Source organism: Streptomyces flaveolus (genome assembly GCF_044765825.1).
In the GTDB taxonomy this organism is placed as follows: domain Bacteria; phylum Actinomycetota; class Actinomycetes; order Streptomycetales; family Streptomycetaceae; genus Streptomyces; species Streptomyces flaveolus.
Genome location: NZ_JBIWKU010000008.1, coordinates 276,202 through 384,217, shown reverse-complemented (window position 1 = coordinate 384,217; position 108,016 = coordinate 276,202). Strand labels below are relative to the sequence as shown.

General features: G+C 72.1%; 74 protein-coding genes and 2 pseudogenes (1 of these 76 cut by a window edge). 42 read left to right on the top strand and 34 right to left on the bottom strand.

Going from position 1 to position 108,016, the window contains the following annotated elements; genetic code table 11:
• The first annotated feature begins 138 nt into the window (after window positions 1-138).
• Window positions 139-459 carry an L-rhamnose mutarotase gene (locus ACIRG6_RS25325; protein ID WP_318216016.1) on the top strand — a complete coding sequence of 107 codons (321 nt, stop codon included), beginning with the start codon at window positions 139-141 and terminating at the stop codon, window positions 457-459.
• Between the two features lie 80 nt (window positions 460-539).
• Window positions 540-1,568 (top strand): LacI family DNA-binding transcriptional regulator, encoded by a 1,029-nt coding sequence (locus ACIRG6_RS25320; protein WP_365023826.1) that lies wholly within the window; start codon window positions 540-542, stop codon window positions 1,566-1,568.
• Between the two features lie 66 nt (window positions 1,569-1,634).
• Here the strand turns inward: ACIRG6_RS25320 and ACIRG6_RS25315 are convergent, their stop codons facing one another.
• From ACIRG6_RS25315 to ACIRG6_RS25305, 3 genes are all read right to left on the bottom strand, one after another.
• The gene (locus tag ACIRG6_RS25315) at window positions 1,635-4,901 is read right to left on the bottom strand and encodes a family 78 glycoside hydrolase catalytic domain (RefSeq protein ID WP_403324641.1); all 3,267 of its coding nucleotides are present in this window, start codon (window positions 4,899-4,901) and stop codon (window positions 1,635-1,637) included.
• A 43-nt stretch (window positions 4,902-4,944) separates the two neighbouring features.
• On the bottom strand, window positions 4,945-8,352 hold the full coding sequence (locus ACIRG6_RS25310) for a glycosylhydrolase-like jelly roll fold domain-containing protein (protein ID WP_403324640.1): 3,408 nt from the start codon (window positions 8,350-8,352) through the stop codon (window positions 4,945-4,947).
• Window positions 8,353-8,486: 134 nt separating this feature from the next.
• On the bottom strand, window positions 8,487-11,075 hold the full coding sequence (locus ACIRG6_RS25305) for a glycoside hydrolase family 127 protein (protein ID WP_403324651.1): 2,589 nt from the start codon (window positions 11,073-11,075) through the stop codon (window positions 8,487-8,489).
• A 366-nt stretch (window positions 11,076-11,441) separates the two neighbouring features.
• Between ACIRG6_RS25305 and ACIRG6_RS25300 the strand changes: the two genes are divergently transcribed.
• Window positions 11,442-14,510 (top strand): glycosyl hydrolase, encoded by a 3,069-nt coding sequence (locus tag ACIRG6_RS25300; RefSeq protein ID WP_403324639.1) that lies wholly within the window; start codon window positions 11,442-11,444, stop codon window positions 14,508-14,510.
• Window positions 14,511-14,715: 205 nt separating this feature from the next.
• Window positions 14,716-15,153 (top strand): DUF3592 domain-containing protein, encoded by a 438-nt coding sequence (locus tag ACIRG6_RS25295; protein WP_364680715.1) that lies wholly within the window; start codon window positions 14,716-14,718, stop codon window positions 15,151-15,153.
• Window positions 15,154-15,223: 70 nt separating this feature from the next.
• Here ACIRG6_RS25295 and ACIRG6_RS25290 read toward each other — a convergent pair whose 3' ends face one another.
• Complete coding sequence (locus tag ACIRG6_RS25290) at window positions 15,224-15,751, bottom strand: hypothetical protein (protein ID WP_364680712.1); 528 nt, start codon at window positions 15,749-15,751, stop codon at window positions 15,224-15,226.
• A 441-nt stretch (window positions 15,752-16,192) separates the two neighbouring features.
• Here ACIRG6_RS25290 and ACIRG6_RS25285 point away from each other — a divergent pair, with 441 nt between their 5' ends.
• On the top strand, window positions 16,193-16,420 hold the full coding sequence (locus ACIRG6_RS25285; RefSeq protein ID WP_364680709.1) for a hypothetical protein: 228 nt from the start codon (window positions 16,193-16,195) through the stop codon (window positions 16,418-16,420).
• 202 nt (window positions 16,421-16,622) lie between these two features.
• On the opposite strand, the gene ACIRG6_RS25280 is transcribed toward ACIRG6_RS25285, so the two are convergent.
• The 4 genes from ACIRG6_RS25280 to ACIRG6_RS25265 all read right to left on the bottom strand — a co-directional run bounded on the left by ACIRG6_RS25280 (window position 16,623) and on the right by ACIRG6_RS25265 (window position 22,087).
• The gene (locus ACIRG6_RS25280) at window positions 16,623-18,845 is read right to left on the bottom strand and encodes a helix-turn-helix domain-containing protein (protein ID WP_403324638.1); all 2,223 of its coding nucleotides are present in this window, start codon (window positions 18,843-18,845) and stop codon (window positions 16,623-16,625) included.
• A 205-nt stretch (window positions 18,846-19,050) separates the two neighbouring features.
• Window positions 19,051-19,959 carry a GNAT family N-acetyltransferase gene (locus ACIRG6_RS25275; RefSeq protein WP_365023842.1) on the bottom strand — a complete coding sequence of 303 codons (909 nt, stop codon included), beginning with the start codon at window positions 19,957-19,959 and terminating at the stop codon, window positions 19,051-19,053.
• Window positions 19,960-20,333: 374 nt separating this feature from the next.
• Window positions 20,334-21,011: a response regulator transcription factor gene (locus ACIRG6_RS25270; protein ID WP_350721562.1), complete on the bottom strand. Its 678-nt coding sequence runs from the start codon at window positions 21,009-21,011 to the stop codon at window positions 20,334-20,336.
• On the bottom strand, window positions 21,008-22,087 hold the full coding sequence (locus ACIRG6_RS25265) for a sensor histidine kinase (protein WP_364680702.1): 1,080 nt from the start codon (window positions 22,085-22,087) through the stop codon (window positions 21,008-21,010). The genes ACIRG6_RS25270 and ACIRG6_RS25265 overlap by 4 nt, the downstream gene beginning before the upstream one ends.
• Before the next feature lie 523 nt (window positions 22,088-22,610).
• Between ACIRG6_RS25265 and ACIRG6_RS25260 the strand changes: the two genes are divergently transcribed.
• The gene (locus ACIRG6_RS25260; protein ID WP_403324637.1) at window positions 22,611-24,842 is read left to right on the top strand and encodes an MMPL family transporter; all 2,232 of its coding nucleotides are present in this window, start codon (window positions 22,611-22,613) and stop codon (window positions 24,840-24,842) included.
• A gap of 405 nt (window positions 24,843-25,247) precedes the next feature.
• The gene (locus tag ACIRG6_RS25255) at window positions 25,248-25,382 is read left to right on the top strand and encodes a hypothetical protein (RefSeq protein ID WP_403324636.1); all 135 of its coding nucleotides are present in this window, start codon (window positions 25,248-25,250) and stop codon (window positions 25,380-25,382) included.
• On the opposite strand, the gene ACIRG6_RS25250 is transcribed toward ACIRG6_RS25255, so the two are convergent.
• Complete coding sequence (locus tag ACIRG6_RS25250; RefSeq protein ID WP_403324635.1) at window positions 25,379-25,747, bottom strand: nuclear transport factor 2 family protein; 369 nt, start codon at window positions 25,745-25,747, stop codon at window positions 25,379-25,381. The two genes, ACIRG6_RS25255 and ACIRG6_RS25250, sit on opposite strands and share 4 nt — an antisense overlap.
• 57 nt (window positions 25,748-25,804) lie before the next feature.
• Here ACIRG6_RS25250 and ACIRG6_RS25245 point away from each other — a divergent pair, with 57 nt between their 5' ends.
• Window positions 25,805-26,713, top strand: coding sequence for an NAD-dependent protein deacetylase (locus tag ACIRG6_RS25245; protein WP_403324634.1), 909 nt, complete (start codon window positions 25,805-25,807; stop codon window positions 26,711-26,713).
• Between the two features lie 58 nt (window positions 26,714-26,771).
• Here the strand turns inward: ACIRG6_RS25245 and ACIRG6_RS25240 are convergent, their stop codons facing one another.
• Window positions 26,772-27,863, bottom strand: coding sequence for a LacI family DNA-binding transcriptional regulator (locus ACIRG6_RS25240; RefSeq protein WP_403324633.1), 1,092 nt, complete (start codon window positions 27,861-27,863; stop codon window positions 26,772-26,774).
• Window positions 27,864-28,116: 253 nt separating this feature from the next.
• Here ACIRG6_RS25240 and ACIRG6_RS25235 point away from each other — a divergent pair, with 253 nt between their 5' ends.
• Together ACIRG6_RS25235 and ACIRG6_RS25230 are read left to right on the top strand one after the other, a co-directional pair.
• The gene (locus ACIRG6_RS25235; RefSeq protein WP_365024807.1) at window positions 28,117-29,883 is read left to right on the top strand and encodes a glycoside hydrolase family 35 protein; all 1,767 of its coding nucleotides are present in this window, start codon (window positions 28,117-28,119) and stop codon (window positions 29,881-29,883) included.
• Between the two features lie 135 nt (window positions 29,884-30,018).
• On the top strand, window positions 30,019-34,068 hold the full coding sequence (locus ACIRG6_RS25230) for an endo-alpha-N-acetylgalactosaminidase family protein (RefSeq protein ID WP_403324632.1): 4,050 nt from the start codon (window positions 30,019-30,021) through the stop codon (window positions 34,066-34,068).
• 96 nt (window positions 34,069-34,164) lie between these two features.
• Here the strand turns inward: ACIRG6_RS25230 and ACIRG6_RS25225 are convergent, their stop codons facing one another.
• Window positions 34,165-36,066, bottom strand: coding sequence for a CocE/NonD family hydrolase (locus ACIRG6_RS25225; protein WP_403324631.1), 1,902 nt, complete (start codon window positions 36,064-36,066; stop codon window positions 34,165-34,167).
• 149 nt (window positions 36,067-36,215) lie between these two features.
• On the opposite strand from ACIRG6_RS25225, the gene ACIRG6_RS25220 reads away from it, so the two are divergent.
• Window positions 36,216-36,950: a class I SAM-dependent methyltransferase gene (locus tag ACIRG6_RS25220; RefSeq protein ID WP_364680680.1), complete on the top strand. Its 735-nt coding sequence runs from the start codon at window positions 36,216-36,218 to the stop codon at window positions 36,948-36,950.
• A gap of 187 nt (window positions 36,951-37,137) precedes the next feature.
• Window positions 37,138-37,587 carry a spore-associated protein gene (locus ACIRG6_RS25215; protein WP_239769438.1) on the top strand — a complete coding sequence of 150 codons (450 nt, stop codon included), beginning with the start codon at window positions 37,138-37,140 and terminating at the stop codon, window positions 37,585-37,587.
• Window positions 37,588-37,681: 94 nt separating this feature from the next.
• On the opposite strand, the gene ACIRG6_RS25210 is transcribed toward ACIRG6_RS25215, so the two are convergent.
• The 5 genes from ACIRG6_RS25210 to ACIRG6_RS25190 all read right to left on the bottom strand — a co-directional run bounded on the left by ACIRG6_RS25210 (window position 37,682) and on the right by ACIRG6_RS25190 (window position 44,231).
• Window positions 37,682-38,377, bottom strand: coding sequence for an alpha/beta fold hydrolase (locus ACIRG6_RS25210; RefSeq protein ID WP_364680677.1), 696 nt, complete (start codon window positions 38,375-38,377; stop codon window positions 37,682-37,684).
• Between the two features lie 192 nt (window positions 38,378-38,569).
• Complete coding sequence (locus ACIRG6_RS25205) at window positions 38,570-39,445, bottom strand: geranyl diphosphate 2-C-methyltransferase (protein ID WP_350721550.1); 876 nt, start codon at window positions 39,443-39,445, stop codon at window positions 38,570-38,572.
• A gap of 15 nt (window positions 39,446-39,460) precedes the next feature.
• Window positions 39,461-40,783 carry a family 2 encapsulin nanocompartment cargo protein terpene cyclase gene (locus ACIRG6_RS25200; RefSeq protein WP_403324630.1) on the bottom strand — a complete coding sequence of 441 codons (1,323 nt, stop codon included), beginning with the start codon at window positions 40,781-40,783 and terminating at the stop codon, window positions 39,461-39,463.
• Between the two features lie 82 nt (window positions 40,784-40,865).
• Window positions 40,866-42,281 carry a family 2B encapsulin nanocompartment shell protein gene (locus ACIRG6_RS25195; protein ID WP_403324629.1) on the bottom strand — a complete coding sequence of 472 codons (1,416 nt, stop codon included), beginning with the start codon at window positions 42,279-42,281 and terminating at the stop codon, window positions 40,866-40,868.
• Window positions 42,282-43,220: 939 nt separating this feature from the next.
• Complete coding sequence (locus ACIRG6_RS25190) at window positions 43,221-44,231, bottom strand: hypothetical protein (protein ID WP_350721547.1); 1,011 nt, start codon at window positions 44,229-44,231, stop codon at window positions 43,221-43,223.
• A gap of 382 nt (window positions 44,232-44,613) precedes the next feature.
• Here ACIRG6_RS25190 and ACIRG6_RS25185 point away from each other — a divergent pair, with 382 nt between their 5' ends.
• The gene (locus ACIRG6_RS25185; RefSeq protein ID WP_318215962.1) at window positions 44,614-45,459 is read left to right on the top strand and encodes an MIP/aquaporin family protein; all 846 of its coding nucleotides are present in this window, start codon (window positions 44,614-44,616) and stop codon (window positions 45,457-45,459) included.
• 26 nt (window positions 45,460-45,485) lie between these two features.
• The gene (glpK, locus tag ACIRG6_RS25180; RefSeq protein ID WP_364680662.1) at window positions 45,486-47,003 is read left to right on the top strand and encodes a glycerol kinase GlpK; all 1,518 of its coding nucleotides are present in this window, start codon (window positions 45,486-45,488) and stop codon (window positions 47,001-47,003) included.
• 25 nt (window positions 47,004-47,028) lie between these two features.
• Here glpK and ACIRG6_RS25175 read toward each other — a convergent pair whose 3' ends face one another.
• Window positions 47,029-47,472, bottom strand: a complete 444-nt coding sequence (locus tag ACIRG6_RS25175) for a DUF3093 domain-containing protein (RefSeq protein ID WP_239769430.1) — start codon at window positions 47,470-47,472, stop codon at window positions 47,029-47,031.
• Between the two features lie 124 nt (window positions 47,473-47,596).
• On the opposite strand from ACIRG6_RS25175, the gene ACIRG6_RS25170 reads away from it, so the two are divergent.
• On the top strand, window positions 47,597-47,929 hold the full coding sequence (locus ACIRG6_RS25170; protein ID WP_403324628.1) for a hypothetical protein: 333 nt from the start codon (window positions 47,597-47,599) through the stop codon (window positions 47,927-47,929).
• A gap of 40 nt (window positions 47,930-47,969) precedes the next feature.
• On the opposite strand, the gene htpG is transcribed toward ACIRG6_RS25170, so the two are convergent.
• Window positions 47,970-49,868, bottom strand: a complete 1,899-nt coding sequence (gene htpG / locus ACIRG6_RS25165) for a molecular chaperone HtpG (protein WP_403324627.1) — start codon at window positions 49,866-49,868, stop codon at window positions 47,970-47,972.
• A gap of 310 nt (window positions 49,869-50,178) precedes the next feature.
• On the opposite strand from htpG, the gene ACIRG6_RS25160 reads away from it, so the two are divergent.
• Complete coding sequence (locus tag ACIRG6_RS25160; protein ID WP_364821289.1) at window positions 50,179-51,051, top strand: SGNH/GDSL hydrolase family protein; 873 nt, start codon at window positions 50,179-50,181, stop codon at window positions 51,049-51,051.
• A gap of 30 nt (window positions 51,052-51,081) precedes the next feature.
• On the opposite strand, the gene ACIRG6_RS25155 is transcribed toward ACIRG6_RS25160, so the two are convergent.
• Complete coding sequence (locus ACIRG6_RS25155; RefSeq protein WP_403324626.1) at window positions 51,082-52,008, bottom strand: hypothetical protein; 927 nt, start codon at window positions 52,006-52,008, stop codon at window positions 51,082-51,084.
• Between the two features lie 22 nt (window positions 52,009-52,030).
• A complete protein-coding gene (locus ACIRG6_RS25150) occupies window positions 52,031-52,423 on the bottom strand; it encodes a hypothetical protein (protein WP_239769425.1) in 393 nt (130 codons plus the stop codon).
• A gap of 79 nt (window positions 52,424-52,502) precedes the next feature.
• On the opposite strand from ACIRG6_RS25150, the gene ACIRG6_RS25145 reads away from it, so the two are divergent.
• From ACIRG6_RS25145 to ACIRG6_RS25120, 6 genes are all read left to right on the top strand, one after another.
• Entirely contained in the window at window positions 52,503-56,324 is a 3,822-nt protein-coding gene (locus ACIRG6_RS25145) for a CHAT domain-containing tetratricopeptide repeat protein (protein WP_403324625.1), read from the top strand.
• Window positions 56,325-56,369: 45 nt separating this feature from the next.
• Window positions 56,370-57,326, top strand: a complete 957-nt coding sequence (locus ACIRG6_RS25140) for a GlxA family transcriptional regulator (protein ID WP_364680645.1) — start codon at window positions 56,370-56,372, stop codon at window positions 57,324-57,326.
• A 107-nt stretch (window positions 57,327-57,433) separates the two neighbouring features.
• Window positions 57,434-58,432, top strand: a complete 999-nt coding sequence (gene gap / locus ACIRG6_RS25135; RefSeq protein WP_364821294.1) for a type I glyceraldehyde-3-phosphate dehydrogenase — start codon at window positions 57,434-57,436, stop codon at window positions 58,430-58,432.
• A gap of 49 nt (window positions 58,433-58,481) precedes the next feature.
• Window positions 58,482-58,979 carry a peptidylprolyl isomerase gene (locus tag ACIRG6_RS25130; protein WP_318215954.1) on the top strand — a complete coding sequence of 166 codons (498 nt, stop codon included), beginning with the start codon at window positions 58,482-58,484 and terminating at the stop codon, window positions 58,977-58,979.
• Between the two features lie 195 nt (window positions 58,980-59,174).
• Entirely contained in the window at window positions 59,175-60,653 is a 1,479-nt protein-coding gene (locus ACIRG6_RS25125) for a glutamate-cysteine ligase family protein (protein WP_350721536.1), read from the top strand.
• A gap of 51 nt (window positions 60,654-60,704) precedes the next feature.
• Entirely contained in the window at window positions 60,705-61,538 is an 834-nt protein-coding gene (locus ACIRG6_RS25120) for a class II glutamine amidotransferase (RefSeq protein ID WP_364680641.1), read from the top strand.
• A gap of 24 nt (window positions 61,539-61,562) precedes the next feature.
• Here the strand turns inward: ACIRG6_RS25120 and ACIRG6_RS25115 are convergent, their stop codons facing one another.
• The 6 genes from ACIRG6_RS25115 to ACIRG6_RS25090 form a co-directional block, all read right to left on the bottom strand.
• Window positions 61,563-61,778 (bottom strand): hypothetical protein, encoded by a 216-nt coding sequence (locus ACIRG6_RS25115; protein WP_364821298.1) that lies wholly within the window; start codon window positions 61,776-61,778, stop codon window positions 61,563-61,565.
• 86 nt (window positions 61,779-61,864) lie between these two features.
• Window positions 61,865-62,854 carry an MASE1 domain-containing protein gene (locus ACIRG6_RS25110; protein WP_364680635.1) on the bottom strand — a complete coding sequence of 330 codons (990 nt, stop codon included), beginning with the start codon at window positions 62,852-62,854 and terminating at the stop codon, window positions 61,865-61,867.
• A gap of 51 nt (window positions 62,855-62,905) precedes the next feature.
• Window positions 62,906-63,736 (bottom strand): PP2C family protein-serine/threonine phosphatase, encoded by an 831-nt coding sequence (locus tag ACIRG6_RS25105; RefSeq protein ID WP_364680632.1) that lies wholly within the window; start codon window positions 63,734-63,736, stop codon window positions 62,906-62,908.
• Between the two features lie 311 nt (window positions 63,737-64,047).
• Window positions 64,048-64,983: a hypothetical protein gene (locus tag ACIRG6_RS25100; protein WP_365024282.1), complete on the bottom strand. Its 936-nt coding sequence runs from the start codon at window positions 64,981-64,983 to the stop codon at window positions 64,048-64,050.
• 107 nt (window positions 64,984-65,090) lie between these two features.
• A complete protein-coding gene (locus tag ACIRG6_RS25095) occupies window positions 65,091-66,251 on the bottom strand; it encodes a DUF3990 domain-containing protein (RefSeq protein WP_403324624.1) in 1,161 nt (386 codons plus the stop codon).
• Entirely contained in the window at window positions 66,245-71,701 is a 5,457-nt protein-coding gene (locus ACIRG6_RS25090; protein WP_403324623.1) for a hypothetical protein, read from the bottom strand. Before ACIRG6_RS25090 ends, ACIRG6_RS25095 begins: the two co-directional genes overlap by 7 nt.
• A gap of 363 nt (window positions 71,702-72,064) precedes the next feature.
• Between ACIRG6_RS25090 and ACIRG6_RS25085 the strand changes: the two genes are divergently transcribed.
• The 5 genes from ACIRG6_RS25085 (at window position 72,065) to ACIRG6_RS25065 (ending at window position 80,345) form a co-directional block, all read left to right on the top strand.
• Entirely contained in the window at window positions 72,065-75,175 is a 3,111-nt protein-coding gene (locus ACIRG6_RS25085) for a VCBS repeat-containing protein (RefSeq protein ID WP_365024287.1), read from the top strand.
• Window positions 75,176-75,907: 732 nt separating this feature from the next.
• Window positions 75,908-76,945: a C40 family peptidase gene (locus ACIRG6_RS25080; RefSeq protein ID WP_364680620.1), complete on the top strand. Its 1,038-nt coding sequence runs from the start codon at window positions 75,908-75,910 to the stop codon at window positions 76,943-76,945.
• A gap of 327 nt (window positions 76,946-77,272) precedes the next feature.
• Entirely contained in the window at window positions 77,273-78,760 is a 1,488-nt protein-coding gene (locus ACIRG6_RS25075; RefSeq protein WP_365024179.1) for an NCS1 family nucleobase:cation symporter-1, read from the top strand.
• A gap of 26 nt (window positions 78,761-78,786) precedes the next feature.
• Window positions 78,787-79,512, top strand: a complete 726-nt coding sequence (locus ACIRG6_RS25070; protein ID WP_239769411.1) for an aspartate/glutamate racemase family protein — start codon at window positions 78,787-78,789, stop codon at window positions 79,510-79,512.
• 155 nt (window positions 79,513-79,667) lie between these two features.
• Window positions 79,668-80,345 carry a GntR family transcriptional regulator gene (locus ACIRG6_RS25065; RefSeq protein ID WP_364680613.1) on the top strand — a complete coding sequence of 226 codons (678 nt, stop codon included), beginning with the start codon at window positions 79,668-79,670 and terminating at the stop codon, window positions 80,343-80,345.
• On the opposite strand, the gene ACIRG6_RS25060 is transcribed toward ACIRG6_RS25065, so the two are convergent.
• From ACIRG6_RS25060 to ACIRG6_RS25050, 3 genes are all read right to left on the bottom strand, one after another.
• Window positions 80,342-80,536, bottom strand: a complete 195-nt coding sequence (locus ACIRG6_RS25060; RefSeq protein ID WP_364680610.1) for a hypothetical protein — start codon at window positions 80,534-80,536, stop codon at window positions 80,342-80,344. The genes ACIRG6_RS25065 and ACIRG6_RS25060 overlap by 4 nt on opposite strands.
• A gap of 76 nt (window positions 80,537-80,612) precedes the next feature.
• Window positions 80,613-83,285: a SpoIIE family protein phosphatase gene (locus tag ACIRG6_RS25055; protein ID WP_364821388.1), complete on the bottom strand. Its 2,673-nt coding sequence runs from the start codon at window positions 83,283-83,285 to the stop codon at window positions 80,613-80,615.
• Window positions 83,286-83,715: 430 nt separating this feature from the next.
• A complete protein-coding gene (locus tag ACIRG6_RS25050) occupies window positions 83,716-83,919 on the bottom strand; it encodes a cold-shock protein (RefSeq protein ID WP_028964611.1) in 204 nt (67 codons plus the stop codon).
• 377 nt (window positions 83,920-84,296) lie between these two features.
• Here ACIRG6_RS25050 and ACIRG6_RS25045 point away from each other — a divergent pair, with 377 nt between their 5' ends.
• A complete protein-coding gene (locus ACIRG6_RS25045; RefSeq protein ID WP_364680605.1) occupies window positions 84,297-85,031 on the top strand; it encodes a L,D-transpeptidase family protein in 735 nt (244 codons plus the stop codon).
• A 79-nt stretch (window positions 85,032-85,110) separates the two neighbouring features.
• On the opposite strand, the gene ACIRG6_RS25040 is transcribed toward ACIRG6_RS25045, so the two are convergent.
• Window positions 85,111-88,731, bottom strand: coding sequence for a TIM-barrel domain-containing protein (locus ACIRG6_RS25040; protein WP_365024182.1), 3,621 nt, complete (start codon window positions 88,729-88,731; stop codon window positions 85,111-85,113).
• Window positions 88,732-89,080: 349 nt separating this feature from the next.
• Between ACIRG6_RS25040 and ACIRG6_RS25035 the strand changes: the two genes are divergently transcribed.
• Both ACIRG6_RS25035 and ACIRG6_RS25030 read left to right on the top strand, forming a co-directional pair.
• A complete protein-coding gene (locus ACIRG6_RS25035; protein ID WP_364821317.1) occupies window positions 89,081-89,884 on the top strand; it encodes a phytanoyl-CoA dioxygenase family protein in 804 nt (267 codons plus the stop codon).
• Window positions 89,881-90,030 (top strand): annotated as a pseudogene (locus ACIRG6_RS25030) (Lrp/AsnC family transcriptional regulator); the annotation flags it as partial. The gene ACIRG6_RS25035 and the pseudogene ACIRG6_RS25030, both read left to right, overlap by 4 nt.
• 78 nt (window positions 90,031-90,108) lie before the next feature.
• On the opposite strand, the gene rox reads toward ACIRG6_RS25030, so the two are convergent.
• Both rox and ACIRG6_RS25020 read right to left on the bottom strand, forming a co-directional pair.
• Window positions 90,109-91,590: a rifampin monooxygenase gene (gene rox, locus ACIRG6_RS25025; RefSeq protein WP_364821320.1), complete on the bottom strand. Its 1,482-nt coding sequence runs from the start codon at window positions 91,588-91,590 to the stop codon at window positions 90,109-90,111.
• Window positions 91,591-91,812: 222 nt separating this feature from the next.
• Window positions 91,813-92,037, bottom strand: coding sequence for a hypothetical protein (locus tag ACIRG6_RS25020; RefSeq protein WP_350721521.1), 225 nt, complete (start codon window positions 92,035-92,037; stop codon window positions 91,813-91,815).
• Between the two features lie 352 nt (window positions 92,038-92,389).
• On the opposite strand from ACIRG6_RS25020, the pseudogene ACIRG6_RS25015 reads away from it, so the two are divergent.
• Window positions 92,390-92,686, top strand: a pseudogene (locus ACIRG6_RS25015) (ATP-binding protein); the annotation flags it as partial.
• Window positions 92,687-92,797: 111 nt separating this feature from the next.
• Here ACIRG6_RS25015 and ACIRG6_RS25010 read toward each other — a convergent pair.
• Together ACIRG6_RS25010 and ACIRG6_RS25005 are read right to left on the bottom strand one after the other, a co-directional pair.
• Entirely contained in the window at window positions 92,798-93,091 is a 294-nt protein-coding gene (locus tag ACIRG6_RS25010) for a hypothetical protein (RefSeq protein WP_364680593.1), read from the bottom strand.
• A gap of 269 nt (window positions 93,092-93,360) precedes the next feature.
• Complete coding sequence (locus ACIRG6_RS25005) at window positions 93,361-94,431, bottom strand: aldo/keto reductase (protein WP_403324622.1); 1,071 nt, start codon at window positions 94,429-94,431, stop codon at window positions 93,361-93,363.
• Window positions 94,432-94,562: 131 nt separating this feature from the next.
• Here ACIRG6_RS25005 and ACIRG6_RS25000 point away from each other — a divergent pair, with 131 nt between their 5' ends.
• The 11 genes from ACIRG6_RS25000 to ACIRG6_RS24950 all read left to right on the top strand — a co-directional run.
• Window positions 94,563-95,183, top strand: a complete 621-nt coding sequence (locus ACIRG6_RS25000) for a TetR/AcrR family transcriptional regulator (protein WP_364680587.1) — start codon at window positions 94,563-94,565, stop codon at window positions 95,181-95,183.
• 200 nt (window positions 95,184-95,383) lie between these two features.
• Window positions 95,384-97,927 (top strand): discoidin domain-containing protein, encoded by a 2,544-nt coding sequence (locus ACIRG6_RS24995; RefSeq protein ID WP_364680584.1) that lies wholly within the window; start codon window positions 95,384-95,386, stop codon window positions 97,925-97,927.
• Window positions 97,928-98,228: 301 nt separating this feature from the next.
• Window positions 98,229-98,756: a hypothetical protein gene (locus ACIRG6_RS24990; RefSeq protein ID WP_350721515.1), complete on the top strand. Its 528-nt coding sequence runs from the start codon at window positions 98,229-98,231 to the stop codon at window positions 98,754-98,756.
• 450 nt (window positions 98,757-99,206) lie between these two features.
• Window positions 99,207-101,345, top strand: a complete 2,139-nt coding sequence (locus ACIRG6_RS24985) for a hypothetical protein (protein ID WP_364680581.1) — start codon at window positions 99,207-99,209, stop codon at window positions 101,343-101,345.
• Window positions 101,346-101,395: 50 nt separating this feature from the next.
• Window positions 101,396-102,919 carry a GT4 family glycosyltransferase PelF gene (pelF, locus tag ACIRG6_RS24980; protein ID WP_364680579.1) on the top strand — a complete coding sequence of 508 codons (1,524 nt, stop codon included), beginning with the start codon at window positions 101,396-101,398 and terminating at the stop codon, window positions 102,917-102,919.
• Complete coding sequence (locus tag ACIRG6_RS24975) at window positions 102,916-104,322, top strand: hypothetical protein (RefSeq protein WP_364680576.1); 1,407 nt, start codon at window positions 102,916-102,918, stop codon at window positions 104,320-104,322. The genes pelF and ACIRG6_RS24975 overlap by 4 nt, the downstream gene beginning before the upstream one ends.
• Window positions 104,323-104,418: 96 nt before the next feature.
• Window positions 104,419-105,420 carry an SDR family NAD(P)-dependent oxidoreductase gene (locus ACIRG6_RS24970; RefSeq protein ID WP_239769395.1) on the top strand — a complete coding sequence of 334 codons (1,002 nt, stop codon included), beginning with the start codon at window positions 104,419-104,421 and terminating at the stop codon, window positions 105,418-105,420.
• Window positions 105,421-105,453: 33 nt separating this feature from the next.
• The gene (locus ACIRG6_RS24965) at window positions 105,454-106,167 is read left to right on the top strand and encodes a nucleotidyltransferase family protein (protein WP_239769394.1); all 714 of its coding nucleotides are present in this window, start codon (window positions 105,454-105,456) and stop codon (window positions 106,165-106,167) included.
• Window positions 106,168-106,174: 7 nt separating this feature from the next.
• On the top strand, window positions 106,175-107,101 hold the full coding sequence (locus tag ACIRG6_RS24960; protein WP_364680572.1) for an NAD-dependent epimerase/dehydratase family protein: 927 nt from the start codon (window positions 106,175-106,177) through the stop codon (window positions 107,099-107,101).
• Complete coding sequence (locus ACIRG6_RS24955) at window positions 107,098-107,760, top strand: spherulation-specific family 4 protein (protein ID WP_364680569.1); 663 nt, start codon at window positions 107,098-107,100, stop codon at window positions 107,758-107,760. Before ACIRG6_RS24960 ends, ACIRG6_RS24955 begins: the two co-directional genes overlap by 4 nt.
• On the top strand, window positions 107,757-108,016 hold the beginning of the coding sequence (locus tag ACIRG6_RS24950; protein ID WP_403324621.1) for an endo alpha-1,4 polygalactosaminidase. Its footprint extends 550 nt past the window's final position; the window shows 260 of its 810 coding nt (coding positions 1-260); the start codon lies at window positions 107,757-107,759; its stop codon lies beyond the right edge, outside the window. The genes ACIRG6_RS24955 and ACIRG6_RS24950 overlap by 4 nt, the downstream gene beginning before the upstream one ends.

Below are 108,016 nucleotides of genomic sequence, written 5' to 3'. Positions count from 1 at the left end.
GTGCCGCGGGGCTCCCCCACCTTGTTCCAAACCCCCACCACCCCCATGACCTAATGTTTAGCGTAACCTACTCCGGTGCCGCCCGGGGGGGGGCCCGGGGGGGGCGGGGGCCCCCACCGTCGGCAGCAAGGTGATCCGATGCAACGCGTCTGTTTTCTGTTGAAGGTCCGCTCCGAGAGGGCCGCCGAGTACCGTGAGCGCCACCGGGAGGTGTGGGCGGACATGCGTGCCGCCCTCACCGAGGCCGGGTGGCGCAACTACTCCCTCTTCCTGCGGGAGGACGGCCTGCTCGTCGGCTATCTGGAGACCGACGATTTCGAGGCGGCCCGCGCGGCCATGGACGCGACCGAGGTGAACGCCCGCTGGCAGGCGGAGATGGCGGAGTTCTTCGAGGAACTCGACGGGCAGGCGCCCGATGCCGCCATGCGCCCTCTCACCGAGGTCTTCCACCTGGCGTGAGCCGGCGTCCCGGCTTCGCAGGACGAACGCTTCCCCGCACCGGTTCGACGGCGGGGAGAGAACAGCAGGAGACAACACACATGACGCACTCCACGCCGGTGGTCGGCATCAAGGACGTGGCACGGGAGGCGGGTGTCTCCGTCGGCACGGTGTCCAATGTGCTCAACCAGCCCAGCCGCGTCTCGCAGCGGACGCGGCGTCATGTGGAGCAGGTGATCGCGCGTCTGGGTTATGTGCGCAGCGAGTCCGCCCGGCAGCTGCGGGCGGGCCGCAGCCGTGTCATGGCGGTGCTCGTCCTCGACATGGGCAACCCGTTCTTCGTCGACCTGGCGCAGGGAGCGGAGCGCACGGCCCGGGACGCGGGCCTCGCCGTCACGCTGTGCAACAGCGCGCAGAGCGCGCGGAAGGAGGCCGAGTATCTCGACCTCTTCGCCGAACAGCGGGTCCGCGGGGTGCTGGTCACGCCCGCCGACCCCAGTGGGCGGAGTCTGGGTGACTTCCGCCGGCACGGCATCCCCTACGTGCTCGTGGACCGGGTGGCGGGGGACGAGGAGGGCTGCTCCGTCTCGGTCGACGACATCGCCGGCGGCGCCATGGCGGTCCGGCATCTCACGGGTGCCGGGCACCGCTCCCTCGCCTTCGTCAGCGGGCCACCCCATCTGAAGCAGGTGCAGGACCGCAGGACGGGGGCCCTGAACGCCGTCGGCGAGGCCGGTCTGCCCCCCACCGCGTTGCAGGAACTCCCCACCGAGCGCCTCGACGTGGCCGCCGGCCGGGACGCGGGGGCCAGGCTGCTGGGTCTGGCGGCGCGGCCCACCGCGGTGTTCTGCGCCAACGACCTGCTGGCCCTCGGCGTACTCCAGTTCCTGTACACGGCCGGCGTGAAGGTCCCGGACGACATGGCCATCGTCGGGTACGACGACATCGAGTTCGCCGCCGCGGCGACCGTCCCGTTGACGTCCGTCCGGCAGCCCGCCCGAGCCATGGGCGCGATGGCGGCGGACCTGCTTCTCCAGGAGGCCGGTGACCGGGCGGACGAGCACCGGCACCAGCACGTGGTGCTCCAGCCCGAGCTCGTCGTCCGCGGTTCCAGCCTGCCCACCCGCTGACACCGTGGGCCGCACGCGCACAGCCCGACGGCGGTGGCGTCGCACGACGCCACCGCCGTCGGTGGTTCAGGAGCCGCCGGCCGCGTACACCGACGTGAACGTCCAGTCGCCCGAGCCGACCTCGTACACGGCCTCGCCCCGCTCGGTCCGCAGCGGCTTCGCTCCGTCCGGGGCGGCGACGCGTCCCCCGGTGAACGGCACATGGACCTCGGCGGTGCTGCCGGCGGGCACGCTCAGCCGCAGCCGGTAGCGGTCGCCGTCGCGCTTCCAGTCGGTGCTCACGGTGCCGTACGGCGTGCGGTAGGAGCCGGACGCGGAGGTGAGGTCGCCGACGACGGCCGGATCGATCAGCAGCTCGCGGTAGCCGATGGAACCGGGGACCTGTTCGATGCCGGCGACCCGGTCGGTGAACCAGGCGTCGATGGCGCCGAGCATGAAGTGGTTCTGGGACTGGCCGGGGCCGCCGTCCCAGGACTCGCCGAGCGTGGTGTTGCCGTGCAGGACCTGGTAGCCGTAGCTCGGGCTGGTGGTCTGCGTGGCGATCTTGTGGATGACGTCGTCACGGCCTGCCGCGGAGAGCACGCGGAAGGCGGCCGGCAGGGAGATCTCGCCCAGCACCAGGTGGTGGCCGGCCCGTTCCACGCCGGTGACGAAGTGGTCGAGCAGCCGCTCGCGTTCGCCGTCCGGGACGGCGCCCATGTCCAGCGCGAGCGCCTCGGCGCCGTGGCCGCCGCCGCCGAAGGTGCCGGTCGCCCGGTCGTAGTACTTGGCGGTCAGGGCCTCGGCGCCGGCGTCGGCCTTGGCACGGTAGGACGCCGCGCCGTCCTCGTCGCCGAGGACGGCGGCGATACGGCTCAGGGCGTCGACGACCCGCCAGTAGCCGTAGGTGCCGGCGACGGCGCGCGGGAACGTCCGGTCGGGGGTGAACCAGTCGCCGAGGCCGTAGTCGAGGATGCCGTCCTTCACCTGCTGCTCCAGGAACGCCGCGTACCGCTGCATCTGCGGGTAGTACGTGGTGAGCGTGTCCCGGTCGCCGTAGGTGGTGTAGAGCTGCCAGGGCACGAGGACGAAGGCGCCGCCCCAGTTGGCGTCGTTGCGGTAGCCGCCCGGCAGGTTCGTGTACTCGGGGACGGTGCTCGGGATCAGGCCGTCCTCGGTCTGCGCGTCGGACATGTCGCGCACGAGCTTGCGGAAGTACGCCTCCATGTCGTAGTTGCCGGTGAGGACGGGGAAGAGCAGCTGGTTCTGCTCGAGCCAGCCGAGCTTCTCGCGGCTCGGGCAGTCGGTGAGGACGCTCATCATGTTGCCCTCGATCGACCGGCGGATGATCGAGTGGATGCCGTTGACGAGCTGGTTCGAGCTGGTGAAGTCGCCCGAGGAGGCATTGTCGGTGTGCAGGACCTTGCCGCGCACGGTGACGGTCGCGTTCTCGGGCAGGCCCTTGAGTTCCAGGTAGCGGAAGCCGTGGTAGCTGAACCTGGGGTGCCAGGTCTCCGAGCCGTCGCCGCCGGTGGTGTAGGTGTCCCACAGCGGGCCGCCGACGTTGCTGATGGACTGGAAGGCATGGCCGTCCTTGAGGCTCTCCGCGGGCAGGATGCGGATGTCGGTGCCGGCCGGGGCGGTCACGGTGATCTCCGGCCAGCCGGCGATGTTGCGGCCAAGGTCGAAGATCCGGCTGCCCTCGGCCGCGCCCTCGACCTCCTTGCCCGTGAGCGTCTCGATCACGCGGACGGGTTCGGTCTCGCGGGCGCTCAGGACGGCGGGGCCGGTGGCCGTGCCGGGGCCGGACACGGTGGCCGCCGCCTTCCAGGCGCCGCGGTCCTGGCCGGGCTTGTTCCAGTCCGGGATCGCGCGGCGGGCGTCGTAGTCCTCGCCGCCGTACCAGTTGGAGGAGGTGGTGGCGCCGAGGGTGGTGCGCCAGTCGCTGCCGCTGGCGATGCGGCGCACGGTGCCGTCGGCGAGCGTGATCTCCAGCTGGGCGACGAGCTTCGGGTCGCTCAGGTTGCCGTACAGCTTGCGGTAGCGGTCGGCGGTGCTGACGACGTTGGCTATGCCGTTGCCCAGCTCGATGCCGATGGTGTTGCGGCCGGAGCGCAGCCGGTCGGTGACGTCGTAGGTGGCGTACTGGACGCGCTCGGCGTAGTCGGTGTTGGCGGGTTCGAGGACGGCGTCGCCGACCGGCTCGCCGTTGATGCTCGTGTCGTGGATGCCCAGGCCGGAGACGTACAGCCGTGCGCTGCGCACGCTCTTCGGCAGGGTGAAGTCCTTGGTGAACAGCGGCAGTCCGGCGGGCAGGTACGGCGTGGGCGGCCGCTGTCCGGTGACCCGCGCGGCCTCGGTGAACGGGCCGGTGGGCGCGTCGCCGGTGGAGACGGTGTAGTCGACGGGGAAGTTCGGCACCCGGCCGTCGTCGGTGAGGACGTCGGCGCGCGGGTACAGGGCGATCTGGTCGAAGGTCTTGGCCGACTTGAGGTCCAGGGTGAGCACGACCGGCGCGTCGGAGACGTCGGGGCCGGTGTGCGGCGGGCTGGAGTAGCCGGCGGCCGTCTGCAGGGCGCTGTTGGGCAGTCCGTCCACGGCGAGGGCGGGTTCCCAGGTTTTGCGGACGGTGTCGGTCTCCGACGCCGTCACGGCGGCGCCCTTGGCGAGGCCGGTGGTCGCGTTCCCGGAGTCGCGTACGTCGATCTCGCCGAGCTGGAGGCGCCAGGTCCGCGCGGGGAAGTCGTCGGCGAGCGGCAGTCCGAGCCGGGTGACGTCGAGGCGGACGTAACGGGCCGTGGTGCGCGGCAGGTCGACGACGACGGGCTCGACGGTGCGCTTGCTCAGCTGCCAGTCCGGGTGGGTGATCCAGTCCGCGTCCCAGTCCTGCTGCTGCGTCAGGCCCGTCTCGAACACGGAGGGTTCGCTCCACCCGGAGTCGCGGCCGGTGTCGGCGGACCAGAGCATGACCCGCCAGTAGACGCGGCTGCGGGAGCCGAGTTCCTTGCCGGCGTAGGTGGTCTGCGGGACGCCGGAGCGGACCTTGCCGGAGTCCCACAGGTCGGGTCTGCCCTGCTTCAGTCTGCTCAGTGAGCCGGCCGCCTGCACCCGGTACGCGGACTGCACGACGCCCGTGGCCCGGCTGGTGATGTTCCAGCTCAGGTAGGGCGTGGTGTCGTCGATGCCCAGGGCCTGCGCGAGGTGCTGGGTGCGCAGTCCGGCGGGCGCGATGCGGGCGGGGGGCCCGGCGTCGGCGTTGACGGCCGTGGGCAGCACGGTGACCAGTGCGGTGAGGCCGGAGGCGACGAGGAGGGCGGGGCGGCGGTGGGCGCGCCGGGTGAGCGCTCTGCTCATGGGGTGCTCCTTGCGGGTGCGGGGCGGGGCGGACGCTGCCGGGTCAGACACGGTTCAGGACGGCCGTGACGCGGCGGTACGGCCGCAGGGTCACGGGACCGAGCAGGCCCGACGGCAGTGGCTTCTTGCGTTCGTTGGAGAGGGTGTTGGACACGCGGACACTGAGGGTGTTGCGGCCGGTGCGCAGGACGTCGGTGACGTCGGCGGTGTAAGGACTCCACAGCAGCGGCGGCAGCTCGGTGCCGTTGACGGTCACCGCGGCGACTTCGCGGACCGTGCCCAGGTCGAGGCGGAAGCTGCGTCCGTCGAGGGTGTTCCGGTCCAGGTCGAGGGTGATGGTGTAGGTGCCGCTGCCGGAGAACAGCGGGTCGAGGTCGGTCCAGCTGCCCAGGGGGCGGGTGACGGGCGTGGCGCCGTCCTTCTCCAGGGTCAGCGTCCAGTCGCCGCCCAGGTCCACGGCGTGCAGCGGGTCGGTGACCTCGGCGGTGCCGCGGTAGGTGTGCCGGCCGTCGGTGCCCGCCAGGGGGTACCTGCCGGGCGCGTCGGCGACGGCGGTGACGTGCAGCGTGTCCTTCCGCGCGGTGACGCCCTCCACGGGCAGGGCCGTTTCGGTGAGGTGGGGGCCGGGGCGGGTGGCGGCGCGGACGACGATCGCGAGGGTCTCGTAGGGGCGCAGGCGCAGCGGTACCCGCAGGCCGTCCCTTCCCCGGTCGCGGCGGTACACGGGCGCGGGCCGGGCGATGCCGGTGGCGGGGTCCCACAGCTCCGGGACGCCGGTGGCCGGGAGTGCGGCGACCGTCTCGACGGCCTGTCCGCTCTCGTTGTTGACGAGGAACGCGATGTCCTTGCCGCGGGTGGTGCGCAGGACACGGACCGCTTCGGCGGCCGGTTCGAGCACGGCGGCGGCGACGCCGGCAGCGTGCGCGGCCTCCCGCAGGCCGGTCACGTCGGCGACGCGTACGGCCGTCCCGGCGCCGGTGCGGCGGCTGCCGGGCAGCTGCTCGCCGAACAGCGCGGACAGCGCGCGTTCCAGGCCGCGGTCGCCGCCGTGCGCCTCGTCCGCGGGCAGTTCGCCGACGGCGACGACGGTGCCGCCGCCGCGCACGAAGGCCGTGAGTGTCTTCACGGCGGCGGCGTCGAGCGTCGGGGTCAGCGGCAGGACGGCCAGGTCGTAGCGGGCCGCGCCGACGGTGAGCCGGCCGCCGCGGGTGGTGGCGTGGGCGAGGAGTCCCCGGTCGCCGCTCAGCGCTCCCTCGTGCACGAGGTCGAAGTCGACCTGGGCGGCCTCCAGGGCGTACGCGGCGTCGCCGAGGGCGCTGTCGACGGCGCCCTGCCGGTCGGTGCCGCGCCACTGCTCGGCCGCCCGCTGCGGCTGGATGAGCGCGGTCCGTGCGGCGGACGTGCCGCGGGCGACCTCCATCACGCGGCCGATCCAGTCGGCGAGCGGCTCCATGGCCCACCACCAGGGGGCGCGCGGGCCGAACGGCGGGGGGAAGTACACCCGGGTCTCGTCGGTCCACAGCGCGTGCAGCACGGTGAGGTTGATGCCGCGGGTGGCGTTCGCGCCCACGAGGGCGCGGGCGAAGTCGGGTGCGACCTGCCAGCCCATGTTGCCGAAGGCCTCCAGCAGGGCGCGTTCGCGGCCCATCTGGTGGGCGACGCTGACCGGGTTGCGCGGGATCGTCGTGGGCTCGCCGGCCACGTACTCGGCGGTGATGATGTCGCCGCCGGGGATCTGCGCCCACTGGTGGACCTTGTGCAGGTCGCCGGTGGACGCGATGCGCTTGGAAGGTGAGGTCTCGTCGTACAGCGGGTTGGTGATGAGGGCGACGTTCCGCTTCTCGTACCAGCGGGACTGCTTCTCGAAGTACACGGCGAAACGGTCGGAGACGGCCTGCCAGTAGCGTCCGCGGGCGATGCGGCCGTCGCGGCCGAGGTCGTCGAAGGCCGAGGCGTACGCGGTGCCCGGTTCGACGCCGACGGCGCGCAGCGCGTCCTGCAGCGTCGGCGACCAGGGCAGGCGCTTGAAGTGGGCCTCGGCGGAGGCGAAGTAGGGTTCGTCGTCCCAGAAGCCCGGCATGACGTTGCCGAAGTAGCGGCCGAAGCGGCGGTGGTACTCCCCCGGGACCATGTCGAGGAACAGGTCGACGGGTTCGTCGTCGAGCAGGTCGACGTAGCTGCGGCTGTAGCCCTGGCTGTCGTCGATGAGGGGGCTGCCGCCGAAGACGTCGATCTGCCAGCGTCCTGCGGGGACCTTCCAGGTGCGTCCGGCCGTCAGGTCCGCGGTCAGTTCCACGACGCGCTCCGTGCCGGTGGCACCGACGGGGCGGGCGACGGCGGCGACGGGCGCGGCGGTGCCCCCGGGCCGCGGGCGGGCCGGGAAGTCGCCGGCGGCGGCCGGGTCGTCGTAGGTCTGCTCGTACAGGGTGGTGCCGTCGGACGCGGTGACGGTCAGGCTCTCCCACAGGGCGCGCTGCCCGTCGACGGCCCGCACGCCCACGCTGCCGGTGGTGCGGGCGGTGTCGGTGACGGTGCCCTTGTCCTTGCCGTCGAGGGTGACGGCGACGGTGTCCCCGCGGACGGTGACCACGAGCGTGTGGAACTTGGTCTTGTTGAAGCCGTCGGTGCGGCTGCTGCGCGCGAGCTCCTTCGGCGCCGCACCCTCGGCCAGGCGCAGGACGGTGACGACGCCGCTCTGGTCGAACTCCACGGCGTAGCCGTCGGTTCCGCTCGCCGAGGCGCGGACGACGAGCCCGGCGGCGCCGTGCTCGGCCTTGGCGCTGCCGGTGACGGTGCAGTCGGTCCAGTCCGCGCCCGCGCTCAGCACGGCGGCTCCGCCGAGGACGTCGGCGTCGGCGACCAGGCGGCCGGTGTCGACGCCCACCCCGGTGGTGGCGGTGAGCTCGGCGGAGGCGGGCCCCTCGACGACGGTGGTGGACCGCCACAGTGCCTTGAGCCTCAGGTCCGGCCGGGGTGCGTAGGTGCGGGAGCCGACGGTGCCGCCCGTGACGATGTACTCGCCGGCCCGGCCGCTCGGGAAGTGGTCGTCGTTGAACAGCCAGACCCGCATGCCGGTGCGCTCGGCGACCCGCAGGACGTGGCCGACGATCGCGAACCAGTCCTCGGTGAAGAACACCGGCTGCATCTCGGCGTTGTCGAAGGGGAAGAGGATGACCTCGAACATGCCCTTGTCGCGGAGGTCGGCCATCTGGGTCTCGACCAGTTCGGGGGTGACGGGCCCGTTCCAGTACCAGTAGACCGTCGGCCGGCTGTCCCGGCGCGGGTCGGCGAAGTCCTCCGGGGCGTAACCGGATGTGCGGGCGGCTCCGGCGGTCGCCGGCTGCGCGGCGTGGGCGGTGGCGGCGGCACCGGGCAGGCCGGCGGCGAACGCGGCTCCTGCCGCTCCGGCGGCCACGACGAACCGGCGTCTGGTCAGGTCGGATTCGGACATCGGGAACTCCATCGTTCGGGGGGGGATGTCGGGGTGGGTGCGGCCGTGCCGTGCGGCACCGGGCACGTGGGTGCCCGGGCCGTCGGGCCCGGGCAGGCGTGGGTGTGCGGTGGTCCGCGCGGGCCCGGGCGCCGTCAGCCGGTGGCGAGTGCGGCCACTTCGGCGGCCGTCAGGGCACGGTTGCGCAGGCGGAAGTCGGCGATCGCGCCGTGCAGGTACGGATGCGTGGAGTTCTGCGAACGGCCCAGGTAGTTGCGGGTGCTCGCGCCGAGCAGCAGCGGGCTGGTGACCATGGCGGCGTTGCGGCCGGCCTCGGCTCCGTCGACGTACAGGATGCCGGTGCCGCCCGCCAGGGTGAGGGCCACGTGGATCCACCGGCCCTGCGGCAGGGGTCCGGCAGCGTCGATCACGTCCTCGCCCTCCATGCCGGAGATCTTCAGCGCGGCGCGGGCCCGGCCGGCGCCGGTGCGGGGCGTGAGGTACAGGTAGGTGCTCTTGTGGTAGCCGAGGTCGAAGACGCGTGCCGAGTTGGCGAGCGAGTCGATGCGGACGCGCACGGCGACCGTCAGTTCGGTCAGTCCGGCGGGGAGCCCCTCGGGGAGCGTGACGTGACCGTCCGTACCGTCCAGGAGCACCGCGGTGCGCGTGCCGTCCGTGGTCCATTCGGCGCCGCCGGTCAGTGCCGCGCGGGGGAAGGTGCCGGTGCTGTCGGCGGCCGTGGTGCCGCTGCCCTCGTCGAGCCGGTAGCGGGCGATGTCCCGTTCGCGGCCCTGGCGGGGGGTGACGGCCCAGTAGACGGTGTAGTTCTGGTGGTGCACCTTGTAGAAGGGCCGCAGCGGCACCTCACGGCCGTCGGCCACGGCGGTGAACTCCAGCGGGACGCCCGCCACCGGCCGCAGGGACTCGGTCCGGATGTCGGGGATGGTCGCGAGGGCGGTCGCTCCGTAGGCGCCGGCGAGCACGACGGGACCGTAGGACAGCGACCGCACCTGCTGGTTGTCGGGGGCCGGCCGCCAGACCGGCTCGCGCGGGAAGGTCAGTTCCACCGTGTCGCCGCGTCGCCAGTGGCGCTCGATCGTGACGTACCGGCCCGGGCGGATCGGTGCCCCGAGCGCGTGCCCGTTGAGCCGTACCGCGGCCCGGCCGCCGCTGTCGGCGAGCCAGGCGGGGACCCGGACCTTCAGGGTGAAGCGCGCGTCACCGCCGGTGACGGTGAGCCGGGTGCGGTCGGTCTCCGGATGACCGGTGTCCTGACGCAGCGTCAGGCCCGTGTCCCGCCAGGTCACCTCGGAGGGGATGAACAGGTTCACGTACAGCGTCCGGTCCGGTCCGGCGGAGCGGAAGTAGATGCTGTCGGCGAACTTGGTGTGGGTCTCCATGCCCGTGCCGTGGTCGCAGGAGAAGTTGTCGTAGTCGCTGCTGTAGCTGCCCGGCGCGGCACCGAGCCCGCCCTTGGGCTGCCGCCGCGAACCGGCCCACAGGCCCGTGTAGTAGGTGACGAAGCCGTGCTCGGAGTCGGGGTCCTGCTCGCCGAGCATCTGGTTGTAGAGGGTCCACTCGTAGTGGTCCATGTACGCGGTGGTCGTGGGGTCGTGCAGGAAGAGCTGCCTGCCGAGCTTGAGCATGTTGTAGCTGTTGCAGTTCTCGCAGGTGTCCTCGGACAGCCGGCTGACGATCTCGCCGGGCGGGCCGAAGAACTCCTGGTTCGAGTTGCCGCCGATGGCGTACGAGTGGTGCCGGACGACCGTCTCCCAGAAGTGGGTCGCGATGTCCAGGTAGCGCCGCTCCCCCGTCGCCCGGTAACTCCGCGCCGCCCCGACGATCTTGGGGATCTCGGTGTTGGCGTGCCGCCCCGCGAGTTCGTCACGGCCCGCGGCCAGCGGCTCGTACAGCTCCTCGTGGTCGAAGCGCCGCGCGGTCCGCAGGTGCGCGGGATCGCCGGTCTCCAGGTACAGGTTCGTCAGCACCTCGTTCATGCCGCCGAACTCGACCCGGAGCAGGGACTGCATGCGGTCGCGGGGCAGGGGCGCCGTGCGGGAGTCCACCCAGGCCGCCATGCCCGTCAGCACGGTCATGGCCTGCTCGTTGCCGCTGAGCCGGTACTGGTCGAGGAGCCCGGCCATGATCTTGTGCAGCGTGTAATAGGGGGCCCAGGGCTTGCCCCCGGCTTCGAGCTGGTCGAAGACGTCCTCCGGGAAGGCGGAGAGGTAGCCCGGGCGGTAGCCGGCGGCGGGCGCGTGCGCCTGGCACTCGGCGAGCGCCGCCACCAGGTGGCGGGCCTTCTCGGCGTAGGCGTCGTCGCCCGTGTTGGCGTGCGCCTGGGCGAGGGCGGACAGCAGGTGGCCGGTGCTGTGGCCGCGCAGCAGGACGCCCGGGGCCTCCCAGCCACCGCACGGCTCGGCGGTCGACGGCAGTCGCACGTTCAGCCGGAACGTGTGCAGCAGCCGGTCCGGGTCGACGTACAGCAAGTAGGCGCAGGTACGCCGCATGTTGGCGAGGAAGGGGCTCTCCAGGAGCCGGACCGCGGACAGCGGAAACGGGTCCAGCGCCGGCCGGACGGCCTCCGCGGCCGGTCCGGCGCCGGCGGCGGCCGGCGAACCGGTGCCCGGGACGACGGCGGATGCCTCGGCGGCCGTGGCGGGCAGCGCGGCCACCGCGGTGGCGGCGGCCGTGACGGTCAGGACACGGCGACGGGTGGGGCTGGGCACATCAGGGCTGGGCACATGGGGTCGCGCGGACAAGCCGGGCTCCTTCGGGGAGGGACGAACCACTCGGTGACGGGCCGATGCGTGCACGGGACGGCGGGAGGCGACGCCCCTGGGCAGTCGGCTCCGCACGTGCGTTGAAACGTTTTTGTCAGCCGAACGGCAAAGTAGGCGGAGCCTTGGGGGGAGTCAAGGGTTACGACAGTCCCGCCGGGGCCCGCACCTGCGCGCCACCGACCCCCACTCTCACGGTACTTGCTGGTAATAGGCCCTGTCGGCGGCACGGTCGGACCCTCGGACGATCCACCTCCACCGAACCCTTGCGGCCGCACATCGGGCTGCGTATGTTCCAGCCAGACAATTAAAACGTTCAAACGAGGCGCGATGAGACACACACCTGGGCAGGAAGACACCTTCGAGCACGACAGCCTTCGGCGGCGGGCTCTGCTCAAGATGACGGCGGCGGCCGGGGCCGCGGCGGCCCTGTCGGCGGGCACGGCCTCGGCCGCCGCCGCGGCGGGCGAACCGACGACAGGGGGCGAACCGACGACGGCGGGCGCCACGACGGCCAAGCCCGGCGGCGCGTTCGCCCGTTCGTTCTCCTCCCCCGCGGCTCCGGTGCGTCCCAAGTTCCGCTGGTGGTGGCCGGACGCGCTGGTCGACGCGGACGAGATCAGGCGGGAGATCGACCGGATCGCCGACGCCGGATTCGGCGGCGTGGAGATCGCGGCAGTCACCCACAGCGTTTCCCAGCCGATCGACCCGTCCCGCTACGGCTGGGGGACGCCCGCCTGGGCCGACGCGGTCGAGACGGCCCTGGGTCAGGCGAAGAAGCGCGGCATCCTCGTGGACCTCACCCTCGGCCCCGCCTGGCCGGCCGCCGTTCCCGGCATCACCCCCGACGGCAACTCCGCGATCAAGGAGCTGGCGCACGGCGTCGCCGTCGTCCCCGGGGGAACCGCCTTCGCGGGCCCGCTGCCCGAGCCGGTGACCGCCCCCGACCCCGCCGCGACGGCCCGGAAGGTGCGGTCCGTGCAGGCCGTCCGTGTCGTCCCGGGCACCTCGCCCACCGCCTTCCCCACCCGGCTGGAGAAGGGCTCGGTCACCGATCTCGCCTCCCGCGTCGAGGACGGGCGGCTGGAGTGGACCGCGCCCGGCGACGGGACCTGGCTCGTCATCGCCTGTTACGAACGCGGCTCCGGCCAGCGCCCCGAGGGCCCGGCGCACACCACCCCGCTCAGTTACGTCGTCGACCACTTCAGCGAGGCCGGGACGCGGGCCGTCATCGACTTCTGGGAGAGCCGCATCCTCACCCCGCGCATGCGCAGGCTGCTGCGGGAGACCGGGGGCGCGCTGTTCGAGGACTCCCTCGAGATCGAGACGCACGCGACGCTGTGGACGCCCGGCATCATGGCCGAGTTCGAACGCCGCATGGGCTACTCGCTCGCCCCGTATCTGCCCGCACTCCTGCAGACGAAGGAGAAGTACGCCTTCGCGTTCGACGACGCCACCAACAAGGCCGTCCGCCGCGACTACATGGAAGTGGTCACCGAGCTGTACGTCGAGAACCACCTGCTCCCGGTGCAGAAGTGGGCGCACGGCCTCGGCCTGCAACTGCGCGTCCAGCCGTACGGTCTGCAGACCGACGCGATGTACAAGGCCGCGCTGCTGGACGTGCCCGAGGGCGAGTCGCTCGGGTTCAAGAACCTCGACGACTTCCGCTGCCTGGCCGGCGGCCGGGACATGGGCGGCAGGCTGGTGCTGTCCAACGAGGCGGGCGGCACGGCGGGCGGCGCCTACGCGACCACCTGGGACGCCACCCTCCGCAAGCTCGTCACCCAGTACGCGGCCGGGGTGAACCAGGCCGTGTTCCACGGCTTCGCGTACGCCGACGCCCCCGGTGCGACGTGGCCCGGCTTCGCGGCCTTCTCGCCGTACAACGGCGGCTCCGGCTACGGCGAGGCCTGGGGCCCCCGCCAGCCCACGTGGCGTCATGTGCCCGATGTCGCCGGGTATCTGAGCCGGATCCAGCAGGTCCTGCAGACCGGCGTCAACAAGGCCGACATCGGCGTGCTGTGGCAGAAGGGCTACGCCGGTTCCGGGCTCGGCGCGTCCTGGTTCAGCGCCGACGGCGTCCCGGCCGGCTGGACGCACCTCTTCCTCAGCCCGCGTCTGCTCTCGCTGCCCGGCGCCGTGGTGCGCGACGGCCGGTTCGCCCCCGACGGCCCCGCCTTCAAGGCGCTGCTCGTCGACGGCGACGTCATGATCAATCGCGAGCACACGCTGCAACTGGACGTCGCCGAGAAGCTCGTCGGCTACGCCAGGAAGGGCCTTCCGGTCATCGTCATCGGGGACTGGAAGGACGGGCACGTGCCCGGGCTGCCGAAGACGGGGGACAACGAGCGCCTGCTGGAGCTGATCGCCGAACTGCTGGCGCAGCCGAGCGTCTCCAACGTGCCCGACCGCCCCGACGTGCCGCAGGGCATCGCCGCGCTCGGCCTGAAGCGCGACGTCGAGTACGCGCAGTCCTCGATGCTGCTGCACGCCCACCGGGCCGACACGGAGGCCGACTACTACTTCTTCGCCAACGACTCGGTCAGCAAGAAGGGTTCGACCGGCACGCCCATCAGTCACGACGTCACGCTCACCCTGCGCAGGCCGGACGCCGTCCCCTACGTCCTGGACGCCTGGACCGGCACGATCGAACCGCTCGCCACCTACACCCGGCTCGGCGACGGGCGCCTCCGGCTGCGCATCACCCTGGAACCGGGGGCCACCACGATCATCGCGACGGCCCGTCCCGGCAAGTGGATCCCCGGCCCCGCGCCCCGCTGGAACGCGACGTCCAGCGAGGCGGCCGAGGTCCGTCGCGCCGAGGGCGGCCGGCTGGAGATCCGCGACACGCGTCCGGGCACCTACACCACCGTGCTGCAGAGCGGGGCCACCGTCAGCGCGACCATCGAGGAGGTCGCTGAGCCGATGGCGCTCACCCGCTGGACCCTGACGGCCGAGGACTGGACGCCGGGCGCCACCGCGTCGAGCACCACCAGGACCCTGCGCACCGTCGAGCTCGACGGACTCAGGCCCTGGCCCGAGATCCCGGAGCTGGCCGATGCGTCGGGCGTGGGCCGGTACCGCACCACGGTGAAGCTGGGGGCCGCCTGGACCGGTGGTCACGGTGCCCGGCTGGAACTGGGCGAGGTGTTCGACACCTACCGGGTCACGGTGAACGGACGCGCCCTGCCGCCCGCCGACCAGCTGACGCCGGTGGTGGACGTGGGCCCGTACCTGCGTCGCGGGACCAACACCATCGAGGTGGAGGTCGCCACCTCCCTGCTCAACCGCCTGCGGGTCGCCAACGCGCAGGTGTTCGGGGTCGCCAAGAGGCAGAACTACGGTCTCGTCGGCCCGGTGCGGCTCGTTCCGTACGGCAGGGCGGTCGTCGGGGCGTGACGCACACGCCGCGCGGGGCGAGGCGTCGCGCAGGCGGTGGCCGGTGGCTCAGGACGGGGGCGCCGGGCGGAGTTCCCTCGGTTCCGGGGCGGCGTGACCTGCCGGACGCCGCTCGGGTAGGGTCCGCGTGCGCCGGCACGGCCACGAGCACACGGTTGTCCGGCGGATGCGATGCCTGACAACGAGTACGGGGGTACCCACCGCCATGAACGCACTGTTCCACATGACCATGGTGGTTCTGCTGGCCGCCATGGTCTGGTCCGCCGTCGCGGTGGTCCGCCGGACGCGGCAGCGGCGCGAGGCCTGGGAGAGCGGACTGAGCGCGCCGGCGCGGGTGGTACGCGCCTGGGCCACGACCCAGATGGTCAACAACGTGGCCCGGCGCGTGCAGTGGCACGAGTACGACTACACCACCCGGGACGGCCGCGCGGTCCGCTTCCAGGAGAGCGGCGGCCCCCGCGACCGGTCCGAGGACGACACGGTCCCCGTCTACTACTCCGCGCAGGATCCGGAGCGGGCCACCGCGGCCGAACCGCAGCCCGGCAAGGACTCGGCGGCCATGGTGTTCTGGCTGCTGGTCCTGGCGGCGTGTGCGATCTTCCTGGTGTACGAGTGGGTGAGCCTGTCCACGGCGCTGAGCTGATGCCGTGCGGCTCACGCGGGCACGGGAAGTGTGCCGCGGGACTGCCCCCGAAGGGTCCTGCCGTGGCGCCCTAGCCCGCCCAACTCCGCAGCAGCCTCTCCCGCTCCGCGCCCCGCGGGGTCCCGCCCTCCGACGCGCGGCCCCACTCCGACATCGCCGCCAGGGTGGTCTCCATCGTGGCGGCGCCCTCGGTGAGGCGGGACAGCAAGACGCGGGAGAGTTCGACCTCGGCCGGCGAGTAGCCGGCGGCCGCGGCCGCGTAGACCGACAGCTCGTGGTCGGCGTCGGACGACGTGACGCGCAGCGTCATCAGCGCCGGGGCCTCGTCCGTCCGGTCCGGCCCCATCGGCATGGCCAGGCTCACCACCATCGTCACGGCGAGGTCCTTGAGTACGCCGGCCTGCCGCACGAGGGACTTCACGGGGACGTCCGTCACCGTCAGGTCGCGCACGTCCTCCCACAGGTGGACGCCGGACTGCCGCTCGCCGAGCGCCACCACGCCCTCGGGGGTCAGGCGTACCCCGGGCGCCAGGCCGGACGGCTTCGCGCCCACGTACACATCGCCCTCGGCGATCCAGAACAGGCCCACCATGGCCATGCGTTGCTCACTTCTCCCTGCGACGACGCCGCCGGGTCTCACATCAGAATGATCAGGACTCCTCCGCAACGCGCGAAGGAGCAGGGAAGTTCCTGCCCGCGCTCACCGTACCGAACTGTTCGCCGGCACCGGCAGCGAGCGCCGCTTCAGCGGCCCCGCGACCGGTCCCGAACGGAGGACAGTTGGCGCTGCCAGTGGCCGCTGTTGGTGTGCGGGCGCGGCAGATGCGAGGCCCGGCAGAAGTACGCCGACCGTAATTCCGCAGGGGGAACTGCCTGGGACCGCACCCGCCCACCGTGTTCGACTGTGCCTGCCGCAGGGGCGCTGCCCCGCACGGGCGGACGACCCCACCGCCGACGCACAGCGCCCCGGCCCGGCCCCCTCGGTGGTCCGGGAAGGAAGAGCGGGAAATGTCGAGCAGAGCGAGAGGTAAGAGCCACCATGAAGCAGAAGATCACTTCGCTTGCCGGTGCCCTGGCCATGGCCGGTGGCGTCGTCGTCGCGGTCGTGGCCGCGGCCACCGGCCAGGCGTCCGAGGTGGACCACGGACGGCCCGATTCCGCCCCCACCCCGCACGCGACTGTGGCCTTCGGTGACCAGCTGTCCGATTCCGACCTCGCCGCGCCGCTCAACGAGTTGGCCGTGGGCCGGCGGACACCGCGCGCCTAGGCGGTCTCGTCCGGAGCACCGGGCCGACCAGAGGAAGATCCCTACGTCGAGTCCGGCGAGGACCCCGTCGCTGCATGGCATCCGCGGCGGCGGTGGCCATCGGTTCGGGCCGCCGCGCAGCGCACTGTGCCCCGGAGTCAGAAGCGGGAGGGATGATCAGTTCTCCTGGCCGCGGGGATGTGCGGGTGCCGACGGCCCGGCTTCACGTCCGCGTGGTGAGCCGCTCAACTGCCGCGTCGTATCGTGCCTGGATTCCCGTGTCCGCCGAGACCGTCAGTAGGACGCCGAGCGCCCGTACTGCGCCGTCCTCGTAGCCGGAGGACTCCGCCTCCCGGGCTGCGAGATGGAGTTGCTCGATGCCCTCGGCTTCGTCCCCGAGGCCCAGCAGCGCCTCCCCTCTCACCATGAGTAGCAGGATCCGGGGGACATCGGCCGTGCCGGACCGATCGTCCGAGGCCAATGCCTCAGTCGCCGTGTCGAGGGCCTTGCGCCATTTCCCGGCGTCGGCCCAATGGCGGGCCAGGTGCTGCAGGGCCAGTCTTTCGATGGTCCGGTCGTCCGCCTTGCGGGCCAGTTCTACCGCCCGCTCACACCCCTGCGCGGCCTCGCCCAGGCCGCCGAGTGCTGCTTGCGCCATAGCCAGAACGATCAGAGCGTTCGCCTCGGCCACCGGGTCACCTGTCCGGGAGGCGAGCGCGGAGGCTGCCCTCAGGTGAGTCAGCGCCTCGTCGATGCGCCCTTCCTCGATCAGCACCCAGCCGAGCACGTTCAGCACTCGTGCCTCGCCGTGCTGATCGGCGTCGGCCCGTGCCGCCTCGAGCCCGGTCTCCAAGAGCGAGACCCAGCCGTCCCGTACACGCCACACCATCAGCGGCCACAGCGTCAGCACCATCCTCCAGGTCCTGCCGTGCAGTCCGGCAGCGCGCGCTGCGGCGACCGCCAGCATGAGGTCGTCCCTCTCTGCCGCGTACCAGGCCACGGCCGCGGACCGATCGCCGAACTCTCGGACGGCGGCGGGCGGCAGGTAGTCCGCCGGCAGTGGGAAGCACTCCTCGTTGCCGGGCTCGGCCGCCGCCACGGCCGCGAGGCCCGTGGTGATGTAGTGGTCGAGCACGCGTTTGAGCGCTTCGGGCGCGACGTCCAGGCTCCGTGCGAAGAGCCGCACGAGATCGTGCATGGTCCATCGGCCGGGCACCGTCTCCGTGACGAGGTGCGCCACGGCCAGCCTCTCCAAGGCGGCTTCGGCAGCAGGCGGATTCGTATCCGCCAAGGCTGCCGCCGTATACCGGTCGACGTACGTACCGGGGTGGCGGCCGAGATGGGCGAACTGGCGGGAGACGTCCTGCGGGAGCTGTTGCAGCGTCACGCGCAGCGCCGCTTGCACGCCGGTGTCTTCCACGTCCAACAAACTCAGCCTGCGCGTCTCGTCGGACAGCTCGGCAGCCATCGCATCCAGCGACAAGCCGGGGCGTTGCGTCAACCGGGCAGCTACGACCCGCAGGGCAAGGGGCAGTCCGTCGCACAGCTCGGCGAGCCGTCGCGCAGCCACCGGCTCCGCGCTGACGCGTTCCGTGCCGAGTACCGCGGCGAGGAGCATGGTGCCGTCCTGCGGGCCGAACACATCTACCGCAACGGGTCGAGCAGCGTCGGTGACGATCAGCCCCGGCAGCCGGTGCCTGCTGGTGACAACGGTTACGCAGCGGCGACCGCCTGGAAGAAGCGGCCTGACCTGCTCGGAGTTCCGCGCGTTGTCGAGCACTACGAGGAGTCGGCGGTCAGCGGCGAGCGACCGAAACAGCGCGGCTGCGCCATTCGCCGACTCCGGTATCCGGCCGAGCGGCACACCGAGCGCCGGCAGGAACTCGCGCAGCACCTCCATGAGCGCAGGCTCGCCCGTGCCGCCGAAGCCTCGCAGGTCGGCGTAGAGACGCCCGTCGGGAAATCCGGCACGGTTGTGGTGGGCCCAATGCAGCACAAGGGCTGTCTTCCCGACGCCGGCGGGCCCGACAACCAGGCAGAGGGGCGCCTCGCCTTCGGCGGCCCGGGCCAGGGCGCCGAGTTCTGCCGCCCGTCCGTAGAAGCCACGCGGTGCGCGCGGCAGCAGATCGGGCGCAGCGGTCTGCTCAACAGCATCCGGTACGACGGTAGGTGGTGGTAAGTCCGTAGTGCGAGTCCGCCGGGGACGGCCCAAGCTCGCGTTGTGTTCCAGCTCCCGGGCGCCGGCCTCGTCCAAGCCGAGGGCGGCAGCCAATGCCTGCACGGTGCGGCGCTGCGGCCCCCGGGTGTGTCCGCGCTCCATGTCCGACAGCGCCCGCACGCTCACCCTCGCAGCATGTGCCAACTCCTCCTGGCTCAGCCCGGCCTCCGTCCGTAGACGGTGCACAAGCGCGCCGAAGCCGCCGGTGACCGGTGTACCGGTGTACATATCTGCATGTCCCCTGGTCAGTGCGGCCCAGCCGGAACGCCGTACCCCGCCTGCAAAAGTATGCACGAACTACTTTGCGGGCGAAATGCACTGTTCCTTCCCTGTCCTCATCGCGGTCACGGCTGGTGGACTGAAGACGGCGGCGAGTAGGTGGCGGATTTCCGGTAGCCCAACTCCGCCTCCTGCGCCCGCTGCTCACCGTTCGCTACTTCTCGCCGGCCGATGGGCCCGCCGGGCAGAAGTTGATGCGTTCGCTGACGACGGGGAAGCCGGCCTTGGTGAAGTTCGCGGCCATGGGGAAGTTGCCCCGGTCCGTCCCTCCGCTGACGAACTCCGCGCCCTGTCCGACGAGGAAGTGGGTGCATTCCGCGAGGAGGTCGTAGGCGTAGCCGTGACCGCGCTGTTCCGGGACTACTCCGATGAAGCCGATGGTCGGTCCGGAGGGGTTGTGAGCCGGGATGTGGATGCCGGCCAGGTCGCCCTCCGGCGTGTGCGCGATCTGCCACCACTCCCGCGGGGAGGGGCACCAGTGGAAGAAGTCGAGTTCTTCCTGCGCGGCCTGGTCGAGGCCGCCCTCCTTGATGGCCTTGAGCGCGTGGGCGTCCAGGGTGACGGAATGGATGCGGCGCAATGCGTCGAAGAACACGGTGTCGTCGGGTTCGGCGCTGAAGCGCAGGCGTCCGGACCGCGCGGGCAGACCTCGCTCCGGGGTCCAGCGGTACAGGAAGCGTTCCACCAGGAGTTCGTACCCGGCGGCTCGTGCGGCGGCGAAGCGCGCCTCGGCGGCGGGGCGCAGGTCGGCCATGTCCCGCCAGCCGCCAGGCAGGTTGATCTCGAGTTCGACTTGCCAGGGAGCGGAGCGCAGGAGTTCGGCTCCCGCCTCCTCCTCGCCCGCGGCCACATCGAACCAGTTGATGTTGACGGGCTCCGAGTCGTCGGGGCCGCCCCACCACGCGCCGCGTGCGACGACCTCGCCGTCGCGCAGGGCGACGCGTTTCCAGTCCGGGCGGAACCGGGTACGCCGATGGTTTTCGCGGGTGCCCAGTGGGTCGGGGAGAGCGTCGAAGAGATGGGCGTCGCTCGCGGAGAGCGCGCGGATGACCGGATCGGTCATGAATTCCTCCGGGGAAACAGGCTGCTTGGAGCGCTCCCGGTCAGAAGGTACGAACCACGCCGGGACAGCGGAAAAGGGAGCGCTGGAAAGGTGTGAACCGCACGGCACTCGCCTCCTTCCGTCCATCTCAGGGCGTAGAGCCATACGGTACGTGAACTTCCGCGGCTCCGGCCACGGTTTCGTCATCTGTCCAGCGGGTTCGCCGGCGGTTCGTCGTCGGCAGTGGCCGCGTCGGGCTGTTGCCTGGTGGCGCCGGCGCCAGTTGGACCGGTGCAGCAGCCTGGCCGCGGTCACGGCCGGTGGGTCGAGGACGGCTACGAGCAGGTCGCGGATCTCCGGGACGGTCAGCGTGGTGTCCTGCCCCGGCCCGGGTGCTACGGCTCCCGTCGTGCCGTGACCAGGCCCGTCTCGTACGCGGCGATGACCGCTTGGGCGCGGTCGCGGACTCGCAGCTTGGCGAAGAGGCCGGTGATGTGGTTCTTCACGGTGGAGGCGCTCACCCCGAGCCGGTCGGCGATCTCGGTGTTGTCCAGACCGCCGGCGATCAGCCGCCACACCTCCCGCTCACGCGGGGTGATTCCCTCGGCGCCGAGGGGAACCGGGTGTGCGCTCCGGTGGGTCGGGGTTTTGACATGGGTGGAGATCAGCCGGGTCAGGAGCCGTGGGGCGAGGATGGCCTCGCCGTCGTGGACCACGCGCAGGGCCGCGACGAGGTCCTCGGGTGAGATGTCCTTGGGCAGGAAGCCGCACGCCCCTGCCCTCAGGGCATCCACCACGTACTCGTCCATGTCGAAGGTGCTCAGTGCCAGCACCCGGCAGCCGGGCAGTTCGGTGGTCAACCGTTCGGTGGCGGCGATTCCGTCCAGGACCGGCATGCGAATGTCCATGATGACCACGTCAGGTAGGCGTTCGTGGGCGAGGCGGACCGCCTCGGCGCCGTCCTCGGCCTCGGCCACGACCTGGAAGCCGGGTTCGGGGGCCAGCATCAGGGCGAGGCCGCGTCGGACGAGGGGCTGGTCGTCGGCGATGAGAACCTTCACGATCGCGCTCACGCGTATGCCTCCTGACGGTCGGCGGGCAGGGGAAGGCTGGCGCGGACGGCGAAGCCTCCGCTCTCCGGTCCGGCCCGCAGGGTGCCACCGTGCAGGGCGACGCGCTCCCGCATCCCCACCAGCCCGTAGCCCGTTCCTCGTGCGGCGGAACGGGCGGGACGCGGACCGTCGTCGGTGACGGCGACCCGCACTTCGCGGGCCGAGCAGGTGAGCCGTACATCGACGTGCGCGCCGTCGCCCGCGTGCTTGCGTGCGTTGGTGAGGGCTTCCTGCACGATGCGGAAAACGGTGAGCGCGACTCCGGGCGGGAGCGAGCGGGAGTCGCCCTCGGTGGTGAGCGTGGTGGGAAGGCCGGCGCGGCGGCTGTCCCCGACGATGCGGTCCAGGTCGCCGATGCCGGGCTGCGGTGCGGTCGCCCCTCCCTCGTCGCCGTCCTCGCTCTCGTCGCCGGCCCGCAGCACGTCGAGCAGGTGACGCATCTCGCGCAGGGCGGAGCGGCCGGAGCCCTCCAGGGCGACGAGTGCCTCGCGGGCGGCCTGCGGGGACCGGTCCAGGTTGGCCCGAGCGCCTCCGGCGAGCAGCTGCATGGTGGTCAGATGGTGGGCGACGATGTCGTGCAGCTCCCGGGCGATACGGCGCCGTTCGTCGGAGACGGCCCGCTCGGCGAGCCGCCGCCGCTCGGTCTCGGCGTTGCGCTGCCAGCGGCCGACGGCGACAGCGGCGCCGGCCACGAACAGCGCGGACACGGCGTTGGGGGCGAGCTCGATCAGGGACGGCGCCGGCATCCCGGGGTGGACGAGCTGGAGCACCGCGACGCAGCCGGCAACGGCCGCCGCGCCGACCGCGGCCCTGTGGTGACGTACGACGGTGTAGAGGGCGACGATCATGGCCGCCCCGTAGTGCTGGCCCACGGCACTGAACCAGTTGACCGACAGGTTCGCCGCGAGGATGCACGCGAGAACCGTCAGAGGTGTACGGCGGCGCGCCAGCAGGAACAGCGAGGCGACGACCACGACCAGGCACCCGGCCACCGGGACATGACCCTGGTCCATCTGGCTGGTGACGGTGAAGCCCACGAGATCGATGGCCGCGGCGCCGACAGCGACGAGTCCGTCGTGCTGGGTCCACAGTCCCGGCCCTCCGATTCGGTTTCCCGTCGCCCCATCGGGACGCGTCCCGGTCGCGCGGCCCGGCAGCCCGGCGCGGGGCGCGTCGGCCCCACCCGGTGCCCGGCCATGGCGCCCTTCGTCCACGTCTCGTCCCATCTCCGCCCCCTGTGCACATCCATGCTTCCCCGCGGCGGCCGAAGTGGCCGATGACCTGCGGTTCGTCCGTCGATTCTCCCATGGTGCCGGTGCGCCGGGCCCATGGCGTCCGGAGCGGGAGGGAACGGGGACCGGGAGCAGGCTCCCAGCGGCGGGAGGGTTCGGGGCCGTGCTCCCAGAGGGCTTCTCATCCCTGGCTCCGAGGTTCGGGCCGCACGTCACTGATGTGCTGGACGAGTGCCAGAACGACCTGGCAGGGGGGTGCCGCCTCGGACATCCACGGTCCCGTGGCACCCGTCCCCCCGTACTCCCGTGACCTTCCCGGAGGCTTTCCGTGATCCGTTCCCTGACCGGATTCTCGACCCGCAGACCTTGGCGGGTCATCGTCGTATGGGCGGTGGTCGGCGTCTTCGTGGCGCTCATGGGTCAGACACTCGTCTTCCGCGTGACGAACACCGACAGCGCCGGCTTCCTGCCGCCGGAGTACGACGCGGCCGCGGCGCTGCGGATCGCCCGGGAGGAGTTCGGCGCGGAACCGGACGCCAATGCCGTGACGGTGCTGGTGGCGCGGCGCGACGGCAAGCCGCTGCGGGAAGCGGACGAGCAGCGCGTACAGGACGTGGCGCGTGAACTGAGCTCCACACGCCTGCAGATGCCGTGGACGGACGAACAGATACGGGGGCTCTCCGAGGATTACTCCCAGGTTCCCCGCGTGGCACGCATGACGACCGCCCCGGACAAGTCGTTCGCGCTGCTCGGCGCACGGCTGCGGGGCAACTCCACCGACCCCGGCATGCACTCCCTGTACCGGGTCTTCCACGACCGGGCACAGCAGGAGTTCGGCGAGGCCGGGCTGCGCACGGGGTTCACCGGCGGGCTGGCGGACGTGGTGGACCGCGCCGACGCGGAGGAGACCACGCAGACGATAGTCGGTCTGGCGGTGGTCGGACTGATCATTCTGATCAACGTGCTCGTGTTCCGCAGCGTCCTGGCCGCGTTCGTCCCGCTGATCGCGGTGACCCTGGTGGGGGGCGCCGCCGCCGGCACGGTCGTGGGTGCGGCCCTCCTGACCGGTTTCGAACTGGACCCGGGCACCCCTAGCATGATCGGCACCGTGCTGATCGGCATAGGCGTCGACTACTTCCTCTTCCTGTTGTTCCGCTTCCGCGAGGAGCTGCGACGACGCCCGGAGGAGCACCACCGCCTGGTGGCCGCGGACGTGGCCGGGCGGGTGGGCACAGCAGTGACCTCGGCGGCGCTGACGATCGTGGCGGCCTTCGCGACGCTCGGTGTGGCGACGTTCGGTCAGTTCCGGGTGCTCGGTCCGTCGGTGGCGGTGTCGGTGCTGGTGATGCTGGTGGCGAGTCTGACCCTGATGCCGGCTCTGCTGGCGGTGACCGGACGGAAGATGTTCTGGCCGTCGCGGATCCTCTCGGAGAAGGCCGTGCGGCCCGGCGCGGCGGGCCGCACCGGCGAGTTGGTGGCGCGCCGCCCGGTGCTGGTGCTCGTGGCGTCGGTGGCCCTCCTCGGCGCGCTGGCGGTCGGTGTGGCGGGCGTCCGCATGGACTTCGGCACCGGCGGCACCCCGCGCGACACGGCGGCCGCCGCGACGGCGCGGGAAATCGCCGGTGCCCTGCCGCCGGGAGTGTCCGACCCGACGACGGTGTACGTCACCGCCGACGACGGCCGGGTCCTGGACCCCGCAGAGCTGGGCGTCGTGCACCGGGCGCTGTCGGAGGTGGCCGGAGTGGGCAAGGTGGCCGCCCCCGTGTTCGACGCCGACCGGACCGCCGCCCGGCTGGACGCCTACTTGACGGTGGACGCCCAGTCGCAGCGCGCGCGGGATCTCGTGGCGGGACCGGTGCGCCAGGCCGTGCGGGAAGCGACGCCTGCCGGACTCACCGCGCACGTGGGTGGCACGGCGGCCGTGTTCGCCGATGTGGCGACGGCCGTCGACGGAGACCTGCGGACGGTGTTCCCGGTAGCGGCGGCACTGATCGCGCTGATCCTGGTGGTGCTGTTGCGCAGCCTGGCAGCGCCGGTGGTGCTGATGCTCGTGATCGGGCTGTGTTTCGCGGCGACGTTCGGCGCCTCCGCGCTGGTCTTCCAGCACATCGGCGGCGAGGCCGGCGTGACCTTCGTCCTGCCGCTGGTGCTGTTCCTGTTCGTGGTCGCGCTGGGCACCGACTACAACATCCTGATCAGCGACCGTCTCCGTGAGGAGATGGCTCACGGAGGCCCGGTCCGCGTCGCCGTGGCCCGCGCGGTACGGCACACTGCGCCGGCTGTCGCCACGGCCGGCGTGGTCCTCGCGGCTTCCTTCGGCAGCCTCGCGGTGAACGGGGACCCCTCCACCCGTCAGCTGGGCTTCGCCACGGCCCTGGGCATCCTCCTGTCCGCCTTCGTCGTGTCGCTCCTGCTGGTCCCGGCGGTCGCGGCACTCCTGGGCCGGGGAATGTGGTGGCCGGTGCGTGGAGCAGGAGGCCGACGGGACAGGATCGGCCGCGACACCTCAGAACCGCAGTCACACCGGACGGAGGCCCAGCCGGTGTCCGGACGGTCCTGACGGCGTCCACCTCGCCGGCCTTGATCAGCACCTCGGGTGACGGATCCGGTGGAACTCTTGGAGCCGGATCACTCCCCCGTGCCTGCAACACGTCCCGTCGTGCCTGCGACACATCCCGACGGCGGCCGGGGTGCGCAGCAGCCTTGGCTGCCCGCACCACGGCTCGGTCTCGGCCCCACGCGGTGCGACGGGGGGCTCGACTTCTCGACCGCTGCTCGGAAGCCGTCTGATCTTCGTCGGAGACCAGGACCGCTCCGGGCCGATCTCCGCACGGGCAGTCGAGAAGGACAAGGGCCGCGCGAGGTCGCGGTAGCGGCCGGAGGAGGCGGGCTCCATCCGTCAGGCACGCCGCTTCGGCCCGGAAAGCAGCCCACTCGCTCGAAGTCCGCGCGTCACCGTGACTCGATGCCGGCCGGCCTGGCGACCCTCCGGGACCTCGCCGGCCGCTCGGCCCCCGCCGATCGCTCCGACGCGGCCCACGAACACGGCGACCGCCCGCGCCACCACGACAGTCTGCTGTTCCCGGGCGGCGCGTACTAGGAACTGCTCGGCGTGCCCTGGTGGAAATACATCCGCCAGCCCGACTCCGTCAGACGCCAGAGCGAGCTGCGCCACACCCGGCGGCCCTGGTGGTCGGCGAAGTACGTCAGATGGACGACGCCCGGAGCGAGCACCACCCCGGACATCTCGCTGACCTCGACCGGAGACTCCGGGGACACCGAGCCACCGCTCGTCACCGTGAGGACCGACTCCGCGTCCCACCGGCGCCCCGAAGCGCCGATCTCGGTGAACTCCGGATCCAGCAGCTCCAGGACACGGGCCGGGGAGGCACGCACCTCGGGATCGAGCAGCCGCAGCTCCCCCTCGACCGCCGCCCGCACCGCACCCGCACTCTCCTCCGCCATGCGGGAACCCTACGGCCGCGGCCGCCCGAGGCACAGCGCTTTCCGTACCCTGGCGGCATGCGTATGCGCCCCACCTTGAGCTGGACCGCTGCCGAGGACCTGCCGCCGGGCACCGTGGACCCGGAGCCGGTCGTCGACGCACTGAGCGCCGGCGGCGTGCTGGTGCTCAGCGGGGCGGGCATCTCCACGGAGTCGGGCATCCCGGACTACCGGGGCGAGGGCGGGAGCCTGAGCCGGCACACGCCGATGACCTATCAGGACTTCACCGGCTCCGCCCGGGCCCGGCGCCGGTACTGGGCGCGCAGCCACCTCGGCTGGCGCACCTTCGGCCGCGCGCTCCCGAACGCCGGGCACCGGGCCGTGGCCGCGTTCGGGCGGCACGGGCTGCTGTCCGGGGTGATCACGCAGAACGTCGACGGCCTGCACCAGGCCGCCGGCAGCGAGGGCGTCGTGGAACTCCACGGAAGCCTGGGCCGGGTCGTCTGCCTCTCCTGCGGTGCCCTCACCCCGCGCCGCGAGCTCGCCCGGCGGCTGGAGGAGGCCAACGCGGGCTTCGAGCCGGTGGCCGCCGGTGTCAACCCGGACGGTGACGCGGACCTCACCGACGAGCAGGTCGGGGACTTCCGCGTGGTGCCCTGCACGGCCTGCGGCGGCGTCCTCAAACCGGACGTGGTCTTCTTCGGCGAAGCGGTTCCGCCGCAGCGGGTCGAGCACTGCCGCCGGCTGGTCCGCGAGGCGACCTCGCTGCTGGTCCTGGGCTCCTCACTGACGGTGATGTCCGGGCTCCGCTTCGTCCGCCAGGCGGCCCAGGACGGGAAGCCGGTGCTGATCGTCAACCGGGACCCGACCCGGGGCGACCGCCACGCCCTCACCCGGGTAGCGCTCCCGCTGGGTCCGGCCCTCACCACTGTGGCCGGCCGTCTGGACGTCCCCGTCGAGGGCCCGGCGGCGGACGACGAGAAGTAGCGCCCGCGGGCTCCGGTGCCGTCCGGGCCGGCCACCCCGGCGTGTGCCCCCGGGCCCGTTACGCCGGGGTTCCGGTCGCCCGGTCGCCGGGCGGTGGGGCCGTGCTGGCCCGTACGATCAGCGCCGGTTCGACGGACGCCGGTTCGGGTGCGGCGTCCGGGTCCGTGATGTGCCGCAGCAGGTGGGCGACCGCCAGCGCGCCCATCTCCGTGAACGGCTGGGCGACCGTGGTCAGCGAGGGTGAGCAGTACTCGGCCAGCGCGATGTCGTCCACGCCGACGACGGAGATGTCCTCGGGGACCCTCCTGCCGAGCTCGTGCAGGGCCCGGATCACGCCGAAGGCCATCTCGTCGCTCGCCACGAACACGGCGGTGGCGTCGGGGATCTTGCCCAGGATCAGCCCGTTGCGGTAACCGGACTCGGGAGTCCAGTCGCCCTCCAGCACCGGTGGCGGGATCAGGCCCGCGGCCTCCAGGGTGTCGCGCCAGCCGGCGCAGCGGCTGGCGGCGTCGAGCCACTCCTTCGGCCCGGCCACGTGCCACACGCTGCGGTGCCCGAGCTCGATCAGGTGCCGGGTGGCCAGCCGGGCCGCGAGGGTCTGGTCGACGGCGACGACCTCGGTCGCCGGGGTCCGTGAGCCGTCGACGGTGACGGTCGGCACCGCACCGGTGAGCTGCTCGATCCGCGGACTGACGTGGACCAGCGGCACGGAGAGGATGACCCCCTCCACGCCCTGTTCCGCCAGACGGGACAGGGCTTCCTCGATCGCGGCCGTGTCCAGGGACGCGGTGGTCGCGGTGCTGACCGCGTAGCCGGCCTCCCGCGCCGCCGTCTCGATGCCGAACGTCAGGTTCGTGCGCGAGTAGAAGTTGGTCTGCAGGGTCACGACGCCGATCGTCCGGCTGCGCCCCGAGGACAGCATCCGGGCCGCGTTGTTCTTGCGGTAGCCGAGCTGCTCGACGGCGGCGAGCACCTTGGCGCGGGTCTTCGCCTTGACGTTGGGATGCCCGGCAAGGGTCCGGGACACCGTCTGCGCCGACACGCCGGCGAGCCGGGCCACATCGGTCATGCCGGGCTGCCGTGCGGCGCCGTCGCCCGCCGCACGTCTGGGCGTGAGTGCCTCACCGGCTTCCGGTGTTTCCGATGCCATCGTCCGCTTCTCCAGAAAGGCCGCGGCGTCGGCCGCGTCGTCGCAGGTACCGCTGTCCGGGCGCAGTCTATCCACACCAGCCCTATTGGCATCGATAACAACCTCTGCCATAGTTCCCGCCAGCGTGCCTGCCGAGGCCGAGAGGGAGAGCAGCGTGTCATCGATAACATCGGGTCCTGCCGAGGGCCGGACGACGGGCGGCCGGGCGAGCGGTACGCCGTCCGGGGATTCCTCGTCCGCGCCGGGGCCCGTCCTGACCCATCCGCGGGGAACGCTCCTGCGGGCCGGGCACCCGCACCGCGTGCTCGCCGGGTCGCTGCACTACTTCCGCGTCCACCCCGACCAGTGGGCGGACCGGCTGGAGCGGGTCGCGGCCATGGGACTCAACACCGTGGACACCTATGTCCCGTGGAACTTCCACGAGCCACGCCCGGGGCAGTACCGCTTCACCGGCGGACACGACGTCGAGCGCTTCGTGCGGACCGCCCAGGAGACCGGCCTGGACGTGATCGTGCGGCCGGGCCCGTACATCTGCGCCGAGTGGGACAACGGCGGGCTGCCCGTCTGGCTTACCGGGCGGCCGGGCATGCGGCTGCGCTCCTCCCACCCGCCGTACCTGGCGGAGGTCGGCCGCTGGTTCGACGAGCTGATCCCGCGCCTCGCCGCCTTGCAGGCCGGGCGGGGCGGGCCGGTGGTCGCCGTCCAGATCGAGAACGAGTACGGCAGTTACGGCGACGACCGGGGCTACGTCCGCTGGGTGCGGGACGCCCTCGTGGAGCGCGGCGTCACGGAACTGCTCTACACGGCGGACGGTCCCACCGAGCTGATGCAGGACGGCGGCGGCCTGCCGGGACATCTGGCGGCCGCGACGTTCGGCTCCCACGCCCGCGAGGCGGCCGCGCTGTTGCGTGCGCGCCGCCACGACGAGCCGTTCGTGTGCGCCGAGTTCTGGAACGGCTGGTTCGACCACTGGGGCGAGAAGCACCACGTCCGGTCCGTGACGAGCGCGACACGGACGCTCGACGACATCCTGGACGCCGACGGCTCGGTCAGCCTGTACATGGCACACGGCGGCACCAACTTCGGTCTGTGGGCCGGTGCCAATCACGACGGCGGCGCGATCCAGCCGACGGTCACCAGCTACGACTCCGACGCGCCGATCGCCGAACACGGCGCGACGACACCGAAGTTCCACGCGTTCCGCGAGCGGCTGCTCGCCGTCAGCGGGGCTCCGGCACGCCCGCTGCCGCCCGAGCCGACGCTGCTGGCCGCCCGTACGGTCCCCGTGCGCGCCGAGGCCTCGCTGCTGGGGGCGTTGCGCGCCGCGTCCGAGCCGGTGGCCTCCCCGCATCCGCTGAGCTTCGAGGAGCTGGAGCAGGCGTCCGGTCTCGTCCTCTACCGCGCCGAACCGCTTCTGCCCCGCGGGCGCCACGCCCTCACGGTCTCCGGCCTCCACGACCGCGCCCAGGTCTTCCTGGACGGCGCGCCGCTCGGCGTCCTCGACGGCGGGACCGCCTCCGTCGAGGTCCTCGGCCAGGGCGAACGGGTGCTTCTGGAGCTGCTCGTGGAGAACCAGGGGCGCGTGAACTACGGTCCGCTGCTCGGCGGGCACAAGGGCATCCTCGGCGGGGTCTCGGTCGGCCGGCGGCTCGTGCACGGCTGGACCATGCACCGGCTGCCGCTCGACACGTGGACGCGGGAGGACCTCGCGCGCGCCGTGTCGGCCGCCGGACCGGACGGCTCCGCGGGGTTCGCCACGGCACGGTTCACGATCCCCGAGCCCGCCGACGCCTTCCTGGCGTTCCCCGGCTTCGCCAAGGGCTTCGTGTGGGTCAACGGCACCCTGCTCGGCCGCTACTGGGAGATCGGCCCCCAGCGGACGCTCTACGTGCCCGCGCCGCTGCTCGTGCCGGGCGAGAACACCGTCACCCTCCTGGAGCTAGAGCGGCTGGGTGACCGGTTGGAGCTGTGCGAGGGGCCCGAGCTGGGGCCCGCCGAGGAGTACGTCGAGACCTTCTGACCGACCCCCCGCCCGTTTCCCGCGCCCGGCGACTCACCGACTGTCCCCCTCCCGCGGCCGCCGCTCCTTCGCGGCCGCCGCCACCGACTCGCCGCCGTCTCCCGTCCCTCACCCGATCCGAGGAGGAAGTACCAGGTGGAAACCAAGACGTCCCCGTCGCCCCGCCCGCCCGGGCACAGACGCGGCCCGCGTCCCGCCGCCGTGGCCGCGGCCCTGGGCCTGTGTCTGGGCATGCTGTCGACCGCGGCCGTGCCCGCCGGCGCGGCGCCGCCCCGAGCCCTGTCCGCCCCCGCGCCGGCGGCGGCCACGCCGGTACAGCTGAGCCGGGGCGGGCTGACCGTCACGGTGGCCGAGGAGTTTCCGCAGGTCATCTCCTACCGGCTGGGCACACGCACCCTCGGCGGACAGGCGGCCGTCCTCGACACCTTCACCGTCAACGGCACCCCGCACCGGGCCACGACCACCATGAAGGCGGAGGCGAGCAGGGCCACCTACACCTCCACCTTCGCGGACCTGCCCGGTCTCACCATCACCTCGACCCTCACTGTGACCGAGGACACCACGGTCGTCTTCGCCGTGGAGAGGATCTCCGGCGAGGCCGCCTCCACCGTGCGGACCCTCGCGATCCCCGGCCAGTCCCTCGTCTCCGTCGACTCCTCCGCACCGGGCGCCAACCTCGCCCGGACGAAGATCTCCACGGACTCGACGACTACCGCCGACCGGTTCGTCCCGATCACCGACGGCACCGCCCCGGACAAGGAGTCCGTCGGCACCCCGTACGCGTTCGTCGGCAACGCGCAACTGTCCGCGGGCATCGTCACCAACGCCACCGAGGACTCGCCGCAGAACGACAACACCAACGGGAACACCCGCCTGCAGTCCCGCATCGTCGACGCCGGCGACGGCAGGCGCCGGGCGGAGCTGTCCGTCGGCACCTACACCCACCACCCGCAGGGCGCGACCGATCCGCGGGTCGACACCTACGAGCTGCCCCGGGCGACCGTGGTCCTCGCCGCCGACGCCAACGGCGACGGCACGGTCGACTGGCAGGACGGCGCGATCGCGCTCCGGGAGCACACGCGGCGCCCGCTGGGCGCGGACCGGGTGCCCGAGCGCGTGGTACAGCGCATCCCGTTCAACTTCGCGAGCCAGGCCACCAATCCGTTCCTGAAGACGCTGGACAACACCAAGCGCATCTCGATGGCCACCGACAACCTCGGGCAGTGGGTGCTGGAGAAGGGCTACGCGAGCGAGGGCCACGACTCGGCGCACCCCGACTACGGCGGCAACGAGAACGTGCGCGCGGGCGGGCTGAAGGACCTCAACCGGCTCACCGGGACCGGCGCCGGCTACAACGCGGACTTCGCCGTGCACGTCAACGCCACCGAGGCGTACGCGCAGGCGAAGACCTTCAGCGAGGAGCTGGTCGCGGGGCAGCCGAACGGGTGGGACTGGCTCAACCAGGCCTACCACATCGACCAGCGCAAGGACCTCGGCACCGGCGCCGTCCTGGACCGGTTCGCACAGCTGCGCAAGGAGGCCCCGCAGATCAGGACGGTCTACATCGACGCCTACTACTCCAGCGGCTGGCTGGCCGACGGACTGGCCGCCGGACTGCGCAAGATGGGCTTCGAAGTGGCCACCGAGTGGTCGTACAAGTTCGAGGGCTCGTCGGTGTGGTCGCACTGGGCCGCCGACAAGAACTACGGCGGCGCCACCAACAAGGGCATCAACTCCGACATCGTCCGGTTCATCGCCAACTCCGACCGCGACGTGTGGAACGTCGACCCGCTGCTCGGCGGCGCCAGCGTCGTCGAGTTCGAGGGCTGGACCGGCCACGACGACTGGAACGCCTTCTACCGCAACATCTGGACCGACAACCTGCCCACCAAGTTCCTCCAGCACTTCCAGGTGATGGACTGGGACCGCGGCAGGTCGGCGACGCTCACCGACGGCGTGCGCGTCCAGTCCGTCGACGGGCGGCGCCGGATCTCCATGGGTGACGCCGTCGTGCTCGACGGCGACACCTACCTGCTCCCGTGGGGCGACTCCCGGGCGGGCAACGGCACGTCCTCACCGGGCGACGCCGACAAGATGTACTTCTTCAGCGCGTCCGGCGGCACCCACACCTTCGACCTGACCAGCCAGTTCGCGAGGAACAAGAACTTCACCCTGTACGCGCTCACCGACCAGGGCCGGGTGAAGAAGGCCCGGGTGAAGGCCGAGGACGGGAGGGTGACGCTGACGGCGGAGCAGGGGCAGCCCTACGTCCTGGTCCCGAACGGCGGCAAGGCACCGCACAAGGACGCGGCGTACGGCGAGTTCTCCGGGCTGACCGACCCCGGGTTCAACGGCGGGAACCTGGACGCCTGGAACCCGCGGGGCGACGCCGCGATCACGCGGGCCGGCAACGGCGACAACGTGGTCCGCCTCGGCGGCGGGGCCTCCGGCATCTCCCAGCCGGTCTCCGGTCTGGTGCCGGGCAGGCGGTACACGCTCAGCGCCGACGTCGAGATCGGCCCCGGTGAACGCCGGGACACCACGCTCCGGGTACGCGGCGCCGCCGGCCCGGCCGTGAACTCCTTCGACATCACCCCGGCGCGCAACTGGACGGCGGCCGACGAGAAACGCGACACCTACTCCCAGCGGGCCGCCGTCGCGTTCACGGCACCGCGTGGCGGCAAGGTCACCGTGGAGCTCGGCGCCGGTGGCGGCGGGGCGGCGGTCGTGCTGGACGACGTGCGCGTCATGGCGGACACCACCTCGCCGCTCCCCGGCGCCGGGGACGGGACCGTCGTCGCCCACGACGACTTCGAGGGCAACCAGCCGGGCTGGGGCCCGTTCGTGAAGGGCGACGCCGGCGGCGTCACCGACCCCCGCACGAGCGTCAGCGACCTGCACGAGCCCTACAGCCAGAAGGCGTGGAAGAACACCTACTCCCCCTACGACACCGGCACGTTGAAGGGCAAGGCCGTCGACGACGTGCTCGCCGGGCGGCACTCGCTCAAGTCCCATGCGGAGAACACGGGGCTGGTGTACCGCACGACGCCCGCGACGGTGCCGTTCGAGGAGGGCCACAGGTACCGGGTGTCGTTCTCGTACCAGACCAACATCGAGGGGCAGTGGGCCTGGGTGACCGGCGCGGACCGGGTCGCGGACGGGAGGACGACCTCCCGGGACATCACCCGTGACGTCCTGGAGCCCGCCCTGGACACGGCGGCGTACTCCCGCGAGATCGTCGCGGGCTGCGGGGACACCTGGGTCGGGCTGCGCAAGCTCGGCGGCGCCCGGGGCACGGACCTGGTCGTCGACGACGTCACCGTGACCGACCTGGGCGAGGCCGAGGCCGGGGCCGCCTGCGCGAACGTGAGCGTGCCGGCCGGTGCCGAGCTGAGCCCCGGAGTGCCGGGCGAGTTCGTCACCACCTTCACCAACAACGAGTCCACCGACGCCGTGAACGTCGGGACGGCGCTGCGCGGGCTGCCGGAGGGCTGGAAGGCCGAGGTCGAGAAGAAGGACGGCAACCTCGGCGGGACCGTGAAGCCGGGCGCGAGCGTGAGCACCACCTGGCTGCTGACGCCGCCCGCCGGCGCGGCCGGCACCACCGCCACCTGGCAGGCGACCGCCACCTACGCCCACGCCGGGGCCACCAAGACCGTCACGGCGGACGCCCGGGCCACGGTGACCACCGAGCCCCTGCTCTCCCCCGGCTCGATGACCGCCACCGCCGACTCCGAGAACGGCTCCTCCGGCGACGGGGAGGGACCCGTGTCCAACGTCCTCGACGGTGACCCGGGCACGATCTGGCACACCGACTACACCGGCACGCCCGCGCCCTATCCGCACTGGGTGACGCTGAAGCTCGGCGGCGCGGCGGACGTGGACGGCTTCGGCTATCTGAACCGGCAGAGCGGCGGTCAGAACGGCCGCGTCGGCGGCTACGAGGTCGCCGTGTCGCAGGACGGCACGACCTGGAAGACGGTGGCGAAGGGCACGCTGAAGGACGTGCCGCAGATGCAGCGTGTCTCGTTCGACCGGGTCCGGGCCTCGCACGTACGGTTCACGGCCCTGAACGCGCTCAACGGGCAGCCGTTCGCGGCAGCCGCGGAGATGCGGGTGTACGGCACGCCGGTGGACCTGCCGACGGGCTACCCGCCCGGTGAGCGGCCCGCCGACCGGGGCTGAACCGCCCCGCCCCCGGCGTGCTCCGCCGGGGGTCGCGGGGCCGGCCCCGGGTGGGGGCCGGCCCCGGCCGTCCTGCTGCCGGGGCCGGCCGGAGGGTCAGAGGCGGCCGCCCGGAACCACCGTGAACGTCGCCGGACCGGCCGGCAGGTTCACCGTGTACTGGCGCAGATACGTGTCCAGGAACGGCGAGCGGGCTCCGGCGGTGGCGACGTCGTCGGCCGGGTCGTCCAGGGCCAGCCTGAGCTTCGCGCCCTTGACCTGGATGGTCTCGCCCGACGGGGTGTCACGCCACGAGCCGGTTCGGATGGAACCGATCTCCACGGCCAGGACGTGTCCCGCGGCGAGGGTCCAGTCGGTCGCCTTCAGATCGACGGCCAGCCGGCCCGAGTCGACCAGGGAGACCTGTTCGTCGAACATGACGGCGGTGCCGTCCGGGGCGACGTCGTACAGCTTGAGCATCACGTTGCCCTCGCCCTTCGCGGTGAGCGAGATCTGCGGGGTGCCGGTGACGCGCACGTCCTTCTTCAGCGGCTTCGACCAGACGAAGAAACTGGAGGTGACCGCACCGGCCTGCTGACGCTTCGCCAGTTCCTTCGCCAGTCCTCGCGGCGGGGCCTGCTCGGTCGCGGGCGCGTTCTCCATGTCCCACGTGCCGGTCGGCTGCGCGGACGGCTGCGGTGCCGGTTCGCCCGAGGCGGTCAGTGCCGCACGGGCGGACGCGCCGCCGTCGTCCACGTACGAGCCGCCGCCGAGCGGAAGGGTGACGGACCGGTCCGTGACGGGCCAGGTGCGCTGGGCGCGCCAGGCACCGGTGGAGTCCTCGACGGCGTAGTCCGGGTAGCGGACGGTCGGCCTGATGCCCTTGAGGTACTGGTCGTAGAAGGACAGGGTCTCGTCGTACCAGCCCTCACGGCCCATGGCCAGGCGTCCGTCACCGACGCGGTCGCCGCCGCGCACGTGGTCCCACTGGCCGAGCCAGCCGCGCTCGGGGCCCCGGTGGTTGTCCAGGTACTCCTCCATCTCCTCGGGCTTGGTGTTGTTCTCGATGAAGCCCTGGGTGACGAAGAGCGGGGTGTCACTGCCCCTGGCCATCTTCGCCAGGTCGCGGGAGGTCCAGTACGGGTCCTCCTGGTCGGATATGCGGTATCCGGCCGAGTTCTCCGTCAGGCACTCCGGGTGGGTCTCCTCGTACCGGGCGTTGGCCTGGTAGCGCGGGTCGTCGTCCGCCATCGGGGGCATGGTGGCGATGGAGTTGTACGCGCCGGCGGTGCCGGTCACGTTCGGGCGGGGGACGCCGTTGGAGTAGATGTACTGGTACATGTCCCACAGGGGTTCCTGGGCGACGACGGCCTTGAGGGCGCGCTGGTCCAGGTTGTTGCCGATGAGGCCGGTGACGGCGTCGTACGACTTGCCGTACATGCCCACGGCGCCGGTGGACCACGGCTGCTTCGCGGCCCAGTCGACCGCGGCCTTCACGTCGGCCTGTTCGCCGGGGCCGCCCCAGTCGAGGCAGCCGGTGGAGCCGCCGAAGCCGCGCAGGTCCACCATGACGAAGGCGTAGCCCTGGTCGAACAGGTCGGTGCCCTCGATGAAGTCCTGGAAGCGGGACGAGGGGCCGGTGTGGGTCCAGCCCTCCGGGCCGGTCTGCCCGGAGTGGGCGAAGTACGGGCCGATCGACAGGATGACCGGCACCTTCGCGTTCTTCTTTCCGGCCAGTTTCTCCGGCAGCAGGACATCGGCGTGGAGTTGGGTGCCGGAGCCGTCCGAGGACGGGAAGTAGTGCTGGGTCCAGACCGAGCCCTCCGGGACGCGGTCGTTCTGCTCATGGGTGACGGGGTCGGTCGCGGTGGCCGCCGCCCCCGTCACGGACCGGGGTGCGGCGGCCGGTTCGGCCTCCACCCCGGGCGCCGCGACGGCGGGGCCGGCCAGGCCGGCGCTCAGCGCGAGGGCGGCGACAAGTGCCGAGGCGGTCCGGGTGGCCGCGCTACGGGCTCTCACATGCTCCTCCTTGAACGGTGGGTGCAGGTGGTGCAGGTGGTGCAGGTTTAGCAGCGATACCCGTCGCGCGTCGATGGTGCGTCCAACTTCCCTGGGCGGCAGTGAAACTGAGTGGTCGCTCGGATCCGGTGCCGCATACTGTCGGCCCCATGGCTGACGAGTGCTTCGGGCATCCACGGCTCGCCGCGATCCATGACCCGCTCGACCCCGATCGCGGTGATCTCGACGCGTACGTGCGCATGGCCGAGGAGCTCGGTGCACGCCGGGTGCTGGACATCGGCTGCGGGACAGGGGTGTTCGCCCTCCTGCTCGCCGACCGGGGGATCGAGGTCGTCGGGGTGGACCCCGCCGAGGCGTCCCTCGACGTGGCCCGGGGCAAGCCCGGCAGTGAACGGGTGCGGTGGATCAGCGGGGACGCCTCGGCGCTCCCGCCCCTGCGGGTCGATCTGGCGACCATGACGGCGAACGTGGCTCAGGCCGTCGTGACCCCGCGGACGTGGCAGGAGACTCTGCGCAGGACGTACCGATCCCTGCGGCCGGGCGGGCACCTGATGTTCGAGACGCGGGTTCCGGCCCGCCGCGCCTGGGAGGAGTGGAACCGTGAGCGGTCCCGACGCGTGATTGACGTTCCGGGCGTCGGCTCGGTCGAGAGCTGGGTCGAGGTGACCGACGTGAGCCTGCCGTTGGTGACGTTCCGCTGGACGTACGTCTTCGCGGTGGACGGGCAGGTACTGACGTCGGAGTCGACGTTGCGTTTCCGGGAGCGCGAGGAGGTCGAGGCGGACCTGATCGCACAGGGGTACGTGGTCGACGACGTGCGGGAGGCTCCTGACCGTCCGGGCCGGGAGTTCGTCTTTCTCGCACGGCGTCCCCAGGCGGTCTGAGCGTGCCGGGGACCGCCGTGGGCGACGCGATCGCGCGCCCCCGACCCGGCAGACGGGTCGTCAGTGTGCGCCCCGTGCACGCCGGTTGACCCCTTTCGCTCGCGACAGCGGCACAACCATTCCGGTACGTGACGGGTCACACCAGGCAGGAGCACCAACCGGCTCCAAGACCACACAAGGGGGAAAAATGATCTCGACTCGTGCCAAGCTGGCCGCGGCCGCACTGGTGGCGGTGTCCGTCGGGGGCACCACCGCCCTGGCCGCGCCCGCCTCCGCCGCGGCGAGCGTCACTCCGGGGACCGTCTGCGGCAGCGGCTACAAGACCGTCAACTCCGCGCCCATCGGCTCCCGGGGGACCGTCTACCTGACCTACAACTCCGCCAACGGCAAGAACTGCGTCGTGACCATCCGCAACACCGTCGGCACGGCCGTGGACATGTCCGCGTACCTGTACGTCCCCGACACCGACCAGGGTGACGGCGACTACGGGACGTACACGTCGTACGCGGGCCCGGTGTACGCCTACGGCAAGGGCCACTGCGTCGACTGGGGCGGCAGCATCGGCAGCGTGTCCGTGCAGGTGACCGGCTCCAACTGTGCGGCCCTGAAGGAGCACCGGGTCACCACGACCCGCTGATCCGGTTCCGACTCGCCCCGGCCGAGCGCGCGGCACCTCCGCCGGGGCGGTGTCGCTCCGGGACCCGCGGGCCCCGGAGCCGTCCGGACGACGATCAGGCCATGCCGGCGAGTTCGACGAGGTGCCGGGCGGTGCCGGCGGGGTCGACGATCTGGTGGAGGTGCTCGCCGGGCAGGTGTGCCACCCGCCAGCCGCGTTCGCGCGCCTCGACGGCGGCCTCCTCGTACGGAGGCCCGAACAGCAGGTAGGAACAGGGATGGTCGTCCCACCCCCCGGGGACCGGGACCCGCTGCTCGTAGTAGGACAGCGGCAGGGTGGGCTGCTCCTCGACGACCGTGCGCCGCATCCCCGGGTCGGCGAACATGGGGGCGACGTCCGCCTCGTCCCACCAGTCGGTCCAGCGCGGCAGTGTCCCGTTCACCGCCATCGGGCGGAGGAACTCCAGGAACTCGGGTGCGGCGACCGGGGTCGGTCCGGTGCGCGCGGGCAGTGCGGCGTCGACGAAGACCGAGCCGGCCACCGGGTGGTCGAGGCCCGAGCGGATCACGGGGAGGAACAGCCCCGCGTTGCTGTGGGCGACCAGCGTGACCGGGCTGCCGGCCGGGACCTGACGGAGTGGTCCGCGGACGGCACGGACGACGTGGGGCCAGAAGGGAGGGCCACTGGCGCCCACGTGCAGCAGGGACGGCACCACTACCCGGTGTCCGGCCGCCGTGAGCTGTTCGGCCACGGGCTGCCAGGTCGAGGGGCCCACGGACGGGCTGTGCACGAGAACGAAGGTCGGTCGCATGTGCCGATCCTGGCGCCCGCCCCCGAGGAACGCGACCGTATCGGCCGACAGCAGAGCGCCACCCCGACAGCGATCCGCAACGACCTGGAGACCTTCGACCGGGCCCGGCACGCCCCGGTGGAGGTACCGGCCGGAGGGTTCTCGTGGAGGGGCCGGAGTCGCCGGCGGGCGACCCGGCCCCCACGGCGGGGCCTACACGCGGTCGGCCGCGATCAGAACGTACTGGAAGGAGCCGTCGCGGTAGGACTCGATGAACGCCTCCTCGATCCCGGTGACGAGCGAGGACGTCGCCCGCAGCTCCCAGTAGGGCAGTGTGTCGGGCGTGAGGTCGACGATGGTGTGCGGCACGAGCCGGTTGTCGGCCATGGCGCGCAGATACTCGCGGCGGGAATGGATGTTGCACTCGAAGTGGGCGTTGATCTGCGAGACCCACTTCGACGGCTGGCCGTAACGCGGGTTCCAGCAGCCGGTGATGGTCACGTACCGGCCGCCGGCCTTCAGGAAGCGGGAGTGCTCGGCGAACAGATCGTGGAGGTCGACGTACATGGTCGACTCATTGTTCCACGAGGCCGTGACGCTGCCCTTGTCGAAGGGCGTGTCGAGCATGTTGCACACGCGGGAGCGGACGTGGTCGTCGATACGCAGTTCTCGCGCGCGCCGGTTGCCGAAGTCGGCCTGGGCGGCGGAGAGGGTGACGCCCTCGACCCGGCAGCCGAAGCGGCGGTGGGCCATGACCATGGAGCCGCCGCGTCCGCAACCGGCGTCGACGAGTGTGTCGCCGGGACCGACCGGGCCGAGGTGGTCCATGAGGAACTCCGCCTGTGCCGACTCCAGCCGGTGCAGCTCCGCGACGACCTTCTTCTCGTACTCGCTGTGTGCCGGGTCGCCGAGCGCGGCATGGTCCACGGCGCCGATGCCGTAGTGGTGGTGATAGAGCCCGTCCACGTCACCGAGGCGGAGGTTGACCGGCCGCGCCTCGTTGTTCCAGTAGCGGGCGATGTCCTCCTGGTACGGCGTCGCCGGGGCCGGGATCTTCGCGGTGGCGGTGGAGGTGGTCTCAGTGGTCACAGATATGTCCGTTCTTTACCAGAAGTCGGGCAGGCTGTAGCGGTAGGTGTTGGTGCGGTGCCAGTCGTGATTGCCGTCGACCCAGGCGGCCACGCCCCTCAGGAAGCGCAGCACGGTGGGCAGGGGGCAGGCCTCGGCGAGGTCGGCCGCGGCGGCCTCGAAGGCGTGCTGGAGTTCGTTGTGGACCTCGACGGCCTTGAGATAGGCGTCGCGCTCGGAGAGTTGCTCTCGTTCCGCGATCACCACCGGCAGATTCAGGTGGCGACCCGGACTGTTGAGTTCCTTGGTGTACGAATAGAGGTCGTTGACGATGGTGGTCGCGTTGCCGGCGAGGGCGATGACCCGTTGCATGTCCGGCCGGGCGTGGAGGTCCGCGGGCAGTTCGTAGCCGCCGACGGTGTCGGTGATCGTGGGGCAGGGGCGGAAGTTGTTGAACTGGCGCATCGCCAGGTACTCCCACACCTCCGGGACGTGTCCGGTCTGCGCCCAGGCGGCTTCGGCGAGGTAGCCCATGTGCAGCCGGGCCATGTCGTGCCGGTAGCGGTCGGCCTGGGAGGGTGAGGCGGCGCGGACGAAGTAGTCCATGGCGCTGTGGTACGCCCGGCGCGGGGCGTCCACTGTGAGGGATTCCCGCCACGCCGGCGTGTACTCCGCGGTGGTGTGGAAGTGGTCGATCGCGGTGTGCGCGAGGAGGAGGCGCCCGCCGAGACCGACCGGTGAGCCGCCGTGGTCCTCGCAGTAGCAGTCGTCCACCGCGTTCTCCGCGACCATCAGCCGCGTGGCGAGCATCAGGTGGTCGACGGTCGGGGCGTCGGGGTGGCAGACGACCATGTAACGGCCGACGGAAAAGCCGTCGAACTGCCCCTCCCACTCCTCGGGATAGAGCTGGACCTCGTCCTCGGCCCAGCGCTTGATCCGGCGGCTCACCTCCTCGACCCGAACGGGGTCGGGCTCCGGGACGGGGTGATGGTAGAGGCCGGGAACGGCTCGTCCGGCGGCGGGCGGAGCGGATGCCGGGGACACCGGATCCGGTTGCTTCCTGTATCTTCCGGCCAGGGCGAGGGAGGCCGTGCCCGGTCCGGTCGGTCCGCGCAGGATCCGCCGGAGCGCGGAGTCGGCCGCGGTCGTGACGGGCGTGTCCGTCACGGCGGGGGCGGGCGCCGGGGGTGGCGCCGGGTCGGGGATCGAGAGCGGTGGATGCAGTGCGGCCAGGAAGTCGGACGCGGTCGGCCTGACCGAGAGGCCCGGGATCACCGGGGCGGGGATGTCCGGCACGGCTGTGGGCGGCGTCGGCCCCTGTCCAGGGGGTGATGTTCCGAGGGACCCGGAGTCGGGCATCGGCGGCTCCTTGCTGCTGTGGGGTGGACGCTCCGTGGTGCGTGGGACGTGCCGGGCGTGGCCCTGCGGGCGCTTCAGGGCTTCAGCGCGGCACGGGGGCGATCTGTACGTTCTCCATCACGCCGAGGGCGTCGGGCAGGAGCACCGCGGCGGAGTAGTAGGTGCTGACGAGGTAGGAGATGACCGCCTGCTCGTTGATGCCCATGAACCTCACCGAGAGGCCCGGTTCGTACTCGTCCGCCAGTCCTGTCTGCCGCAGGCCGATGACGCCCTGGTTCTTCTCGCCGGTGCGCATCGCGATGATGGAGCTGGTCTGCTCCTTGCTGATCGGGATCTTGTTGCAGGGCAGGATGGGGACGCCCCGCCAGGCGGGGACGGATTGCCCGCCGAGGTCGACGTGGTCGGGGTAGAGACCACAGGCGTTGAAGCCGTGTCCGATGGCGGCGATGGTCCTGGGGTGGGCGAGGAACATCTTGGTGCCGCGCCGACGGCAGAGCAGATCGTCCATGTCGTCCGGGGTCGGCCGGCCGGTGCGGGACTGGATGCGCTGCTTGAAGTCGGCATTGTGCAGCAGCCCGAACTCGCGGTTGTTGATCAGCTCGTGTTCCTGCCGCTCACGCAAGGCCTCGACGGTGAGCCGGAGTTGCTCCTCGGTCTGATGCATCGGACCGTTGTAGAGGTCGGCGACCCGCGTGTGGATCCGCAGAACGGTCTGGGCGACGGAGAGCTCGTACTCGCGCGGCTGCAGTTCGTAGTCGACGAAGGTCCCGGGCAGTTCGGTCTCGCCGACGTGGCCGGCCGACAGGGCGATCTCGGCCTCGCCGTGTTTGTTCTGCCGCTGCCGCGTCCGGGAGGTGAACTCGTCGACGTGGGCCCGCAGATGCGGCGCGGAGGCCTGGACCGAGGTGAAGTCGGCTCGGGACAGGGTGAGGAGGGTGCCGGAGGTCTCGGCGGTGACCGTGCAGTCGTGCCGGGCGTCGGAGTCCGACAGTGCCTTCTCGCCGAAGTGGTCGCCGTCCGCGAGCACCGCGATGGCGATCTCTCCACCGTACTTGCCCTCAGAGGTCTGGCTGACCCGGCCGTGGGCGATGAGGTGGATGCGGTCTGCGGGACTGCCGCGCTCGACGAGGACTTCGCCCGCCGCGAAGTCGCGCTGCGTGCAGCGGTCGGCGAGGGCGGTGAGGACGTCCGTGTCCGTGAATCCGCGCAGCAGGGCCAGCTCGGTGAGCTCCCGCGGGACCACCCGGACCGTGGCGCCCTCCTGGACGAACTCGATGCGCCCGTCGCCGAGGGTGTGCCGCAACCGTCGGTTGACCCGGTAGGCGCCGCCGTCGGCCTCGACCCAGGGCAGCATGCGCAGCAGCCAGCGGGAGGTGATCTCCTGCATCTGCGGGGCGGACTTGGTGGTGGTGGTGAGGTTGCGGGCAGCGGCGGTACTCAGGGACTGCTGTGGCGTGTCGGGTGGGGTCTGAGCTTCCGGAAGGCTGTCGACGGACATCGGGAGGCTTTCTCCTTGCACGGCGGGTCGACCGACGCACACGGGTGCGCCGACCGGGAGACAGGGAGGAGTGGGCATCGAGAAGGAGGGATCACGGGAATCCATCTGCCTGCAGAAAGCTAGCCGCTGGAATGGCCGCATCGACCAGGGAGACGGGATGCTTACCTCGAAGCAGTGACAATCCGTTGAATGCGGTTTATCGGTCCACCGCATGGCATCACGCCATTCCCGCCCGGCCGCCACGGCCGGCATCCGGCCGGCCGGCGGCGGCTGGGTCCCGCCGTGGGGCCCTGGCGGCGATGTCGAGCGGGAGCAGCGGCCGTTGTCCGGCGCGTGAGCGGTCGATCGCCTTGTTCGACGGCCGCCGGTGGCCGGCGACCGCGCGGCAGTCGACGGCCCTGAGCCCCGGGGGTGTTCGCGCGCCGGGCCGGTTCACGGGCCCGCAGCCGTGCTTCCCGGCCGGTCCGTGCGGCAGGTGTGTCCGAGCCCGACCGGGAGCGACACCGTGTGAGACCGAGGTCGGGCGGGGGGCGCAGGCGGCGGGCCCGCCGCGCGCCCCAGCCGCCGTCAGGATGTGTCGCGGACACCCGGGGTCCTCCGGCGCGTCGGCGGTCATCACGATCGAGGGCTGCGCTCGATCACACCTGGCGGCCGGCCAGACGGTCAGGGCCGCGGTGGCGGTGAGCCCGGCGTTGCGTGCGATCCGGCGGGTCTTCGCCCGGTGGGTGCGCCGCCGCGTCGCACCTCAACCGCACCGGGATCGGCCGGTGGTCGCGGAGCCCGCGCACCCCGGTGCGGCGGCGGACCCCGGCGCTCGTCACCTACGGCGTCGTCCGGCCCGGGCCGTGAACGGCGCGGGGGCCGCTGAGCGGACGGACCGCACTCGCGCGGCCGCTCACCGTAGGAGTGCGGTGTCCGCACCGATCGCGCTCGGCGCGGTCAGAACTCGTCCTCCGGGAAGTCCGGGTCGGTGAGGCCGCTCTCGGCGAACTCCCCCTCGTCCGTCCCCGGGCCGGCGAAGAGGCCCCCCATGAGTGCGGCCGGATCCAGCTCGGTGGCACCGGCCGGGGCGGTGGGGCGGGTGCCGTCGGTGATCCGCAGGGTCACGCCCAGCTTCTTGACGTCGGCGTCCTCCGCGAGCTTGGCGAGGTCGATGTCCACCTCGGTCAGCTCGCCGTTCTTGAGCGTGAAGTCCGCCGTCGCATCGGTGTCGGGGGCGTCCTTGAGGTCCTTGTCCGTCGGCAGCTCCATGCCCGGGGGCAGGTCCTTCGCCAGCGGGCGGATCTCGCCCAGCAGCTCGGTGATCAGCGTGCGGAAGGGAGCGGTGGCGGTGACGTGCTCGACGCCGTCCTTGCCGTCGGACGTCTTCAGCTCCACCTCGCGGGCGACGACCTCGCGCAGCGCCTTCATGAGCTTCTTCTGCGTCTTGGCGTCGAGGGTCGGCCCGGGCCCGGGAGCGTCCCCGCCCTCCTCCCCCTCGGCGGCGACGTCCTCCATCTCCTTGGTGCTGATCTTCACCCACTTGCCCTCGAGGGCGTCCTTGAGCCCCCCGGCCTCCGGGGGCAGATCCTCGATGGACGGCATGGGACTGCCCATCGCCTTGCCGAGGGTCTCGACGTCGGAACGGACGTAGACGTAGTCGCCGATCATCCGGTACTCGACGAGGTCGCCGTCCGAGCTGCTGACCTTCATGGCCATGCCGACGACGTCCTTCTCGCCGGACTCGTCGAGCGGCTTCTTCGACTCCACGGTGACCGTGATCTTCGCGTCGCTGATCAGCTCGGCGGCCTCGTCCGGGATCTCCTCGCCGGGCGCGGGCTCGGATGCGGCGTCGAGCGCCTTCAGCGACGCGACGTCGGTGTCCATGTCGAGCTCGAAGGAGAGCGTCTTCTTCTTGCCGAGCTCCTCGAAGGCCTGGTCGAGCTTCTTGCCGGCGGAGAGCTGCTCCACCGTGCCGCAGGCGGCGGAGCCCGCGAGGACGGCACCGACGACGGCGGTGGCGGTCAGGGTCTTGCGTATGGCGCTGATGATGGTCTCCTCGTGGGTCCGATCACGGTGTGATCGATCAGAAGACTCACAACCCGCTCACAAGGTTGCCCTCGAACACCGGTCCATGCCGAAACCCGTACGGCGCAGCGTGCGCGAGCCTTTTGTCACCCCGCCCGGCCGGCGGCTCCCGCTCCGAAACGCGGTGCTGAGGCGCGGAGTTCGCGGTCGACGGCCCGTGGTGCCGCCGTTGCGTCCGGCATGCGCCCGTCCTCGATCGGCCCTAGCGTGACAGAGGTCGCTCGAGTGATCGACGGCCGGCCCAGCCGGCGGAAGGCGAGCTGTCATGGCTGAGCGGAACAAGCGGTCTCCGTTGATCGGAGAAATGTCGGCTGAATTCGCCGGCACGATGATCCTCATTCTCTTCGGCTGCGGCGTGGTCGCCCAGGTGGTCGCGGGCGGAGCCCTCACGGACCCGCCAGGCGGCCTCGGGAACCACGACAGCATCTCCTGGGCGTGGGGGCTTGGCGTCACCCTGGGCGTCTACGTGGCGGCGCGGCTCAGCGGTGCTCACCTCAACCCCGCGGTGACCGTCGCCCTCGCCGTGTTCAAGGGGTTCTCGTGGCGCAAGGTGGCGCCCTACGTGCTGGCCCAGACGGCCGGGGCCTTCGTGGCCGCTCTGCTGGTCCGCTGGAACTACACCGAAGCGCTGGCGAAGGCCGACCCCGGCCACACCCTCAAGACGCAGTTCGTGTTCTCCACGCTCCCCGCCAACGGGAACACCGCTCTCCCGGTCCACGAGTGGGGCGCCTTTCGCGACCAGGTCATCGGCACCGCCATCCTGCTGCTGCTGATCATGGCCCTCACGGACCTGCTGAACTCGCCGCCGGGGGCGAACCTGGCCCCCTTCATCATCGGCCTGGTCGTGGTGGCGATCGGCATGGCCTTCGGTACGAACGCGGGCTACGCCATCAACCCGGCCCGCGACTTCGGTCCCCGGCTGGCCAGTTTCATCACCGGGTACGGCGGAGCGTGGCGGGATCAGTACGGGAACTTCTACTTCTGGGTGCCGATCGTCGCGCCGCTGATCGGTGGCGTGCTCGGCGCGGGTCTGTACAAGGCGTTCATCGGCCGCTTCCTGCCCACCGCCGAACCCGAGCCTCCGGGACGGGTCCCGGCACCCGCGGACTGACCACACCGGCTGGAGAGGCAGACATCATGGCGGACTTCGTCGGCGCGGTGGACCAGGGGACCACCAGCACCCGATTCATGATCTTCGACCACGGCGGCAACGAGGTGGCGAAGCACCAGCTGGAGCACGCCCAGATCCTCCCGCGTTCCGGGTGGGTGGAGCACGACCCGGTGGAGATCTGGGAGCGCACCAACTCGGTGATGCAGAACGCCCTCCGCTACGGCGGCCTCTCGGCGACCGACCTGCAGGCGATCGGCATCACCAACCAGCGTGAGACCACGGTGGTCTGGGATCCCCGCAACGGCCGCCCCTACTACAACGCCATCGTGTGGCAGGACACGCGCACCGACGCGATCGCGGCGAACCTCGAACGCTCGGGCAAGGGCGACGTCATCCGGCGCAAGGCGGGCCTGCCCCCGGCGACGTACTTCTCCGGCGGCAAGATCCAGTGGATCCTGGAGAACGTCGACGGCGTACGCGAAGCGGCGGAACGGGGCCACGCGCTCTTCGGCAACACCGACGCGTGGGTCCTGTGGAACCTGACGGGCGGGCCCGACGGCGGCATCCACGCCACCGACGTGACGAACGCCAGCCGCACCATGCTGATGAACCTGGAGACGCTCGACTGGGACGACGAGCTGCTGGGCTTCTTCGGCATCCCCCGGGCGATGCTGCCGGCCATCAACGCCTCCTCGCACCCCGAGGCGTACGGGGTGACCCGGACGACCCGGCCGCTGCGCGCTCCCCTCCCGATCGGCGGGGTCCTCGGCGACCAGCAGGCGGCCACGGTCGGGCAGGTGTGCTTCCGCCCCGGCGAGGCCAAGAACACCTATGGCACCGGCAACTTCCTGGTGCTCAACACCGGGACGGAACTGGTCCGTTCCCAGCACGGTCTGCTCACCACGGTGGCCTACCGATTCGGCGACGACCCCGTCGTGTACGCGCTCGAGGGCTCCATCGCGGTGACCGGCTCCGCCGTGCAGTGGCTGCGCGACCAGATGAAGATCATCAAGACCGCCGCCGAGAGCGAGGACCTCGCCCGCACCGTCGACGACAACGGCGGCATGTACTTCGTCCCCGCCTTCTCCGGCCTCTTCGCGCCGTACTGGCGCTCCGACGCCCGCGGGGCGATCGTCGGCCTCGCCCGCTACAACGACAACGCGCACCTGGCCCGGGCCACCCTGGAGGCCATCTGCTACCAGAGCCGCGACGTCGTGGAGGCCATGGAGCAGGACTCCGGGGTCCATCTCGACGTGCTCAAGGTCGACGGCGGTGTGACCGCCAACGACCTCTGCATGCAGATCCAGTCCGACGTCCTCGGCGTCCCGGTCAGCCGTCCCGTCGTCGCGGAGACCACCGCGCTGGGCGCCGCCTATGCGGCGGGGCTGGCCACGGGGTTCTGGCGGGACACCGACGAACTGCGCACGCACTGGCACGAGTCCAGGCGCTGGGAGCCCCGGTGGACCGACGAGCAGCGCGCGGAGGGCTACGCCGGCTGGAAGCAGGCGGTGGAACGCACACTCGACTGGGTGAAGATCCCCTGAGGACCCGGTGGCCCGGACAACCCGGTCAGCGGCGGGCGAAGGACAGCACGGCGAGGAGGGTGGTCGGCTGCCGCGTGGAGAGGTACACGTAGGGGGCGGGGCAGTCCGGGTCGTCGATCTCGATGCGCAGGGCCGTCGGGATGTGGCTGCGCAGCAGCATCTTCGCGCGGACGTCGGCCCGCCGGGTGCGCCACAGGAACGCCTCTTCGGCGTCGAGGATCTCCGCCAGTCCGAGGGCGGTGAGCGGGAACCGGAGCTGCCCGGCCGTCAGGTGCCGGTCCGTCACCACGATGGCGGCGGCGCCGTAGGCGTGCAGCCCCAGTGCGGTGAGGGCCGCCACGACCGCCAGCCCGGTGACGGCGGCGACGGGCCCGAAGGGCAGCAGGACGACGGCGGCCATCACGCTCAGCAGAGCGGCGACCCAGAACGCGGATCTCGGGACGCCGAGACGTTCTTCGTACAGACGCATGCCCTCACCCTCTCAGCTCCGGGCGGCGGTGCGCGGCCCGGGCCCTCCCTGTCAGGTCACAGGTTCACGCCGGCGCGCCCAGGGCCTTCACTGGACGCAACGTCGGTGAACGGAAGGGCATGACATGAAGGTTCTCTGGAAGCGCGCACTCGTCACCGGAGCGGCCGCGGTCGCTCTGACGGGGACGGTCGGTCTCGTGACCGCCTCACCCGCGGCCGCCGAGGGCAATGTGCTGCAGTGCCACACCTGGATCGCCCATGACACGGCCTACGGCGAGTGCCACAACCCCGGGACGCAGCCGCACGCGTTCTCGGTGCGCGCGATCTGCGGGTGGTCCGTCGACAGCTACTCGAACTGGATCTACGTGTCGCCCGGCGGGACCAGTTCGGCCGGCGTGGGCTGCAGCGGACCGCTCACGACCGGCGTCGGCGGGGTGGCCATCGAGTACGGCGGCTGAGGGCGGCCGGGGGGCGCCCTCAGCCTGCCGTCCCGCGTGCCTACAGGGTGCGCTCCAGGCGGTCCGCCACGAGCTTGACGAACCGGGCCGGCTCCTGGGGCCGGCCGCCCTCGGCGAGCACCGCGAGGGCGTGGAGGAGTTCGGCGGTCTCGGTGACCTCCGTGCGGTCCTCGCGCTCGGTGTAGGCCCGGTTCAGGGCCTTCACCAGCTGGTGCTCCGGGTTGAGTTCGAGGATGCGCTTGGCGTGGGGGACCTCCTGGCCCATCGCCCGGTACATGTTCTCCAGCGCGGGCGTGAGGTCGTCGGCGTCGGAGACGACACAGGCCGGGGAGACCGTGAGGCGGGAGGAGAGGCGGACCTCCTTGACGTCCTCGCCCAGGTGCTCGGTCATCCAGCCGAGCAGCCCTGCGTACTCCTCGCTCCGCCGGTCCTTCTCGGCGTCGGTCTTCTCGTCCTCGCCGCCGTCGAGGTCGATCTCGCCCTTGGTCACCGACCGCAGCCGCTTGCCCTCGTACTCGCCCACCGCGTCGGTCCACACCTCGTCCACCGGGTCGGTGAGCAGCAGGACCTCGACGCCCTTGGCCCGGAAGGCCTCCATGTGCGGGGACGCCTCCATGGCCTGCCGGGACTCGCCCGTCATGAACCAGACGGTGTCCTGTCCCTCCTTCATCCGCTCCACGTACTGCTTCAGCGTGACCGGCGCCTCGGCGTCGTGCGTGGTGGCGAACGAGGAGACGGCGAGGATCGCCTCGCGGTTCTCGGAGTCCGTGATCAGGCCCTCCTTGAGGACGGCACCGAACTCCCGCCACAGCGTGGCGTAGCGGTCCGGCGCGGACGCCCTCATGTCCTTGAGCGTCGACAGGACCTTCTTGGTCAGGCGGCGCTGGATCATGCGGATGTGGCGGTCCTGCTGGAGGATCTCGCGGGAGACGTTGAGCGAGAGGTCCTGCGCGTCGACGACGCCCTTGACGAAGCGCAGGTAGGGCGGGAGGAGTTCCTCGCAGTCGTCCATGATGAAGACGCGCTTCACGTAGAGCTGCACGCCGCGCCGGTGCCCCTGGGTGAACAGGTCGTGCGGGGCGTGGGAGGGGACGAAGAGCAGGGCCTGGTACTCGAAGGTGCCCTCCGCCTGGAACCGGATCGTCTCCAGCGGCTCGCGCCAGTCGTGGCTGAGGTGCTTGTACAGCTCGTGGTACTCGTCGTCGGACACCTCGTCGCGCGGGCGCGCCCACAGGGCCTTCATCGAGTTGAGGGTCTCCGCCTCACCGGGCTCGCCGCCGTCTCCGGTTTCCCCGACGAGGCGGATGGGCCAGGTGATGAAGTCCGAGTACCGCTTGACGATCTCCTTCACCTTCCAGGGGGAGGTGTAGTCGTGGAGCTGGTTCTCGGTGTCCGCCGGCTTGAGGTGGAGGGTGACGGCGGTTCCCTGCGGCGCCTCGTCGACCGTTTCCAGGGTGTACGTGCCCTCGCCGCGCGAGGTCCAGCGCGTGCCCTGGGTCTCGCCGGCGCGGCAGGTCACGAGGGTGACCTCGTCGGCCACCATGAAGCCCGAGTAGAAGCCGACGCCGAACTGCCCGATGAGCCCGTCGGTCCCGTCGCCGTCCTGAGCCTCTCGCAGCTCCTTGAGGAACGCGGCCGTGCCCGAGTTGGCGATGGTGCCGATGAGCCGCGTCACCTCGTCGTACGACATCCCGATGCCGTTGTCCCGCACGGTGAGGGTACGGGCCTGGCTGTCGATGTCGAGCTCGATGTGCAGGTCGCTCACGTCGACGTCGAGCGAGTCGTCCCGCAGGGCGGCCAGGCGCAGCTTGTCCAGCGCGTCGGAGGCGTTGGAGACGAGCTCGCGCAGGAAGACGTCCTTGTTCGAGTAGACCGAGTGGATCATCAGCTGCAGGAGCTGACGCGCCTCTACCTGGAACTCAAACGTTTCGGTCGGCATGGTTGGTGACTACCTCACTGATCCGCAGTCGTCTGCACTGGTGAAGGCCACTTTAGAACAGCCCGGGCTCTCCACGGGTGCCGTCAGGCGTCGTAGGGCACGGGCGGGTCCGCTGCAAGAAGTTCAGTCGACAACGTTGACGCGGTGATGAGACCGCGGGCACATTACTTAACGGTAGAACCGATTGGTAACTCGCGTTCGGTACTCCACGTTCCCTCGCTCGAGCCGCCGCATTCTCACCGATCAGCACGCCTGCGCGGGCACCGCCGTGCCCGCTTTCGCGTGTCCGCTTCTTGAGAAGAGAGAGCACATGCCGAAGCATGCCGTGCGCCGTGTCATGACCGCGACAGCCGCCGCGGTCGGCACGCTGGCCCTCAGTGTCACCGCTGCCGCCGCCGACACCACACCGTCCCTCGACTACGTCGCCCTCGGCGACAGCTACAGCGCCGGCTCCGGCGTCCTGCCCGTGGACCCGACGAACCTGCTGTGTCTGCGATCCACCGCGAACTACCCGCACGTCATCGCCTCCCGGACGGGCGCCCGCCTCGACGACGTCACCTGCGGCGCCGCCGAGACGAAGCACTTCACGCAGGCCCAGTACCCGGGCGTCGCCCCCCAGGTGGACGCGCTCGGCGCGGGAACGGACCTGGTGACGCTGACCATCGGCGGCAACGACAACGGCACGTTCATCAACGCGGTGACGGCCTGCGGCACCGCGGGCCTGCTCAGCGGCGGCAAGGGGAGCCCCTGCAAGGACAAGCACGGCACGTCCTTCGACGACCAGATCGAGGCGAACACCTACCCCGCCCTCAAGGAAGCTCTGCGCAGCGTCCGCGCGAAGGCACCCAACGCCCGTGTGGCGGCCCTGGGTTACCCGTGGATCGTGCCGGCCACCGCCGATCCGGCCTGCTTCCTGAAGCTGCCGATCGCCTCCGGTGACGTGCCCTATCTGCGGGGCATCCAGGCGCACCTCAACGCGGTCGTCCAGCGCGCCGCCGCGGAGACCGGCGTCACCTACGTGGACTTCGCCGGGGCTTCCGAGGGGCACGACGCCTGCAAGGCCGCCGGCACCCGGTGGATCGAACCGCTGCTGTTCGGCCAGAACCTGGTCCCCGTCCACCCCAACGCCCTGGGAGAGCGCCGCATGGCCGAGCACACCATGGACGTCCTCGGTCTGGACTGATCCGGCGGCCGGGCCGGTCCCGCCACGGCCTCAGCCGGCCTTCCGGAAGAGCTCCGACATCCGGTCGCCCGTGGCGGCGGCCAGCGGCCCGGCCGAGTCCGGGGCCACCAGGCCGACCCGGGCGGCCAGTTCCCTGCCGTGGACGTCGACGGCGGCCTCGACGAGTTCCGCCAGCGCCTCCAGCGCCGCCCGGGCCCGTGCCCGGGACACGGCGGCGCAGGCGACGGCGGGCAGCGCGGCCGGCCACCACCAGCAGGCGACCAGGGCGTAGCCGGCCGACCAGGCCGCGAGCCGTCCCGCGGCGCCGAAGGAGTCGCGGGACGACTGGATCTGCCGTACGGCGGGTTCGGGGAGGATCAGCCACAGCCGGGGCCACAGCGCCGCGAGGTCGGCACCGTAGGCGTCCTCGACGCGGTCCGCCACCGCCTGCATGCGGTCCCCGTACCAGCAGGGCCGCACCGGCGCGCGCAGCGAGATGCGGTCGCGGGCCTCGGTGAGGTCCTGGATCCGCGCCCACACGTCCGCGGGGACCGTCAGCGCACCGTCCGCTCCCCTGCCGGCCGGAGCGGTGCGGGCCACCGCCCCTTCGAGCTCGGCGTCCCTCCGGGTCCACCGGCGCCGCCGTCGCGCGGTGAGGGCGCGCGAGAGCGGGTCGCGGCCCGAACGCAGCCAGTACCGCTCGATCGCGCCGCCGAGGAACTGCGCGGCGAGCGCCGCCGCCGCGGCGGTCAGCAGGACGAACGCCACCAGGAGTGCGGCGGTGCCGGTCCGGTCCAGCGCGGGCCGGGCGGCGAGGTCGTCCAGCGTGTCGCGCAGCCGGTCGACGTCGTGCCAGTGACGGTGCCCGAGGCGGGTGCCGACGGCCGCGACGGCGAGGAAGAGCGCTCCGGGCAGCACCAGCAGGTTCAGCCAGCGCTCGGTGAGTTTGCCGCCCAGAGTGGCGAGGAGGGGGTTCACGGTGTCGGCGGCCCTGGCGCGGTCACCGGTCGGGGCGCAGGCGCGCCTTGTGCATGCGTGCGTCGTGGACGGCGCAGTGCGGGGCGGGCAGCAGGTCGCGGACGCGTTCGGTGCGGCTGCAGCGTGCCGGTCCGGGGCACACGGCCACCTTGAGGTGCGTGGTCACGCCGGGCACCCCGACGCCCCGGGACGCGACGAGCAGCCCGCCCGCGTACCCGGCCCGGCGCAGGGCGTGGTCGAGGGCGTCGAAGCAGGCGGCGAGTTCGTCGGCTCCCGCGCCCGCGCGCAGCAGATCCCGCGCACGCTCGGCCGCCTCCCCGACGCCGGGCCGCTGCATCTCCTCCCGGGAGCCGAGCAGGGCGCACAACGCCGCCTGACGGTGCACGAGTTCGGGAACGCCGGGCGATACGGTCATGGTCCCAGTGTGCCTCAGGAAGGGCACAGTGGAGAGTGAGTCGCCAAGCCGCCGGAGTCGACTGCAGGGGGACGACAGGGTGAGGGACGACCGGGACCGGTTCGTACAGGCCGTCAGCGCACGCCTCGCGCGGGCCGGCACCGCGGCCACGGGGGCGGACCCGGACGTGGTGTTCGGCCCGGCCGCGGACGCCGAGTTGCGGGCGCTGCTGCGGGCCACGGACCCGAGGACCGATCTGGAGGCCCGGCACGTGGCCGGATGGCTGTGCGTCGCCCGCGCGTCGGCCACCTCCGGCGTCGAGGGCAGCATCCACGGAGCGATGGCCGGCACGCTGCTCTTCCCCGTGTGGGTGGCCGATCCCCGGCTCGTGCCACCGCAGTTGGCGGCCGGCTTCGCCGCCGCCGACCCCGCCGACCTCCCCGACCCGGCGGACGCCGACGGTGTCGCCGAGTGGTCGGCACAGTGCGCCGCGTCCCTGATCGCGGCCGAGGGCCGGCAGCACCGGCCGCCGCGCGACGCCACCGAGGACGACCTGCGTCTGTACGCACTGGCCGAGCGGGTGAGCGCCTCGGCACCGAGCCGCGAGGTGCTGCTCGCCACGGCCGTCGCCGCGGGCAGCCTCGCCGTCCTCGCGACCCCGGAGGACGACCCCGCGTACGGCGCCCGGATCGCCGATCTGACCCACGCGCTGTCCCTCCGCGAGCGGGACGGCGCGGAGGCCGGCCCGGACACCGAGCTCCTGCTCACCCACCGCACCCTCAAGGCCCTCCCCGGCCACTCCCCCGACCGGCTCCCGGCGCTCAGCAATCTGGGCATCCAGCTCCTGGACCGCTATCAGCGCGCGCACGACCCGGAGGACCTGTACGAAGCGGCCGGCATCGCCCGCGACGTGCTGGCCCAACTCCCCGCCGGCAGCCCGCACCTGGCCCACTGCCTGAGCACCCTGGGCGCCACGCTGCTCGCGCTGCGCAACCGGGAGGGCGGCACCGTCGAGGAGTGCGACGAGGTGGTGGACCTGTTCCGCCGGGCCGCTCCCGGCGACCCTAAGGGCCCGGCCGCGGCAGGCGTCAACCTGGGCCTCGCACTTGTCCTTCGCTACCAGCGGGCCGGCCGACCGCACGATCTGCACGAGGCGGTCGCGGTGTTCACCGAGGCCCTGAACGCGACGCAGGACCCCGAGCAGGGCGTCGGCGTACGCGCCGCGCTGGGCAACGCGCTGCGGGCCCGCTACGCGCTGAGCGGCGATCCCGCCGATCTGGACGCGGCGATCTCGCATCTGTCCGCCGTGGCGGCCGTGTCCACGCAGGCGACGCCCCGCACGGCGACGCGGCTGCTCGCACCCGCGATGGCCCTGCACGCCCGCTACCGGCTGGACCCCGAGGGCAACCGCGCGGACCTGGCCGAGGCCCTCGCGTTCCTGCGGCGGGCCGAGTCGCTGCTGCCGCCGGGTCACCCGGAGCGGCCCGTGACGCTGTGCGATCTCGGCCTGGTGCTGAGCGACAGTTACCAGCACAGCGGCCGTCCGGCGGAGCTGAACGAGGCGATCGAAGCGCTGCGGGAGGGCGTGGCGCTCACCCCTGACGGGCACGAGGTGCTCGGCGTGCGGCTGCTGAACCTCGGGATGGCCCTGGGACTGCGCCACGGACTGTCGGGCGACGACGAGGACCTGCGCGAGGCACAGGAGTGCCGGCACCGTGCCGGACGGCTGCCCGGGATGGGCCGCGCGCACCGCGCGACGCTGCTCGGCTCCACGGGGATCAGCGTGATGACCGGTTTCGAGCGTGCCCCCGACCCGGCCGCCCGGCTCGACGAAGCCGTCGCGCTGTTCCGGCAGGCACTCGCGCTGACCCCGGCGGACGACCCGCTCCTGCCGCGCCGACGCCACAACCTGGCCATGGCCCTGATGGCCCGCTGCGAGCGGGCGTGGCGGCCCGCTGACGTCCGGGAGGCGCGCCGGCTGGCCGACGCGGTCGTCGCGGCGCTGCCCGGTGACTCGCCCGAGCTGCCCGCCGCGCTGACGGTGGCCGCCGACTCCCGTCTGTCGGGCCTCGGCTCCCTGGTGTCGCCCGGCGCCCGGGCCGAGGCGGTCGCCCTGCTGCGCCGGGCGGTCGAGGTCACCCCGCCCGGTCACCCGCGGCGCGCGCTGCGGCTGACGAACCTGGGGGCCGTCCTGCGGGACCGGAGCACCGGCCGGAGCCGCGACGCCGACCTGGCGGAGGCGGCCGAGGTGTTCCGGACGGCCGCCCTGGAGCGGCAGTGCCCGCCCTCGGAACGGCTGAACGCCGCGCGGGCCTGCGGCGACCTGTGGGCGGAGCTCGGCGTGTGGGACCGCGCCCTGGACGGCTATGTGCGGGCGGTCGACCTGCTGCACTCCGTCGCGCCGCGCCATCTGCTGCGCGACGACCAGGAGTTGCTGCTCGGCCGGACCGTCGGCCTCGGCGCCGCCGCGGCCGCCTGTGCGGTGCGCTGCGGCCGGCCCGGGCTCGCGGTGGGTCTCCTCGAGCAGGCCAGGGGCGTCCTGCTGTCCCATGCCTTCGACGCGGACAGCGACCTCACCCGGCTCCGGGAGAAGGCGCCCGGACTCGCCGACCGGTTCGAGGAGCTCCGGGCGGCGCTCGACACGGCGACCGAGGGCCGGGAGCGGCTGAGCGAGGAGTTCACGGACCGACTCCCGGGCGGCCCGGCGCGTCCGTCCCGCGCCGCGGACGCGCGGGCCGACCGGCGCCAGCGGCTGGCCGCCGAATGGCAGGAACTCACGCGCCGCATCCGTGCCGAGCATCCCGGCCTCGGTCTGCTGCGCCCGGTGCGGGAGTGGGACGAGAGCGAGCTGCGGGCGACGGCCGCGGCCGGCCCGGTGGTCCTGGTCAACGTCTCCCCCTACGGCAGCGACGCCCTCGTCGTCACCGGGCGTTCCGTCGACGCCGTGCCGCTGCCCGGTCTCGATGCGCGGACGACGGCGGCACACCGGGAGGCGTTCGAGGAGGCGCTCGTGCGCATCGAGACGCCCGGAACCTCACGCAAGCACGCGCGGCGCGCCCAGCAGGTCGTCCGGGACACCCTCGACTGGCTGTGGCGGACGGTCACCGGCCCGGTCCTGGACCACCTGGGCCTCCCGGCCCGGCCCGCCGGGCCGTGGCCCCGCGTGTGGTGGTCGCCCGGCGGCGCCCTGGGCACGCTGCCGCTGCACGCGGCGGCCCCCACAGGCGGCGTGTCCGGAGCACTCGACCGGGTGACGTCCTCGTACACGCCGACGCTGCGGGCCCTGCACCACGCCCGGCAGCGTGTCGCGCGGCCCGCGGGCACCACGACCCTCGTGGTCGGCGTCGCGGAGGCCGCCGGCGCCGCTCCCCTGCCCGGCGCGCGCCGCGAGACGGAGCACCTGGCCGGACTGCTGCCCGGTGCCGCGGTGCTGGCGGACACCGCGGCCACGCGCTCCGCGGTCGTCTCCGCCCTGCCCCGCCACGCCCACGCGCATTTCGCCTGCCATGCCCTCAGTGATCTGGAGCGCCCGTCCGAGAGCCGGCTGGTGCTGCACGACGCCACCGAGCCTCCGCTGACCGTCCGCGACCTCGCGCGGCTCCGGCTGCCGTCCGCGCGGCTGGCGTACCTCTCCGCCTGCGACACCCTGCGCAGCAGCCCGGAGCTCGCCGACGAGGCCGTCCACATCGTCAGCGCCCTGCAGATGGCGGGCTTCCCGCACGTCGTCGGCTCCCTGTGGCACGTCGTGGACGCCATCGGCGCCGAGGTCGCGCGGGGCGTGTACGAGGCACTGCACACCGGCGGCGGCTCGCTGGACGTGGCCCGTACGGCCGGGGCCCTGCACGCGACGGTACGCGCACTGCGCGACCTGTACCCCGAGACGCCCAGCCTGTGGGCCTGCCAGGTCCATGCCGGTCCCTAGGGCCGTGCGGACACGGCCCAGGGCGTGTCCGCATACCCTGTCACCGTGCCAGCCCCCCGCCTGCGTCGCGTCGCCGTCCTTGTGCTCGAGGGTGCCAAGCCGCTCGACGTCGGCATTCCCGCGCAGGTGTTCACGACCCGCGCCAGCATGCCGTACGAGGTGCGGGTGTGCGGCGCGACGCCCGGCCTCGTGACCGGCGGCGACGGCCTGTCGTACCACGTCGCCCACGGCCTCGACGCGCTCACGTGGGCCGACCTCGTGTTCCTGCCCGGCTACCGGTTCCCGGACCGCGAGGACCCGCCGCCGGCCGTCGTCGACGCGCTGGTCGCCGCCCACGACCGGGGCGCGCGGCTCGCGGCCATCTCGACGGGCGCCTTCGCGCTCGCCGCCACGGGCCTGCTCGACGGCCGGCGGGCCACGACGCACTGGCACTACACACGGGCGCTGGCGGCGAGGCATCCGCTGGTCCGGGTCGACGAGAACGTGCTGTTCGTCGACGAGGGCCGGGTGCTCACGTCGGCGGGCGCCGCCTCCGGCATCGACCTGTGCCTGCACATCCTGCGCGGCGACCTCGGGGTGGCCGCGTCGAACCACGCGGCCCGGCGCCTGGTGGCGGCGCCCTACCGCAGCGGGGGCCAGGCGCAGTACGTGCCGCGCAGCGTGCCCGAGCCGCTCGGCGAGCGGTTCGCCGCCACCCGCGAGTGGGCGCTGCACCGGCTGGGCGAGCCCCTCACCCTGGAGACGCTGGCCCGGCACGCGGCGGTGTCGCCGCGCACCCTGTCCCGGCGCTTCGTCGAGGACACGGGGTACACGCCGATGCAGTGGATCATGCGCGCCCGCATCGACATGGCGCGTGAGCTGCTGGAACGATCGCAGCGCAGCGTGGAGCAGATCGCCGACGACGTCGGTCTCGGCACCGCCACGAATCTGCGGCTGCACTTCCAGCGCATCCTCGGCACCACGCCGACCCAGTACCGGCGGACCTTCGCCCAGGGCGAGTGACCCTCGCCCACCGGCCTGGCGGGATCCTTGCGAACCGTGGCGATCGCGCCGCTGTCCCGGGTGTGCGCCCCGCGCCAGTCTGGGTGGCGAGACGAAGGGACACACTCATGACTCGCATCGCCATCAACGGATTCGGCCGCATCGGACGCAATGTGCTGCGCGCCCTGCTCGAACGCGGCAGTGACCTGGAGGTCGTCGCCGTCAACGACCTCACGGAGCCCGCCACGCTGGCGCGCCTGCTCGCGTACGACACCACGGCCGGCCGGCTCGGCCGCCCGGTGACCGCCGACGGGGACTCCCTGGTCGTCGACGGCCGCCGGATCAAGGTGCTCGCCGAGCGCGAACCGGCACAGCTGCCCTGGGCCGAGCTGGGCGTCGACATCGTGCTGGAGGCGACCGGCCGCTTCACGTCGGCCAAGGCCGCGCGCGCCCACCTCGACGCGGGCGCCCGGAAGGTGCTCGTCAGCGCGCCGTCGGACGGCGCCGACGTGACGCTCGCGTACGGGGTCAACACCGATGCCTACGACCCGGACGTGCACACCGTCGTCTCCAACGCCTCGTGCACGACCAACGCGCTCGCGCCGCTGGCCGCGGTGCTGGACGAGCTCGCCGGCATCGAGCACGGCTTCATGACGACGGTGCACGCCTACACGCAGGAGCAGAACCTCCAGGACGGTCCGCACCGCGACGCCCGCCGCGCCCGGGCCGCCGCCGTGAACATCGTGCCCACCACCACGGGCGCCGCCAAGGCGATCGGTCTGGTGCTGCCGAACCTCGACGGCAAGCTGTCGGGCGACTCGATCCGTGTGCCGGTCCCGGTCGGGTCGATCGTCGAGCTCAACACCACAGTCTCCCGCGAGGTGACGCGCGAGGACGTGCTGGCGGCCTACCGTGCCGCGGCCGAGGGCCCGCTCGCCGGTGTCCTCGAGTACTCGGACGACCCGCTGGTGTCGTCGGACATCACCGGCAACCCGGCCTCGTCGATCTTCGACGCGGAACTCACCCGGGTCGACGGCCACCACGTCAAGGTGGTCGCCTGGTACGACAACGAGTGGGGCTTCTCCAACCGCGTGATCGACACGTTGCTGCTGCTCGCCACCCGTTGACGGGCCGCCCGGTTACCGGTTCGCGGACCACACCCGTCACAATGGTGGGATGAGCAATTCCAAGGTTTTCTTCGACATCGACATCGACGGCAAGGACGCGGGCCGCATCGTCTTCGAGCTCTTCGAGGACGTCACCCCCAAGACCGCCAAGAACTTCATCGAGCTGGCGACCGGCGAGCACGGCTTCGGCTACAAGGGCTCCCCGTTCCACCGTGTCATTCCGCAGTTCATGCTGCAGGGCGGTGACTTCACCGAGGGCAACGGCACCGGTGGCAAGAGCATCTACGGCGAGAAGTTCGCGGACGAGAACTTCCAGCTGAAGCACACCGGCCCGTACCTGCTCTCGATGGCGAACGCGGGTCCGAACTCCAACGGCTCGCAGTTCTTCATCACCACCGTTCCCACCCCGTGGCTGGACGGCAAGCACGTCGTCTTCGGCAAGGTCGTCGAGGGTACGGACGTGGTGGACACCATCGAGGGCTACGGTTCCTCCCCGTCGGGCCGCACCTCCGCGACCATCACGGTGCGGGAGTCGGGCAAGCTCTGAGCCCGCACCGGCCGGGCGAAGGCCCGCCGGACACGGCGCCCGCCGCACCGAGTGCGGCGGGCGCCGTCCCGTTCCCGCCGTCTCCTCGACGCCCTCGGCCCGCCGCCCCGCACGGTGCCCCGCGTGGTGCCGGGCGCCCGGCGGTGCGACGCTGGGGTGGAGAGGCGTCCGAGGAAGGGAACCACGGGAGGGCCGATGGGACGGGACGTCCCGGCGCTGGTCTTCACCCGCGAGGACCGCCGCCGGTACCGGATCAAGATGCAGGAGTGTCTGGAGGCCTTCGCGCAGATGCTGCGCGAGTCACGGTTCGAGACCGAGCGGCCCCAGGTGGGACTGGAGATCGAGCTCAACCTGGTGGACGACGAGGCCGAACCCGCGATGCGCAACAGCGACGCGCTGGAGGCCATCGCGGACCCCGCCTGGTCCACCGAGCTGGGCCGGTTCAACCTGGAGATCAACGTCCCGCCCCGCCGGCTGACGGCGGGCGGCCCCGACTCCTGGGAGACCGAGATCCGCGGCGCCCTGAATCACGCGGAGGACCGGGCGAAGTCCGTCGGCGCGCACCTGATCATGATCGGCATCCTGCCCACGCTGCGGCAGTCGGACGTCGGCGAGGCCGCGCTGTCGGAGAATCCGCGCTACCGGATGCTCAACGACCAGGTGTTCGCGGCCCGGGGCGAGGACCTGCACATCGAGGTGGACGGCGTCGACCGGCTGCGGACCTACGCGGACACGATCACTCCGGAGGCCGCGTGCACCAGCACCCAGTTCCACCTCCAGGTGTCCCCCGAGGAGTTCGCCGACTACTGGAACGCCGCGCAGGCGATCGCCGGGATACAGGTCGCGCTCGCGGCGAACTCGCCGTTCCTGCTCGGCAAGGAACTGTGGCACGAGAGCCGTGTCCCGCTGTTCGAGCAGGCGACCGACACCCGGCCGCAGGAGATCAAGGCGCAGGGAGTGCGGCCGCGGGTGTGGTTCGGCGAACGGTGGATCAACAGCGTCTTCGACCTGTTCGAGGAGAACCTGCGCTACTTCCCCGCGCTGCTGCCCCTGTGCGAGGACCAGAATCCGACGGAGACGCTGGACCGCGGTGACATTCCCGAACTGGGCGAACTCACCCTCCACAACGGCACCATCTACCGCTGGAACCGCCCGGTCTACGCCGTCGCCCACGACAAGCCGCACGTACGGGTGGAGAACCGGGTGCTGCCCGCCGGGCCCACGGTGGCCGACACCCTCGCCAACGGCGCCTTCTACTACGGGCTCACCCGCGCCCTGGTGGAGGAGGACCGGCCGGTGTGGTCACGGATGTCGTTCTCCGTCGCCGAGGACAATCTGCACACCGCGGCCCGGCACGGCATCGAGTCCCTGCTGTACTGGCCCGGCATGGGCGAGGTGCCCGTGCCCGAACTCGTACTGCGGCGTCTGCTGCCGCTGGCGCACCGGGGACTGGAGCTGTCCGGCATGGACGCGGCCTGGCGGGAGCCGCTGCTCGGCATCATCGAGCAGCGGTGCGTCACGGGACGCAACGGCGCGGTCTGGCAGAAGGAGATGTTCCATCACATCGACGACTCCACCCACGTCGGCCGCCACGAGGCCCTGCGGCGGATGACCCAGCAGTACATGGACTACATGCATCTCAACGCCCCGGTCCACACCTGGCCGGTCGACTGACGTGCGGCGCTCCGTGCGGCACGTGCCCCAAGACCAGGGAGGCGGCAGACGATGTGCCGATGGCTCGCCTACTCGGGTACGCCGGTGCTGCTCGAGACCATCCTCTACAAGCCCGAGCACTCCCTGATCGACCAGAGCCTGCACTCCCGGATGGGTGTGGAGACCACGAACGGGGACGGGTTCGGCGTCGGCTGGTTCGGCCCGGAGATGAGGACGCCCGCGATCGTTCGGGAGATCGGCCCGGCGTGGAGCAACCGCAATCTGCGGGAGATCGCCGGCCACGTCCGGTCGTCGCTGTTCTTCGCGCACATCCGGGCCTCCACCGGGAGCCCGGTGCAGCAGACCAACTGCCATCCCTTCCGCCACGGCCGCTGGATGTGGATGCACAACGGCGCGATCGCCGAGTTCCACCGCCTGCGCCGGGACCTCGCCCTGGCCGTGGACCCGCGGCTCTTTCCCGACATGGAGGGGTCCACCGACTCGGAGATGATGTTCTACCTGGCTCTCACGCTGGGGCTGGAGGACGATCCGCCGGCGGCCGTGGCGCGGATGGCCGGGCTGGTGGAGGAGATCGGGCACGAGCACCACGTGGAGTACCCGCTGCAGATGACGGTCGCCGTGACCGACGGACGGCGGCTGTGGGCCTTCCGCTACTCCAGCCAGCAGGAGTCACGGTCGCTCTTCTACAGCTCGGCCGTGGAGAGCCTGCGGGCGCTCCACCCCGACCTGCCGTTCCTGCGGGAGGCGTCCGACGACACCCGCCTGATCGTGTCGGAGCCCCTCGGCGATCTGCCGGGAGTCTGGAACAAGGTTCCCGAGAGCAGTTACGGCGTCGTCCAGCCGGACGGTGACGCCATGTACCCCTTCACCCCGCAGCCCGTCTGACGCCCGCGCCGGGAACGGGTGTCGTCACGGACTCCAGTCGTGCGGCCCGCCACCGCGCCATTCGATCCACTGCGCGGCCTCGACGTCCGACGCCTCCACGTCCTCCATGCCGGCGCGGCGCAGGAACTCCGCGATGTCGATGAGCGTGTAGGCCATGCCTAGGAAGGCGCCGTCGAAGCGGACGCGCCGGCCGCCGTCCTCGACGGGCGGATAGACGACGATGGCAGGGTCACCGGACATGCTCCCAGGGTGTGCCGGATGCCGGCCGCGCGCACCCGGACACCGCCGGTGAGCGCAGTGCGGGAGTGCCGGGGGGGGCCGGCCGTTCAGCGGTCCTCCTCCCTGAGCGGCCGCTTGCGCCCCGACTCCCCCGCGGACAGGTGCTGCAACGCCTCGACCAGCTCCTGACAGGCCCGTTCCACCGAGCGCCGGGTGTTGCGCTGTTCGGTGATCACCGCGGACAGCAGGAGCGCGGTCAGGCCCATGGCCCCGTTGAACGCCTGGAGCTTCACCACCACCTCGACGTCGGTCAGCCCTGTGAAGGAGCCGGACCGGTCCGTGGCGGTGATGCTGGACATGACCGAGGCGTAGAGTGCGCACGGCAGGCTGCCCGCCAGCTGGAAGCGCAGTGCCGACCAGATCAGCAGGGGGAACACCAGGAACTGCACGCTGACCGGGCTGTGGGTGATCGGCGGTACCAGGACGCCGACGACCAGGGCCATGGTCGCGGCCTCTCCCCATCGGGTGCGCGGGGGCGGCCGGCGGAGCCGGTACAGCAGCAGGAGCAGCGGGGTGACGAGGATGACGCCCATCGCGTCGCCCGCCCACCAGGCCAGCCAGACGAGCCAGAAGCGGTCGGTGGCGAGTTCGCCGGTCAGGACGGCCATGCCGGCGCCGGCGCCGGCGCTGACCAGCATGGCGGTGAGCGCGCCGAGGAACACCAGCGCCAGGCCGTCGCGGACGCGGCTCAGGTCCGTACGGAAGCCCACCGCGCGCAGCATCAGGTAGGCGCAGACGGGTGCGGCGGTGTTGCCGGCGACGATCCCGAGCGCCGAGGGCCGCAGCGGGGAGAGGGACATGACGACCAGGAGGGCACCCAGGGCGATGCCGGGCACGCAGCGCGGCCCGAGGATCAGCAGGCAGGCCACCGCGACGCCGGTGGGCGGCCACATGGGGGCGACCACCACGCCTTCCACGACCAAGTTCCGCAGCAGCCCGAGCCGGCCCCCCGCGTAGTAGCAGCCCGCGACGAGAAGTGTCTCCAGGACCCGGACGAGCGGGCGCGGCCAACCAGCGATACCCACCACAGCAGCCATCAGACACCGGCGCCGCCCCGTCGGCGAGACGAGGGGCGCACGGCTCCCGCCCTACGGCTCGACGGCCCGCCGGTCGTGGCCGACGACGAGCACGGCCGCGTCGTCCTCGTGCCCGACCAGCGCCGCGTTCTTGATCACGGCGGCTGCCAGCGAGGTGGCCTCCATGCCCGCGACGGCCGCGATGCCGGCGAGCCGCACGACCCGGTCGAGGCCCTCGTCGACGGGCAGCGAGGGGCCCTCCACGACACCGTCGGTGAGCAGGAGGAAGACACCGCCCGTGGTGAGCCGGTACCGGGTCACCGGGTACTCCATGCCCTCCTGGACACCGAGCGGCGGGCCGCCTTCGTCCTCGGAGACTCCGGATTTCCCGTCCGCCGTGGCCCACACGCAGGGGATGTGCCCGGCCCGCGCGCTCTCCACGGTGCCGGTGCCGGGGTCGAACCGCATGAACGTGCAGGTGGCGAAGAGGTCGGTGCCCAGGGTCAGGAGCAGGTCGTTGGTCCGGGCGAGCAGATCGCCGGGCTCGCTGGTGACGGACGCGAGCGCCCGCAGGCCGACGCGGATCTGCCCCATGAAGGCCGCCGCGTCGATGGTGTGACCCTGCACGTCCCCGACGGACAGGCCTATGCGGCCGTCGGGCAGCGTGAAGGCGTCGTACCAGTCGCCGCCGACGTTGAGCCCGGCGTAGGCGGGCGAGTACCGGGCGGCCAGGTGGAACCCGGGGACGTCGGGCATGTCGCCCGGGAGCATGCCGCGCTGCAGGGCGATGGCCAGCTCCACCCGGGAGCGCTGCTGCTCCGCGAGCTCGCGCGCCTGTGCGGTCAGCGATCCGAGCCTGGCCAGCAGCTCGTCGTCGTCGTGTACAGGGCGCTTGCGGAACATCCAACGCTCCAGCTCCGGCTCCACAGGATGAGTCCGCGGGGGACACGTATCACTATGGCACCGTTCGTCCCCTCGGCGCGCCGGGCCGGGCGTCAGGGGGCGGTCCGTCCGCCGTCGCAGGACGACGGCCTGGGCGACATCCTCCGGACATCCCGTCTGCCCCGGTCACGTACGGGACGAGCATCTCCCGGCCACCGTCGACCGCGCCCGGGGACCCTTCGACGCGGGGTAGGCCGTCCGGGTGGCGACTGCCGCGACGGAGTGGACGGTGGAGGCCGGTTCCCGCTCCGCCCGGGCGGAGCGGGAACCGGCTACTGAGGCAGCGGCCGGGGCTCGTGGCCGCTGAGGTCGGCGTCCGGCTGCACCTCGTGGAAGTCCAGTCCCAGGTAGATGCTGCCCGCCCATTCCCCCGGCGTCTGGTGGCCGATGTAGAGGAGGTCTCCGGTGTCCGAGTCGTCGGTGAGGTCCCAGTCCTTGAAGTAGTGCGTGACCCGCAGCACCGCTTCCTCGTCGCTGATCCCGAAGCGGCTGGCCATCGCCGCGACGATCTCCCGCACCAGGTCGAGCCCCTCCTCGCAGGCCGGGACCGGCAGCCCGGTCAGCACGGTGCCGATGCGGTGGCCACGGGCCCGCAGCCCCTCCCTGACCCGCTCCGCGAACCGCTGTGCGTATTCCTCGTCGCGCTCCGCCATGGCCCGGGTGTCGGGTGTCCGGCCCGCCTCGCGGGCAGCGGCCAGCTCCGCCAGATCCCTGGACCGCAGCGTGCGCTCCTGCTCCCCGCCGAGCCGGTCGGCGAGGGCGCAGGCGGCGTCGAAAAGCTGAGTGTCACCGGGCTCGGCCACGAAGTCGTACACCGCCCGGGCGAGGTCGAGGAGCAGTCCGACGGTCTCGTCGCGGGGGACGGAACCTCCAGCGAAATCCTCGACGGCAAGCGCGAGATCGTCCCGCGCGAACCCGACCTGGTACGGCTCCACCTGGTCCTCGCCCTCCCCGTAACCGAAACGCAGCATGGCGCCGGCCGTGTCGTGGGCCCGGCACAGGCCGTCCCGCACCGACCCGTACCAGGGGGAGGCGGCGGGCGGTTCCAGAGCCGCGCAGCAGCGTCCCACCGTCAGCAGTGCCGCGGTCACCAGGTCGGCCTGGGTGCCCTGGGGCAGTACCCGCGGCTCCAGCGGCCCCGGCGCGTCCCATGGGTCGACGGCGTCCGTGTCGTCCCCGGTGTGCGCGTCGTTCTCGGCGTCCGGCATCGGTTCCCCTTCTCTCGCGCCGCGAACGTACGAAACCGCCCCGGCATGCTCGCCATGAGCGTACCGGGGCGGTGATCAGGTGTTTCGGCCTGTGGGGGCCGAGGGCGCTACAGCCATATCAGTCCCGAGAAGAACATGGCGAAGAAGCTCGCCGCCCAGCTCATGTGGAAGGAGATCTGATGGCCGAAGGACGTCGGTTTGACGCCTTGGCTCTTCTTCGCGGGCCACACCTTGCTGTTGCCCAGCATCGGCCCCTCGACGTAGTCGTACTTGTGATGGTTCTTCGCGTAGTCCTTCCGGCGGTGGGTCTCGACGAACTTCTCCCACGACTTGTCGGCCGACTTGAAGACCCTGCCGTTGAGCCGGGCGAACTCCGACTTCGGGACCCGGTAGTGCAGGACCACCGGCGCCGCCTCCGCGTCGGTCGCGCCGTCCCTCTTGGCCCGGCCGGAGAGGTTCTTCGCCCATTTCTTGGCCTGGTCGAGGTCGTTGGTGGTGTAGAAACCGACGCCGAAGTCCATGGCGCGCGGACTGACCTTCGGATTGACCCCGTTCTCCAGAATGCTCATGGCGTTCTTGGCGGTCGTTCCGTGGTAGAGGTCGACGTACTCCTCGTCGTCGTCCTTGTCCTTCTTCCGCTGGTTCTTCTCTTCCTTCTTCTTCGGTGCCTCCTTGGTCGGAGGCGCCTTCTTGGAGAGGTCGACCGCGTCGTCGGACTTCTTCGCCACCGCGGTGCCGGCGTCCATCGCCTTGGAGGCGTTCTTGGCCATCTTGGCGCCGGTGGCCACATTGCCCGCGACCGGGATGGCCGAGGCCGCCGACAGGGCGGCGTTGGTCCAGTCGCCCTCGTACGCGTAGATGCCCGCGTTTACCAGGTCCGCGCCCTCACCGACGACCGGCACCATGCCCACGACGTCGAGGGTGGCGTGGGTGACGTCCGACCAGCCCCAGCGTCCGTCCGCGTCCATGAACGCGAGCGGGTTGTTGTAGCCGTAGTTGTACCCCTGCATCTGCAGGGGGTCCATCATGTCGATCACCGGGTCGACGCTCAGGAAGCGTCCGAGTGCCGGGTCGTACTCCCGGGCCCCGAGGTGGGTCAGTCCGGTGGCGTCCAGGGTGCCGCCCACGAAGCCGCGGGTCCCGGGCCAGTTCTCCGGTGCGGCACCGCGCGGAACGCCGTACGGCGTCAGGCGGCGCTGCGTCGCCGTCATGCCGGGGGCGAGCGACACCGCGAAGCTCGCGGTGTTGTGCGTGTCGGTGATCAGCACGGAGAGCTTGTCGGTGCTGCCGGACGCGGTGCTCGCGGTGCGGATGACGGTCGGCGCCCCGGGTGGGTGTAGTACCGGTTGCCGGTGACGGTGCCGTCGGGGCGTGCGGTCAGCTCGGTCTCGCCGAGGTACAGCGTGGTCCCGGTGGCGGTCTTGCCGATCAGGCGGTTGCCGTCCGCGTCGTAGACGTACGAGGCGAGTTCGGCGTTCTTCTCCTTGTCGGTGACGGACTTGAGGTGCCCGTCGGCGTCCCAGTCCAGCTTCTGCCGGACACCGCCCTGCGTGCGCTCCTGCGTATTGCCCGCCGCGTCGTACACGAAGGGCGAGGACGTGGTGGCGCCCGCCGGGCCCTCGGTGGTCACCGAGGTCAGGGTGTGCGGCTGCTTCGCCGTCGGGGCCGGGTAGGCGTAGGTGCTCTTGACGTCCTTGGCGGTGTCACCGGAGGGGTCGTGCCGCGTCTCGGAGGTGCGGTTGCCCGTCACCCCGAAGGTGTACGAGTGCCAGTACGGTGCCGGGCCGCCGACCGCGCCCGCCGTCGGCGCGGACGCGCAGACGTCCGTCGTCGCGGCGGTCCACGCCTCGGTGAGCTGGCGCAGCCCGTCGTAGGCGAAGCACTGGGTGTCGGAGACCTTGTTGGTCCCGCTGCCCGTGTGCTCCGTGATCTTCTTGACGTTCCCGGTGGTGTCGTACGCGTAGCGGACGTCGTTGACGCGGTGGTCGGCGACCTCGCGGTCGTTGACGGTCTGCGCGAGCTTGCCGGTGTGCGGGTCGTAGAAGTTGGTCGTCCACAGCCGGTACGGGGCGCTGCCCGAGCTGGTCTGGAGGACGCGTCCCTCCGGGTCGTACTGGGTGTCGTTGACGTACCAGTCGAGGCCGGAGGTGGAGAGGGCGAGGCCCTCGTCGTCGTAGCGGGTGATCAGCTTCTCGGCCGTCAGACCGCCGCCGGCCGGCAGTGTCGTGGTGGCAGGGTTTCCGGTGGCCGTGTAGGTGAAGGAGTAGGTGTACTCGCCCTGCAGGGCGCCCGCCGCGGCGGGGATGATCACCTTCCGGCCAGTCGGCTGATAGTCCGCGTCGTAGCCGGTGACCAGCGTGGTGTAGGCGGCGTCCCCCTCGTAGCGGGTGGACGAGGTGAGCAGGCCGAGGGCGAGCGTGTCGTACTGCCAGGCCGCCCGCTTGGTCCGGTTCACCCCGGAGACCTGGTACTCGGCTGTCTTGCGGCCCAGTTCGTCGTACTCCGACTCCAGCGTGACGCCGCGGGAGTCGGTGACGGCGGTCTGCCGGTCGGAGTTGTCGTACGCGAAGACCGACGTGCCCCGGTCCGGGTCGGTGGTGCTGGTCTCGCGTCCGCGTGCATCGTAGACGGACGTCCAGGTCACACCGGAGTCGTCGGTGACCTTGGTGCGGTGGCCACGGACGTCGTACTCGTAGGTGGTGCTGACGGCCTTCGTGCGCTGGGCGTCGGTGAAGTGATCGATCTTCACCACGCGGCCGAGCGCGTCGCTCCAGGTGCGGGTGGCGGTGCCGCCGGGCGGCGGGATGGCGGTCGTGTAGTCGCCGCCGTACTCGGTTCCGGCCTCGAACGCCTTGGCCTCGCCGTGGTACGTGACCTCCTTGACCGAGCGGTTCATTCCGTCGTAGACGGAGGTGGTCCAGGCCGGGATCTCCGTGTCGCTGGAGGGGATGTAGAGCTGGTCGGTGAGGTCGCCCTTCACGAAGTACTTCGCGTTGTGACGGCGGATGCCGCCGCCCGCGTTGTAGAGCGTGTCGGTGACGATGCGGCCCGTGCCGACGGCCTCGGTCTGGGTCTGCCGCTCGCGCAGCCGGCCGTCGTAAAGGGTCTTGGCGACCTGGTAGGAGCCGTTGTCGCGGAGCGTACGGCCCGTGACCACGGTCGGCTGGCGGCCGTCGACCTGGTAGGAGTACTCGATGTTCGGCGTCCGGTCGCCGTCCGAGCGGCCGGGCATCCAGACCTTCACCAGCCGGCCCAGTGGGTCGTGCTCGAGACGGGTGAGCCGGCCGTTGGCGTCGGTCTTGCTGAGCGCCAGGCCGCGGCCCGTCTCGAAGACGGTGGTGGTCTGGTGCCCCTTGGGGTTGGTGGTGACCGCCTTGGTGGGCACCGAGTCCGACGGGGTGAACTCCGTGCGTGTGGTCTTCCCGTCGGCGTCGACGATGGCCGTGGCGCGGCCGTATCCGTCGTACGTGGTCTGCTCGGTCACGGCGTAGCCGGAACCGTCGCCCTGGATCTCCTCGACCTTGGTGGTGTCGCCCTTGGTGGGGGCGGTGCCGTAGCCGAGGTCGTCGTAGTACGTGCGCGTGTCGCCCATGACGCGGTCGGCGCCCGCCGTGGCCGCGGTCGCGCAGGTGCCGGCGGTGAGCCGGAGCCGCACCGGGTAGCCGAGCAGGCCGACCGCGGTGTTGTGCCGGTAGGTGATCACCGAGCAGGTCTCGTCACCAGGCTTCGACGTGTCGCCCGTGGTCTCGACCTGGGTCGGCAGCGGGTAGTCCGGGTCGAACTCCAGCGTCTTGCTGACGGTCCGGCGCGTGCGGTCGGCGTCGAGGAAGTGGCTGGAGACGGTCTCCAGCTGCGCGCCCTGGCGAGCGTAGAGGTAACTGCCGTCGGTCCGCTTGTGCTTGCCGGTCTCGCGCGTCCACGGCTTGGTGACCTCGGCCGCGTCGATCACTGGCGTCGCCGCGTCGCCGCGGTACGTGATGGTCTCGGCGACCTGCCCCTGGTAGGCGGGAAGGTCGTCGGCGATCTTCTCGTCGTCGTGGTCGAGGACGGCCTCGCTGCGGGTGGTGCCGCCGGGCAGCGGGTCTCCGTGCAGGCCGCGGAAGTAGCGGGTCTCGGTCAGCGTCCGGGACGTGCCCTCGTCGGCGCTGGTCTCGCCGGTGCGTACGCGGACCCGCTCGTAGCCGCGCCACTCGTTCCAGGTGCGCTGCTTGACCTTGGTGAACTCGCTGTCGTCCTTGGCCCAGCCGGCACCGCCCAGGTACTCGTAGCGGGTGACGACCGGCGGCGCGCCGCCGACGTGGTCCTCTTCCTGGATCTGGGTGACGACGTACTTGTTGAACCACTCGGGCTTGGTGGTGTCCTCGCCGGAGGGCGTCCAGTTGACCGGGTAGCAGCGGCTGGTGTTCGACTCGGGCTTGGGCTTCGCGGCGTCCGGGTCGCACGGCGCGGAGTAGCCGATCTTCACCCCGCCGCCGGTCTCGGTGTAGATCGAGGCGATGCGCAGCCGCTCGAAAGGCGGTCGGTCGTCGGTCGGCTTGGAGACCCGGTTGGGCATCGGGTCGCCGTTGGCGTGGAAGACGACGGGGGGCAGCGAATCGGCCTCACCGGCCGCGTTGTAGCCGGTACGGACGATCCGGTCCAGCCAGAGCGGCGGGTTGGTGTCGTACCTCGTGGTGAGGAAGTTCTGCTTCAGCTCCCAGCTGTCGACCTTGCGGTAGTCGGCGCTTCCGGGAGACTTGGCGACCTCGGTGGTGATCTCGCTGAGCCGGATGCGGCTCCAGAAGGTCGGCGAGGTGACGAAGCACTTCTTGCCGGAGGCGCAGTACGTGTCGGACGGTGCGTCGGGCCACCGCTGGGCGTCCTGGCCCTTTTTGGTGAACCTCTCCGGGGCGCAGTCGAAGGTCTCGGTCTCCATGCACCGCTCGGGGGTCGTGAAGACCACCCGGGCGGGGGCCGCGGTGGCGAACACGTTGCCGCCGGCCGCGCTCAGGCCGTACTCGATGCGGGTGGGGTACCCGCCGCGCACGTAGGAGACCGGCGTGGCGGTCTTCTGGTTGCGCGCGTAGTGGTTGACCTCCTGCTTGTGGAAGACCGCCATCGCGTTCTTGTGCGCGTCCTCGACATAGTCGAGGTTCCAGCGCCAGGCCTGCGTGCAGGAGGATCCGGCGAAGTCGCCCGCCTTGTAGCAGGGTTCGTCGGGGTGGTTGCCGAACACCGGGGCCGTGAAGACGGAGTCGGTCTCCGCCTTGCCCTCGGTCCAGCCGGGCAGGTGATTCAGGCCGAAGTGGTACCGGATGCCGTCGGGCGTGGTGATGATCCAGTGCTCGCCGGTGTCCTTGCCGTCCCCGTCGCCCTTGTCACCGTTCTCGGCACCGGTCTTGTACTCGACCCGGGTGCCGTCGTCGGCGGCGAGCTTCCACTTGCCGGACGCGTCGTCCTTGACCAGCGGCATGGTGGAGCCGTTGAGGCTGAGGACCGCGTTCTCGGTCTTGCCCCACCAGCACAGGTCGCCGGTCTTGTGGCTCGCGTTGTTCGGAGCCCGGCCCTGCGTGTCGTCACCGCGGTCGTCGGTGCAGGCGCGGAACTGCCGCTCGATGAAGCCGGGGTGGTAGTCCCAGCCGTCACCGATCCAGGATGCCTGGTTGTTGGTGGTGGAGGTGCGGCCGTCGACCGTCTGGGACGAGTAGTTCAGGGAGATCTCGGGTGTGGGTCCGGCCACGACGGGCGGCACCTGAAGGGGGTACGCCCAGTTGAAGCCACCGGAGGCGCCGCCGTGGCTCCACTTGCCGGACGGCTGGAGCGGGGTGGCCGAGTAGTCGCCGGCCGATCCGGCGCCGCCGCCCGTCGCGGCGAGCACGAAGCCGCCGCCGGCCGCGGTCTGCAGGGCGCGGTGCGAGGTCCGGCGGAAGGCCGAGGGCGTCGCCTCGGGCTCGGGCGCCGCCGTCGGCTCCAGGGTGGTGGAGACGGTGTCCGAGGCCGCGTCGTTGACCGACTCGGTCTCGACCGGGTCCGAGCAGCCCTCTTCGTCAGGAGTGGTCAGGAAGCACTCGGGCAGGCGGATCAGGCGGAGCCGTGAGCCCCAGTCGGCGCCGTAGAGCTGCTCGAACGCCTTGTAGTTGACACCGACCTGGACGGGTCCGGTCGTGCCGTCCCCGGGCTCGAGCTTCATCAGGACGCCGTCGATGCCCGCGGTCTCGGTGGCCTCCCGGGAGGCGACGGTGACCTGCCAGGTGTCGGCGGGGGCGGGGTCCTCGGCCGGGGTGGCGAACGAGGCCTTCTCCGCGGACGAGGCCTTCCCGGCTGACGGCTGGGCCTCTGCGGCGGACGTCGCGTCCGGCTCCTTGGCGGCGGTGTCCGCGTCGGGGCTTTCCGGTGCGGCGCCGAGCAGGACGGGCAGCCGGCCGACGCGCACCATCTCGCCGGGTTTCCCGGTGACGGCCGCGGGCTCGGTGCCCGAGCTGCTCCAGAGGGCGTGTCGGACCGAGGAGGGCTGGACGGCCGACTCCTGCGTGGCCGTCGCGGTGGCGCCGTTGATGACGACGGTACCGGTGCCGCTCTCCGGCGCCGCGGTGCGTGCGACCTCGTACTCGCCCTGGGTGGCCGGCGCGGGCGGGATCTGGTACTCCGCCTCGCTGTCGGCACCGGGTACGGGCGTGGTGGTCTGGAGGTCGGGCAGGGTGACGCCCCCGCGGGGCGGCGTGGCGGCCCACGCGTCCATGGGCAGGAGCGTCGCGGATATCGCGAGCGCCAGCACGGCCCCCACCGCGCCGCGTGGTCTCCCGCCCCCTCCCCTCGGCGGGCCGGACCGGAACACAGACACGTTGATTCCCCCAAAGTGTCGATCAGAGAAAAGTCGCCGAAGTATGCCCGGAATGACGTGCGACAGGGAAATCAGGCACCTAAAGGAGACATAAATACCCCTGATGATCATGAATCGGGCATAAGACGCTTCATCAGAAACCTGCTGGCCGACAGGGATTCGCCGGGAACCGTCACCTCGTGCAAAGATGCGGGCCGCCATGCCGGGGGACGCTGCGAAACGCCGCGTGCCGGAAAAGAGAAAAGAATTGGGGGGAGCGCCGTGACGACCACACGGCCGAAAAGGCCGCGCCGACGCATCCGTATGTGGGTCGCGGCGTCGGTGGCCGCCGTCGTGACCGCGACCGGCCTAGCCGTACTGCCGCAGCTCGGTGAAGACGACCGTGAGCCCGTGGAGTCCGCGCCCGCCGCAGTGCCCGGGGCACCGCTCGACGAGACCGCCGCGATGCGCGAGGCCCGCGGGACGGGCAAGCGGGTCGAGGCGACCGCGATGCGCACCACGCACGACACCACCTACGCCAACCCCGACGGAACGTTCACCCTGGACCAGGCCACGGCGCCGGTCCGGGTCAGGACCGCGAGCGGCTCGTGGACGGCGATCGACGCGTCCCTGAAGTCCGACGGCAAGGGCGGCCTCAGCACCAAGGCGACCACGGGAGCGCTGACCTTCTCCGCGGGGACCGGCCCGGTCGCCGACGACGGAGACCACCGGGACACGGACCGGGCGGCCCGCGCCGCAGGCCGTGCCGCGCTGGACGCCACGCCACCGGCCGCCGGCTCCCTCGTCCGGTTCACCACCGCCGGCCACACCGTCGTCCTCGACTGGCCCCAGCAGCTGCCCGCACCCCGAGTCGCAGGCGTCCGGGCGCTCTACCCGGAGGTCCTCCCGGGCGTCGACCTGCTGCTGACCGCGAAGAACGACGGGTTCGCCCAGTCGTGGATCGTCAAGTCCCGTGAGGCCGCGGCCAATCCGGCCGTGCGCACCCTCGCCCTCTCCGTCTCCTCCCCCACCCTGACGCTGAAGCGGAACGCGGCCGGGGGCCTGACCGGGACGGACGCCTCGGGCACGGAGGTCGTCACCGCGCCGACCCCCGTGATGTGGGACTCCTCCGGCCGCAAGGACGGCACCGGCGACGAGGGCGCGGCACCCGACCGTGAGAACCTCCCCGGTGGCCTCGCCGCGCTGCACGCCCTCGAGGGGCCCGAGCCCGGCACGCACAGTGCGCTCGTCGACGCGGAGCTCGAGGGAAGCACCCTCACCCTGCGCCCGGACACCCGGCTCCTCGACGACCCGAAGACCACCTACCCGGTGTTCATCGACCCGTCGATCAACGGCCACACCCAGGCGTGGACCCTCGCCTACAAGCGGTACGCGACCTCCAACTTCTGGAACGGCGCCGGCTTCAACGGCGGCACCGACGAGGCGCGTGCGGGATACGAGAACCAGAGCGGCGGCACCGGCCGGTCCTTCTTCCGGGTCGGCTGGACGCTCAAGGGCGCCATCATCAAGTCCTCCACCTTCCGGCTCTACGAGACCCACTCCTGGTCCTGCTCCAAGCGCTCCGTCGAACTGTGGCTGACCGGCGGCATCTCGTCGTCCACCACCTGGAACAACCAGCCCTCGTGGTCCGACCAGCTGGACGCCCGGTCCGAGGCGCACGGCTACAGTTCCAGCTGCCCGGACGACTACATCGGCTTCGACGCCAAGGCCGCCGCCGTCAAGGCGAACACCTCCGGCTGGTCCAACATCACCCTCGGGGTCCGGGCCGCCAGCGAGACCGACGTCTACGCGTGGAAGAAGTTCAAGGACACCCCGGTCCTGTCCACGACCTACAACCGGCCGCCGAGCACCCCCGGTTCGCTGACCACCAGCCCCGGCGGCAGCTGCAGCACGAAGTCCCCCGGACCCGTGCTCGGCATCGGTGACGTCACCGTCTCGGCCAAGGCCACCGACCCCGACGGCAACCTCGACGGCGTCCGTCTGAAGATCTGGCAGACCAGCCCGTCCGGCGGCCCCGTCCTGTACGACGCCGAACCCACGCTCAGCAGCACCGGCGCGGTCAGCCGGCGGATCACGGCTGCCACCTTCCCGGCGAACAGCGTGCGCACGTACGCCTACCAGGCCCGTGCCCGGGACAGTGAGAACGCCTACTCCGCATACTCCGCCACCTGCTACTTCACGGTGGACTCCGGCAAGCCCAACCCGCCCACGCTCAGCTCCGCGGTCTGGCCGGAGTGGGAGGACCAGGAGCAGTGGGGCCCGGCGACGGGCACCGCCGGACGGATCACCTTCAGCGGCGGCGGCAACGACGTGGCCGACTACTGGTACAGCGTCGACACGACGTCGTACGACAAGAAGGCGACGCTCGCGGGCGGCGTCTGGTACGTCGACTTCAAGCCGGTGCACGCGGGACCGAACGTCATCTACGCCAAGACCAAGGACAAGGCCGGCAACTGGTCGGACCGGACGGTCTTCCTGACCTACGCCAAGCCACGGGACGGCATCGACGGCCCCGGTGACACCACGGGCGATCAGCTGCCCGACCTGTTCGTCGTCGACGGCAACGGCGATCTGCGGCTGTACGCGAACCTCGCCAAGGGCGACGTCAACTACTCGCTGGACGCCGCCGGCCAGGCGGAGGGCAAGGTCGAGCCCGGCTACTGGACCGGGGCCCTGATCACCCACAACGGCGATTACTGGGGCGCCGACGGTCTCCAGGACCTCATCGCCCGGATGCCGGACGGCAAGCTCTGGATCTATCCGGGCAACGGGCTGGGCGGTGTCGACGTGGCGCGCCGCACGGAGATGCTGCTGCCCGCCGGGTCACCGGATCCCGCGGACCTGAGCCAGATCGTCTCCGTCGGGGACATCGACGGCGACCGCAAGCCGGACATGCTCGGCACCGTCGGCGACGCGATCTGGGCCTTCCTCGGCTACACCGGGGGCAGCGTCTCGAAGTCGGTACGGATGTCCAGCAGCCCCTGGCTGGAGCGCGACATCGTCTCCGCCGGGGACCACAACAAGGACGGCGCCGTCGACCTGGTCTACCGCACCTACGCCTCCAACCGCCTGCTGATCCGTTTCGGCAAGAAGGAGGGGAACGGGACGAGCCTGACCTCACTCGCCGCCGCGGTGAACTCCCTCACCGGGAAGGACGAGGTGTACGGCACCGGCGGCTGGGACGCGACCAACGTCCGTCTGCTGACCGGCACACCGGACGCCGACGGCGACGGCATCCCCGACATGTGGGCCGTCATGGGCAGCGACGTGGCCCGCTTCTACCCGGGCGGCGCACAGGTCCACGGCACTCCGGTCGAGATCGTCTCCGCCTCCGACGGGGTCGGCTGGCACAACAAGAAGGCCATCGGCTGAGTCCGGGCCCGCCCGCGCGGCGAGGGGCCGTCACCGTCCGAGGACGGTGGCGGCCCCTCGCCGTCGGCCGGCCCCCGGCCAAGACGGATTCCCAACCCGCCGGACGAGGCGCACCGGCCCGACAGCGGGGGTGCGGACCGCCAAGACGGTGCGGTCGTGGCCTGCTTCGAGCCGGGTCGGAGCGGCCCGATCGCTTCGGTTCGGTGAAGTTCCTGGTCAGGTGAGACGGTGCGCGTTGCCCATGGGGAACTCGAGTCCCCCGAACCATCCGTGTCCTGAAGCCGCAGGTTGACCGTGGTGAACGGGCCAAGAGGGCTACTTCTGCCGGTAGTTCTGCATGGTCCACCCCTGCGCGACCGTGATCCACTCTCCGGTGGCGGGGACACCGGTTCTTCTCCTCCCCTTCACAGGATCACGCCACTCGGCGAAGGAGCATGCGCGTGCAGAGATCCAGGAGTGCGCTCACGGCGGTCGCGGCCTCAACAGCTCTCGCGGGCGCGGGGACCGTGGCAGAGCCGGCGCGGGCGGCGGCGATCCGTCCAGGACGGGCCGCGGGTACCCGTGACCGCCTCGGGTGAGTGACACCGGCCGCGTTCCCTCCTCGTACCGCTGTCCGGTGCGCTCCTGCGAGGTAGCTCCTCACCCGATCTTCCCTGCCTTCCAAGCAAACCCCCCACCCCGCTCAGGCCCCGACGCATCGGCCGGTGGCCCAAGGAACAGGAGTCCGTTTCCGTGACCTCCCATCGTCGACCCAAACAGCCCAGCCGCACGCGCGTGAGCGTGCTGACCACGGCGGCCGCCGCCGCCGTCGCCCTGAGCGCGAACGCCGCCGACGCCACGCCCGGTCAGAAGCTCGGCAAGGACGAGGTCAAGGCGAAGGTCGACAAGCTCTACGTGCAGGCGGAGCAGGCCACCGAGAAGTACAACGCGGCCGACGAGAAGCAGCGGAAGCTGCAGAAGGAGGTCTCCGCCGTCCAGGACAGCGTCGCCCGCGGCCAGCAGGAGCTGAACGCGCTGCGGGACGGGCTGGGTTCACTGGCCGCCGCCCAGTACCGCACCGGAGGCATCGACCCCTCGGTGCAGCTCCTCCTCTCGTCGGACCCGGACGACTTCCTCGCCAAGGCGGGCACGCTCGACCAGTTGAGCGGCCGGCAGGTCGAGTCCCTGAAGAAGATCCAGGCCAAACAGCAGAAACTCGCCCAGGAGCGCGCCGAGGCCACCGAGAAGATCGAGGACCTGGCCACCACCCGCACGGAGCTGGGCAACAGGAAGAAGGAAGTCCAGAGCAAGCTCGCCGAGGCACAGAAGCTGCTCAACACCCTGACCGCACAGGAGAAGGCGGCCCTCGCCGCCGAGCAGCAGCGCGCGAGCCGCTCCTCCGCCGAGCAGGTGGACACCGGCCACCACACCCCCGCGTCCGGCCGGGCCGGCGCCGCGTTCACCGCCGCGCAGAGCCAGCTCGGCAAGCCCTACATCCGCGGCGCCACCGGGCCCTCCTCGTACGACTGCTCGGGCCTGACCTCCTGGGCGTACGCCCAGGCCGACGTCCACATACCGCGCACCTCCGAGGCCCAGTCGGGCATCGGGACCCGCCTCACACGGAGCCAGCTCCAGGTCGGTGACCTGGTCTTCTTCTTCAACGACCTGCATCACGTGGGCCTGTACGCGGGCAACGGTCAGATCCTGCACGCCCCGCGCACCGGCACGGTCGTACGGTACGAGTCGATGGACACCATCGGCGGACCGTTCATGTTCGGTGTCCGCGTCTGAGCCCGGAGTTCGACGCCGACACCCACTGAGCCGCGAGCACGCGGAGCCCCCCGTCGGACGGTGCCGGCGGGGGGCTTCGCGCTGTCCGCTCCGCGGCCGCGGTGACCTGTCCGCGCCCTGAAGGCGGGGACATGGGTGCAGCCTCGGAGGCACCGGCCGCCGGCCGCGAGGGGCTTTTCGGTGGCCCGACGGTCAGAAAATGGTATTCCATTTACCGCCGACCCCTTGACGGTGCTGTTTGGCGAAAACTACGTTCTGGGACACGGAATCCCGCTTCCACTCCGTGGAAACCGCCAACTCCCCGCACCCCGACCCAGGAGTCCGCGCATGACTGCCCTGGAAGACCGCCGCTCGTCCGCGCCGACCGGCGACACCGCCACCAGCTCCGCCCTCTACACCTACGACCTGGCCCCGACGAAGAAGGAGGGGCGCCGCTGGGGCGCCTACAACGTCTTCACACTCTGGGCCAACGACGTGCACAGCCTGGGCAATTACGCGTTCGCCATCGGACTGTTCGCCCTGGGGCTGAACGTGTGGGGCATCCTGGCCGCCTTCGCGCTCGCGTCCGTCCTGCTCTTCCTCCTGCTCACCCTGTCCGGGTTCATGGGTCACAAAACGGGGGTGCCGTTCCCCGTCATGAGCCGCATCGCGTTCGGCATCAAGGGAGCGAAGATCCCGGCTGCCGTGCGCGGTGCCGTCGCCATCGCCTGGTTTGGTATCCAGACCTATCTGGCCTCCGCCGTACTCAGCGCGCTCCTGGTGGCGCTGTTCCCCGAGCTGAGCCGCCTGGACACCGACTCCCTGCTCGGCCAGTCGACGCTCGGCTGGATCACGTTCCTGGCCCTGTGGGCGCTCCAGGTGCTCATCGTCAGCTACGGGATGCAGATGATCCGGCGGTACATGGCCTTCGCGGCACCCGTCACGCTGCTCACCATGTGCGCGCTCGCGGTGTGGATGTTCGTCCGCGCGGACGGCTCGATCTCCCTGTCCGACGGCGACCCGCTCACCGGCGGCGCGATGTGGCTCCAGGTCCTCCAGGCCGCCGCGCTCTGGGTGGTGATCTACGGGACGTTCGTCCTCAACTTCTGCGACTTCACGCGGTCCGCGAGGAACCGCGGCTCCATCGTCCGGGGCAACGTCATCGGCATCCCGGTGAACATGCTCTTCTTCGCCTGCATCGTGGCGGTCCTCAGCGGGGCCCAGTTCAGCCTCGACGGACGGGTCATCACCAGTCCGACCGACATCGTCAGGTCCGTCCCCAACATGTTCCTGCTGGCCGTCGCCTCGCTCGCCCTCATCGCCCTGACGGTCGCCGTGAACCTGCTGGCCAACTTCGTGGCGCCCATCTACGCCCTGGTCAACCTCTTCCCCCGCCGGCTCGACTTCCGCCGGGCCGGTCTGGTGAGCGCCGTGCTGGGCCTGGTGATCACGCCCTGGAACCTCTACAACAGCCCGGTCGTCGTGAACTACTTCCTCGGCGGGCTCGGCGCCCTGCTCGGACCCCTCTTCGGCGTGATCATGGCCGACTACTGGCTGCTGCGGAAGGCCCGGGTCAACGTGCCCGCCCTCTACACCGAGGACGCGGACGCCGAGTACCACTACCGGCGCGGCTACAACCCGCGGGCCGTCGCCGCCTTCCTCCCGAGTGCCGCGATCGCCGTGGTGGTCGCCCTCGTGCCCTTCTTCCACGCCGCGGCCGGGTTCTCCTGGTTCATCGGCGCCGTCGTCGCCGCCGCCCTGTACGCGGTCGTCGCCGACCGTGCCGGCCCGATCCGCGACGTGGACGGCGAGGCCATCGCCGTCGCCGCCGAATGACCAGCCCGAGCAGAAAGCCCCACCCCATGCGCATCCTCGTGGTCAACGTCAACACCACGCAGTCCATCACCGACGCGATCGGCAAACAGGCGGCCGGCGCCGCCTCGCCCGGGACCGAGATCGTCCCCCTCACCCCCTCCTTCGGCGCGGAGTCCGTCGAGGGGAACTACGAGAGCTACCTCGCCGCGGTGGCCGTCATGGAGACCGTCCGCGCCCATCCCGAGCCGTTCGACGCGGTCATCCAGGCCGGGTACGGCGAACACGGGCGGGAGGGACTGCAGGAACTGCTCGACGTCCCCGTCGTCGACATCACGGAGGCGGCGGCGAGCACCGCGCAGTTCCTCGGCCGCCGCTACTCCGTCGTCACCACCCTCGACCGTACGGTGCCGCTCATCGAGGAGCGGCTGGAGGCGGCCGGGCTGAGTGCCCGGTGCGCGTCCGTGCGGGCCAGCGGACTCGCCGTCCTGGAACTCGAACGCGACGAGCAGGCCGCCGTGGACGCCATCGCCGAGCAGGCCGCCCGCGCGGTGGAGGACGACCGGGCCGAGGTCATCTGCCTGGGCTGCGGAGGCATGGCCGGCCTCGCCGAACGCGTCGTGGACCGTACCGGCGTACCCGTCGTGGACGGCGTGACCGCCGCCGTGACGATCGCCGAATCGCTGGTCCGTCTCGGCCTGTCCACGTCGAAGGTCCGCACGTACGCGGCGCCGCGCCCCAAACAGATCGTCAACTGGCCCCCGGCGGCCCGCTGACGTCCCGCGTCGTCCCTGCTCCCGCCCTCCACGCCGGCACCGGACCGGGCCGCCGGTCACACCGGCCGCACGGTATTCTGACGGGCCGCCCGGCTGCCGCGCCGCACCGCCGCAGCCGGTGCGACGTGGAACGGGACGAACGACGAAGGACGGCGATGGCTGCGTCAGGGGATTTCATGCCCGAGTCCGAGCGGGTGACCCGGCAGTTGCGCGACGAGATCCTCGACGGTGTGCGACGGCCGGGCAGCAGGCTCGTCGAGCGGGAGCTGGCCGAGGCACTCGGGGTGAGCCGGCTGCCCGTCCGCGAGGCCCTGCGGACACTGGTGTCCGAAGGGCTCGTGACGCCCAGGCCGCGCACGTGGGCGGTGGTACGCGAATTCACCACGAGCGACATCGCCGACCTCGACGAAGTCCGCTCGGGCCTGGAGACCCTCGCCTTCCGGCTCGCCGCGCAACGGCACACCCGCGCCGGACTGGAGAGGCTGCGCGCGACCGTGGACGCCGAGCTGGCGGCCGCCCGGGCCGGCGACGCGGTGCGGGCCCACCGGGCGGCGGCCGACTTCCACCAGACCGTCATCTCCCTTGCCGCCAACGAGCTGCTCAACGAGCTCGAAGGCGTCCTGCGCAGCCGGCTGCGGTGGCTCATGGGCCAGCACGACGACCTGGAGGGCGTCGCGCTGGAACACGAGGCGCTCTGCCAGGCGATCGCGGAGCGCGACGTCGAGCGGGTACAGGCACTCGTCCTGGAGCACCTCGCCACCAGTCGCAGCGCCGCCCTGGGCCGCCACATCCGGCAGGAGAAGGAGCCGGAGACGGAGCGGGAACAGGGCTAGCCGGTGCGCCGCCCGGCCCGCCGGCGGGTGAAGAGGGTGGCGAAGCAGCGGTCCAGCGCCGCGTCGCGGGTGGCGTCGTCGGGGAAGGACCAGCGCATCATCGGGTCGTCGTCGAAGGCGCGGGCCACGATGCGGCTGATCGCGGAAGCGTCCTCGACCGTCGCCGCCCTCGGCGTGTTCGTCATCGGCATACGGGGCATCCTGCCGTTGACGATCTTGGGCGGGGCACGGGGTCCGGGTCCCGGCCCCGCGCCTGACCGCGGGACGTCACAAGGTCACGTCGGACCACTGGTCGAGCGGGTCGGCGTCGTCCGAGAACCCGCCGAGGCCGGTGGCCCGGCCGTTCAGCGACTGCTCGGTCCAGATGACCTTGCCCGTGGTGGTGTACCGGGTTCCCCAGCGTTCGGCGTACCGGGCGACGAGGAACAGGCCGCGTCCGCCCTCGTCCGTGGCCGCCGCGTGGCGCAGGTGGGGCGAGGTACTGCTGCCGTCGGACACCTCGCAGATCAGACCGCGGTCGCGCAGCAGGCGGACGTGGATGGGGGCGCTGCCGTAGCGGATGGCGTTGGTGACCAGTTCGCTGAGGATGAGCTCGGTGGTGAAACCCACCTCCGCCAGATCCCATGTCTCGAGTTTCCGGCCGACGTCGGCGCGGACGGCGGAGACGGCCGCGGCGTCGCGGGGTACGTCCCAGTCGGCTACCCGGCCGGGGTCGAGCACCCGGGTGCGGGCTACCAGCAGGGCGATGTCGTCGCGCGCGTGGTCCGGCGGGAGGGCGTCGAGCACGGCCCGGCAGGTCTGCTCCGGGGGCCGGTCGGGGTGGGACAGCGCGGTGCGCAGGAGGTCGAGGCCGACGTCGATGTCCCGGTCGCGGTCCTCGACGAGTCCGTCGGTGTAGAGGACGAGCTGGCTTCCCTCGGGCACCCGGAACTCGGTGCTGTCGAACGGCAGGCCGCCCAGGCCCAGAGGCGGGCCGGCGGGCAGGTCCGGGAAGGACACGGTGCCGTCCGGGAGGACGAGGGCGAGGGGCGGGTGTCCGGCCCTGGCCGTACAGCAGGTGCCGGTGACCGGGTCGTAGACGACGTAGAGGCAGGTGGCCCCGATGAGTCCCTCCTCCTCCCCCTGGGCCGCCCGCTCCCGGTCGAGGCGGGCGACCAGGTCGTCCAGGCGGGCCAGCAGTTCGTCGGGGGCCAGGTCGAGGGTGGCGAAGTTGTGCACCGCGGTGCGCAGGCGTCCCATGGTGGCCGCCGCGTGCAGCCCGTGTCCCACCACGTCCCCGACCACGAGCGCCACCCGGGCACCGGACAGCTCGATCACGTCGAACCAGTCGCCGCCCACCCCCGCCTGGGCCGGCAGGTAGCGGTGGGCCAGCTCCAGGGCGCTCGGCTCCGGCAGGTCGCGGGGCAGCAGGCTGCGTTGCAGGGTGACCGCCATGGCGTGCTCACGGGTGTAGCGGCGGGCGTTGTCGAGTGCGACGGCGGCACGGGTGGCCAGTTCCTCGGCGAACGGCACGTCCTCCTCGTCGAACGGCTCCGCTCCGCCGGCGCGCCAGAAGCTCACCACTCCGAGCACCGCGCCGCGAGCGCGCAGCGGCACCGCGATCAGGGCGTCGGCGTCGTGGTCCGGCGGGCGCGCCGCGTGCTCGGTGTCCCGCGCCGGTCCCGCCCCGGCCGCGCTCAGGCCCGTCTCCAGCACCGCCCGGCCGCTCGCCACGCACCGCGCCTGAGGCGTGGCGTCGGCGAGGGGAACCGCCCTGCCCACCGGCAGCGGTGACGGACCGGCGCCGCTGCCGCGCACGGCGGCACGGCGCATGACGGTGCTCGCGCCCGCCGGTTCCTCTCCGCGCAGCACCTCCTCGGCCAGGTCCACGGTGACGAGGTCGGCGAAGCGCGGCACGGCCACCTCGGCCAACTCTCGTGCGGTGCGCTCCACGTCCAGGGTGGAGCCGATGCGCATCCCGGCGTCGTAGAGCAGTGTCAGGCGCTCGCGTGCCACCTCGGCCCGTCCGGACAGGGCGCGCAGCTCCGTGGTGTCCCTGAGCGTCACGACGCTCCCGGCGTACGCGCCGTCGGGGGCCGTGGGCCGCTTGTTGACCGCGAGCAGCCGGTCGGCGGTCAGGTGCACCTCGTCGGTGGCCGTCCGGTCCGACGTCAGCAGCTCGGCGATGCCCGGGTCCAGGCTCAGGTCGGTGATCCGCGGCCGCTCCAGGTCCGGCGGCAGGTCGAGCAGGCGCCGTGCCTCGTCGTTGGCCAGCAGCAGCCGCCCGTCGCCTCCGGTGATCAGCACGCCCTCCCGCACCGCGTGCAGCACCGCGTCGTGGTGGTCGTACATGCGGGTCATCTCCACCGGACCGAGGCCGTGGGTCTGGCGCAGCAGCCGGCGGCTCACCAGCACGGTGCCGCCCGCGCACACGGCCAGCGCCCCGGCCGCGGCGCCCAGGAGGATCGGCATCTGCTCGGCCGCCATGCCCGCCACCTTGCGGACCGTGATGCCGACGGCCACCGAACCGACCGCGGTGCCGTCGGCATCGGTGGCGCGGACGGTCGAGACGACCGACAGCCCTTGGGTGGTGTCGATGGTCCGTGTCACGGGTTCGCGCGGCGGTTCGGGCGGACCGGGAATGGTCTGACCGATCTGGGCGGGGTCGGGGTGGGTGTACCGGACCCCTTCCGGCGAGTACACGACGATGAGGTCGACGCCGGTGTCGCGTCTGATCCGCTCGGTGAGGGGCTGCAGTACGGCGGAGGGGTCGGGACCGGTCATCGCGCTCACCGTGCCCGGTGCCTGCGCGAGCGTCGTGGCGATGTCCAGGGACCGGAGCCGGGCCGCACGGGTGCTGTCGTTCCGGGCCTGGAGCACCAGGGCCACGAGTGCGGCGGCGACGCTGAGGACGACGACGATCACCTGGAAGAGGAGCACCTGGCCGGCGACGCTGCGCATTCGGAACAGGGACCGCAGCCGTCCCGCGGGGCGCGCCGGCCGGGAGTCGGGGCCGCGCCGGTCGTCCCGGTGCCGGCCGGAGGCGCTGCGCGGGCGCCGCCCGTCGGGGGGGCGGGGGGACGTGGCCCGGGGACGACGTGGGTGTGCGCTCACGCTCCGTGTTCCTCCCTCCCAAGTGTCCGGGCCCTGGGTGGGGTGCCGCCGTTCGCCGGCCGAGAAATCCGACGGGGAGCGGAGCGCGCCGCGGATCGAGTGACGCCGCCGACGCCTGCCGGGCCGCTTTCCGGGATGCTCGTCGCATTCCTCACGAATGAGTCAACCGTACTCGCTGCGGCCTCACGGCGCCGTGCATCGTACGCCGCCCGGAAAAGCACACGGCCCCCGGAAGCGAACCGCTTCCGGGGGCCGTGCCGGGTTCAACGCGTCCCGGTCAGGCGGGGGTGATGTTCTCCGCCTGCGGGCCCTTCTGGCCCTGGGTGATGTCGAAGGTGACAGCCTGGCCTTCCTGGAGCTCGCGGTACCCGCTGGCGTTGATGTTGGAGTAGTGCGCGAAGACGTCGGGGCCGCCGCCGTCCTGCGCGATGAAGCCGAAGCCCTTTTCCGAGTTGAACCACTTGACGGTACCGCTGGCCATGCCTTTGCCTTTCAGCCGATATCGGATCCGCACCGCGCGGACCCGGAGGTGGTCGTCGGGTCCAAGGCACTGCACAGCAGACCGCCCGCACCACGGTGCGGGCGGTCGGGTCGAACCACGACATCTGACGCTGACGCTACACGGCATGTCCGCGCCTCACCAGTGAGTAAGGGGTCCGAGCACGAACGGTGTTGCGCCCGCGGGCCCCTCCGATCCCGGACGTCCCGACCTGACCGGCGCCGCCGGCGGCCCCTTCCGTCACTCCCCGCACACGACGTCGTCCGTGCGCCATACGGGCGAGAGGCGGGGTATCGGCACGGCCCGGTCGCGCCGGTGGTCAACCCATGAGTTGCCCACCTACCGAACCGGAGGTTGAGATGAACGTCAGCAAAGCCCTGGCCCTGGTGATCGGCGCGGTGATGTGCACCGGCCTGCTGGGCACGGGCTGCGCCTCGCGGACGCCCGGCACACCCCATGCACCGCCGGCGTCCCCCCGCCCCGCTCCGACGGGCCCCACCGCCCGGCCGCTTCCCGGGCTCGGACCCACCGTGCGGGCGCGGATGCCCGCTGCCACCGGGCAGGCCCTGGTCGTCCGGGCCGCGACGGCGGAGGCCAACCGGGCCCAGGTGGTGCTCTACGAACGGCACCCCGTGCGGGGCTGGCAGGCCGTGGCCGGCCCCTGGTCCGCGCACACCGGGCTGCGCGGCTGGACGAGGGACCACAGCGCGGGCGATCTGCGCACGCCCATCGGCGTCTTCGGGATCAGCGACGCGGGAGGCCGGCTGCCCGACCCGGGGACCCGGCTGCCGTACGACCAGGACCCGGAGTTCTCGCTCTCGGGGACCGGCCACCTGGGTGAGGACCTGGAGGGCTCGTTCGACTACGTGATCGCCGTCGACTACAACCGCGTGCCCGGCACCACCCCGCTGGACAAGACACGGCCGCTGGGCGAGGACAAGGGCGGCGGCGTGTGGATCCACGTGGACCACGGCGGGCCGACCAACGCCTGCGTGTCCCTGGACGAGGAGCACATGCGCGCACTGCTGCGCGCCCTGGACCCGGACCGGCAGCCGGTCGTCGTCATGGGGCCCGCCTCGGCACTGGCGCAGTAGCCGGCACGACGGCACCGGTCCCGCGACGGCCCGGCGTGAGCCGTGGGCCGTGGCGGGGCCGGTGCGGTGCGCGCGGGGGTCAGTTCTGCGTGGCCCGCCAGCGCTGCCGGGCTCCCCCTTCGTCGGCGGACTGGACCACGAGGCCGTCGGCGGTGGCGGTCAGGGTCAGCCCGCTGTGCCGTGCCCTCAGGGTGAGCGTCCCGTCCTGCGCGGTGACGGCCCACTGCTGGTTGGCGGTGCCGGTGCAGGTGTACTGGACCACCGTGGCTCCCGCCGCCTGCGAGCTGCCGGCCACGTCGGCGCAGAGGCCGCTGCCGGCGTTCTTCAGCTGGTAGGTGCCTTCGTCGTTCCGGGTGACGTTCCACTTCTGCGCCGGCGACGTGGAGGCCGCGCCGACCCGCAGCGGGCCGGCCTCGCTGTCGCCGGGCGCCTCGAGCCGTTCGTCGCCTCCGGTGTGTGCCAGGGCGTACTGGCCGTCCGGGATCGCCGGGGGCACGACGGCCTCGTCGCCCACGTCCAGTGCGAAGACGTGCACGGCGCTGTTCGCCGGCAGGGTGACGGCGGCGACGTCCTTGTCCGGGTCGATGCGCAGCGTCTTGGTGTAGAGGCGGTACTCGACGGTGTCGTAGGCGGGGCCGGACGGCGTGTTCTTGCCCTTCGTGGTGATCGCGGTCTTCGCCCCGTACCGGTCGGTGGGCAGACAGCACCAGTTGGGGAAGCCCAGCTTGGCCTCGGCGGTCGTGCCGTCGGTGTAGTGGACGGTCGCCGTGCCCTCGGCGCTGCCGCTGGTTCCGGTGCCGAGGAAGGCCAGCGCGTTGCCCTTCTCGTCGCCGGGGACCTGGATGGTCTGGCCCTTGCCCGTCACGTTGTCGGGGGTGCCCGGTGCCGCGTCGGGCCAGGTGAAGGAGAAGCCGTTCGCCTTCACGGCGGCGCCCGGGGTGACGCCCTTCTGGGCCAGCCGTTCGGCGATGAAGCTGGAGCCGCCGCCGTCGATGTCGCCGGGCCCCGGGTCGTCCTGCTCGGTCACGCCGACGTTGTCGGCGGCCGAGGCGAGCGAGGGGTGCGCCAGTGTGGTGGAGGTCCGGGTGTTCACGGAGTACGTGCTGTGCTGCCGGGTCGTGTACGACGCCCGGGCGGAGAGGTCGTACCTGCCGGGAGCGGCGCCCTTCGGGGGCGTCACGGTGAAGCGCGCGGTGAAGGTGTCGCCGTCCGGCAGGGCGCGGGTGCCCGTCGGCCCGGTCGCGGCGACCTGCCAGCCCTCGGGGGCGTCGAGGGCCGATCCGGTCACCGTGACCGGCTTGCCGGTGCTGTTGGTGACCACCACGTCGACCTGCTGGGACTCTCCGATGGTGCCGATGGCGGCGGTGCGGGCGTCGAGGCCGACGGCGCGGTCCTGGGGGTGCGTGCCGCCGACGGAGCCGGCTCCGTCGATGCGCACCGTCACCTGCTCGCCGGAGGACACCTCGGCGGTCTTGACGTGGACGACACCCGTCCCGGCGTCGTAGTACCAGCCGGAGGGCGCCGCCTGCAGTTCGCGCTCGGACGCCACCTCCCGCAGCCGCTGTCCGGCGGCCCGGACGCCGGACGGGTCGGTGTCGGTGTGCACGGTCAGGCCGTAGCTCCGCCGGGCGGGCTTGCCGTCGTAGGCGCCCCGGAGTGCGCCGATCCGGATGTCCACGGGGCCGCGGCGGCGGGCCTCCGGCGCGGTCACGTCGATGCGCTGCGTGGCCGACTCGCCCTGGGTGTGGGCCCGGGTGCGGCCGTCGTCCTCGTAGAGGGTGAAGGCGGAGTCGCCCTCGGGGTAGATGTCGAGGTCGAGACGGCCCGACGTCTTGCCCTGCGCCCAGTCGGTCGTGCCCTCGGGGAACATGGGCACGATCGCGCCGGCGCGCACGAACAGCGGAAGCGTGTCCAGGGGGGCCTGATAGCCGTCCAGGGTCTGCCCGCCCTCGTACACGCGGCCGGTCCAGTAGTCGGCCCAGCGGCCCTCGGGCAGGTGGATGCCGTTGCGGACATCGCTGTCCTCGTAGACGGGGGCGACCAGGAGGTCGTCGCCGGCGAGGAACTCGTACTTCGCCCGGTCGCCCCAGGTGGCCGGGTCGTCGGGGTAGTTCAGGTACAGGGGGCGGGTGGGGCCGACGCCGGTCTTCGAGGCGTTCGCCAGGTGCGTGTACAGGTAGGGCAGCAGCCGCTCGTGCAGCAGCAGGTACTTCTTGTTGATCGCCGTGTAGGGCGCGCCGTACCGCCAGGGCTGCTTGTCGCTCGCCGCCCAGCCGCTCATGGCGTACGTCATCGGCAGCAGCATCTTCCACTGGAGGTCGCGCACATAGGTCTCGGCGCTGCCGCCGAAGATGCCGTCGACGTCGCCGGTGGTGACGGGCTGGCCGGACATGGTGGAACCGGCGTAGGTGGGGATCTGCCAGCGGATGTAGTCCCACGAGCCCGACTGGTCGCCGCTCCACATGGCGCCGCAGCGCTGGGTGCCGGCCCAGCCCTCGACGGTGAGCACGGTCGCGCGGTCGGCGCTGTGCTCCTCGATGCCGTTCTGCGCCTTCTCGCAGGCGTCGAGGGCGAAGCGGTAGCCGGGGCCGACCCAGGCGACGTCGGTCTTGCGCACCCGGACCCCGGCGGCGACCTCGGACTCCTGCTCGGTCAGGTCGGCCTCGGTCCACAGGCCGAGTTCGGCGCCGTTTCCGTGCAGCATGTCGCCGGTTGCGGGGAGGTCCTCGTAGCCGCAGCCGTAGCCGTCGTTGACCAGCATCCAGCCGAGCGGCATGCCCTCCCGGGCGTAGCCGTCGGCGATCGCGCGGGAGTCGCGCAGCGTCTCGCGTTCACCGCGGTTGGCGTTGTGCAGGTAGCAGTCGGCGTCGCCGAGTTCCATGGCGTACATCGGCAGCATGGCGGGGCGGCCGGTGAGTTCGGTGTATCCGTCGATGACCTGCTTGGCGTCGCCGACGAAGTAGTAGGCGTCGAAGCGCTGTTCCTGGTGGGTGGTGCGTACCGGTGCGCCGAAGTCGTAGCGTCCGGGGGCGAAGGTGTTGCGCAGGACGCCGTAGCCGTTGCTGGAGAGGTAGAACGGCGCCGCGTTCGGGTTGCCGCCGTCGTTCCAGTCGTAGTCGCGGCTGATGTCGATGCTCTGGCCGCGGTGGCTGAAGCGGCCGTTCTGCATGCCGCCGCCGAAGAACTGCTCCTGTGCGCCCTGGCCCAGGGTCTGCGCGGTTCCGCCGGCCGACCAGGACAGCGGTGCGGTCTCCCGCCACAGCTGTCTGCCGTCCTCGTCGGCGAGGGCCAGGGTGACGGGCGACTTGGTGACCGTCAGGGTCGCCTCGTCGGTGCGGATGACGTAGGCGTCGTCGGTCTCGGTGTGGGTCGAGTGGGCGCCCTTGTAGTCGGTCTTGACGACGATGTCGGCGTCCGGGGCGGTGGGATCCGCGGGGTCGTCGTTCGCCGGGTCGGTGAAGTGCCCGTCGGGGGCGAGGCGGACGCGGAAGAGGTCGTCGTCGGGGAAGCTGATGCGGAGCTTCGCGTCGCCCGAGGCGACGGTGTAGGTGTCGCCGTCCGCGGTGAAGCCGGTGGCGTCGCCGAGCCGGCCGTCGGCGGCGGACGCGTCACGGGCGCCCGCGTACGACGGCACCGCGGCCGTGAGCAGCGCGGCGGCCAGGGCGGCGGCGAGCAGACGCGCTCGGGACTGACCGTTCATGGTGCCCTCCGGGGTCGGTCGGCGCTGCGGCCGCGTGCGCGTCGGTGGCGACGGTTGCGTCCCGAGGCGGCAGGCGTGACACAGCGGGCATTCCGGGCATGACGGCAACACTCCCCCAGTGAGCTGTCCGCGTCACTGCCGGAGCACTGTCGGTGCACGACTCTGGCGGGCTCGGCCCGGGCATGTCAATACGTGCTCGATGCAAAGCCGTTTCGAGCAGTTACGAGCATGGCCGGCGCTATTCGTGGCCTGGACCGCGCGGGGTGTGGCCGACGCTCCGCCGACACCCGACAAAGGCGGTGCGGTTGCTGTCGGGTGATCGGGGGCGGAGCCGCCGCACGATGGGGGCATGGACGACACGATCTTGGTATCCCGCTTCCTCCGCGACGGCTTCGTGAAGCTGGAGGGCGCCGTCGCGCCGCGCGTGGCCGCGGACTGCGCGCGGCTGCTGTGGCGGGAGACGGGCTGCGACCCGGACGATCCGGCGACGTGGACGCAGCCGGTGCACCGGGTGCCCGGCATGGGGCAGGGGCCGTTCGCCGCCGCGCCCAACTCCCCGTCCCTGCACCGCGCGTACGACCTGCTCGTCGGCGAGGGACGCTGGGAGCCGCGCTACTCGCTGGGCACGTTCCCGCTGCGTTTCCCGCACGAGGAGGAGCCGGAGGACGCGGGCTGGCACATCGAGGGCAGCTATCTGCCGAAGGGCGAGAGCTGGTACTTCACGAATCTGCGCTCCCGGGGCCGGGCGCTGTTGATGCTGTTCCTGTTCAGCGAGGTGGGTGAGGAGGACGCCCCGACCCGGATCCGGGTCGGTTCGCACCTCGACGTGCCGAAGGTGCTGGAGAAGTACGGGGAGGACGGGGCGAGCGGACTGACTCTCGCGCCCGATCTGGTGGCGGTGTCCGACCACCGGCCCCTCGCTCTCGCGACCGGGTCCCCGGGCGACGTCTTCCTGTGCCACCCGTTCCTGGTGCACGCGGCGCAGCCGCACCACGGGGTGCGGCCGCGCTTCATGGCCCAGCCGCCGCTGTTGCCGGCCGCGCCGTACGAACTGGAGCGTGCCGACGGCGCCTACTCACCGGTGGAGATCGCGATCCGCCGGGGACTCGGACAGGACACCCCCGGCCCGGACGGGGAGGGCACCGACCGGTGAGGGTCAGGACCGCGACCACCGGGCAACTGCGGGACATGCTCCGACGGATCTACGCGACCGACGGCGTCAGCGGGACGCAGGCCACCGTCGTCCTGGAGACCTTCTTCGAGCGGCCTGTCTCCCCGAACGCCACCGAGCGGCTCTGATCCTCGGGCCGTGGCGTCCCGGCACTCCCGGAAGGCGGCCCTCTGATGCGGGCCGGGGCCGCCTTCGCGAGCCGAGGGTCAGTCGGCGGGCCTGCCGAACCAGCGGGAGAGGTGGTCGTCCAGGTCCTGCTGAGCGTCGCCGATCCAGGCGACGTGGCCGTCGGGGCGCAGCAGGACGCCGGGAACATCCAGGGCCGCAGTGGGGTCCGCGAGGTGGTCGACCCGGTCCGACCAGCCGCCGACGGTCAGCCGTTCGGTGCGGTCCAGCAGCAGGCCGCGGCCGCGATGCAGCAGATCGTAGAGGCGGCCGTGTGCCACGTCGATGTCGGGCAGGCGGCGGCCGAGCAGGTCGGGGCCTTCGCCGAAGTCGTAGCGGATGTCGATCGCGGTGATCTTCTCGATGAGGTGGCGGTTCACCTCGTCGAAGTCCATCAGTTCGGTGAGCAGCCTGCGCACGGCCTGCGGGCCCGGTTCGGTGGAGTGCAGTTCCATCTGGGCGCGGGTGTTGTCCAGCACGTCCTCGGCGACCGGACGACGTTCGGCCTGGTAAGTGTCCAGCAGAGTTTCCGGCGCCCAGCCGCGGATGTGTGCGGCCAGTTTCCAGCCGAGGTTGAACGCGTCCTGGACGCCCAGGTTGAGGCCCTGTCCGCCGGCGGGCGGATGGATGTGCGCCGCGTCGCCGGCCAGCAGCACCCGCCCGACCCGATAGCGCTCGGCCAGCCGGGTGGCATCCCCGAAGCGGGACAACCAGCGCGGTGAGTGCACGCCGAAATCGGTTCCGGCGATGGCGCGCAGTCGTTGCTTGAAGTCGTCGAGGGTGGGTGGTTCCGTGCGATCGCCGACTCCCGCGGCGGGGACCACGACGCTGTAGGCGCTTCCGACGGGCCTGAGCCAGAAGCGCTTGTCGGTCGCGCGGATCTCGGCCACCTTGGCGGCGATCTCCTCCTGCGGCACACCCACGTGCATCTCGCCCATCAGCGTCTCGGTCCGCGAGGGCTCGCCGGGAAAGCCGACGCCGAGCAGTCTGCGCACCGTACTGCGCCCGCCGTCACAGCCGACGAGACAGCGCGAGCGCAGCTTCTCGCCGTCCACCAGCTCGACGGTCACACCCGCCTCGTCCTGCTCGAAACCGGCCACCGTGCAACCCCGCCGGATCTGCGCGCCCAGTCGGGTCGCGTGTTCTTCGAGCAGGCGCACGACGACCGGCTGCGGGATGCCCAGCAGATAGGCGTGCGCGGAATCCAGGCCCTTGGGCGCGGGTTTGTCGATGGCGGCGAAGAATCCGCCGGCCGGACGCTGCCTTCCGTGTTCGCGCATGCGATCCAGGAGTCCGCGCATCGCCATCAGCTCGAGACTGCGCATGTGCAGACCGACGATGCGGACGAACGAAGCGGGCTCGGTCTCCTTCTCCAGAACGAGGACCCGCACGCCGTGCAGCCGCAGTTCGGCGGCCAGCATCGCGCCGGTCGGCCCGCACCCGGCAATGATCACGTCGTACATGAGGGGCGCGCGCTCGGCGCCGGGGGCCGACGGCTCGGTGGTGAACTGCGAAGAGTCCATAGGTGTTGCCCTTTCGGGAGTGCCTTGGTGGGGAGGCGCTCCCGGCGACACCTACGTCAATCGCCGGCCGTGACGGAAAGGGGGAGCACCCACGTCGATACTGCGTTCATGGGTCTCACCTCCTCGGGCGGTGTCACGGTCCCCCGCAAGCTACAAGCGCGAGCATCGCGCCGTCCAATCATTTGGCGGCCCGTTCACCAGCCGCGTGATCACGGCTCCCGGTCAGAACAGGCGTTCCTGCGCGCCGGTCGGTCTGGCGCGCGGCCGGTCCCGGCGTGGGGTGGTCCGCTCGGGTGCCGTGTCCCCGAACAGGGGAGCCGTGCCGTACTCGTCGGGCTCGGCCGGAACGGCGGTGGGACCGGTGCCCACGTTCAGCCGCAGCGGGGCTTCCCGGTCGAAGTCCCCCGGGGTCATCGCCGTCCACTCCCGGTCCTGCCGCTCACCCACGCACCGACACCTCTCTCGCACCGCGAGCCGCGTTGCCGCCGCTCGGCCTGTTGTGAGGGATTCTGCCCGGTCGGCGGCTCACATCACCGGGCGCGTCGACCATCACGAGGTTCCGTTCGGTGGTGTGGCCCCGCGCACGGGGGAGAACGCGGGGCCACACGAGAAAACTATCGGAGTCGTCCGCCACCTACCAGACCCGCCCCCTGTGGCCCCTCCCCCTGACTCCTCCCGGTGCCCCCTCTGTGCGAGCCGTCCGGGCCGTCACCCGGACGGCGGACGGCCGCGGCGGCCCGGCCGGCGCCCGCCGCACGGCGTCCCGCGATCCCGGCCGTGCCGGGCACACACTGGTGTCATGGACCATCCCGATCCGCCGGAGGCGGTGTCACGGCGCTTTCCCGGGGAGCCGCGGAGCGCGGCGTCGGCTCGACGGTTCGTGCGCGCGGCTCTCCGCGGCGTCGCCCCGGACCTCGCCGACACCGCCCAGCTCCTCGCGGGCGAGCTGGTCACCAACGCGGTGCTGCACGCGGGCACGGAGATCGAGGTCGGGGTCCGCGTGCACGACGGCCGGGCGCGCGTGGAGGTCGGCGATAGCCGGCCCCGCCGTGGCCCCGTGCCGCGCCACTCCCCGCCGTACGCCGGTACGGGGCAAGGGCTGGCGCTGGTCGAGCAGTTGGCGTCGCGGCACGGCCGACGCCGGCGACCCGCACAAGACCGTGTGGTCCGAGCTGTGGCCCGACGGTCCGCCACCGCCGTCGCCCCGTCAGGCCGCGCGCATACGGCCTCGCACCGCGCGGAGGGGTGCGGCGGGGGTGTGGGCGGCCCTGACCCGGTAGGTCGTCCTGGCCGGGTCGGTCAGGGGGTCGCCGAGCGTGATCCGGCCGGCGGCGTGCAGCGCGTCGCACTCGGCGGTCGGCAGCGCGACGTAGCAACCCCCCTTGCCCGTGGCGGAGTCCAGCGGTCGCCAATAGCTGTATCTGCGCCGTCCGCCGCCCCGCACGGTGACGAACACGGGGGTACGCGTATCGGAGACGATCCGCAGGATGTCGGACTCCACGGGGCTGAGGGGACCGCACGGGCGGGACCGTGGGCGCCCCGGGGCGGGAACGGCGCCGACGGGAGGGACGGCACCGAGCCGGGCGGGGCGGCCGGTCGCGCGGGGGGCGACGGTCTGCGGGAGCAGGGCGGTGGGCGGCATCGGCTGTGGCCTTTCCAGGTCAGTGACTCGAGACCGCCTACCCGGTCCGGCCGGTGTTGATCTCGCTTGCGCCGCATTCTTCAGTACGGCACTGACAATCCCGCGCCGCCCGCGCCGGAAGCGGTGCCTCAGCCGCGCAACGGGGCCGCGTCCGCGCCCGCCCTCCCGAGGGGGTGGGGGTTGAGGCGGGCGAAGCCCTCCTGTCGCTCGTAGGGGAAGTAGGGGTAAGGGGCGGCCTTGGCACTCGCGGCGTCGAGGCGGGTCACCTGATCCTCGGTCAGGGACCAGCCGACGGCGCCCAGGTTCTGCCGGAGCTGCTCCTCGTTGCGGGCGCCGATGAGGACCGAGGAGACGGTCGGGCGCCGCAGCAGCCAGTTGATGGCGATCTGGGGGACGGTCCTGCCCGTCTCCTCGGCGACGGCGTCGAGGGCGTCCACCACCCGGTAGAGGTGGTCGTCCTCCACGGGAGGGCCGTAGTCGGCCGTGGCGTGCAGCCGGCTCCCGGCGGGCAGCGGCCGGCCACGGCGGATGCGGCCCGTCAGCCGCCCCCACCCCAGCGGGCTCCAGACGACGGCTCCGACCCCCTGGTCGAGCCCCAGCGGCATGAGTTCCCACTCGTAGTCCCGGCCGACGAGGGAGTAGTAGACCTGGTGCGCCGCGTACCGCTGGTACCCGTGCCGGTCCGCGTCGGCCAGCGACTTCATCAGCTGCCACCCGCTGAAGTTCGAGACGCCGGTGTAGCGGAGCTTTCCGGCGCGTACGAGGTCGTCGAGGGTGGACAGCACCTCGTGGACCGGGGTCCGCGCGTCGTAGGCGTGCAACTGGAAGAGATCGATGTAGTCGGTGCCCAGCCGGCGCAGGGCACCGTCGACCGCCTTGATCAGCCGCGCCCGTGAGGTTCCCGCGTCCGCCGGTCCGTCGCCGGTCGGCAGGCCGGCCTTCGTGGAGAGGATCACCTGGTCACGGCGCCCCTTGACGGCCGCGCCGAGCACTTCCTCCGACGCGCCGCCGGAGTAGACGTCGGCGGTGTCGAACATGGTCACGCCCGCCTCCAGGCAGATGTCGACCAGCCGGCGTGCCTGCGCCTCGTCCGTGTCGCCCCACGCCCCGAAGAGCTCTCCGCGCCCGCCGAAGGTACCCGCGCCGAAGCTCAGTGCCGGGACCATGAGCCCGGACTCGCCCAGTCTCCTGTATTCCACAACCGCATCCCCTCGTCCGGTCGCCCCGTCGGTCGAACGACGCGACGACACCTCTTTAACGGGACGTTCGTTCCGTTAAGATGTCCACAGACTAACAGGAACCGAGCGCCTAATGGAACCGGAGTACCGTTATGACGTCCGACAGCGTGGAGCCGGGCACCGTCCGCCCGGGAGGCCGCACGGCGCGGGTGCGGTCCGCCGTACTGCGAGCCGCCGGCGACGCACTGGCCGAGCACGGCCTGGCCGGCCTGGACCTCGCCGACGTGGCCCGTCGCGCCGAGGTCGGCAGGACCACGGTCTACCGCCGCTGGGGAACCCCGGCCAACCTGGTCGCCGACCTGCTGTCGGACATGGCCGAGCAGTCGCTCCCCCGCACGGACACGGGCAGCCTGACCGACGACCTGCGCGCGAACGCCCGGCTCGTCCAGCGCACCCTGGCCGACGCACGGCAGGGCGCGCTGTTCAAGGCGGTGATCGCCGCCGCGACCTGTGACGGACAGGCGGCAGCCGCCCTCCGCCGGTTCTACGACACCCGCGTCTCGGAATGGGAGCCCTGCGTCCGGCAGGCCGTCGAGCGCGGTGAACTGCCCGAGGGCACCGACACCCACGAGGTGATCCGCGCGGTCTCCGCCCCCCTGTACTACCGCCTGCTGACCACCGGCGAGCCGCTCGACGAGGCGGCGGCGGACCGCGCCGCGGACGCCGCGGTCGCGGCGGCACGGGCGGGCGTCTTCGCGACGACCGGACGCTGAGGAGGGACCCGCCCCCGGGAGGCCGAGGCGGCCGCCGGACTTTTTTCTCTCGTCCAAACCCTTGCCCCATCGATGCCTCACCACTTAAATCACAGCTTGAACTAAGCGACCTCATAAAGCCGTTCGCCCCGTCAGCCGCTCCCGGCATCCGGCCGGGAAGGCCGCCCCCCTCCCTGTCCGCACCCGCAGAAAGCTCACGCATGAGACTCAGATCCCTGGGTGTCGCGCTCGTCGCCACGGCGGCGCTCGTCACCCTCCCCACACAGGTGACGGCCTCCGCGGCCGACACCCCCCTGTCCCAGGGCCGCACGGTCACGGCCTCGTCCACCGAGAACGCCGGGACAGCCCCGGGCAACGCCGTCGACGGCGACTCGGGCACGAGGTGGTCATCGGCCGCGAGCGACGCCCAGTGGCTCCAGGTCGACCTCGGCGCCACGGCCTCCGTCACCCGGGTCGTCCTCCAATGGGAGGCCGCGTACGGCAAGGACTACCGGATCCAGCTCTCCCCGGACGGGAACACCTGGACCGACGCGAAGACGGTGACCGGCGGCGACGGCGGCACCGACACCCTGGACGTCTCGGGGCAGGGCCGCTACGTCCGGATGCAGGGCGTCCACCGGGCCACCCCCTGGGGCTACTCCCTGTGGGAGTTCCAGGTCTTCGGCACCACCGGGGGCACCGCCCCCGGCTCGTGCGGCACGGACAACGCCGCCCGCGGCAAGCCCGCCTCGGCCTCCTCCGTGGAGAACGCCGGGACCCCCGCCTCCGCCGCCTTCGACGGCGACGCCGGCACCCGCTGGTCCAGCCAGGCCTCCGACCCGCAGTGGGTCCAGGTCGACCTGGGCTCGGTGCGGGACCTGTGCAAGGTGGACCTGAACTGGGAGGCGGCCTACGCCAAGGAGTTCCGGATCGAGGCCTCCTCGGACGGGCAGAGCTGGCAGACACTGAAGAGCGTCACGGGCGCCACCGGCGGCAAGGCCTCCTACGACGTCAGCGGTTCGGGCCGTTACGTCCGCGTCCGGGGCACGGTCCGCGCGACCGGCTACGGCTACTCCCTGTGGGAGGTCGCCGTCCACACCGGCACGACCGGCACTCCCCCGGTCGAGGGCGGCGGTGACCTGGGACCGAACGTCATCGTCGTGGACCCCTCCACGCCGGGCCTCCAGCAGAAGTTCGACCAGGTCTTCGCCCAGCAGGAGTCGAACCAGTTCGGCAGCGGGCGCTACCAGTTCCTGCTGAAGCCGGGCACCTACAACGGCATCAACGCCCAACTCGGCTTCTACACCTCCATCTCCGGGCTCGGTCTCAACCCGGACGACACGCAGATCAACGGTGACATCACCGTGGACGCGGGCTGGTTCAACGGCAACGCCACGCAGAACTTCTGGCGTTCGGCCGAGAACCTGGCCATCACGCCGTCCAACGGCACCGACCGCTGGGCCGTCGCCCAGGCCGCCCCGTTCCGGCGCATCCACGTCAAGGGCGGCCTCAACCTCGCCCCCAACGGCTACGGCTGGGCCTCCGGCGGTTACATCGCCGACTCGAAGATCGACGGCACGGTCGGTCCCTACTCGCAGCAGCAGTGGTACACCCGGGACAGCTCGGTCGGCGGCTGGACCAACGGCGTCTGGAACATGACCTTCACCGGTGTCGAGGGCGCGCCGGCGAGCAACTTCGAGACCGGCCCGTACACCACGCTCGACACCACACCGCTCTCGCGCGAGAAGCCGTTCCTCTACCTGGACGGCAACGAGTACAAGGTGTTCGTGCCCGGCAAACGCACCAACGCCCGCGGCGTGTCCTGGCCCGCCAACGCCGGCGGCACCTCCCTGCCGCTCAGCCAGTTCTACGTCGTCAAGCCCGGCGCGACGGCCGCGACCATCAACGCCGCCCTCGCCCAGGGGCTCAACCTGCTGTTCACGCCCGGTGTCTACCACCTCGACCGGACCATCGAGGTGAACCGGGCGAACACGGTCGTGCTGGGTCTGGGACTCGCCACCATCGTCCCCGACGGCGGCGTCGACGCCCTGCACGTGGCCGACGTCGACGGTGTGCGGCTCGCCGGCTTCCTGATCGACGCCGGCCCGGTGCGGTCCGACACGCTGCTGCGGATCGGGACTCCGGGCGCGAGCGCCGACCACTCCGCCAACCCCACCACCATGCAGGACGTGTTCATCCGCGTCGGCGGCGCGGGCCCGGGGCTGGCCACCGACTCCGTCGTGGTCGACAGCGACGACGTGATCATCGACCACACCTGGATCTGGCGCGCCGACCACGGTGCCGGTGTCGGCTGGGAGACCAACCGGGCCGACTACGGGCTGCGCGTCAACGGCGACGACGTCCTCGCGACGGGATTGTTCGTGGAGCACTTCAACAAGTACGACGTGTTCTGGAGCGGGGAGCGCGGCCGGACGATCTTCTTCCAGAACGAGAAGGCGTACGACGCCCCGAACGAGGCCGCCATCACCCACGACGGCATCGTCGGCTACGCCGCCTACAAGGTCGCCGACTCGGTGAACGAGCACGAGGCCGTGGCACTGGGCAGTTACTGCAACTACACGTCCGACGACACGATCGTCCAGCACCACGGGTTCCAGGTGCCGGTCAAGCCGGGCGTCAGGATGCGCCACCTGATGGTGATCTCGCTGGGCGGAAAGGGCCAGTACGCGCACGTGATCAACGACACCGGCGCGCCCACGTCGGGGACGGACACCGTGCCGTCCAAGGTCACCCAGTTCCCGTGACGGACGGGTGAACCAGGTGTCCGTGCGCCCGGGGACCCATGCCCCGGGCGCACGGGCCGCTTTCGGCAGGCGCGCGGAATCCGCCATTGCCGCCGGTGGGCCGGGGCGGCGGAGCGGCCCGGCAAGGTTACCGGCGGGACCGGTGCGCGCACGGCGCTGTGGTGCGCGAACACCGGCCGGCACCCGTTGTGACGGTGCCGTCACAGGTCCTTCACCGAACGCACACTTCCAGCCGAGCCGTGTTCCCGCTGTTCCTGGCGGTACAGACGGTGGGCGGGGGCCGTGCCTAGTCTCCCGGGCCATGCGATCCACACGAACGAGACGCTTCGGTCTCGCCACGATCATCGCCCTCGCCCTCGCCCTGTTCGGCCTGGCGCCCTCGGCGAGCGCCGCCGAACCGGCCCCGGCCGAGCTGTCGTTCAGCTCCGACGCGGCGACCACGCAGCCGGGCGGCACGGTGAACCTGTCGATGACGATCAAGAACAACAAGACGTACGACATCTGGTTCGTCTACCAGACGATCGACCCGACCTGGCTGACCACCCAGCGCCCCGACCTCAAGTACAGCTTCACCGGCTGCAGTCTGGCGGCGGAGAACGGAGCCGTGCCGTGCAGCGGGACCGGGCCCGCCAACCTGGGCGCCAACTACGGCGCCACCATCCCGCCCGGTCAGAGCCGTACCGTCACGCTGACGCTGCAGATCGCCGCCGACTCCGGCTGCAACGGCAACATCGGCTTCTACTCGTACTACTACGCCGAGTTCAGCGACACCACGAGCGTCAACGGCGGCCCGGTCTACACGCCGGAGACCCGCGTCCTGTGTGCCTGACCGCGCCACCCCCCGCGTACTGAGCACCGGCGGCGGCCGGCCCCACGACGGGCCGGCCGCCGCCGGCCTGCGGATCACGCGTGACCTGATCTCGCGCCAGGGCCGGTCGGCGCGCTGGTGCAGACCTCTGGCACGGAAGCCCGGCGGAACATGACGTTCCGTGTCCGCCCGATTCCGTTCCGCAGCAGTACACAGGCCCTGCGGCGCCTTCGACCTGCCGGGATGCGGCACTCACCGACGACCGGGGAGCATGCCCGTGGGAGCCGAAAGAACACACGTACTTTTCCGTCAAGTTCCGCAGCAGGCACACAAAAGCTCCACACAGACCTCACTATGTGACGCGACGGATGCGTTGACGACCGGCGTCTCAGGGGAGCGGCGGCGTTGTCATGGGGTGGGGGGCTCCGAAAGGGGCGGCCGACCCCTGCCCGGGGAGGGGAATCTCACCGCATGAAGCGGACCATTCGCACGACGGCGCTCACAGTGGGCGCGCTGATCGCGTCGCTCGCCCTACCGGCCGGCACGGCCCGGGCGGACACCCCGGCACCACGCATCGACCTGCGCGTGCTGGTAGTGAGCGACGGAGGACCGGCCACCGACGCCATCGCCGCCGAGCTCAGGACCGCCGGAACGCCGTACACGAAGGTCGATCTCGGGGACACGAACCGGCCCGTGATCGACGCCGGCTTCCTCGCCGACACCGTGGACGGCCGGCCCCGCGCCAGGTTCCAGGCCGTGGTCATGCCCAATGACAATCCCTTCCCGGCGGCCTCGGGCGAGATGGCGGCCCTGGCCGCCTACGAGAAGGCGTACGGGATCCCGCAGGTCGACGCGTACACCTACGCGCGTCCCGAGGTCGGGCTCCAGTACGCGGTCGGCACCGGGTACGCCGGCAGTCTGGACGGCGTACGGGCCGAGGTGACGCAGGCCGGTCAGGCGGGCCCCTTCGGCTATCTGGACGGAGCCGTACCGTTCGAGGACAACTCCCCCACCGTGGGCGAGTCCTACGCCTACCTGTCGACGCCCGCGCCGGGCGCCGACTTCGTCCCGTACGTCCAGGCGGCGATACCCGGGCGGGCGACGAAGGGCTCGCTGGTGGGCGAGTACCGGCACGACGGGCGGCGCGAACTGGTCGTCACCTTCGTCTACAACCAGTACCAGCAGCAGTTCCGGCTGCTGGCCCGGGGCATCGTGGAGTGGATGACCGGCGGGGTCCACCTGGGCGCCGACCGCAACTACTTCGCGGTCCACGTCGACGACGTGTTCGCCGCCGACGACCGCTGGGACACCCAGCTCAACTGCACACCCGGCGACGTGGACTGCGCGCCGGGCGAGGGCACCCCGAACCCGATCCGCATGGTCCCCGCCGACGTCGACCACGCCACCGCCTGGCAGGACAGCAGAAACTTCACCCTCGACCTGGCCTACAACGGTTCCGGCAGCGTCGACCACCGCCAGGACAACGACGGCGCCGACCCGCTCGCCGACAAGCTGATCGCCGACCGCGGTGAATTCCGCTGGATCAACCACACGTACACGCACGCCTTCCTCGGCTGCGTCCAGGACGTCAGCGTCGTGCCGTGGAAGTGCGCCACGAACGCCGACGGCAGCACCCGGTGGGTCTCCCGCAACGAGATCGCGGACGAGATCGCCACCAACCGGGTCTGGGGCCAGACGGCCGGACTGCCGCTGGACAACGACGAGTTGGTGACCGGCGAGCACTCCGGCCTGAAGGTGACCCCGCAGCAGCCCGTGGACAACCCGAACCTGGGCCCCGCCCTCACGGACAACGGCGTCGCCTGGCTCGGCTCGGACAACTCCCGCGACCCCGTGCAGCGCCGGGTGGGCAGCGCCACGACGGTCTCCCGCTACCCGATGAACGTCTTCTACAACGCCGGGCGGGCGGCCGAGCAGGTCGACGAGTACAACTGGATCTACACCAGCCGCGCCCAGGGCGGCAGCGGCATCTGCGAGGACAACCCGGCCACCTCCACGTGCCTGACCGCACCGCTGGACACCGCCACCGGCTACACCGGCCACATCGTGCCGCTGGAGACGCGCATCGCACTCGGGCACGTCCTCGCCAACGACCCGAAGCCGCACTTCATCCACCAGTCGAACCTGGCCGAGGACCGCATCGCCTACCCGGTCCTCGACGGTGTCCTCGACGGCTACGCCGGGCTGTTCGCCGACAACACCCCCGTGGTGAACCTGCGCATGGAGGCCATCGGCGTCGAACTCCAGCGCCGCGCGGCCTGGCAGGCGGCCGTCGACGCCGGCCACGTCACCGCCTACCGCGTCGGCGCCGCCGTGACCGTCGAGGCACCCGACGGCGTCGCGGTGCCGGCGACCATGCCCACCGGCACCCTGCGCGCGGGCACGGGCTTCGGCGACGCCTACGCCGGTGCGGTGTCCGGCTGGACCACGCCCGCGGCCGGACACGCCCTCGCCCTCACCCTGCCGTCGTCGGCGACCGCTTCCCCGGCGGCCACCGGCCCCGGCGACACGGCCGCCGCGACGCCGGCCGCTCCCCGCACCCGGGTACCGGCCGGCGTGAGCGAGCCGGTGCCCTACGGCACGGAGCGCTGAGCGCCCACCGCAGGACCTGCCACCCCACACCCCGGCCGTGGAGCACATGAATGCACGTTCCCCACGGCGCGCGGCGCCCCGGCGCGCCGCGCGTCACCCTGCTCACCGAAGGCACCTACCCGCACAGTCACGGCGGAGTGAGTGTCTGGTGCGACCAACTCGTCACCGGCATGCCCGACCTGGACTTCGACGTCGTCGCCGTCACCGGCACCGGGCGCGAACCGGTCGTCTGGGACATCCCCCGGCATGTCACCCGGGTCGTCTCCGTCCCCATGTGGGGGCCCGCCCCGCAGGGGCGCCTCCCGCGCGGGCGTGAGCGCAACCGGCTCGAGGCCGCCTACGAGCGGTTCGTGACCGCGCTGCTCGACCCGCGGGCCGAGGACGGGTTCGGCCCCGCCCTGTACCGGCTGGCGCGGGCCGCGGCGGACGGCCGGCTGAGCCCGTTCCTGCGCGGGGACCGGGCGATCGGCATCCTGACCGCCGTCTGGAACCGGCCGGGGCTCGCCGTCCGCGAGGCCCGGCCCACCCTGCACGACGCGGTGACGGCGACCGCCCTGCTGGAGCACGCCCTGCGTCCGCTGGCCGCCCCGTGTCCGGAACAGGGCGTGGCGCACGCGGTCAGCGGCGGCGTCGCGGTGCTGCCCGGGCTGGCCGCGCTGGAACGGCACGGGGTGCCCCTGCTGCTGACGGAGCACGGCGTCTATCTGCGCGAGCGGTACCTCGGTTACCGCACCGCCCCCTACCGGTGGCCGGTCAAGGCACTCGTCCTGGGCTTCTTCCGGCTGCTGGCCGAGGAGACGTACCGCAGGGCCGCGCTGATCACCCCGGGCAACCGCTACAACCGGCTGTGGGAGGAACAGGGCGGCGCCGCCCCGGAGTCCATACGCACGGTCTACAACGGTGTCGATCCGGCCGCGTTCCCGCCCGCCGGACCGGAGCCCGCGGAGCCCGTGCTCAGCTGGGCCGGCCGGGTCGACCCGATCAAGGACCTGGAGACCCTGATCCGCGCCTTCGCGGTGGTGCGGGCCGAACTGCCCGCGGCACGCCTGCGGTTGTTCGGCGGCACACCGCGCGGCGGCGAGGCCTACCGGGAGCGCTGCGAGGCGCTGGCGGCGCAGCTCGGCCATGGGGACGCCGTCACCTTCGAGGGCCGGGTCGAGGACATCAAGGACGCCTACGCCGCCGGGAACGTGGTGATGCTGTCCAGCATCAGCGAGGGCTTCCCCTTCACCCTGATCGAGGCCATGTCCTGCGGCCGGGCGACCGTCTCCACGGACGTGGGCGGCGTCCGCGAGGCCGTCGGCGACGCCGGTCTCGTCGTACCGCCGCGTGACCCGTCCGCCATGGCCGCCGCCGCCCTGGAACTGCTGGGTGACGCGGGGCGGCGCCGGGCGATGGGCGAGGCGGCGCGGCTGCGGGTGATCGAGCAGTTCACGCTCCGGCAGACCATCGACACCTTCCGGTCCATCTATCTGGAGCTGTCGGCGTTCGGCTCCGCGGTCACGCCCACGGCGTCCGACGACGGTCCCTTCGCGGCGGTCGGCGCGGCACCGGTGAGGAGTGCGACCGGATGAGCGGACCCATGGCGCTGGAGCCCGGCGGCGCGGAGCAGGACACGCTGGCGCTGCGCCTCGCCGACGCCCGCACGCCCGCCCCGCGCGCGGCCGACCACCACACGCTCGCCCTGGTCCGGCCCGGGCACGGCGCGCGGCACGCGGCGGTCGACCGGCTGGCCGCCGAACTCGCCGACCGCATCGCCCCGGCCGTCCATCCCTACGAGGTGGCCGCGCTGCTGGAGTCGGAGGGGCTGACCGGCGAGGTGATCGCGGACCAGTACGGGCACCGCGACCTCTTCTCGCTGGCCACGGCGTTGTACGAGCGTGTCCCGCGTGCCTTTCCGCAGCCGCCGCGGCCCGCCGATCCCTGGCGGCCCGACCATGTGCGCTGCGCGCTGCGCGGCGCCCTGTTCGCACTGCCCGGCCTCGGCTACGCGCTCGCCGGGCGGCTGCTGCCGCACGGCGGCACGGTGACGGCGCTGGTGGTGGCGGGGCTGGTGTCCTGGGCGTGGAACCAGGCGCTGGGCCACCGGGCGTACCTGCGCTTGGCGACCGGGCGCCAGGAGGCCGGCCGCACGCTGCTGAAGGGGGCGCCGCTGGGTGCCGTCGCCGCGACCGCCGCGGGGGCCCCGCTCGCCGGGTCCGGTGCGGCGGTGGCGGCCGTGGCGGTCCAATCGGGGTACCTCGCCGCGGCCGGCGTGCTGCTGGTGCTGGGCCGGGAGCGGCTGCTGCTGGCCGCGCTCGTGCCGGTGGTCGCCGGTGCGGCGGTGCTGCCCTGGTGGGAGCCCGGGGACCTGTTGCGGGCCGGCCTGCCGTCGCTCTCCCTGTGCGGTGCGGTGGCCGTGGCCGGCTGGACGCTGCGCGGCACCCTGGCGGCCGCGCCGGTCGCGGGAGCCGTGCGTCCGCGGGCGTCACGGTCCCTGCCGTACGGTCTGTTCGGGCTGGCCGCCGGGGTGCTGGTGTTCCTGGCGGGCCGCGAGCAGCCGTGGGCGGTGGTGGTGCTGACCGTGAGCATGGGCCCGGCGGAGTGGCTGCTGTACCGCTACCGCGGTCTGTCGGTGGCGGCGCTGCGGGCCACCGCCACCCCAGCCGGGTTCCGGCTGCGTTCGGCCGCCGTGCTCGCCGGCTGCCTGCTGGCCTACGCCGGGCCGCTGGTGCCGGCGGCCCTGCTGGTGGACGCCGACCCGGTGGCGACCGCGCTGCTCGCGGTGGTCCTGTATACCGCGCTGCTCCTCCAGGCCTTCGGCGTGGCCTGGCCCCCTGCCGCCCTGTGTCTCGCGGCGGCCGCGGGCGCCGGCGCGGCCGTGGTGTACGGCCTCCCACCCGGCACGGCGGCCCTGCCGTTGTGCTGCGGGATCGCCGCCCTCTGTCTCACCGGGTGCGTGCTGCGGCTGCTGGGCCGGCCGGCCGCCCATGCCTGACGCCCCTCTCTGTCCCACGCCGCACCACCGCCGTGCCCCCAGGGGCTTGCCGTCCCGCCTCGCCACCGACCCACCCACCGACCGGAAGGACCCCGCGTGACCTCCACACCACTCGCCGCCGTCACCGGAGCCGAGGGATTCATCGGCTCCCACCTCACCGAGGCGCTCGTGGCCTCCGGACACCGGGTGAGGGCCATGGCGCAGTACAACTCCTTCTCCTCCTACGGCTGGCTGGAGACCCTCTCCCCCGACGTCCTCGACCAGGTCGAGATCGTCCTCGGCGACGTCCGGGACCCCGGCTCGGTCCGGCACCTGGTGGAGGGCGCCGACTGCGTGTACCACCTGGCCGCCCTCATCGCGATCCCGTACTCCTACCGGGCGCCGCACAGTTACGTGGACACCAATGTCACCGGCACCCTGAACGTGCTGGAGGCGGTCCGCGCCCAGGGCACGCCCCGGCTGGTGCACACCTCCACCAGCGAGACGTACGGCACCGCGCAGACCGTGCCGATCACGGAGGACCACCCGATCAACACCCAGTCGCCGTACGCCGCTTCGAAGGCGGGCGGGGACCGGCTGGCCGACAGCTACCACGCCAGCTTCGACACCCCGGTGGTGACGCTGCGACCCTTCAACACCTACGGTCCCCGGCAGTCCATGCGGGCGGTGATCCCCACCGTCATCGGTCAGGTGGCGGCCGGGGAGCGGACCATCACCCTCGGGGATCTGCGTCCCACCCGGGACTTCACCTTCGTCAAGGACACCGCGCAGGCGTTCCTCGCGGTGGGCACCGCGCCCGCCGAGCGGGTCGTGGGCCGGACCTTCAACGCCGGTACCGGCGGGGAGATCTCGGTCGGCGACCTGGTGGCGCTGATCGGCAAGGTGATGGACAGCGCGCTCGACGTACGGGAGGACGCCCAGCGGCTGCGGCCCGCGAACTCCGAGGTGATGCGACTGGTCGCGGACGCTCGCAGGCTGCGGGAGGCGACCGGCTGGGAACCGGCGCACGACCTGGAGCGGGGCCTCGCGCACACGGTGGAGTTCTTCCGCGACCCGGCGAACCTGGCCCGCTACAAGACCGGCATCTACAACATCTGACCACCACCGGCACGTTGACCGAGGGGGAACCTCATGCACGCAGTGATCCTGGCCGGAGGCAAGGGCGTCCGGCTGCGGCCCTACACCACCGCGCTGCCCAAGCCGCTCGTGCCCATCGGCGACCAGCACGCGATCCTCGAGATCGTCCTGCGCCAGCTCGCGTCGGCCGGGTTCACCGGCTGCACGATCGCCATAGGCCACCTCGGTGAGATCATCCGCGCCTACGTCGGCGACGGCTCCCAGTGGGGTCTGACCGTGGACTACTCCACGGAGGAGAGCCCGCTGGGCACGATGGGGCCGCTGCTGACGATGCGCGAGCGGCTGCCGGAGCACTTCCTGGTGATGAACGGCGACATCCTCACCGACCTGGACTACGCCGACGTCCTGCGCCGGCACCGCGGCTCCGGTGCCCCGCTGACGATCGCCACGTACGCCCGCAAGGTGAACATCGACTTCGGGGTGCTGACCACCGACGCCAGCAAGGTCGTCGCGTTCACCGAGAAGCCCAGCATGGACTACCGCGTCTCCATGGGCGTGTACGGGCTGTCCCGGGCGACCCTCGACGGCTACACCGCCGGACTGCCGCTCGGGTTCGACGAGTTGGTGCTGGACCTGCTGCGGGCCGACGACCCGCCGCACGCCTACGAGTTCGACGGCTACTGGCTCGACATCGGCCGTCCGGACGACTACGACCGGGCGAACGCGGAGTTCACCAGCCGCAAGTCCCTGCTTCTCAAGGGAGCCTGAGCACCGCATGCGCATCCTCGTTGTGGGCTTCACCGGCTATCTGGGCGCCCATGTCGCCGAGCGGCTCCGTGCCCTGCCGGGCACGCGGGTCCTCGGCGCCGGCCGCTCACCGGGCGCCGACGTGCCGGTCGACCTCGCCGCGGACCCGGTCGACCGGCTCGCCGAGAAGCTGGCGTCCGCGGCTCCCGACGCCGTCGTGAACTGCGCGGGCGCCACGGGCGGCGACGCGGTGACGCTCGCCGAGCTCAACGCCCGCGGCCCCGCCGTCCTGTGCGCGGCGCTGCACCGGGCGTGTCCCACGGCCCGCCTGGTCCACCTCGGTTCGGCCGCCGAGTACGGGCCGGGCGCGCCGCTCGGCAAGGTGGCGGAGTCGGCGCCCACCCGTCCCCTCACCGCCTACGGCGCCACCAAGCTGGCCGGGACGGTCACGGTCGGCACGTCCGGTCTGGACGCGGTGGTCCTGCGGGTCGGCAACCCGGTGGGGCCCGGCGCCCCGGCCACCGGCCTGCCCGGCCGGGTCACCGCCCTGCTGCGCGAGGCGGGCACGGACCCGGAAGCGGTGCTCCGGCTCGGCGACCTGTCGGCGTACCGGGACTTCGTCGACGTCCGCGATGTCGCGGGGGCGGTCGAACGGGCGGTGACCGTGCCCGGCCCGTTGCCCGGGGTACTCAACGTCGGCGGCGGGGACGCGGTGCCGGTGCGCGACCTGGTACGGACGCTGGCGGAGACCGCCGGTTTCCGGGGACGGATCGAGGAGCGGGACGCCGGGTCGGTCCGTTCCGGGCAGGTGTCCTGGCAGTGTTCCGACATCTCCGCCGCGCGGGCCGCGCTCGGCTGGGGGCCGTCGTACACGCTCGGCGAGTCCCTGTCCGCGCTGTGGTCGGCCGGCGCGCCGTCACCGTCCCTCCGCGCCGAAAGTGACGTCCCGTCGTGAGCCTGCTGATCCCGCTGTACGTCCACCCCGCCGAGGACCCGGGCGCCTGGCACCGGCTGATCACGTCGGCCGACCGCACGTACGGCGTCGTCCTCAACCCCGCGAACGGGCCGGGCGAGGCACCCGATCCGGCGTTCACCGCGGCGGCCGGGGCGCTGCGCGCGGCGGGCGCGCGTCTGCTCGGGTACGTCGACACGGACTACGGCACCCGGCCCGCGGCCGACGTCGTCGAGGACGCCCGGCGGCACCGGGAGTGGTACGCGGCCGACGGGTGCTTCCTGGACCGGGTGAGCGCGGCAAGGGGGGAACTGTCCGCCCACAAGGCGCTGGTGCGCGTCCTGCGGCGGCAGGGCGCCACGTGCGTCGTGCTGAACCCGGGGGTCCACCCGGCGCCCGGTTACGCCCGGCTCGCCGACCTGGTCGTCACCTTCGAGGGGCACTGGTCCACCTATGTGTCGGCGTTCAGCCGGCCCGACTGGACACGCCGGCACCCGCCCGAACGGTTCTGCCACCTGGTGTACGGCGTGCCCGAGGCCCTCGCCCCGCTCGCCGTGCGCACCGCCCGCGAGCGGGGCGCGGCGGTCAGCGGGCCCGTGACGGGAGAGCCGCCCAACCCGTGGGCCCGTCTGACGCCCGTCCTCACGGGGGCACGGCGATGAGGAGGGGGCCGGCCGCCCTGCTGGCCGCGCTGCTCCTCGCGGTGGTGACCGGCTGTTCGGGAGGCGGGGGCGGAGAGGACCGCGGGCCGGAGCCCACGCCCCGCCGTGAGCTGTGGCAGCCGCGCCCCGGGCTGGCCTGGCAGTGGCAGCTCGACGGCAGGGTGGATCCGTCGGCCGACGTCCCGGTCTACGACATCGACGGCTTCGAGAACAGCGCGGCGGACGTGGCCCGGCTCCACCGCGCCGGCCGCAAGGT

What these genes read in the sequence shown, in the direction of transcription:
- ACIRG6_RS25045 (WP_364680605.1), top strand. Translation starts at nt 84,297, where the DNA reads ATGAACGTCAGCAAAGCCCTGGCCCTGGTGATCGGCGCGGTGATGTGC.
- gap (WP_364821294.1), top strand. Translation starts at nt 57,434, where the DNA reads ATGACTCGCATCGCCATCAACGGATTCGGCCGCATCGGACGCAATGTG.
- ACIRG6_RS25245 (WP_403324634.1), top strand. Translation starts at nt 25,805, where the DNA reads ATGCGTATGCGCCCCACCTTGAGCTGGACCGCTGCCGAGGACCTGCCG.
- ACIRG6_RS25130 (WP_318215954.1), top strand. Translation starts at nt 58,482, where the DNA reads ATGAGCAATTCCAAGGTTTTCTTCGACATCGACATCGACGGCAAGGAC.
- htpG (WP_403324627.1), bottom strand. Translation starts at nt 49,868, where the DNA reads ATGCCGACCGAAACGTTTGAGTTCCAGGTAGAGGCGCGTCAGCTCCTG.
- ACIRG6_RS24990 (WP_350721515.1), top strand. Translation starts at nt 98,229, where the DNA reads ATGCGATCCACACGAACGAGACGCTTCGGTCTCGCCACGATCATCGCC.
- ACIRG6_RS25250 (WP_403324635.1), bottom strand. Translation starts at nt 25,747, where the DNA reads ATGGCGGAGGAGAGTGCGGGTGCGGTGCGGGCGGCGGTCGAGGGGGAG.
- ACIRG6_RS25105 (WP_364680632.1), bottom strand. Translation starts at nt 63,736, where the DNA reads ATGTTCCGCAAGCGCCCTGTACACGACGACGACGAGCTGCTGGCCAGG.
- ACIRG6_RS25175 (WP_239769430.1), bottom strand. Translation starts at nt 47,472, where the DNA reads ATGCGTCTGTACGAAGAACGTCTCGGCGTCCCGAGATCCGCGTTCTGG.
- ACIRG6_RS25170 (WP_403324628.1), top strand. Translation starts at nt 47,597, where the DNA reads ATGAAGGTTCTCTGGAAGCGCGCACTCGTCACCGGAGCGGCCGCGGTC.
- ACIRG6_RS25115 (WP_364821298.1), bottom strand. Translation starts at nt 61,778, where the DNA reads ATGTCCGGTGACCCTGCCATCGTCGTCTATCCGCCCGTCGAGGACGGC.
- ACIRG6_RS25320 (WP_365023826.1), top strand. Translation starts at nt 540, where the DNA reads ATGACGCACTCCACGCCGGTGGTCGGCATCAAGGACGTGGCACGGGAG.
- ACIRG6_RS25040 (WP_365024182.1), bottom strand. Translation starts at nt 88,731, where the DNA reads ATGAACGGTCAGTCCCGAGCGCGTCTGCTCGCCGCCGCCCTGGCCGCC.
- ACIRG6_RS24975 (WP_364680576.1), top strand. Translation starts at nt 102,916, where the DNA reads ATGAGCGGACCCATGGCGCTGGAGCCCGGCGGCGCGGAGCAGGACACG.
- ACIRG6_RS25125 (WP_350721536.1), top strand. Translation starts at nt 59,175, where the DNA reads ATGGGACGGGACGTCCCGGCGCTGGTCTTCACCCGCGAGGACCGCCGC.
- ACIRG6_RS24960 (WP_364680572.1), top strand. Translation starts at nt 106,175, where the DNA reads ATGCGCATCCTCGTTGTGGGCTTCACCGGCTATCTGGGCGCCCATGTC.
- ACIRG6_RS25220 (WP_364680680.1), top strand. Translation starts at nt 36,216, where the DNA reads ATGGCTGACGAGTGCTTCGGGCATCCACGGCTCGCCGCGATCCATGAC.
- ACIRG6_RS25035 (WP_364821317.1), top strand. Translation starts at nt 89,081, where the DNA reads ATGGACGACACGATCTTGGTATCCCGCTTCCTCCGCGACGGCTTCGTG.
- ACIRG6_RS25315 (WP_403324641.1), bottom strand. Translation starts at nt 4,901, where the DNA reads ATGAGCAGAGCGCTCACCCGGCGCGCCCACCGCCGCCCCGCCCTCCTC.
- ACIRG6_RS25195 (WP_403324629.1), bottom strand. Translation starts at nt 42,281, where the DNA reads ATGTCCGTCGACAGCCTTCCGGAAGCTCAGACCCCACCCGACACGCCA.
- ACIRG6_RS25285 (WP_364680709.1), top strand. Translation starts at nt 16,193, where the DNA reads ATGAAGCAGAAGATCACTTCGCTTGCCGGTGCCCTGGCCATGGCCGGT.
- ACIRG6_RS25295 (WP_364680715.1), top strand. Translation starts at nt 14,716, where the DNA reads ATGAACGCACTGTTCCACATGACCATGGTGGTTCTGCTGGCCGCCATG.
- ACIRG6_RS25185 (WP_318215962.1), top strand. Translation starts at nt 44,614, where the DNA reads ATGGCTGAGCGGAACAAGCGGTCTCCGTTGATCGGAGAAATGTCGGCT.
- ACIRG6_RS25290 (WP_364680712.1), bottom strand. Translation starts at nt 15,751, where the DNA reads ATGGCCATGGTGGGCCTGTTCTGGATCGCCGAGGGCGATGTGTACGTG.
- ACIRG6_RS25215 (WP_239769438.1), top strand. Translation starts at nt 37,138, where the DNA reads ATGATCTCGACTCGTGCCAAGCTGGCCGCGGCCGCACTGGTGGCGGTG.
- glpK (WP_364680662.1), top strand. Translation starts at nt 45,486, where the DNA reads ATGGCGGACTTCGTCGGCGCGGTGGACCAGGGGACCACCAGCACCCGA.
- ACIRG6_RS25110 (WP_364680635.1), bottom strand. Translation starts at nt 62,854, where the DNA reads ATGGCTGCTGTGGTGGGTATCGCTGGTTGGCCGCGCCCGCTCGTCCGG.
- ACIRG6_RS25200 (WP_403324630.1), bottom strand. Translation starts at nt 40,783, where the DNA reads ATGCCCGACTCCGGGTCCCTCGGAACATCACCCCCTGGACAGGGGCCG.
- ACIRG6_RS24985 (WP_364680581.1), top strand. Translation starts at nt 99,207, where the DNA reads ATGAAGCGGACCATTCGCACGACGGCGCTCACAGTGGGCGCGCTGATC.
- ACIRG6_RS25065 (WP_364680613.1), top strand. Translation starts at nt 79,668, where the DNA reads ATGGCTGCGTCAGGGGATTTCATGCCCGAGTCCGAGCGGGTGACCCGG.
- ACIRG6_RS25210 (WP_364680677.1), bottom strand. Translation starts at nt 38,377, where the DNA reads ATGCGACCGACCTTCGTTCTCGTGCACAGCCCGTCCGTGGGCCCCTCG.
- ACIRG6_RS25070 (WP_239769411.1), top strand. Translation starts at nt 78,787, where the DNA reads ATGCGCATCCTCGTGGTCAACGTCAACACCACGCAGTCCATCACCGAC.
- ACIRG6_RS25325 (WP_318216016.1), top strand. Translation starts at nt 139, where the DNA reads ATGCAACGCGTCTGTTTTCTGTTGAAGGTCCGCTCCGAGAGGGCCGCC.
- ACIRG6_RS25255 (WP_403324636.1), top strand. Translation starts at nt 25,248, where the DNA reads ATGCCGGCCGGCCTGGCGACCCTCCGGGACCTCGCCGGCCGCTCGGCC.
- ACIRG6_RS25100 (WP_365024282.1), bottom strand. Translation starts at nt 64,983, where the DNA reads ATGCCGGACGCCGAGAACGACGCGCACACCGGGGACGACACGGACGCC.
- ACIRG6_RS25160 (WP_364821289.1), top strand. Translation starts at nt 50,179, where the DNA reads ATGCCGAAGCATGCCGTGCGCCGTGTCATGACCGCGACAGCCGCCGCG.
- ACIRG6_RS25060 (WP_364680610.1), bottom strand. Translation starts at nt 80,536, where the DNA reads ATGCCGATGACGAACACGCCGAGGGCGGCGACGGTCGAGGACGCTTCC.
- ACIRG6_RS25150 (WP_239769425.1), bottom strand. Translation starts at nt 52,423, where the DNA reads ATGACCGTATCGCCCGGCGTTCCCGAACTCGTGCACCGTCAGGCGGCG.
- ACIRG6_RS25240 (WP_403324633.1), bottom strand. Translation starts at nt 27,863, where the DNA reads ATGGCATCGGAAACACCGGAAGCCGGTGAGGCACTCACGCCCAGACGT.
- ACIRG6_RS25090 (WP_403324623.1), bottom strand. Translation starts at nt 71,701, where the DNA reads ATGGACGCGTGGGCCGCCACGCCGCCCCGCGGGGGCGTCACCCTGCCC.
- ACIRG6_RS25050 (WP_028964611.1), bottom strand. Translation starts at nt 83,919, where the DNA reads ATGGCCAGCGGTACCGTCAAGTGGTTCAACTCGGAAAAGGGCTTCGGC.
- ACIRG6_RS25280 (WP_403324638.1), bottom strand. Translation starts at nt 18,845, where the DNA reads ATGTACACCGGTACACCGGTCACCGGCGGCTTCGGCGCGCTTGTGCAC.
- ACIRG6_RS25075 (WP_365024179.1), top strand. Translation starts at nt 77,273, where the DNA reads ATGACTGCCCTGGAAGACCGCCGCTCGTCCGCGCCGACCGGCGACACC.
- ACIRG6_RS25000 (WP_364680587.1), top strand. Translation starts at nt 94,563, where the DNA reads ATGACGTCCGACAGCGTGGAGCCGGGCACCGTCCGCCCGGGAGGCCGC.
- rox (WP_364821320.1), bottom strand. Translation starts at nt 91,590, where the DNA reads ATGGACTCTTCGCAGTTCACCACCGAGCCGTCGGCCCCCGGCGCCGAG.
- pelF (WP_364680579.1), top strand. Translation starts at nt 101,396, where the DNA reads ATGCACGTTCCCCACGGCGCGCGGCGCCCCGGCGCGCCGCGCGTCACC.
- ACIRG6_RS24995 (WP_364680584.1), top strand. Translation starts at nt 95,384, where the DNA reads ATGAGACTCAGATCCCTGGGTGTCGCGCTCGTCGCCACGGCGGCGCTC.
- ACIRG6_RS25120 (WP_364680641.1), top strand. Translation starts at nt 60,705, where the DNA reads ATGTGCCGATGGCTCGCCTACTCGGGTACGCCGGTGCTGCTCGAGACC.
- ACIRG6_RS25055 (WP_364821388.1), bottom strand. Translation starts at nt 83,285, where the DNA reads ATGCGCAGCGTCGCCGGCCAGGTGCTCCTCTTCCAGGTGATCGTCGTC.
- ACIRG6_RS24965 (WP_239769394.1), top strand. Translation starts at nt 105,454, where the DNA reads ATGCACGCAGTGATCCTGGCCGGAGGCAAGGGCGTCCGGCTGCGGCCC.
- ACIRG6_RS25275 (WP_365023842.1), bottom strand. Translation starts at nt 19,959, where the DNA reads ATGACCGATCCGGTCATCCGCGCGCTCTCCGCGAGCGACGCCCATCTC.
- ACIRG6_RS25310 (WP_403324640.1), bottom strand. Translation starts at nt 8,352, where the DNA reads ATGTCCGAATCCGACCTGACCAGACGCCGGTTCGTCGTGGCCGCCGGA.
- ACIRG6_RS25300 (WP_403324639.1), top strand. Translation starts at nt 11,442, where the DNA reads ATGAGACACACACCTGGGCAGGAAGACACCTTCGAGCACGACAGCCTT.